The 113,769-nt window shown below is 69.8% G+C and carries 106 protein-coding genes and 4 pseudogenes (2 of these 110 only partly in view); 61 read left to right on the top strand and 49 right to left on the bottom strand.

The features are described 5' to 3' along the window. Together AQJ84_RS27100 and AQJ84_RS27095 are read right to left on the bottom strand one after the other, a co-directional pair. On the bottom strand, positions 1-157 hold the 5' portion of the coding sequence (locus AQJ84_RS27100) for a hypothetical protein (RefSeq protein WP_030040441.1). It extends 119 nt beyond the left edge of the window; only the first 157 of its 276 coding nucleotides appear in the window; the start codon lies at positions 155-157; its stop codon lies off the left edge, out of view. Positions 158-363: 206 nt separating this feature from the next. Further along, complete coding sequence (locus AQJ84_RS27095) at positions 364-615, bottom strand: hypothetical protein (RefSeq protein ID WP_053193555.1); 252 nt, start codon at positions 613-615, stop codon at positions 364-366. 723 nt (positions 616-1,338) lie between these two features. Here AQJ84_RS27095 and AQJ84_RS27090 point away from each other — a divergent pair. The 4 genes from AQJ84_RS27090 to AQJ84_RS27075 all read left to right on the top strand — a co-directional run bounded on the left by AQJ84_RS27090 (position 1,339) and on the right by AQJ84_RS27075 (position 3,589). Further along, on the top strand, positions 1,339-1,719 hold the full coding sequence (locus AQJ84_RS27090; RefSeq protein WP_030040439.1) for a VOC family protein: 381 nt from the start codon (positions 1,339-1,341) through the stop codon (positions 1,717-1,719). A 150-nt stretch (positions 1,720-1,869) separates the two neighbouring features. Next, complete coding sequence (locus tag AQJ84_RS27085; RefSeq protein ID WP_030040438.1) at positions 1,870-2,652, top strand: MBL fold metallo-hydrolase; 783 nt, start codon at positions 1,870-1,872, stop codon at positions 2,650-2,652. 37 nt (positions 2,653-2,689) lie between these two features. Next, positions 2,690-3,082, top strand: coding sequence for a nuclear transport factor 2 family protein (locus tag AQJ84_RS27080; RefSeq protein WP_030040437.1), 393 nt, complete (start codon positions 2,690-2,692; stop codon positions 3,080-3,082). A gap of 81 nt (positions 3,083-3,163) precedes the next feature. After that, positions 3,164-3,589 (top strand): PPOX class F420-dependent oxidoreductase, encoded by a 426-nt coding sequence (locus AQJ84_RS27075; protein ID WP_030040436.1) that lies wholly within the window; start codon positions 3,164-3,166, stop codon positions 3,587-3,589. A gap of 97 nt (positions 3,590-3,686) precedes the next feature. Here the strand turns inward: AQJ84_RS27075 and AQJ84_RS27070 are convergent, their stop codons facing one another. Beyond that, positions 3,687-4,202: a MarR family winged helix-turn-helix transcriptional regulator gene (locus tag AQJ84_RS27070; protein ID WP_037802876.1), complete on the bottom strand. Its 516-nt coding sequence runs from the start codon at positions 4,200-4,202 to the stop codon at positions 3,687-3,689. Positions 4,203-4,402: 200 nt separating this feature from the next. Between AQJ84_RS27070 and AQJ84_RS45160 the strand changes: the two are divergent. The 3 genes and pseudogenes from AQJ84_RS45160 to AQJ84_RS27060 form a co-directional block, all read left to right on the top strand. Next, positions 4,403-4,551: pseudogene (locus AQJ84_RS45160) on the top strand (IS701 family transposase); the annotation flags it as partial. A 128-nt stretch (positions 4,552-4,679) separates the two neighbouring features. Next, positions 4,680-5,075 carry an Imm7 family immunity protein gene (locus AQJ84_RS41340; protein ID WP_078631879.1) on the top strand — a complete coding sequence of 132 codons (396 nt, stop codon included), beginning with the start codon at positions 4,680-4,682 and terminating at the stop codon, positions 5,073-5,075. A 740-nt stretch (positions 5,076-5,815) separates the two neighbouring features. Beyond that, positions 5,816-6,652, top strand: coding sequence for an endonuclease/exonuclease/phosphatase family protein (locus AQJ84_RS27060; RefSeq protein ID WP_030040432.1), 837 nt, complete (start codon positions 5,816-5,818; stop codon positions 6,650-6,652). A 214-nt stretch (positions 6,653-6,866) separates the two neighbouring features. Here AQJ84_RS27060 and AQJ84_RS27055 read toward each other — a convergent pair whose 3' ends face one another. The 4 genes from AQJ84_RS27055 to AQJ84_RS27040 form a co-directional block, all read right to left on the bottom strand. After that, positions 6,867-7,136 carry a hypothetical protein gene (locus tag AQJ84_RS27055; RefSeq protein ID WP_030040431.1) on the bottom strand — a complete coding sequence of 90 codons (270 nt, stop codon included), beginning with the start codon at positions 7,134-7,136 and terminating at the stop codon, positions 6,867-6,869. A 305-nt stretch (positions 7,137-7,441) separates the two neighbouring features. Next, positions 7,442-8,206: a class I SAM-dependent methyltransferase gene (locus tag AQJ84_RS27050; RefSeq protein ID WP_030040430.1), complete on the bottom strand. Its 765-nt coding sequence runs from the start codon at positions 8,204-8,206 to the stop codon at positions 7,442-7,444. A gap of 181 nt (positions 8,207-8,387) precedes the next feature. Beyond that, positions 8,388-8,804, bottom strand: coding sequence for an arsenate reductase ArsC (locus AQJ84_RS27045; RefSeq protein WP_030040429.1), 417 nt, complete (start codon positions 8,802-8,804; stop codon positions 8,388-8,390). Between the two features lie 45 nt (positions 8,805-8,849). Then, positions 8,850-9,134, bottom strand: coding sequence for a hypothetical protein (locus AQJ84_RS27040; protein WP_030040428.1), 285 nt, complete (start codon positions 9,132-9,134; stop codon positions 8,850-8,852). A 75-nt stretch (positions 9,135-9,209) separates the two neighbouring features. Here AQJ84_RS27040 and AQJ84_RS27035 point away from each other — a divergent pair, with 75 nt between their 5' ends. From AQJ84_RS27035 to ppdK, 3 genes are all read left to right on the top strand, one after another. After that, a complete protein-coding gene (locus AQJ84_RS27035; protein ID WP_030040427.1) occupies positions 9,210-9,518 on the top strand; it encodes an ArsR/SmtB family transcription factor in 309 nt (102 codons plus the stop codon). Further along, positions 9,509-10,606, top strand: coding sequence for an ACR3 family arsenite efflux transporter (gene arsB / locus AQJ84_RS27030; RefSeq protein ID WP_030040426.1), 1,098 nt, complete (start codon positions 9,509-9,511; stop codon positions 10,604-10,606). The genes AQJ84_RS27035 and arsB overlap by 10 nt, the downstream gene beginning before the upstream one ends. 960 nt (positions 10,607-11,566) lie before the next feature. Next, the gene (gene ppdK, locus AQJ84_RS27025; RefSeq protein WP_030040425.1) at positions 11,567-14,251 is read left to right on the top strand and encodes a pyruvate, phosphate dikinase; all 2,685 of its coding nucleotides are present in this window, start codon (positions 11,567-11,569) and stop codon (positions 14,249-14,251) included. A gap of 48 nt (positions 14,252-14,299) precedes the next feature. On the opposite strand, the gene AQJ84_RS27020 is transcribed toward ppdK, so the two are convergent. From AQJ84_RS27020 to AQJ84_RS44360, 3 genes and pseudogenes are all read right to left on the bottom strand, one after another. After that, positions 14,300-14,932: a DUF6000 family protein gene (locus tag AQJ84_RS27020; RefSeq protein ID WP_030040424.1), complete on the bottom strand. Its 633-nt coding sequence runs from the start codon at positions 14,930-14,932 to the stop codon at positions 14,300-14,302. Positions 14,933-15,199: 267 nt separating this feature from the next. Then, a complete protein-coding gene (locus tag AQJ84_RS27015) occupies positions 15,200-16,105 on the bottom strand; it encodes a universal stress protein (RefSeq protein WP_030040423.1) in 906 nt (301 codons plus the stop codon). A gap of 150 nt (positions 16,106-16,255) precedes the next feature. Further along, positions 16,256-16,611: pseudogene (locus AQJ84_RS44360) on the bottom strand (hypothetical protein); the annotation flags it as partial. On the opposite strand from AQJ84_RS44360, the pseudogene AQJ84_RS45155 reads away from it, so the two are divergent. After that, positions 16,591-16,707, top strand: a pseudogene (locus tag AQJ84_RS45155) (DNA-binding response regulator); the annotation flags it as partial. The pseudogenes AQJ84_RS44360 and AQJ84_RS45155 sit on opposite strands and share 21 nt — an antisense overlap. A gap of 150 nt (positions 16,708-16,857) precedes the next feature. On the opposite strand, the gene AQJ84_RS27005 reads toward AQJ84_RS45155, so the two are convergent. The 5 genes from AQJ84_RS27005 to AQJ84_RS26985 all read right to left on the bottom strand — a co-directional run bounded on the left by AQJ84_RS27005 (position 16,858) and on the right by AQJ84_RS26985 (position 22,404). Further along, positions 16,858-17,445: an Imm21 family immunity protein gene (locus AQJ84_RS27005; protein ID WP_030040421.1), complete on the bottom strand. Its 588-nt coding sequence runs from the start codon at positions 17,443-17,445 to the stop codon at positions 16,858-16,860. Between the two features lie 69 nt (positions 17,446-17,514). Beyond that, positions 17,515-19,047: an ABC transporter ATP-binding protein gene (locus AQJ84_RS27000; protein WP_030040420.1), complete on the bottom strand. Its 1,533-nt coding sequence runs from the start codon at positions 19,045-19,047 to the stop codon at positions 17,515-17,517. Beyond that, positions 19,044-19,850, bottom strand: coding sequence for an ABC transporter permease (locus AQJ84_RS26995; protein ID WP_037802870.1), 807 nt, complete (start codon positions 19,848-19,850; stop codon positions 19,044-19,046). The genes AQJ84_RS27000 and AQJ84_RS26995 overlap by 4 nt, the downstream gene beginning before the upstream one ends. Continuing rightward, positions 19,847-20,761, bottom strand: coding sequence for an ABC transporter permease (locus AQJ84_RS26990; protein WP_037802881.1), 915 nt, complete (start codon positions 20,759-20,761; stop codon positions 19,847-19,849). The genes AQJ84_RS26995 and AQJ84_RS26990 overlap by 4 nt, the downstream gene beginning before the upstream one ends. A gap of 89 nt (positions 20,762-20,850) precedes the next feature. Continuing rightward, positions 20,851-22,404, bottom strand: coding sequence for an ABC transporter substrate-binding protein (locus AQJ84_RS26985; protein ID WP_030040418.1), 1,554 nt, complete (start codon positions 22,402-22,404; stop codon positions 20,851-20,853). Positions 22,405-22,692: 288 nt separating this feature from the next. On the opposite strand from AQJ84_RS26985, the gene AQJ84_RS26980 reads away from it, so the two are divergent. The 5 genes from AQJ84_RS26980 to AQJ84_RS26960 are packed head-to-tail and all read left to right on the top strand — an operon-like array spanning position 22,693 to position 28,530. Then, positions 22,693-23,682 (top strand): TauD/TfdA family dioxygenase, encoded by a 990-nt coding sequence (locus AQJ84_RS26980; protein ID WP_030040417.1) that lies wholly within the window; start codon positions 22,693-22,695, stop codon positions 23,680-23,682. Beyond that, positions 23,679-24,701 (top strand): ornithine cyclodeaminase family protein, encoded by a 1,023-nt coding sequence (locus AQJ84_RS26975; RefSeq protein WP_078631875.1) that lies wholly within the window; start codon positions 23,679-23,681, stop codon positions 24,699-24,701. The genes AQJ84_RS26980 and AQJ84_RS26975 overlap by 4 nt, the downstream gene beginning before the upstream one ends. Then, complete coding sequence (locus AQJ84_RS26970; protein WP_051869892.1) at positions 24,698-26,044, top strand: type III PLP-dependent enzyme domain-containing protein; 1,347 nt, start codon at positions 24,698-24,700, stop codon at positions 26,042-26,044. Before AQJ84_RS26975 ends, AQJ84_RS26970 begins: the two co-directional genes overlap by 4 nt. Before the next feature lie 18 nt (positions 26,045-26,062). Next, the gene (locus AQJ84_RS26965) at positions 26,063-27,121 is read left to right on the top strand and encodes a cysteine synthase family protein (RefSeq protein ID WP_030040414.1); all 1,059 of its coding nucleotides are present in this window, start codon (positions 26,063-26,065) and stop codon (positions 27,119-27,121) included. Then, the gene (locus AQJ84_RS26960; RefSeq protein ID WP_030040413.1) at positions 27,121-28,530 is read left to right on the top strand and encodes an MATE family efflux transporter; all 1,410 of its coding nucleotides are present in this window, start codon (positions 27,121-27,123) and stop codon (positions 28,528-28,530) included. Before AQJ84_RS26965 ends, AQJ84_RS26960 begins: the two co-directional genes overlap by 1 nt. A 171-nt stretch (positions 28,531-28,701) precedes the next feature. On the opposite strand, the gene AQJ84_RS26955 is transcribed toward AQJ84_RS26960, so the two are convergent. The 7 genes from AQJ84_RS26955 to AQJ84_RS26925 all read right to left on the bottom strand — a co-directional run bounded on the left by AQJ84_RS26955 (position 28,702) and on the right by AQJ84_RS26925 (position 33,750). Then, positions 28,702-29,496, bottom strand: a complete 795-nt coding sequence (locus tag AQJ84_RS26955) for a hypothetical protein (protein WP_030040412.1) — start codon at positions 29,494-29,496, stop codon at positions 28,702-28,704. Between the two features lie 11 nt (positions 29,497-29,507). Then, positions 29,508-29,897 (bottom strand): peptidoglycan-binding domain-containing protein, encoded by a 390-nt coding sequence (locus tag AQJ84_RS26950; protein WP_030040411.1) that lies wholly within the window; start codon positions 29,895-29,897, stop codon positions 29,508-29,510. Between the two features lie 456 nt (positions 29,898-30,353). Continuing rightward, positions 30,354-31,331 carry a CU044_5270 family protein gene (locus AQJ84_RS26945; protein WP_030040410.1) on the bottom strand — a complete coding sequence of 326 codons (978 nt, stop codon included), beginning with the start codon at positions 31,329-31,331 and terminating at the stop codon, positions 30,354-30,356. Continuing rightward, a complete protein-coding gene (locus AQJ84_RS26940; RefSeq protein WP_030040409.1) occupies positions 31,328-31,924 on the bottom strand; it encodes an RNA polymerase sigma factor in 597 nt (198 codons plus the stop codon). The genes AQJ84_RS26945 and AQJ84_RS26940 overlap by 4 nt, the downstream gene beginning before the upstream one ends. A gap of 641 nt (positions 31,925-32,565) precedes the next feature. After that, positions 32,566-32,754: a DUF6417 family protein gene (locus AQJ84_RS43570; protein ID WP_051869891.1), complete on the bottom strand. Its 189-nt coding sequence runs from the start codon at positions 32,752-32,754 to the stop codon at positions 32,566-32,568. A gap of 155 nt (positions 32,755-32,909) precedes the next feature. Next, positions 32,910-33,227, bottom strand: coding sequence for a hypothetical protein (locus AQJ84_RS26930; protein ID WP_037802869.1), 318 nt, complete (start codon positions 33,225-33,227; stop codon positions 32,910-32,912). Between the two features lie 178 nt (positions 33,228-33,405). Next, the gene (locus tag AQJ84_RS26925) at positions 33,406-33,750 is read right to left on the bottom strand and encodes a helix-turn-helix domain-containing protein (protein WP_030040406.1); all 345 of its coding nucleotides are present in this window, start codon (positions 33,748-33,750) and stop codon (positions 33,406-33,408) included. A gap of 548 nt (positions 33,751-34,298) precedes the next feature. Between AQJ84_RS26925 and AQJ84_RS26920 the strand changes: the two genes are divergently transcribed. Together AQJ84_RS26920 and AQJ84_RS26915 are read left to right on the top strand one after the other, a co-directional pair. Then, the gene (locus AQJ84_RS26920; RefSeq protein WP_030040405.1) at positions 34,299-34,766 is read left to right on the top strand and encodes an SRPBCC family protein; all 468 of its coding nucleotides are present in this window, start codon (positions 34,299-34,301) and stop codon (positions 34,764-34,766) included. A gap of 341 nt (positions 34,767-35,107) precedes the next feature. Continuing rightward, positions 35,108-37,213 (top strand): hypothetical protein, encoded by a 2,106-nt coding sequence (locus AQJ84_RS26915; RefSeq protein ID WP_053190217.1) that lies wholly within the window; start codon positions 35,108-35,110, stop codon positions 37,211-37,213. Between the two features lie 311 nt (positions 37,214-37,524). On the opposite strand, the gene AQJ84_RS26910 is transcribed toward AQJ84_RS26915, so the two are convergent. Then, complete coding sequence (locus AQJ84_RS26910; protein WP_225889155.1) at positions 37,525-37,860, bottom strand: hypothetical protein; 336 nt, start codon at positions 37,858-37,860, stop codon at positions 37,525-37,527. A gap of 314 nt (positions 37,861-38,174) precedes the next feature. On the opposite strand from AQJ84_RS26910, the gene AQJ84_RS26905 reads away from it, so the two are divergent. Continuing rightward, entirely contained in the window at positions 38,175-39,086 is a 912-nt protein-coding gene (locus tag AQJ84_RS26905; protein ID WP_030040633.1) for an NAD-dependent protein deacetylase, read from the top strand. Positions 39,087-39,485: 399 nt separating this feature from the next. Here the strand turns inward: AQJ84_RS26905 and AQJ84_RS26900 are convergent, their stop codons facing one another. Next, positions 39,486-40,604, bottom strand: a complete 1,119-nt coding sequence (locus AQJ84_RS26900) for a right-handed parallel beta-helix repeat-containing protein (RefSeq protein ID WP_157875009.1) — start codon at positions 40,602-40,604, stop codon at positions 39,486-39,488. A 524-nt stretch (positions 40,605-41,128) separates the two neighbouring features. Here AQJ84_RS26900 and AQJ84_RS26895 point away from each other — a divergent pair. The 5 genes from AQJ84_RS26895 to AQJ84_RS26875 all read left to right on the top strand — a co-directional run bounded on the left by AQJ84_RS26895 (position 41,129) and on the right by AQJ84_RS26875 (position 45,463). Continuing rightward, entirely contained in the window at positions 41,129-41,461 is a 333-nt protein-coding gene (locus tag AQJ84_RS26895; protein ID WP_030040635.1) for an ArsR/SmtB family transcription factor, read from the top strand. Positions 41,462-41,495: 34 nt separating this feature from the next. Next, positions 41,496-42,176 carry an NAD(P)H-dependent oxidoreductase gene (locus tag AQJ84_RS26890; protein WP_030040636.1) on the top strand — a complete coding sequence of 227 codons (681 nt, stop codon included), beginning with the start codon at positions 41,496-41,498 and terminating at the stop codon, positions 42,174-42,176. A gap of 418 nt (positions 42,177-42,594) precedes the next feature. Beyond that, complete coding sequence (locus tag AQJ84_RS26885; RefSeq protein ID WP_053192647.1) at positions 42,595-43,002, top strand: YciI family protein; 408 nt, start codon at positions 42,595-42,597, stop codon at positions 43,000-43,002. An 8-nt stretch (positions 43,003-43,010) separates the two neighbouring features. Continuing rightward, positions 43,011-44,156 (top strand): RNA polymerase sigma factor, encoded by a 1,146-nt coding sequence (locus AQJ84_RS26880; RefSeq protein WP_030040638.1) that lies wholly within the window; start codon positions 43,011-43,013, stop codon positions 44,154-44,156. Positions 44,157-44,629: 473 nt separating this feature from the next. Next, entirely contained in the window at positions 44,630-45,463 is an 834-nt protein-coding gene (locus AQJ84_RS26875; protein WP_030040639.1) for a class II glutamine amidotransferase, read from the top strand. A 324-nt stretch (positions 45,464-45,787) separates the two neighbouring features. Here AQJ84_RS26875 and AQJ84_RS26870 read toward each other — a convergent pair whose 3' ends face one another. Together AQJ84_RS26870 and AQJ84_RS26865 are read right to left on the bottom strand one after the other, a co-directional pair. Continuing rightward, on the bottom strand, positions 45,788-46,750 hold the full coding sequence (locus AQJ84_RS26870) for an SDR family NAD(P)-dependent oxidoreductase (RefSeq protein ID WP_030040640.1): 963 nt from the start codon (positions 46,748-46,750) through the stop codon (positions 45,788-45,790). Positions 46,751-47,059: 309 nt separating this feature from the next. Further along, positions 47,060-48,427, bottom strand: coding sequence for a pyridoxal phosphate-dependent decarboxylase family protein (locus AQJ84_RS26865; protein ID WP_030040641.1), 1,368 nt, complete (start codon positions 48,425-48,427; stop codon positions 47,060-47,062). Positions 48,428-48,685: 258 nt separating this feature from the next. Here AQJ84_RS26865 and AQJ84_RS26860 point away from each other — a divergent pair, with 258 nt between their 5' ends. From AQJ84_RS26860 to AQJ84_RS26850, 3 genes are all read left to right on the top strand, one after another. After that, complete coding sequence (locus AQJ84_RS26860) at positions 48,686-49,057, top strand: VOC family protein (protein WP_030040642.1); 372 nt, start codon at positions 48,686-48,688, stop codon at positions 49,055-49,057. A 410-nt stretch (positions 49,058-49,467) separates the two neighbouring features. Then, positions 49,468-50,472, top strand: coding sequence for a TIGR03885 family FMN-dependent LLM class oxidoreductase (locus tag AQJ84_RS26855; protein WP_030040643.1), 1,005 nt, complete (start codon positions 49,468-49,470; stop codon positions 50,470-50,472). Continuing rightward, positions 50,463-52,163, top strand: coding sequence for an alpha-amylase family protein (locus AQJ84_RS26850; protein WP_053192649.1), 1,701 nt, complete (start codon positions 50,463-50,465; stop codon positions 52,161-52,163). Before AQJ84_RS26855 ends, AQJ84_RS26850 begins: the two co-directional genes overlap by 10 nt. A gap of 273 nt (positions 52,164-52,436) precedes the next feature. Here AQJ84_RS26850 and AQJ84_RS26845 read toward each other — a convergent pair whose 3' ends face one another. After that, positions 52,437-52,865 (bottom strand): VOC family protein, encoded by a 429-nt coding sequence (locus AQJ84_RS26845; protein ID WP_030040645.1) that lies wholly within the window; start codon positions 52,863-52,865, stop codon positions 52,437-52,439. Here AQJ84_RS26845 and AQJ84_RS42515 point away from each other — a divergent pair. The 4 genes from AQJ84_RS42515 (at position 52,842) to AQJ84_RS26835 (ending at position 58,759) form a co-directional block, all read left to right on the top strand. Next, the gene (locus tag AQJ84_RS42515) at positions 52,842-53,315 is read left to right on the top strand and encodes a N,N-dimethylformamidase beta subunit family domain-containing protein (protein WP_198536384.1); all 474 of its coding nucleotides are present in this window, start codon (positions 52,842-52,844) and stop codon (positions 53,313-53,315) included. The two genes, AQJ84_RS26845 and AQJ84_RS42515, sit on opposite strands and share 24 nt — an antisense overlap. A 488-nt stretch (positions 53,316-53,803) precedes the next feature. Then, positions 53,804-54,847 carry a LacI family DNA-binding transcriptional regulator gene (locus tag AQJ84_RS26840; protein WP_030040646.1) on the top strand — a complete coding sequence of 348 codons (1,044 nt, stop codon included), beginning with the start codon at positions 53,804-53,806 and terminating at the stop codon, positions 54,845-54,847. A 275-nt stretch (positions 54,848-55,122) separates the two neighbouring features. Further along, positions 55,123-55,296, top strand: coding sequence for a glycoside hydrolase family 78 protein (locus AQJ84_RS43180; RefSeq protein ID WP_157875010.1), 174 nt, complete (start codon positions 55,123-55,125; stop codon positions 55,294-55,296). A 295-nt stretch (positions 55,297-55,591) separates the two neighbouring features. After that, positions 55,592-58,759, top strand: a complete 3,168-nt coding sequence (locus AQJ84_RS26835) for a family 78 glycoside hydrolase catalytic domain (RefSeq protein ID WP_198536385.1) — start codon at positions 55,592-55,594, stop codon at positions 58,757-58,759. A 293-nt stretch (positions 58,760-59,052) separates the two neighbouring features. On the opposite strand, the gene AQJ84_RS26830 is transcribed toward AQJ84_RS26835, so the two are convergent. Beyond that, a complete protein-coding gene (locus AQJ84_RS26830; RefSeq protein WP_030040650.1) occupies positions 59,053-61,437 on the bottom strand; it encodes a phosphoketolase family protein in 2,385 nt (794 codons plus the stop codon). A gap of 498 nt (positions 61,438-61,935) precedes the next feature. Between AQJ84_RS26830 and AQJ84_RS26825 the strand changes: the two genes are divergently transcribed. Both AQJ84_RS26825 and AQJ84_RS26820 read left to right on the top strand, forming a co-directional pair. Further along, on the top strand, positions 61,936-62,229 hold the full coding sequence (locus tag AQJ84_RS26825) for an ArsR/SmtB family transcription factor (RefSeq protein ID WP_030040651.1): 294 nt from the start codon (positions 61,936-61,938) through the stop codon (positions 62,227-62,229). Then, positions 62,226-62,612, top strand: coding sequence for a VOC family protein (locus AQJ84_RS26820; protein WP_030040652.1), 387 nt, complete (start codon positions 62,226-62,228; stop codon positions 62,610-62,612). Before AQJ84_RS26825 ends, AQJ84_RS26820 begins: the two co-directional genes overlap by 4 nt. 354 nt (positions 62,613-62,966) lie before the next feature. Here the strand turns inward: AQJ84_RS26820 and AQJ84_RS26810 are convergent, their stop codons facing one another. The 4 genes from AQJ84_RS26810 to AQJ84_RS26795 all read right to left on the bottom strand — a co-directional run bounded on the left by AQJ84_RS26810 (position 62,967) and on the right by AQJ84_RS26795 (position 69,345). After that, positions 62,967-66,233: an RHS repeat-associated core domain-containing protein gene (locus AQJ84_RS26810; protein WP_053192651.1), complete on the bottom strand. Its 3,267-nt coding sequence runs from the start codon at positions 66,231-66,233 to the stop codon at positions 62,967-62,969. A 182-nt stretch (positions 66,234-66,415) separates the two neighbouring features. Continuing rightward, on the bottom strand, positions 66,416-66,937 hold the full coding sequence (locus AQJ84_RS26805; protein WP_225877257.1) for a hypothetical protein: 522 nt from the start codon (positions 66,935-66,937) through the stop codon (positions 66,416-66,418). A gap of 550 nt (positions 66,938-67,487) precedes the next feature. Beyond that, positions 67,488-67,943 carry an ArsI/CadI family heavy metal resistance metalloenzyme gene (locus tag AQJ84_RS26800; protein ID WP_030040657.1) on the bottom strand — a complete coding sequence of 152 codons (456 nt, stop codon included), beginning with the start codon at positions 67,941-67,943 and terminating at the stop codon, positions 67,488-67,490. A 28-nt stretch (positions 67,944-67,971) separates the two neighbouring features. Beyond that, a complete protein-coding gene (locus tag AQJ84_RS26795; protein ID WP_030040658.1) occupies positions 67,972-69,345 on the bottom strand; it encodes an NAD(P)-binding domain-containing protein in 1,374 nt (457 codons plus the stop codon). 196 nt (positions 69,346-69,541) lie between these two features. Here AQJ84_RS26795 and AQJ84_RS26790 point away from each other — a divergent pair, with 196 nt between their 5' ends. Together AQJ84_RS26790 and AQJ84_RS26785 are read left to right on the top strand one after the other, a co-directional pair. Continuing rightward, entirely contained in the window at positions 69,542-69,919 is a 378-nt protein-coding gene (locus tag AQJ84_RS26790; RefSeq protein WP_030040659.1) for an ArsR/SmtB family transcription factor, read from the top strand. Between the two features lie 211 nt (positions 69,920-70,130). Then, the gene (locus AQJ84_RS26785) at positions 70,131-70,772 is read left to right on the top strand and encodes a hypothetical protein (protein ID WP_030040660.1); all 642 of its coding nucleotides are present in this window, start codon (positions 70,131-70,133) and stop codon (positions 70,770-70,772) included. Between the two features lie 60 nt (positions 70,773-70,832). On the opposite strand, the gene AQJ84_RS26780 is transcribed toward AQJ84_RS26785, so the two are convergent. Beyond that, on the bottom strand, positions 70,833-71,183 hold the full coding sequence (locus tag AQJ84_RS26780) for a hypothetical protein (protein ID WP_030040661.1): 351 nt from the start codon (positions 71,181-71,183) through the stop codon (positions 70,833-70,835). A 424-nt stretch (positions 71,184-71,607) separates the two neighbouring features. Between AQJ84_RS26780 and AQJ84_RS26775 the strand changes: the two genes are divergently transcribed. Continuing rightward, on the top strand, positions 71,608-72,051 hold the full coding sequence (locus AQJ84_RS26775) for a hypothetical protein (RefSeq protein ID WP_128092276.1): 444 nt from the start codon (positions 71,608-71,610) through the stop codon (positions 72,049-72,051). A gap of 44 nt (positions 72,052-72,095) precedes the next feature. Here the strand turns inward: AQJ84_RS26775 and AQJ84_RS26770 are convergent, their stop codons facing one another. Beyond that, entirely contained in the window at positions 72,096-72,530 is a 435-nt protein-coding gene (locus tag AQJ84_RS26770) for a VOC family protein (RefSeq protein WP_030040663.1), read from the bottom strand. A gap of 327 nt (positions 72,531-72,857) precedes the next feature. On the opposite strand from AQJ84_RS26770, the gene AQJ84_RS26760 reads away from it, so the two are divergent. Together AQJ84_RS26760 and AQJ84_RS26755 are read left to right on the top strand one after the other, a co-directional pair. Then, positions 72,858-73,418, top strand: a complete 561-nt coding sequence (locus AQJ84_RS26760) for a dihydrofolate reductase family protein (RefSeq protein ID WP_030040664.1) — start codon at positions 72,858-72,860, stop codon at positions 73,416-73,418. A 332-nt stretch (positions 73,419-73,750) separates the two neighbouring features. Further along, positions 73,751-74,584 carry a PIG-L family deacetylase gene (locus AQJ84_RS26755; RefSeq protein WP_030040665.1) on the top strand — a complete coding sequence of 278 codons (834 nt, stop codon included), beginning with the start codon at positions 73,751-73,753 and terminating at the stop codon, positions 74,582-74,584. A 443-nt stretch (positions 74,585-75,027) separates the two neighbouring features. On the opposite strand, the gene AQJ84_RS26750 is transcribed toward AQJ84_RS26755, so the two are convergent. Further along, positions 75,028-75,522, bottom strand: a complete 495-nt coding sequence (locus AQJ84_RS26750) for a hypothetical protein (protein ID WP_225877258.1) — start codon at positions 75,520-75,522, stop codon at positions 75,028-75,030. 35 nt (positions 75,523-75,557) lie between these two features. On the opposite strand from AQJ84_RS26750, the pseudogene AQJ84_RS45150 reads away from it, so the two are divergent. The 7 genes and pseudogenes from AQJ84_RS45150 to AQJ84_RS26720 all read left to right on the top strand — a co-directional run. After that, a pseudogene (locus AQJ84_RS45150) lies at positions 75,558-75,671 on the top strand (IS5/IS1182 family transposase); the annotation flags it as partial. Between the two features lie 53 nt (positions 75,672-75,724). After that, a complete protein-coding gene (locus AQJ84_RS26745; RefSeq protein ID WP_107082819.1) occupies positions 75,725-76,216 on the top strand; it encodes a hypothetical protein in 492 nt (163 codons plus the stop codon). Positions 76,217-76,301: 85 nt separating this feature from the next. After that, a complete protein-coding gene (gene cpt / locus AQJ84_RS26740) occupies positions 76,302-76,835 on the top strand; it encodes a chloramphenicol phosphotransferase CPT (RefSeq protein WP_030040668.1) in 534 nt (177 codons plus the stop codon). A gap of 200 nt (positions 76,836-77,035) precedes the next feature. Then, complete coding sequence (locus tag AQJ84_RS26735) at positions 77,036-77,257, top strand: hypothetical protein (protein WP_030040669.1); 222 nt, start codon at positions 77,036-77,038, stop codon at positions 77,255-77,257. Positions 77,258-77,607: 350 nt separating this feature from the next. Continuing rightward, positions 77,608-78,264, top strand: a complete 657-nt coding sequence (locus AQJ84_RS26730; protein WP_030040670.1) for a hypothetical protein — start codon at positions 77,608-77,610, stop codon at positions 78,262-78,264. 226 nt (positions 78,265-78,490) lie between these two features. After that, positions 78,491-78,991 (top strand): Fic family protein, encoded by a 501-nt coding sequence (locus tag AQJ84_RS41315; protein WP_259294367.1) that lies wholly within the window; start codon positions 78,491-78,493, stop codon positions 78,989-78,991. A gap of 231 nt (positions 78,992-79,222) precedes the next feature. Next, positions 79,223-79,762, top strand: a complete 540-nt coding sequence (locus AQJ84_RS26720) for an ATP/GTP-binding protein (RefSeq protein ID WP_053192653.1) — start codon at positions 79,223-79,225, stop codon at positions 79,760-79,762. Positions 79,763-79,904: 142 nt separating this feature from the next. On the opposite strand, the gene AQJ84_RS26715 is transcribed toward AQJ84_RS26720, so the two are convergent. Beyond that, a complete protein-coding gene (locus AQJ84_RS26715) occupies positions 79,905-82,055 on the bottom strand; it encodes a glycoside hydrolase family 36 protein (protein ID WP_037802915.1) in 2,151 nt (716 codons plus the stop codon). A 165-nt stretch (positions 82,056-82,220) separates the two neighbouring features. On the opposite strand from AQJ84_RS26715, the gene AQJ84_RS26710 reads away from it, so the two are divergent. The 6 genes from AQJ84_RS26710 (at position 82,221) to AQJ84_RS26685 (ending at position 89,776) form a co-directional block, all read left to right on the top strand. Further along, positions 82,221-83,291, top strand: coding sequence for a LacI family DNA-binding transcriptional regulator (locus tag AQJ84_RS26710; RefSeq protein ID WP_053192655.1), 1,071 nt, complete (start codon positions 82,221-82,223; stop codon positions 83,289-83,291). A 98-nt stretch (positions 83,292-83,389) separates the two neighbouring features. Beyond that, the gene (locus AQJ84_RS26705; RefSeq protein WP_030040676.1) at positions 83,390-84,703 is read left to right on the top strand and encodes an ABC transporter substrate-binding protein; all 1,314 of its coding nucleotides are present in this window, start codon (positions 83,390-83,392) and stop codon (positions 84,701-84,703) included. Positions 84,704-84,779: 76 nt separating this feature from the next. Beyond that, positions 84,780-85,736 (top strand): carbohydrate ABC transporter permease, encoded by a 957-nt coding sequence (locus AQJ84_RS26700; RefSeq protein WP_030040677.1) that lies wholly within the window; start codon positions 84,780-84,782, stop codon positions 85,734-85,736. Further along, a complete protein-coding gene (locus tag AQJ84_RS26695; protein ID WP_030040678.1) occupies positions 85,733-86,587 on the top strand; it encodes a carbohydrate ABC transporter permease in 855 nt (284 codons plus the stop codon). Before AQJ84_RS26700 ends, AQJ84_RS26695 begins: the two co-directional genes overlap by 4 nt. 109 nt (positions 86,588-86,696) lie before the next feature. Next, a complete protein-coding gene (locus tag AQJ84_RS26690; protein ID WP_030040679.1) occupies positions 86,697-89,261 on the top strand; it encodes a CBM35 domain-containing protein in 2,565 nt (854 codons plus the stop codon). Between the two features lie 194 nt (positions 89,262-89,455). After that, positions 89,456-89,776, top strand: a complete 321-nt coding sequence (locus AQJ84_RS26685; RefSeq protein ID WP_030040680.1) for a hypothetical protein — start codon at positions 89,456-89,458, stop codon at positions 89,774-89,776. Between the two features lie 45 nt (positions 89,777-89,821). Here AQJ84_RS26685 and AQJ84_RS26680 read toward each other — a convergent pair whose 3' ends face one another. Then, complete coding sequence (locus AQJ84_RS26680) at positions 89,822-90,409, bottom strand: carboxymuconolactone decarboxylase family protein (protein WP_030040681.1); 588 nt, start codon at positions 90,407-90,409, stop codon at positions 89,822-89,824. A gap of 260 nt (positions 90,410-90,669) precedes the next feature. Between AQJ84_RS26680 and AQJ84_RS26675 the strand changes: the two genes are divergently transcribed. Beyond that, positions 90,670-91,080, top strand: a complete 411-nt coding sequence (locus tag AQJ84_RS26675) for a VOC family protein (RefSeq protein WP_030040682.1) — start codon at positions 90,670-90,672, stop codon at positions 91,078-91,080. A 156-nt stretch (positions 91,081-91,236) separates the two neighbouring features. Beyond that, a complete protein-coding gene (locus AQJ84_RS26670; RefSeq protein WP_030040683.1) occupies positions 91,237-91,860 on the top strand; it encodes a VOC family protein in 624 nt (207 codons plus the stop codon). 51 nt (positions 91,861-91,911) lie between these two features. Here AQJ84_RS26670 and AQJ84_RS26665 read toward each other — a convergent pair whose 3' ends face one another. Then, entirely contained in the window at positions 91,912-92,271 is a 360-nt protein-coding gene (locus AQJ84_RS26665; protein ID WP_051869939.1) for an STAS domain-containing protein, read from the bottom strand. 386 nt (positions 92,272-92,657) lie between these two features. Continuing rightward, positions 92,658-93,557, bottom strand: coding sequence for a hypothetical protein (locus AQJ84_RS26660; RefSeq protein ID WP_037802917.1), 900 nt, complete (start codon positions 93,555-93,557; stop codon positions 92,658-92,660). A 117-nt stretch (positions 93,558-93,674) separates the two neighbouring features. On the opposite strand from AQJ84_RS26660, the gene AQJ84_RS26655 reads away from it, so the two are divergent. The 7 genes from AQJ84_RS26655 (at position 93,675) to AQJ84_RS26625 (ending at position 101,383) form a co-directional block, all read left to right on the top strand. Beyond that, complete coding sequence (locus AQJ84_RS26655; protein ID WP_030040686.1) at positions 93,675-94,667, top strand: AraC family transcriptional regulator; 993 nt, start codon at positions 93,675-93,677, stop codon at positions 94,665-94,667. A 355-nt stretch (positions 94,668-95,022) separates the two neighbouring features. After that, entirely contained in the window at positions 95,023-96,384 is a 1,362-nt protein-coding gene (locus AQJ84_RS43770; RefSeq protein WP_198536386.1) for a hypothetical protein, read from the top strand. A gap of 459 nt (positions 96,385-96,843) precedes the next feature. Then, positions 96,844-97,890 carry a helix-turn-helix domain-containing protein gene (locus AQJ84_RS26645; RefSeq protein ID WP_037802919.1) on the top strand — a complete coding sequence of 349 codons (1,047 nt, stop codon included), beginning with the start codon at positions 96,844-96,846 and terminating at the stop codon, positions 97,888-97,890. 193 nt (positions 97,891-98,083) lie between these two features. After that, the gene (locus AQJ84_RS26640) at positions 98,084-99,040 is read left to right on the top strand and encodes a hypothetical protein (protein WP_225889154.1); all 957 of its coding nucleotides are present in this window, start codon (positions 98,084-98,086) and stop codon (positions 99,038-99,040) included. A gap of 88 nt (positions 99,041-99,128) precedes the next feature. Next, complete coding sequence (locus AQJ84_RS26635) at positions 99,129-99,587, top strand: hypothetical protein (protein ID WP_030040690.1); 459 nt, start codon at positions 99,129-99,131, stop codon at positions 99,585-99,587. A 485-nt stretch (positions 99,588-100,072) separates the two neighbouring features. After that, positions 100,073-100,681, top strand: coding sequence for a hypothetical protein (locus AQJ84_RS26630; RefSeq protein ID WP_030040691.1), 609 nt, complete (start codon positions 100,073-100,075; stop codon positions 100,679-100,681). Between the two features lie 240 nt (positions 100,682-100,921). Then, positions 100,922-101,383, top strand: coding sequence for a hypothetical protein (locus AQJ84_RS26625; RefSeq protein WP_053192661.1), 462 nt, complete (start codon positions 100,922-100,924; stop codon positions 101,381-101,383). Between the two features lie 106 nt (positions 101,384-101,489). On the opposite strand, the gene AQJ84_RS26620 is transcribed toward AQJ84_RS26625, so the two are convergent. From AQJ84_RS26620 to AQJ84_RS26610, 3 genes are all read right to left on the bottom strand, one after another. Next, positions 101,490-102,065: a transcriptional regulator gene (locus tag AQJ84_RS26620; RefSeq protein ID WP_030040693.1), complete on the bottom strand. Its 576-nt coding sequence runs from the start codon at positions 102,063-102,065 to the stop codon at positions 101,490-101,492. A gap of 93 nt (positions 102,066-102,158) precedes the next feature. Beyond that, on the bottom strand, positions 102,159-103,730 hold the full coding sequence (locus tag AQJ84_RS26615) for a helix-turn-helix domain-containing protein (RefSeq protein ID WP_030040694.1): 1,572 nt from the start codon (positions 103,728-103,730) through the stop codon (positions 102,159-102,161). Next, positions 103,727-104,038, bottom strand: coding sequence for a helix-turn-helix domain-containing protein (locus tag AQJ84_RS26610; protein WP_078631914.1), 312 nt, complete (start codon positions 104,036-104,038; stop codon positions 103,727-103,729). Before AQJ84_RS26610 ends, AQJ84_RS26615 begins: the two co-directional genes overlap by 4 nt. A gap of 121 nt (positions 104,039-104,159) precedes the next feature. Here AQJ84_RS26610 and AQJ84_RS26605 point away from each other — a divergent pair, with 121 nt between their 5' ends. After that, positions 104,160-104,552, top strand: a complete 393-nt coding sequence (locus AQJ84_RS26605; RefSeq protein ID WP_030040696.1) for a winged helix-turn-helix transcriptional regulator — start codon at positions 104,160-104,162, stop codon at positions 104,550-104,552. A gap of 26 nt (positions 104,553-104,578) precedes the next feature. Here AQJ84_RS26605 and AQJ84_RS26600 read toward each other — a convergent pair whose 3' ends face one another. The 7 genes from AQJ84_RS26600 to AQJ84_RS26570 form a co-directional block, all read right to left on the bottom strand. Then, positions 104,579-106,195 (bottom strand): MFS transporter, encoded by a 1,617-nt coding sequence (locus AQJ84_RS26600; RefSeq protein ID WP_030040697.1) that lies wholly within the window; start codon positions 106,193-106,195, stop codon positions 104,579-104,581. A gap of 194 nt (positions 106,196-106,389) precedes the next feature. Further along, positions 106,390-107,454 carry a P1 family peptidase gene (locus AQJ84_RS26595; RefSeq protein ID WP_053192662.1) on the bottom strand — a complete coding sequence of 355 codons (1,065 nt, stop codon included), beginning with the start codon at positions 107,452-107,454 and terminating at the stop codon, positions 106,390-106,392. A 293-nt stretch (positions 107,455-107,747) separates the two neighbouring features. Beyond that, complete coding sequence (gene gap / locus AQJ84_RS26590) at positions 107,748-108,746, bottom strand: type I glyceraldehyde-3-phosphate dehydrogenase (RefSeq protein ID WP_030040699.1); 999 nt, start codon at positions 108,744-108,746, stop codon at positions 107,748-107,750. 125 nt (positions 108,747-108,871) lie between these two features. Continuing rightward, positions 108,872-109,828, bottom strand: coding sequence for a GlxA family transcriptional regulator (locus tag AQJ84_RS26585; protein WP_053192665.1), 957 nt, complete (start codon positions 109,826-109,828; stop codon positions 108,872-108,874). Between the two features lie 150 nt (positions 109,829-109,978). Continuing rightward, complete coding sequence (locus AQJ84_RS26580) at positions 109,979-112,045, bottom strand: iron ABC transporter permease (protein ID WP_030040702.1); 2,067 nt, start codon at positions 112,043-112,045, stop codon at positions 109,979-109,981. A gap of 4 nt (positions 112,046-112,049) precedes the next feature. Continuing rightward, positions 112,050-113,021 (bottom strand): ABC transporter substrate-binding protein, encoded by a 972-nt coding sequence (locus tag AQJ84_RS26575; RefSeq protein ID WP_030040703.1) that lies wholly within the window; start codon positions 113,019-113,021, stop codon positions 112,050-112,052. Continuing rightward, positions 113,018-113,769 carry the 3' portion of an ABC transporter ATP-binding protein gene (locus AQJ84_RS26570; protein WP_030040704.1) on the bottom strand. The gene runs 121 nt beyond the window's last position, so only the last 752 of its 873 coding nucleotides appear in the window; its start codon lies beyond the right edge, outside the window; the stop codon is at positions 113,018-113,020. Before AQJ84_RS26570 ends, AQJ84_RS26575 begins: the two co-directional genes overlap by 4 nt.

Here is a 113,769-nt window from a genome sequence, read left to right as displayed (position 1 = left end):
TCTGGTTCGGTGTCCAGCCGGTGACGTCCAGGAACAGCCCGTCCAAGGGCCCGCCGACCAGGGCCACGTAGGTACGGCCCGGGCGCGGTCCGGGATCGGGGTCGTCGTGGTCGTGGCCGTAGACCCGGCCGCGCAGCAGCTGCTCGTCACCGTTCATGCGTCCAGCGTTCCAGGCACCACTGACACTGACACTCGTCAGCGGTTCCGGCGGTCGTAGCTCAGCCGCTGACTGACGCCCTGCTGGGTTGTCTTCGCGTTGCTGTGGCCGTCGGCGGCGCTGGAGGCGTGGCAGGCCGCCGACGGCGTACGGCAGCCTGCCACGGTCTGCGTGCCGAACTCGGCCGAGGTCGGCAGCGGTTGCGGTCAGAGACCGATGTCGGCCAGCCACTGGCTCGTGGTCCGGGGGGTGGCGCCCAGCAGCTTCTGGGCGGAGGTCTCCGGCGTGATCGAGCGGCGCGGCATGGCGCTCATCGCCTGGTAGGCCCCCGCTACATCGGCAGCCGCGCCCTCCCCGATCAAGGGCGCGACCGAGGTACGGAACTCCTCGGGGGAAATCTGCTGGAAGGCGACGTCCCGCCCGAGCCGGGCGCCGAACGCCTCGGCCAGGTCCGGCAACCTCCGCCCGGGGCAGACTGGTGAGCAGGTCGATGTCGCGGGTGACGACCGGCGACTTGGTCAGGATGCGCACCAGGCCGGGGTACTCGACCGTCTTCAGCTCGCGCAGGATGCCGCGGGTGAGCCGGTACTTCGTCTCATGGCCCTGATAGGGGTCGGTGACCGAGCTGAGCAGCATCGTTCCGCGACGCTTCTGCTCAGGCATCCTGGCCAACTCCTTGCGGGCCAGCTCTACGGCGTTCTTCTTCACGTACAGGTAGTCGCCCCACTCCTTGGCCGACCGGCCGAACTGCCGTCCCGCGAAGGACGCGAAGCAGTACGCGCAGCCGATCACGCAGCCGGTGTAGGGGTTGATGACGTAGTCGTCCGACGGGGTGCTCGACTTCTGGATCAGGGTCTTCGCCTCGATCTCGACCGGTTCCATGACGGGGTTCCTCTCTGCGGCCGGCCGCCGGCGTCCGGGCGGCCTGGTCCCTCCGCTGTCCACGGGGCCGGTCGACTGGGCGTCGACAAACCCGCATCACAGGGAACAATAATCCCCGGAAGTTGATTCCATGGAATCTAAATGGTTTCCTGGATGGCAGCTGATCCAGGGCATCTGGCGACTCGCCCAGCAGGTCGGGCTGCTGCGCCATCCCGCCGACAGCAGCCGTCACCCTCCGGATTCATCACGCCCTGGAGAGTTACCTCTATCCCCGTAAGGGGCTGTAAGGAGTGAGTGTCATGACCGTTCCCGCGCTCAACTCGGTCGCCTGGTTCGAGTTCGGCACCGACAAGCCGGAGAAGGTCAAGGAGTTCTACGGCGAGCTCTTCGACTGGAAGTACGTCCTCAACACCAACACGCCCGGCGTCACCTATCACTCGGTGATGACGCCGGGCGCCCAGCAGCCGGCGGGCGGCGTGTGGGAGTCGGAGGGCAGCTTCCCCAACTACGCGATCTTCTACGTTCACGTCCAGGACGTCGCAGCGACCGTCGAGCGTGCCGAGGAACTGGGCGCCACGGTGCTCATGAAGCCGGTCTCCGACGCCGCGGGCTTCACCTTCGCCCGGCTGCAGGACACGGCCGGTCACCATTTCGGCGTGTTCTCCGTCTCCGTCCGGTAACCGGCTCCGCAGGCCGCCGCACGGCACCGGCCCGGTGGCCGATCCCCTGCGGCCCGTCTCCCCCTTCGGCCCGTCTCCGCCTGCACCCTGTGTCCTGCCGGATCCACCCGCAGGGCTGCCTCTTCACCGTTCCCGACCGGGAGGTCCCCGATGTCCGGCGCCAGCGCCACCAGCGAGAAGACCGACGTCCGCGTGTACGGCGGCCCCACCGCCCTCATTGCGTACGGCGGGCTCAGGCTCGTCACCGACCCGACCTTCGACCCGCCCGGCGAGTACCCCATGCCCCTCCCCGGCGACCACAAGCTCGTCAAGACCGGTCCGTCGCCCGTCACCGCCGCCGACCTGGGCCGCGTCGACGCCGTCCTGCTCTCCCACGACGAACACGACGACAACCTCGACAACTCCGGGCGCGCCTTCCTGCCCGAGGTGCCGGTCGTCTTCACCACCGTCAGCGGCGCCGGTCGTCTGGGCGGTAACGCGCAGGGACTGGCCTTCTGGGAGACCGCCGAGCTCAAGCGGCCCGACGGCGGCACGGTGACCGTCACGGCTGTGCCCGCCCGGCACGGTCCCGTCGGCTGCGAACCGATCTCCGGTGACGTCGTCGGCTTCATGCTCACCTCCGACGGTCTTCCCTCGATCTATGTCAGCGGCGACAACGCCGCCCTGGAACACGTCAAGGAGATCGCAGACAAGTTCGCCCCGGTGGACACCGCGGTCCTCTTCCTCGGCGGCGCCCGCATGGACTTCGCCTTCGACAACGCCCTGCTCACCCTCGACAGCGCCCAAGGCGCCGAGGCCGCGAAGGTCCTCGGCGCGCGTCGGGTCGTCCCCGCCCACTTCGACAGCTGGGCGCACTTCAAGGAGGGCCGACACGAGATCGAGGCCGCGTTCACCGAGGCCGGTCTGGCCGACCGCCTCGACTTCGCCCGATAGCCGTTACCCCGGCACGAGACCCCGTGGAGCAAACAACATGACGAGCACCGACATCGACATCGCCCGCACCTACTTCCAGGCCGTTCAGACCGGCGACATGGCCACCCTCGGCGAGCTCCTCGACGCCGACATCGTCTGGCACCAACCCGGCGCCAACCGGTTCTCCGGCGAGCACAAGGGCCGTGACGCCGTCTTCCAGATGCTCGGCAGCATGATGGAGGCCAGCCGGGGCACCTTCGCCATCGACAAGATCCATACGCTCATGGGCAACGGCGATCTGGTCACCGCCACCATCCACTTCAGCGGCCGCCACGACGACGCGTCGATGAGCATGGACGGGGTCGACCTCCTGCGCATCACCGGCGGCAAGATCACCGAGATGTGGCTCTTCTCCGGCGACCCGGCCGCCGAGGACGCCTTCTGGGGCTGAATCCGTGGGTGCCCGATGCCGAGGCCGGCCTCGGCATCGGGCACCCGTCAGCCGATCGGCACGCATGCGAAAGGCACTCAGATGCGCAAGATGACCGAGCAGCAGTGGCGGGCGTTCGTCGCGCACGGCACGCGCACCGGCAAGCTGTCGACCGTCCGCGCCGACGGCAGGCCCCACGTGACACCGGTCTGGTTCCTCCTCGACGGCGACGACATCGTGCTCACCACCGAGAAGCACGGGGTCAAGGGCCGCAACCTCGCCCGCGACGAACGGTTCGCCCTCTGCATCGACGAAGACCGGCCACCGTACGCGTTCGTCCTGCTCGAAGGTCACGCCGAGGTCTCGGAGGACCCTGCCGACATGCTGCGCTGGAGCGTACTCCTCGGCACCCGCTACATGGGCGGGGACCGCGCCGAGGAGTACGCCGCGCGTAACGGCGGCCCCGGCAACCTCCTCGTTCGCGGCCACATCGACAAAATCATCGCCTTCGATGGCATCGCCGACTGAACCGTGGGCTGACGGGTCAGAGGGCCGGGACCGCGTTCCCCCGGCCCCGGCCCTCTGACCCGTCAGCCCTCCACCAACACTCCGGAGCGGCCGCGGCTCACGACGCCGGCCGGCCGGGCTGCTTCGGCGCCCTCATACCCGGCACCGGCGCCTGCCCGGCGGCCTTCCGCTCCGCATCCAGTGCGCGTCCGGCGGCCCGCAGCGTGCTGAGGACCGCGGTCACCTCGCGTACGGACTTCTCGGGAATCACCGACCCGATACGCAGTTCCAGCTCGTCCTCGAAGACCCTCAGCGCCCTGTCCACGAGCTTCCGCCCCTCAGGGGTGAGCTCGACGATCGAGGAACGGCGGTCGTTCGGATTGGCCCGCCGCCCACACAGGCCCGCCGCCTCCAGACGGTCGACCACCTTGCTCGTCCCGCCCACCGTGATCGAGAACGCCTCCGCGATGTCCTGGACCCGCCGCCCAGGCCTCCGCAGCAGCAGGTGCAGCACCTCGAACGAGGTCAGCGGCAGGTCGTACTCGGCGCGCAACCGCCCCTCGATGCCGTTCCACAGTTCGATCTCCAGCGAGACCAGCTCCCGGTACAGCAGCTGCAGGTCAGCGTCAGCCATCACTCATCTTCCGGAGAATTATCTTCTGTGAATGATTAATTGTAGGTGATGACCATGGCCCACCACGCGGACCGACTCGACGAGAGTCAGCCACGCACCCCGTCGCCTGAGCTACTCCAGACGCGTGCGCGTCGCCGGGGGAAGACGGCCTGGCTGTGCCACCGACGGAGGCCGGCGAGGCCCGGACCCGCTTCGGCTCATGGCCCGCAGGCCGAGCAGCCCCGACCGGCACTGGATATCGAACCTGCCCGCCACCACACCGGTTGAGGGCCTGGTGCGATCGGCCAAGAGGCACTGGTGCATCGAGCACGGCTACCGCGAACTCAGGCACGGTATGGGCCTGGACCACTTGCGGACGCCCCCTCACCCCAAGCAGACCCAGAGCCGGAACCTGACGAGGCACTGCTGGACAGTGTCCGGCTGACCATGTGACGGTCGGGTGTGGTGACGCCCGACCGACCTCATTAGGATCGCGGTGTGTTCGAGTACCACGGCTGGATCACGGTCAGAGAGACCGCAGTTGACGATGACGATGAAGCCCGACTACGGCAGATCGTCGACGAGCTCCGGCTTCGCATCGCCGAGATAGACAGCCCTTACCTCCTTGACCTCAGGTGGATGAACGGCGAGCCCTTCATCCACCTGGGAGGCCATTCCAATCACCGCTCGTCGCCTGATGTCGTCGGTCTGTTCGAGCATGTGGCGAGGGTTGCTCCTGGCTCCTACGGACTCCTCCATATGCGCGATGACGAGGACCCGGGACATGAGAACGACGTACGCGTGCTCAGGCTCGCCCGGGGCATGATCACTCATCACACGGAGGCGCTGCTGTCTCCATGCGTTCCGACTCTGGAGGACCCCTTCACCGATTAGAGGGGCTTGCGTAGGTGCCTGGTACGCCGCCCTCCCTCCGAACACGTTCAGGGCGATGTGGCCATCGGCGTACGTCGTGTCCGTCACGTCGATGATCCGGGTGCCGTTGAGGAACACCTGGATACGGTCGCCCTCCGCCAGCACCCGCACCGGGTAAGTCGTGCCGCGGCGGATCAGGGCCGGGACGCGGGCGAGGGCGGCGGCGTCGCCGAAGTAGCCGTTGGCCTTGGCGACCAGACGGATCACCGCGGCCCGCGCTGTCCGTCGACCAGCGGCCGGCAGGCGTGATCGTCAAAATGCCGAGGGCCGAGCGGCATTCGCCGCCGGTCGGAGCGGCCACCAGCGGCTTCACCCGGTCCACCAGCTCGGCGCGGACGGCTGCCTGCACCAGGCCCCGGTGCCGGAGCTGACCGAGCTGCGGCGGGAACTGGCGGCACCCCGCACCGCCTGGGCGCAGGTGTGCGTGCGCTCGGCCCGCCGGCCGCGCGATCGCCGAAGCACGGGGCGGTGGCTGCACGGCCACAGCCTCGGCTTGGAGAATCCGGGCAAAGACACCCACGTCACGGCAATCAGGCTGACCAGGGCGAGAATGCCGACCTGACCTCGCGGGGTCGAGCTGTCCGGCTCTCGTGAACAGCTCGGCGAAAAGATCGAAAAGTCCCCGTCGCTCACAACCTCGTCCCATAACCTCATGCGTAGAGACGTCAGATGCCACGGGTATCCACTTTGAGGAGGCGACGGTGCTCGGCAGAAACGTGCGTTTGCTCGCGGGCGCCTTGATCGTGGCCTGCACGGTACTCGTCGGCCCCAGCGCACCGAGCGGTGCCCTCTTCGCCAGGTCGCTGCCCGTCGAGCCCGTCAGGGATGTCGTGTCGAACCGGGTCATGACGTGGAACATCTGCAACCCCTGCGACGTAAGCAACGTTGACCGGGCAGCGGAGATCGCCAGGTACGCGCCCCAGGTCATCGGCCTACAGGAAGCGTGCGTGCGCGACGTCGAGCGGATCCGGGACCATCTGGAGAACCTGCACGGGCTGGTCTACCACGTCGAGTACGGTTCGGTTCTTCGCAATTGGGGCCGCTGTGGAGGGGCGCCGTGGAGTCCAGGCGCCTTCGGCCAGGCGATTCTCTCCGCGGCACCGATGACCGACCACGTGATTGCGGAGTACCCCGACGGCGGATCCGAAGACCGTGGGTACATGGCCGTCACCACCACTGTGGGGGGCAAGCCCGTGCGAGTCTTCAACACGCACCTTGCGGAACGGCGTCAAGAAACAGTCCGGGCCGACCAGACCCGCGTACTCGCCCCAGACGTCGCCCAGCACGACCGCGCGATCGTCCTCGGCGACTTCAACGCCGTGCCCGACGCCCCCGAACTCGCCGGGATGTGGGCTCTGGCGGCCGATACGGACCCCGCGTGCCGTCCCTCGCCCACCGGCGACTGCAAGGCGACCACGGACTGGCAGAGCAAGTTCGACTACATCTTCCTACGAGGCATCGCCCCGCTCGAGCACCACGTGCATCCGACCCGGTACTCGGACCACCACTTGCTGCGCACCGACCTGAACACAGCGTGAGTGAGCATCCTGATCGGCTCGGCTGGTGATCCCCGAGAGCCGGGAATCCGCTCCGCACGACCCGCCCCGACCGACCCGACCCGACCCGGCCCGGTCCGGGCCTTCGTGGCCCGCCGAGCCTCATCGCCACCCGGTTCCTTCGGCAGCAAGCGCCCCACCTGATCACCAGGTGGGGTGCGGTGTGTGCGCTGCTCAGGAACCACCTTCTACCACGCTAGACAGCGTCGTCCTCCGCTCGCACCCAGGCCAGCTGGACATCGCTCAGCGGTGGCTCGAACCCCTCCGGGAACATGCACATGCGTGGCTGCGGCCACATGCTCTCCGGCCCGTGCTCTTGGCAGTGCAGAGCGATGAGATGCGGCCCTTCCCCGCAGGACTCGTGCCGATAGGGGCGGTCGTGCGCCTGGCAGAAATACCCGAACGTTGAGCAGTCGTCATCGTCGCTCGGCTCATAGAAGCCGGGATCACGGACGATCAGGGTCACCGGCTCCTGCCGGTTGAAGCGAGGGATGGGCCGAGGATCACGCCACAGCAGTCGAGGAGGGAGCACCCGCCCATCCTGCCCGAGGCCGGCGGACGTGCACGGACAGCCGGACGCCGGGACGGCGCCTCCCTGGCCGGGGCCGACCACCGCGGTGAGCTCCCAACGCACTCGACGTCTGCCACGACACGCCCCGGCTCCACGATGTGCAGGCTGGCCATTACTGGCCCCTCTACGGGTCCATTTCTGGTCTACCCCGACAGGGAACAAGAGCACCGAGGAAGGGCCATGCGGGGTCCCCGGAGCTGTCAGCCTGCCAGCCGCGCCTTCCAGATCTCCTCACTGGGCCATTGCCGGGCCCATCCGGCGGAGACTTCGGCGTAGCCCTCGTGCGCGGTCTGCGGCGCCTGAATCTCGATCAGGTCCTCGACGACGAAGCCGCAGGACCGCAGCAGACGGAGCATTTCGCCATGCGGCAGGATGAACTGCACATGATTACCCTGGTCCAGCCGAGTCAGGCCGAATTGCCCGCGGGACAGGTTGGTGGACGCCGGCCCCTCGGACGGCACGCACATCGCGAACAGCGGTGAGTAGCGCATGAACACCAGCCGGCCTCCGGGAACGAGAAGCCGGGCTGCCTCCGGGATCCACCGGTAGGGGTCACACCACAACGAGGCGCCGTACTCGCTGATGGCCAGCCCGAACGTGTTGTCCTCGTAGGGCACCTTCTCGGCATTGCCGAGGACCAGGGGGAAGTCGATGCCGAACTCCCCCTGCATCGCGCGAGCGGTGGCGAGCTGCTTCTCCGAGACGTCGATCCCGACCGGCCGGGCCCCTGCTCTGGCCAACCAAGCGGAAACGTAGGCAGTGCCGCAGCCCAGCTCAATGGTGTTCATCCCGGACACGTCGCCGGGAAGCACGGAGACCTGCGACTCAGGGGTTGCCCACAATCCCCAACGCGGTTCCGCCTGTGACCAGTGATCACGGGCAAGCGGCCCGTGCCACGCAGCCGCCTCGTCATCCCAATAGCGTCGGTTTTGCTCCAGATGGTTCGAGAGAGCGTCATCACCCATGGCGACATTCGATCGGACAGGCTGGTGCTCCGACAACGGAATTACGGCCCCGCCAGGCTCCGTCGTCTTCGAAGACCACCGGGCAGTCGATCACCCGGATCTGGTTCTCATCCCCGAGCCGGCGGCGATCCTGCCTCGTCTGCTGGGCGCCAACCGATGCCAAGGCGGGTGCGGAAAAGGCTTACGCCTCCCGCTCGGCGTCGATCTCGGCGATGAGGGCCTCGATGCGGGTCCTGATCTGGTCGCGGATCGGACGGACGGCCTCGACTCCCTTTCCCGCGGGGTCTTCCAGGGCCCAGTCGAGGTACTTCCTGCCGGGGAAGATCGGGCAGGCGTCACCGCAGCCCATCGTGATGACGTAGTCGGACGCCTGGACAGCCTCGGTGGTGAGGATCTTCGGCGTGGCGGCGGAGATGTCGACGCCTACTTCCCTCATTGCCTCGACCGCGGCGGGGTTGACCTGGTCGCCCGGGACGGAGCCGGCGGAGCGGACCTCGATCCGGTCGCCCGCGAGGTGGCTGAGGAATCCGGCGGCCATCTGCGAGCGGCCGGCGTTGTGGACGCAGACGAAGAGCACGGAGGCGAGCGGAGCGGACATCGGTTCTTCCCTCACAGAATGCGGTGGCGGGTGGTGCGGTGGAGTTCAGGTGCTCGGCACGGTGGCGGGCACCTCGGTTTTGCGGGCGTTGATCTCCTCCTGCGCGATGTGCGGCTCGAGGACGATCAGGCGCCCGGCCTCGCGACAGGTGCGACGGCGCTCACCGCCGGTCGTGGTCGAGGCGGTTTCGACCGGAGCCCGGCAGGAGTCGGCGAGCAGGCCCTGCACACTATCGGCCGAGAAGCGGCCGGCCTGACGGGGGGCGAGCCCGGCCGTGTCGGCGGCAAGGCGGTCGTCGGGCAGGAGGGGCGGTGAAGAGAGGCCGGACATGAGAAGACCCTTCCGATGGGCCTACAAGTCAGTCTGGACTGGTATCAGCCCGAGGTGATGTGACAGTATCAGTCCATGCTGACGTCAGTCGACACTGAACTGATCCGGGTGCTGAGCGAGCCGCTCAGGCTCCAGATCGTGACCCTGCTGGCCCGCGAGACACTGTGCACCACGCATCTGGTGGAGGAGACCGGCGCCAAGCAGACGAACCTGTCCAACCATCTGAAGGTGCTGCGCGAGGCCGGAGTGGTGGAGACCGAGCCGTGCGGCCGGTTCACCTACTACCGACTCAGGCCCGAGGTCCTCGAGACGCTCGCCGGGCAGTTCACGGCACTTGCTGAAACCGCCCGCACCAACGCCGACAGCAAGAGGGCCTGCCCGTGACCACCGACGCCCCCGCGACGACCACCGAGGACGCCTCGGTCGTCGCCAAGCTCTCCACGCTGGACCGCTACCTTGCCGTGTGGATCCTGCTCGCCATGGCCGTAGGCCTCGGGTTGGGCCGGCTCATCCCCGGTATGAACGACGCGCTGGCGAAGGTCGAGATCGGCGGCATCTCCCTGCCGATCGCCCTCGGCCTGCTGATCATGATGTATCCGGTCCTGGCCAAGGTCCGCTACGACAAGCTCGACGCGGTCACCGGCGACCGCAAGCTCATGGTCTCGTCCCTGGTGATCAACTGGGTCGTCGGACCCGCTGTGATGTTCGCGCTCGCGTGGATCTTCCTGCCGGACCTGCCGGAGTACCGCACCGGTCTGATCATCGTGGGCCTGGCCCGCTGCATCGCCATGGTCATCATCTGGAACGACCTGGCATGCGGCGACCGTGAGGCAGCCGCCGTCCTGGTCGCCCTGAACTCGGTCTTCCAGGTACTGGCCTTCGGTCTGCTCGGCTGGCTCTACCTCGATCTCCTGCCGGGATGGCTGGGCCTGGGAGACGGTGAGCACCTCGACATCTCGATGTGGAAGATCGCCCTGAACGTGGTCATCTTCCTCGGTGTCCCGCTGCTGGCCGGGTTCCTGACCCGCCGTATCGGCGAGCAGAAGCTGGGACGCGAGAGGTACGAGTCCGACTTCCTTCCGCGGATCGGCCCGTGGGCGCTGTACGGCCTGCTGTTCACGATCGTCGTCCTCTTCGCCCTCCAGGGAAAGACGATCACCTCCCAGCCGCTGGACGTCGCCCGTATCGCGCTGCCGCTGCTGGTGTACTTCGCGGTGATGTGGTTCGGCACCTTCATGCTCGGCAAGGTGATCGGCCTCGCCTACGACCGCACCGCGACCCTCGCCTTCACCGCGGCCGGCAACAACTTCGAGCTGGCGATCGCGGTCGCCATCGCCACCTTCGGCGTCACCTCCGGCCAGGCCCTTTCCGGCGTCGTCGGCCCGCTCATCGAAGTCCCGGTCCTGGTCGCGCTCGTCTACGTCTCCCTGGCCTGGCGACGCAAGTTCACCGCCGCGCAACCGGGTGCGTGACACGGCACACCGATGTGGTGGTGGTCGGCGGAGGCCAACAGCATTCGCCGCCGGCCTCCGCTTGCGCCGCCGGCGCCTCGACCTCGTCATCCTGAATGGCGGATCCGCGTAGGGCGAGTCATGGCAGCACCGCGCCTGTTCTCCCCGGCGGAGCCGGCCGGTCGCACCGTCAGGGCGGTCAACCGTGAGGTCATGGGCCCCCTATGCTGCCCTGCCGCCAGGTGACCTCGATGAATGCGGCAACTTCGGCCGCGTGGAGGGGCAGAGCTCGTGGCGGCGTCCGCCAGCGCGGCGCGGCAGGGCCGGTGGTCCAAGTCCGCCGCATGCAGGCCGGCCGGCCCGGTTCGGCCCACCCTGATCGGCGTCGGCGGCCGGCCCGCGACGCCGTCTTCGCCATGGCCTCACGCCCGTGCTGCGCCCCTGCACAGGTCGGCACGTGGCAGGCACACCACGTCATGACGTGGTGTCTGCTCCCGAGGGCCGACGGGACTGGCCCTTGCCCCGTAGCACGAAGGCCTCGGCTCGCCGGGCAGGCCAGGCAGGCAATGAGCACCTGACCACCGCGAAGACCGGTAACGCGTACGGCGTCGCGGACCCGTCACTTCGGTCCGCAGTCGCGCTGCCCTGCGCCACCACTGTGGTGCGCCCGTGCTCAGGCATCGCCGTGACACCCGGGCCCTGCTCGACCAGCACCAGCGGGCACGGGGCTACCTCAACCCGGCCCTCGGGACCGCGACGGCCCTTCGAGCGCGACGGCCCTTCGAGCGCGGCGGCGGTCTGCACCGGCATGCCAGGCGATGTCGGTCAGGCCCTCGGAGAACACCGCCACCACGTGGTCGGCGATCTCCTGCCTGGGCCGACCGGCCCTCGGAGGGGGACCGACAGCACCTGCCACTTCCGGTCCCGAGGGCGGACCCTTGAGATGTACCCCGCCCGAAGCCCGACGGAGGAGACCGCGCCATGGTCCGTCTCGTGTACGACTTCGCATCAGGCGGGCGGGACATGGCCGCCCTGCTCGGCGGCAAGGGCGCGAACCTGGCCGAGATGACCCGGTTGGGTCTGCCGGTCCCGCCGGGCTTCACCGTGACCACCGAGGCCTGCCGGGCCTTCCTGGCCACCGGCACCGAGCCGGACAGCCTGGCCGGCGAGATGTCCGAGCACCTGAGCGCCCTGGAGCGGGCCGCGGGACGACGGCTGGGCCAGCCCGACGACCCGCTGCTGCTGTCCGTCCGTTCCGGGGCGCGGTTCTCCATGCCCGGCATGATGGAGACGATCCTCGACATCGGCCTCAACGACGACTCCGTGCTCGGCCTGACGAAGGCCTCCGGCAACGAACGTTTCGCCTGGGACTCCTACCGCCGCCTCGTGCAGATGTTCGGCAGCACGGTCATGGGCGTCGACAGCTCGCTGTTCGAGGACGCCATGGCCGACCTCAGGCGATCCCGCGGGGCGACGAACGACCTGGGGCTCAACGCGGCGGATCTGGCCAGGCTCGTCGGGACGTACAAGGACCTGATCCGCAGGCAGACCGGTGAGGACTTCCCGCAGCCCCCGGACGAGCAACTGCGCCGTGCGGTGCTCGCCGTCTTCGAGTCCTGGAACGGAGAGCGCGCCCGGCTCTACCGCCGCCGCGAGCACATCCCGGACGACCTGGGCACCGCGGTCAACGTGCAGATCATGGTCTTCGGCAATCTGGGGTCCGACTCCGGCAGCGGGGTCGCCTTCACCCGTGACCCGGCGACGGGCCGGCCCGGCCTGTACGGCGACTACCTGGCGAACGCGCAGGGCGAGGACGTCGTGGCCGGCATCCGCAACACCGTTCCACTGGCCGCTCTGGAGGAGCTGGACCCGCTCTCGTACGGCGAACTGCGGCGTCACATGGGCACTTTGGAGACGCACTACCGGGATCTGTGCGACATCGAGTTCACCATCGAGCGCGGTCGGCTGTGGATGTTGCAGACCCGGGTGGGCAAGCGTACCGCCGAGGCGGCGTTCGCCATCGCGACCGAGCTCGTCGACGAGGAGCTGATCACCCCGGACGAGGGTCTGGCCCGGGTCAGCGGGGACGGTCTGGTGCGGCTGATGTTCCCCCGGTTCGACACGTCGGCAGTCGGTGAGCCGCTCGCGCACGGACTGCCCGCCTCGCCGGGTGCGGCCGTGGGCGCGGCGGTCTTCGACTCGGCCGAAGCGGTCCGCCGGGCCACTGCGGGCGAGAAGGTCGTCCTCGTGCGCCAGGAGACCACCCCCGACGACCTGCCTGGCATGATCGCCGCGCAGGCGGTGCTGACCAGCCGCGGTGGCAAGACCAGCCACGCGGCCGTGGTCGCCCGCGGCATGGGCACCGTGTGCGTGTGCGGTGCCGAGGAACTCACCGTCGACACCGCAGCACGTCGCTTCACCGTGGGCGACACCGCCGTCGAGGAGGGCACGGTCGTCTCCGTCGACGGGTCCGAGGGCGCTGTGTACCTGGGTGCCGCTCCGCTCGTCGACTCCGCGGTCATGCGCTACTTCGAGACGGGCCGGCGGTCCGACGGGCTGGTCGAGGCCGTGGCCCGCACCATGGAGCGGGCCGACGACGCCCGGCGGATGGAGGTGCGGGCGAACGCCGACACCCCCGAGGACGCCGCCCGCGCCCGGCGCTTCGGCGCGCAGGGCGTCGGGCTGTGCCGCACCGAGCACATGTTCCTCGGCGAGCGCCGCAAGCTGGTCGAGGCGATGATCCTGGCCGACGACGAGGCGGAACGGGACAAGGCGCTGGGCGCGTTGCTCCCGCTCCAGCGGCGGGACTTCACCGGCATCCTGGAGGCGATGGACGGTCTGCCGGTCACGATCCGGCTCATCGACCCGCCGCTGCACGAGTTCCTGCCCGACCGCACCGACCTCGCCGTGCGCCTGGCGACCGCCGAGGCCCGGGGCGGTGTGCCCGACCCGCACGACACCGCGCTCCTCAAAGCCGTCAGCCGCATGCACGAGGAGAACCCGATGCTCGGTCTGCGCGGGGTGCGGCTGGGCCTCGTGGTCCCGGGACTGGTCGCCATGCAGGTGCGGGCGATCGCCGAGGCGGTCGTGGAACGCACCAGAGCCGGGGGCTCCCCCGAGGCGGAGATCATGGTGCCGCTGGTCGGCGCTGTCGAGGAACTGCGCATCGAACGCGAGGAGGTGGAGCGCGTCCTGGCCGAGGTCTCCGAGGAGACCGGTGTCCCCGTGCACTGCCCGGTCGGCACGATGATCGAGCTGCCCCGGGCCGCGCTCACAGCCGGCCGGATCGCCGAGGAGGCGGAGTTCTTCTCCTTCGGCACCAACGACCTCACGCAGACCACCTGGGGCTTCTCCCGCGACGACGTCGAGGCGGCGTTCTTCTCCGCGTACCTCGACAAGGGCATCTTCGCCACCTCGCCGTTCGAGACCCTCGACCGCGACGGAGTGGGCCGACTCGTCCGGATCGCGGTCGACGAGGGCCGCGCAGCGCGCCCGGGCCTGAAGATCGGCGTCTGCGGTGAGCACGGCGGAGATCCGGACTCCGTCCACTTCTTCCACGCGGCCGGCCTGGACTACGTCTCCTGCTCGCCGTTCCGCGTCCCGGTCGCACGCCTGGAGGCCGGACGGGCCGCGCTCCACGAGCCGGGAACGAGCGAGAGCAGGTGACAAGAGCATGCGGAGAGGGAGGTGGCCGGCACGGTTCTCAGCGTGCCGTCATCCCACCTCGGCGCATTCGTCGACGAACGCGCAAAGCCTACGAATGAGGCTCAAATAGGAGGGGGTGGGGTCCGTGTTGGGCTCCATGTGAGACGCATCCTGGAGCCACTGCTGCCACAGGCCGCCCGGGCCCAGGAAACGGTCGGCCTGATCACCTCCAAGATTCAGGTCGATGAACCGGAGAGCGCCCATGACTACGGTCTGGTCGTACGCGAGGTCAGGGCGGCGGAGGTAGCGATCAAGGTAGGCGGCGAGCAGATCAGCGTCGCGCGCCGTTCCGAAACTGGCCAGGGCCACGCTATAGGCCAGCCCGACACAGCAGGTCTCGCTGGCCAGCAGGAGTTCCCCGAGGCGCTCACGGAACCCGGTCCGGCGGGAGACAGCCACGAACCAAGCCGCGGTTCTCCGTTCTCGCCAGCCGCCCTCCAGAAGGGTGGCGATCTCATCCGCGGTGATGAGCCCCGCGTCCTCGCGGAGATCTCGCATGAATCGGTCGTCATCAGGACTTTCGTACTCAGGACTTTGCATGCGCAGCAAGCCGCCGCCGAGCTTCAGGTACCGCCGATCGGGCGTGACATAGCGGCGCACCAGGGCCGACAGCTCGGCATCGTCGTGGGGATGGCGTATCACACGGCCGATCTTGCCTTGGTTGTGAGAAAGGGGGCCAGCCCATTCCTGGCGCCGCACGTCCGGGGAAAGGCGACGGTCTACGCAGCGCGCCATGGCCACCCACCCACGCGCGCGAGGCTCCTGAGGTGACTTGGCACCGGAATACCGCGGCTACGGAACACGTGCCCTCCGCCAAGGCTCGGGGTCAGGGCGCTCCTCGATCACCAGAGGTTCACCGAACGTCGTACGACCGCCGCCTTCAGGTCTCTTCACCTCGGGAGGGGCGCGTCAGGCGTGGGGCACGACGGCGACAGGGACGGTGGAGTGGTGCAGAACGGCATGCGTGACATGGCCGATATGGGCGCCGAACGGGTTGCGGCGGATACGCCGGCCCACGACGACGAGGGAGGCGTCGTGGGAAGCGTCGACGACGTGGACGGCCGGGCTGCCGTAGCGGGACACCTCCACGACCTCCACGTCCGGGAACTTCTGCCGCCAGGGGCGCAGCACCTCGGCCACGGCCTCGGACTCCCGCGAGGCGAGCGCCTCGTGCAGGGCGGGGTTGGCGGGTGTGCCGTAGGCGTAGTAGGGCGGAAGGTTCCAGCCGTGGACGACCCGCAGGGACGTCGCGCGGCGCTTGGCGGCGTCGAAGGCGAACTCGATCAGTGTCTCGTCCGGGTGCTCGACGTCGAGGCCGAGCACCACCGGCCGGAACGGGGCCGCGGCAGACGGGACGCCCGCCGGGTCCAGCTCGTGCTCGTCGGCGGCCACTTCTCTCGCACGGACCAGCACGACCGGTCTGTCCGCGTGCGCGACCGTGGACAGGCTCACCGAGCCGACCATGAACCCGCCGATCCCGCCGAAGCCGCGCGAACCCAGGACGAGCAGTTCGGCGCTCTCGGCCGCCTCGGCCAGGGCGTTCCCCGGGTGACCGGAGACCTGCTCCGTGCGCACCTCGACACCGGGGTGACGCAGCCGGACTCCTTCAGCGGCCTCCCGGGGAATCCGCTCGGTCCAGTGCTGCTGAGTCTCGGCTCCCAGGAGCGGGGCCTGGGCCATGGGTTCCGGCACCGGCTCCCATACGTGCACGATCTTCAGAGGCAGGCCGCGCAGCTTCGCCTCGCGAGCCGCCCATTCTGTGGCGGCCATGCTCTCCTGCGAGCCGTCGAGACCTACGGTGATGGTGCGGAGCATGATCTCCACCTCCTCCGATGAGGGACCCATTCCAGAGTCGTCGTCGGACAGTTCGTCGTGCAGGGGCCATTGGTCCCGAGTCGGGGCCGACCGACCCCCGCACGGTTCGCCAGGGTGGGCCGGGTGACAGGCCCACTACGCCGGCGGTACTCAGCGCATCCAGCGGTGGTCGCGGACGAAGGGCGGCTTGGCCCAGAACCTGCCCGCGCCAGGGTGTCCCCGGCAGCGGCAGCGGCAGCGGCGAGGACGATCAGGGCGACGGCGTAGATCACGTGGTAGTCGAACGAACGGCTTCGTGGCCATGCTCGCCGAGCCGTCCGAGAGGTGCCTGCCGGCGGCCACTCGGCGATCCACATCAGCGCCATCATCAGCGTGCCGGCGACGGCGGCGACGGGCAGCGCAGATACCCGCGCGACCAGGGCGAGGGCGATCCCGAGCAACCCGAACATGAACTGCCACTTCGCCCACGGGTCGCCGGCCCAGGAGTGGAAGGTCGACTCCAGCGGCCACGACGGCACTCCGGGCCGAGCCGGCGAGCTCTTGACCGCGCGTGGGACATCCTCGCGCTGATCGGCGACGGCCTGACCAACCGTGAAATCGGCAAGGAGCTGTGCCCGTCGGAGAAGACCGTCAAGAACCACGTCTCCCGCCTGCCGGCAGGCCGGCCGGTCAGTGCCGGGTCCGGGCCGCGTCCTCGGCTCCCACCTGGAGCAGGCGGAGGGGGGCGGTCACAGGGCCAGGTGACGCGGGTGTCAGGAATCGGTGGGCATGATCTGCACCAGACCCACCCGGTTCCTCTCGTCCGCCTTGGTGTGCGTGGCTCGGACCCTCCAGCGGCCGGCGGACAGCAGAACCGTTGCCTGCTCGGGCACTCCGCCGCCGGGATACTCGACGTCCAACGTGGAGCCTGCCTCGGCGGAGTCCATGAGAACCGCGGGGCCGTCCGACTCCCACACGCCGCACTCCTCCCACGGGGTGTCCGGGTTCGCCAGGACAGCCTCGGCTGCGGCCCTCAGCCCGTCCTCGGAGTCGGCGCCAAGCCACCGCAGGAAGGCCTTGTGCTCCGGCAGGTAACAGCTGGTGGCCGGCTCGTCCGCCAGGACCAGTGCCTGCGCGCCGTTCTCACCGAAGGTGATCACGCCGGCCAGATCGTCCACCGCACAGGCCCGGTCGTAGTCGTCGGGGGCGGTGGCGTCTCCCGCCATGACCCCGGTATCCGTGCACCCGTGCCACGCGGCCAGCGCGGAGACGGGGACGACGACCAGAGGGCCGCCCATCGACTCGACCCAGACAGGGGAGACACGGGAGACATCCGTTCCAGCAGACGAGGAGGTACTCATGCCATCAGTGTGCCCCGCCCCACTGACAACGTCCGGCGCACACTGCGTCGGACCAGGCTCAGTCCGGAGTCAGGGGCCCGCCGCGGGAGCGTACCTGCCCAACAGGGCCCGCGTCGCCCCATGTCGAGGAGCAGTGAAGACGTCCACGGTGGAGCCGGACTCCACGACACGGCCCGCCTCCAGCACCGTGACAGAGCTCGTGCGGTCGGCGACGAGAGACAGGTCGTGGCTGATGAGGACGAGGGTCATGCCGTGCCGCTCGCGCAGGCCGGCCAGAAGGTCCATGACAGCCCGGCCGGTGTCGGGGTCGAGCGCGGAGGTGACCTCGTCGCAGATCAGCACGTCGGGCTCGGCGGCCAGGGCGCGTGCGATGGCGACCCGCTGGCGCTGTCCGCCGGACAGCTCGTGCGGGTAGCGGTCGGCGAAGACGGGTGCGAGGCCGACCTGTTCGAGGAGGCCCGCCACCCGCTCACGGATCTCGCCGGAAGGGCAGCGTCGGTGCAGGCGCAGCGGGCGCCCCACGGTGTCGGCGACCGTGCGACTGGGGTTCAGTGCGCCGAGCGGGTTCTGCGTGACGAGTTGCAGTCCGCGCCGCTGTTCACGGGTGCGGCCGAGCAGGCCCGTGCTCAAGGGGCTGCCGGCCAGGTGGATCGTGCCGGAGGTGCTGCGCTGGAGGCCTACGACGGTGCGGACCAGGGTGGTCTTGCCGGAGCCGGAGGCGCCCACGATGCCGACCGCGGCGCCGGGGGCGACGGTGAGGTCGACGCCGGTGAGCACCGGCGTCCCGCGGAACGTGACGTGCAGGTTCCGTACGTCGAGGGCCGAACGGCTCTGCGGAGCTGACCGGGCAGCGGGGGTGCGTGTAAACGGGGCGGGGTGCGGCGGGGGTGGCGGGGTGCCGAGTTCCACGACGTCGTCCGCGAACCGCTCGACGACGGTCGGGTCGTGGCAGGAGAACGCGACGGCCAGGTGGTGTTCGCGGGCGAGGTGGCGCAGCAACTCGGCTATCTCCTCCCGGAGTTCCGGGTGAAGGCCGGCGGTCGGTTCGTCCAGGAGGAGGACGTCGGGGCGGCGGGCCAGGGCGCGGGCGAGGGCGACGCGTCGCTGTTGTCCGCCGGAGAGGGCGCCGGGGCGGCGGGCGGCCAGGCGTCCGTCGTCCGGGAGGCGGACCTCGGCCAGCAGCGCGGTCACCGCCTCCGCGCTGCGGTCGGCCGCGAGTTCACGGACCAGGCTGCGGACCCGCATCCGGGGGTTGAGGCCGGAACCCGGGTCCTGTCCGACGTAGGCGAGACGGGTGCCGCGCAGGGTGCGCAGTTCTCGTTCGGTGAGGGCGAAGACGTCTTGCCCGAGGACGTCGACCTGCCCAGCGGTGCGGGCCGTGCCCGCCGGCAACAGGCCGGTCAGCGCGCGCAACAGGGTGGTCTTGCCGGCGCCGGAGGGGCCGGTGAGGGCGACCACTCGGCCGGGGTGGACGGTCAGCGACGCCTCCCGCAGCAGGTGTCGGCCGTCGGGCGTGGTCACCGTGAGGTCCGTGACCCGGACGGCGGGGGCGTCGCCCGGTGGGCCCTCCGGTTTCGCGTACCGGTCGCGGGTGTGGCTCACAGGACGGTCACCGCCTTCCGGCCGGTCTGGGGAGCGAGGGTCGCGGCCGCGAGGTTGACGCTGAGGGCGAGGAGGCCGATGGCGAGGCTGGGGGCGACGACGGCCCAGGGGTTGAGGAGGAGGCCGGAGGAGTTCTCGCGGATCATCAAAGCCCAGTCGGCGGCGGGCGGTTGGGGCCCGACCTGGAGGAAGCCGGCCGTGGCGACGAGGTACACGGCGGCGACGAACCGCAGTCCGAACAGGGCCAGCAGGGTGGCGCGCAGATTGGGCAGGATCTCGCGGACGACCAGGTACCAGAGGCGTTCGCCGCCGGCGGCGGCCGCTTCGACGTACCCGGCCTCGGCGACGGGCGTCGCCGCGCTCGCCGCGAGCCGGACGGCGTACGGCACACCCAGGACGACGGCGGCGGCGATGACGGCGAAGCGGCCGCCGTCGGGCCAGGACAGGGTGACGAGGAGGATGCCGAGCACGGCCGGGAGCAGCATCAGCACGTCCGCGGTCCGTTCCACCAGGCGGCCCACCAGCGGGCGTACGGCACCGATCGCACCGAGCACCGCGGCGGTGCCGGTGACGAGGACCGCGACGAGCAGGGAGGACAGGACGAGGTCGCGGCCGCCGGCCAGCAGACGGCTGAGTACGTCCCGGCCGAGCTGGTCGCCGCCGAGGACCGCGGCGGCGTCGGGTTCGGCGAAGGGCGCGGTCACCGGTGTGTCCACGGCGTTCGGGGCGATCCAGGGACCGACGAGGGCGAGGCTCAGCAGGAGCAGGGCCGGGGTGATGCGCAGGGCGGCCTTGATGGTCACCGTCGGACTCCCGTCACCAGGTCCCGGACCAGGTCGGCCAGGAGCAGCACCCCGGTGATGACGGCGCCGGAAAGCGCCGTGACGCCGGCGATGACCGGGCTGTCCCGGTCGCTGACCGCGGAGGCCAGTACGGAGCCGATGCCCGGGTAGTTGAAGATGGTCTCCACCACGACGGCGCCGCCGAGCAGCATGCCGGTGGAGGTGGCGAGGCCCGCGGCGATGGCGGGCAGGGCCCCCGGCAGCACATGGTGGGTGAGGACGCGGTGGGGCGGCAGCCCGTCGAGGACGGCGGTCTCCACGTGCGGGGCGCGGGCCTCGTCGGCAAGGGCGGCGCGCACGATGCGGATGTTCCAGCCGGCCTGCGGGATGGTCAGGGCGAGGGCGGGCAGCACGAGCATGTCCCAGGAGGCGGGGCTGCCGTCGGCGCCGGTGAGGGTGACGGCGGGCAGCCAGCCGGTCCACAGGGACAGCACCAGGACCAGGGCGACGGCGACCACGAACTCGGGCAGTGCGAGGACCGCGGTGGCCGTGCCGGAGACAGCCCGGTCGAGACGGCCGCCGGGGCGCAGTGCGGCCCAGCAGCCCAGGGCGAGGGACACGAGCGCGGTGAGCAGCAGGGCGATGCCGCCGAGCAGCAGGGTGTTGGGGAAGGCGCTGGAGAGCAGGTCGGTGACCTTCTCACCGCGTGCCGAGGTGCCGAGGTCGCCGGTGGGCAGGCCGGTCATCCAGTCCCAGAAGCGTTCGAGTACCGGGCGGTCCAGGCCGAGCAGTTCGCGACGCTCCGCGAGATCGGCGGCGCTCTCGCCGCGTTCGGAGGTGGCCGTGGCGGCGTCGCCCGGCAGCAGTTCGACGGTGCCGAAGACGAGGGCGAGGAGCACCGCGAGCAGGACCGCCCGGTTCAGCAGCACCATGCCGACGCGCCCCAGGACCAGGACAGGGGTGCGCGCCGACCGCCTGCCCGGGGAGACCGGGGAGGCGGCCGGCGCGGTGGTGTCGGGCGTCAACTGGCCAGCCACGCGCCTTCGAGCTGCACCCTTCCGTACCCGGGCAGCGTCGGCAGCCCGCGTACCTTGGCTCCGGCGAGGTCGATGCCGTCGGCCATGCCCCACAGCAGGTAGCCGGAGCTGTCGTACTCGATCTTCTGGAGTTCCTTCAGCAGCTGGGTGCGCTCGCTCGCATCGGAGGTACCGATGGCCTTCTCGTACGCGGCGTCGAAGTCGTCGTTCTTCCAGCCGGCCTCGTTCTGGCCGCTGTCGGAGACCATGGTCTTGCTGGCGAAGAAGACCACGGAGTCGTTGGTGCCCCAGTAGGTGGTGTAGAGGTCGCCCTTGAGCCAGGTCTTGTCCCAGAAGGTGGCCGACTCCTGCTTGACGACCTTCACCTTCACGCCTGCCTCGCGGACCTGGGTGGCGAAGAGGGTGGCCGACTCGGCGAGGCCGGAGATGTCCTCGGTGGTGTACAGCTCGTAGGTCTTGGAGGTGTCGAACTTCGCCTCCTTCAGCAGCTGCTTGGCCTTGGCGAGGTCGCGGGTGCGCTGCGGAAGGCTCTTGTCGTAGGCGGGGTCGCCGGTGCCGAGGACGTCGTTGGCGACGGTGCCGTAGCCGGAGAGGACCTGCTTGACCATGGCCTCGCGGTCCACGGCCAGGCGCAGTGCCTCGCGGACCTTGGCGTCGGCGAACGGGCCGTCGGCGGTGCGCAGGACGATGGGCATCGCCATGTCGTTCGGGCGGCGGACGGCCTGGATGTCCTTGCGGCTCTCGGCGGTTCGGGCGGCGACGGCGCCGACGTTGGAGGCGAGGTCGATCTGGCCCGCGAGCAGGGCGCTCGCCATGGCCTGCGGGCTTTCGAAGATTTTGACCTCGATGGCGTCGAGGTGGACCTCGCCGCCGTACCAGTCCTTGTTGCGGACCAGGCGTGCGTTGCCGCCGCGGAACCAGTCCAGCTTGAAGGGGCCCGTGCCGGGGGCCTTGGCTATGTCCTTGTCGGTGGTGCCCTTGGGGATGACGAAGGTGGTGAGGCGTACCAGCAGGGGCAGTTCGGCGTTGGCGTAGTCGGAGACGACGACGACGGTGTCGGTGCCCTCGGCGGTGATGTTCTTCGCCTGGATGCCGGGCAGGCGGGAGGCGCCCGAGGGGGTGGCGCGCAGCCGCTTCAGCGAGAAGACGACGTCCTCGGCGGTGACGGGGGTGCCGTCGTGGAACTTGGCGCCCTTGGCGAGGGTGAACCGCCAGGTCTTGAGGTCCTCGGAGGGCTTCCAGCTCGCGGCGAGGCGGGGCTCGGTGTTGGGCTTACGGCCGGGGACGGTGAGGGTGTCGTAGAGCAGGCTGATGATGAGGTAGTCGCTCTCGTTGGCCTGACTGCCGTGCGGGTCGCGGGTGATGGCGCCGGCGCGGCCGAGCGCTCCGACTCTCAGGGTGCCGCCCTTGCGGGGTTTGGCCGAGCCGCCGGTGGCGGACCCGGTGGGCTCCTCGTCACCGCCACCGCAGGCGGTGAGCATGACGCCCGCGCCGATGGCGCCGCCGGCCCAGAGCAGTTGACGTCGCGTCAGGTCCACTTGTCCCTCGTTTTCCCGCAGTTGGCTTAATTTACTTAGCCTTACCTACCCTGTGTGACACCTATGTGACAAGCGGTCCGGGGTGTGATCTAGATCCAACTTAGGTGAGCCTTGCCTGATTCCTGTGGGCTGGTTATGTTTCCGGAGGTCGACCGGAGCCGCACCCGCACCACGCGGCCCACATCGGGCGGCCTTCTTCGCCATGCCCGCCGACCCTCCACCGCCTCACCCGTAGACCACTGCACCGCGCCCGCACACGCAATCCGCACTGGAACGGACGGACCCCCCATGTCCACGGGTACCACCCCCGTACGCCTGCTCGATCAGGACGCGGCGGCAGAGCTGACCACCGCCGCCCACACCCTCCTCACCTCGCACGACGGCGACCCCACCCATCCGGGATTGTTGGCCCAAGTCCCCGCCGTCGCCGCCTCGTTGAGCGAACCGATTCGCCACGCCTGCCGTCCCGTCGACACCGCCGACGGCCTGTTCGTCCTCCGCGGCCTACATGTCGACGACGAGGCGATAGGCCCCACCCCCGGCCACTGGTCGACCGCCGGCCACGCCGGAGCCGTATACGACGTGGTTCTGCTTCTCCTGTCGACGGTCATGGGCACACCCATCGCCTGGGAGGGTCAGCAGGACGGCCGTTTCGTACACAACATCGTGCCCAGTCCCGGACACGAGGTGGAGCAGACCGGCGCCAGCAGCAGCGTGCTGCTCAGCCCGCACACCGAGGACGCCTTCCATCCGGGCCGCGCCCACCTGCTGGTCCTCGGCTGCATGCGCAACCCCGACCACGTCGCCACCACGGCCGCGGGAATCCGCAACACCAAACTGTCCGGCACAGACGTGGAGTTGCTGAGCCGACCGGTCCTGCCGATCCTGCCCGACGACGCCTACGAGGAGGCCCAGGCGTACCAGGGAGACCCTCCTGCCGTACCCACCCTGTGGGAGTCGGAGGAGGGCCTGACCCTGCGCTTCGACCCGGCGTACACCCCGCTCGACCGGGCGCCCGACGACCATCGCGCGGCCTACGCCCGCCTCGAGGACGAACTCGCCCGGGTCAGCGTGGCGGTGAGCCTGCGCCCCGGTGAAGTCCTCGTCGTGGACAACGACCTGGTCGTCCACGGCCGGGTCCCCTTCAAGGCGCGCTACGACGGCACGGACCGCTGGCTGAAACGTTCCTCCGTGCGGACGAAGGGCCGCCGGACGCGGCCGCCCGCCGAGGAGTCGGAGCACGGCTACGGCCAGGCCGCCGTGGAGGCCCACGCATGACCGGCATCGACCACACGGGAGGGACCACCATGGCGTCCGACGACACGACCCTGCGCATCCTCAGCACCAGCGACGTGGCCGGCATCGACATCACCCTGTCCGACGTGGTGTCCGTGGTGGAGCAGGCGTACCTCACGCTGGCCGAGGGTAAGTCCGACAACCCCCGCAAGCTCACCGTCAAGCCGGAGGACGGCCACTCGGTGGCGTACGCGATGCTGGGCCGCGACGGTGTGCGCGGAGTGGTCGCGGTGAAGACGTCGTACAAGTACGGCCTGCACGAGGACCGCGACAAGCAGCACTACTACACGACGCTGACCCTGTACGACGACGAGACCGGGCTGCCCGTCGCGATGCTGGACTGCGGCCGGGTGGGCGCGCTGCGCACCCCGGCGGTCTCGGCGCTGCTGGCCCGTGAACTGGCCGTGCCCGACGCCCGCAGCGCCCTGGTCATCGGCACCGGTACGCAGGGGCGGCTCGCACTGCCGTTCCTGCTGACCACACTGCCGGACCTGGAGCGGCTGATGCTCTTCGGCACGCATCCCGACGGCATCCAGGCGGTGCGCGAACAACTCCACACGTACTTCCCCGACCGCGAGCTGGAGATCGTGACCGATCTGCGCGCGGCGGCCGGGGACGCGGACATCGTGCTGGCCACGGCCGGCCCCAACACCCCGGCCTCCGTCGAGTCCGACTGGCTCAAGCCCGCCGCGCTGTCCGTCCTCATCGGCTACGGCATCGCCGCCTCGACCCTGCACCGCGCCGACCGGGTGATCGCCACCAGCGCCGCGCAGATGCGGGTCACCGGCGTCGACATGGCCGACGAGAACGGCGAACTGCGCGAGGTGCACGCCGAGTTCCCCGACGTGTTGGCGGGCCGCGCCGAGGGCCGTACGGACGCCGGGCAGCGCATCTTCGCCTACAACAGCGGGCTGGTGGTCACCGACATCGCGCTCGGGCACCGGTTCGCCCAACTGGCCATCGCCCAGGGGCTGGGCACGGCGGTGCCGCTGTGGAAGTGACGACGGCCCTCGCCTCGCACACCACGCCCGAGGTGCGCTCCCTGCTCGACGACACGCTGCTGCACGAGCTGAGCCACGGCCTCCTGGGCCCCTACCACGTGCTGTTCCCCGAGCGCTTCGACGCCAACGCGGCCGCCTTCCGGGAGGCGCTCGCCGAGGCGGGCGTGGAGGGCCGGGTGTACTACGCGAAGAAGGCCAACAAGGCGGCCGTCTACACGGAGCGGGCGGCCGTGGCCGGACTGGGTGTGGACGTGGCGAGCCGAGGCGAGCTGCGCGAGGCGCTGGCCGCCGGGGTGCGCGGTGAGGACCTGGTGGTGACCGGTCCGGCCAAGACGCAGGATCTGCTGCGCGTCGCCGTGCTCCAGAGCGCGCTGATCGCGGTGGACGCACTCGACGAACTGGACCGGGTTCTCGAACTCGCCGGCCACCTCGGCAGGACAGCACGCGTGTTGCTGCGCAGACTGCCTCCGGAGCAGCCGCACAGCCGGTTCGGCCTGGACGAAGGCGAGTTGGAGTCCGCCCTGCGGCGGTGCGTCGGCGCCCCCGTCCACATGGAAGGCTTCAGCTTCCACCTCTCCGGCTACGACGTCCGCCAACGAACCGACCTCGCGGCCGAGTTGATCGCCCTGTGCAGACAGGCCCGGGCGCTCGGGCTGCGCGCCGACCGGATCAGCATCGGCGGTGGCTTCGCCGTGGACTACGTCGGCGCAGACGACTGGCGGCGGTTCGAGGAGAGCAGACGGCCCGAGCACTTCCACGCGGGGAAGTCCTTCGGCGGCTTCTACCCGTACCACTCCCCCGTCGCCGGCGCCGACGCCCTCCGTACGATCCTGGCGGCCACCCCGACCGGTTCGGCCGAGGGCACGAGCCTGGCCGGGCTGCTGCGGGCGGCCGGTGTCGCGCTGCTCGTCGAACCGGGCCGGGCCCTGCTGGACCAGGCCGGCTTCTCGGTGTTCCGGGTGCAGGGCGTCAAGGAGCGGGACGGGTACGCGGTCCTCACCGTCGACGGCAGCAGTCTCAGCCTGTCGGAGCAGTGGTTCGACAGCGAGTTCCTGCCCGACCCGGTGCTCGTGCCGGGCGGTGCGAGGCCGGTCGCCGACGCGGGGCCGTACCCGGCCTGCGTGGGAGCCGCGACCTGTCTCGAGTCGGACATGCTGACCTGGCGCAAGATCCCCTTCCCGGTGCGGCCGGCCGTCGGTGACCTGCTCGTGTACCTGAACACGGCGGGCTATCAGATGGACTCCAACGAGTCGCCCTTCCACGAGCTTCCGCTGCCGCCGAAGGTCGTCGTCGAGCCTGCGGGATCCCGGTTCCGCTGGCGCCTCGACCGTCACCCCCACTGAAGGACCACAGGAGCTCTCATGGACGACCCCCTGTACCGGCCGCCCGTCGTGCGGCAGGTCTCCGAACTCATCGGCGCCACCCCGCTGTTCGAGCTGGCGCGCACGGAGAGCGACGCCCGGCTGCTGCTGAAGCTGGAGCAGTACAACCCGACCGGCACGGCCAAGATACGGATGGCCCGGCAGATGGTCATCGATGCCGAGGAGCGCGGCCTGCTGCGCCCGGGCGGCCGGATCATCGAGTCGACCTCCGGCAACACCGGTCTCGGCCTGGCCGTCGTGGCCGCCGAGCGCGGCTACACCTTCACCGCCGTGGTCGACCACCACGCGGCCGTCGACAAGCTGCGCGCGATGAAGGCGCTCGGTGCGGAGCTGGTGTACGTCGCCGACGACGGGGACGAGGAACTGGCCACCGCCGCCCGTGAGGAGCTGGCGGAGAAGATGGCCGCCGAGTCCGACAACGCCTACTTCACCGAGCAGCACAACAACATGGCGAACGGCGTGGGCTACCACCCGGTGGCACGGGAGCTCCACGCCGCGCTGGACGGTCGTATCGACATCCTCATCGGCGCGGTGGGCACCGGCGGCGCGTTGTTCGGGACCGGGGGCCCGCTGCGTAAGACCGTGCCCTCGGTGCGGATCGTCGGCGTGGAGCCCGAGGGCTCGATCGCGTTCGGGCCGCCCGCGCACGACTACTACCAGTCGGGCACCGGCACGCCCGAGGGCGCGACGATCGGCGCCATGGTCGACTACTCGCTGCTGGACGAGGGCGTGAAAGTCGGCGACGTCGAGGCGTTCGCCACCGCGCGGGCCGTCGCCCGGCGCACCGGACTGCTCCTCGGCGGGTCGGCGGGAGGAGTCGTGCACGCGGCTCTGACCCGGCTGTCCTCGCTGCCGCCCGACACGACTATGGTCGCGTTGGTCAACGACGGCGGGGAGAAGTACATGGACACCGTCTTCGACGACGACTGGATGGCCGCCCGTGACCTCCTCTCCCCGCAAGTGGAGCGCGAGGTAGACGAGTTGCTGACCAAACTCCGCCGCACCGCAGCACCCGAGCCCCCGCAGGAAATGAACTGATGCCGCCCGCCCTCGCCCGACTCCTCACCGACAGCCGTGCCCTGGGCACGCTCGCCGTCCCGCTCGCGCTCACCCAGCTCGCCCAGGTCGCGCTCACCACCACCGACACGGTGATGATGGGCCTCCTCGGCACGGAGGCCCTGGCCGCCGGCGGCCTCGCCATGGTGATCTTCAACCAGCTGCGGACCATGGGGGTCGGCCTGGTCACCGCCGTCGGCAACCAGGTCGCCGCGGCGGACGCGCGTGCCGAGTCCCAGGGCACGGAGGAGAGCGCCGACGCGGGGGCCCCTCGCGAGGAACTCCGGGACCTGGTCCGGGCGAGCCTGCTGCTGTCCACGCTCGCGGGGCTCGCGGGCGCGCTGCTGATGGTGCTCATCGGGCACGCCGTGGTGTTCCTCGGCCAGGACCCGGACGTCGTCGACGCGGCGCAGCCGGTGCTGTACGCGATGGCACCCGGTCTGCTGCCCTGCCTGTGGTTCCAGGCGATCCGCCAGTTCACGGTCGGCATGCGCCGCCCGCAGGCCCTGCTGCGCATCACGATCGCCTCGATCGCCGTGAACGCGGGCCTCAACTGGATCTTCATCCACGGCACTTGGGGCCTGCCGAAGCTGGGCCTGCCCGGCATCGGTCTCGCCACCACCTCGGTGTACGCGCTGTCCTTCCTGGCGCTGTACCTGTCCGCCCGCCGCGACCCGCAGCTGGCCCCGGTGCTGTCACTGAGCATCTGGAAGGCCCGCCCGGCCACCCTGCGCCGCCTGACCGGCCTGGGCACGCCGATCGCCGCCACATACGGTTCCGAGGCGGGCTTCTTCTCCGTGGTCGCCCTCCTGGTGGGCAGCTTCGGCACGGCCGCGCTGGCCGCGCACACCGCCGTCAACCAGCTCGTCTACATCGTCTTCCAGATCGCCGTCGGGCTCTCCCACGCCGCGTCCATCGGCGTCAGCCGTGAACTCGCCCTCGGCAACACGGCATCCGCCCAGCGGCTGAAGTCGACGGCACTGGCGTGCGCCGCCGCGGTCATGGCGGTCGTGGCGATCGTGTACGTCGTCCTGCCGGGTGCGGTGCTGGCACCGTTCTTCGAGGGCGAGAGCCGGACCGCCACCAACATCGCCACCCACCTGCTGCTGATCGCCGCGGTGATGCAGTTCTTCGACTGTGCCCAGAACATCGGCGTCGGGCTGCTGCGCGGTCTCGACGACACCAAGGGCGGCTTCCGCATCACCCTGGTCGGCTACTGGCTCGTCGGCCTGCCCGCAGCCATGCTCCTCGGCTTCGCCACGGGCTGGGAGACCATCGGCATCTGGCTCGGCCTGCTCATCGGCCTCGCCACCACCGCGCTCCTCCTGCTGCGCCGCTTCAACCGTGGTGTACGGCTCCGGGGTACGGCCACGGCGATGGCGAACACGTGAGCCGGGCGGTCGCAGCGGTCGCCCGCACCTTCGCGCCCCGGCCGACAGGCCGACGTCACGCGCCCCGCGTCCTGGGAGCTCAACGCGTCGAACCGGTGGCCCCGGCACCGCCGGGGTTCCGGATCATCTGCTGGAGCACTTAGCGCCTACTCACGCTCACCATGCACGGTGTCAGGCGCCGTCGACGTGCGGGACGCCCATGAGCTGGTGGAGCAGGCGGCGGTCGATGATGATGATCGGCGTGGTCAGGCGGGCGCCGAACTCAACCAGGGCTGTCTCGATGCCGAGCAGCGCGGCGGTGAGCCTGGCGCGGCCGATCACCCCGGCCTGCACGGCGGTCTGGCTGATCAGCGCACGCATCGCGGTGAGCACCCCGGCCAGCTTCGCCGCGGCCTCCCGGCCGTTGAGGGGCAACTGCCGGATGGAGTTGACCACGGGCTGGAGGGCGGACTGGGTGGAGGGGATCAGTCGGGGCTCGATTCCCCGGGCTGTCAGCTGCGCAGACATGGCGTTCAGCTGGTTGGTGACGAGGGCCTGCGGGGTGCGGCCGATCTCGGGACCGAGGCCGCCCTGCCCGAGCACGACCCCCTGAAGGCGGGTGGGATCGGTCTGCCGCAGCACAGTAGCCGCGTTGTTCGTCTCCCGGGCGATCCTCAGGTAGTCGTCCGCAAGCTTGAGGGCCGGGTCGCACAGGCTGCGTACGCGCACGCCGAGCGCGGGTCCAACGCCCTGCAAGCGGTTCAGGGCCAGCTCGGCCGCGTCACGGTTGCTCTGGATGTTGCGGGCCGTGTTCAGCACGTCCCCGAGGTGGTTGAAGCCGCCGGGGCCGATGACCCCGCCTTGGGCTTCGAACAGCGCGGCCTCGTGCGAACCCTGGTAGATGCCGTGCATCGCACCGCGTGAGGAGTTGAAGAGTGCGAGAAGGGCCTGGGAAAGCTCCAGGATGAGTTCTTCGGTCGGATCCACGGCCTGCGCTCCTACTCCGCGAAGATCGACTGTACGAGGGTCTGCAGCTCGGCGTCGTCGAGCACCGGGTCCTCCACGACCGGAGGCTCCTCCTCGACCGGCCGGTGGGAAAGCAGCAGCGCGAACATGGTGACGGTGCGCAGCTCGTCGAGCACCCCCGCCGTCTGCCCTTCGAGCGCCGTGATGGCCTGCGCTCCGGGATCGACCCGGCCGTCGACGACGCCCGTCACAGCGGTCTGGAACTCCTCGATCGCCCCGATCGTTCTGGGGCCGACGAGTCCATCGAGGTCCAGCACGGTCTGACCGCGCTCGGCGCGGAAGACGTTGAGCAGCGCTTGGACGTACTGCACTTCACGCCGCAGATTCGCGCCGTTCCGGCCGACCGACTGACTGATGGGCATGGGGTGGCCTCCACACAGGCTCTACTGGGCGTCAGTCGTACACGATGGCAGCGCCGCCGTCCGCGCACCGAGGCCCACACCCGGGGGTGTCACCCGAATTCCCCCGGCCGGAGCACGCCGGTCGCGAAAACCTGCCGGCCTCCGTCATCCGCGTGCGATGCCACAGAGGACGCAGCACATCCAGCACCCCTTTCCCTAGCAGCCGACCGTGGCCCAGAGCGCCACCTTCCGCATCAGCATCAGCACCAGCAGGACACCTCTCGCCGACCACGTTATGGAGTTCCTCAGCCGGGTCCCGCGCACTCCGGAACGGAGGTGAGCCGCCCATTGCCGCGGAGGAGCAAGGCCGTTCTCCAGCGCACTGAAGGCCCAGGCCGCGGACGCGGCCGCCGAGTAGCGGCTTCCGGTACGACGACGAGGGCGCCCGGTGTCATTCCGGGCGCCCCCCGCGTGTGCTCAGGGGCGGGCGCCGGGCTTGTCGACGACGCCCCAGGCGTCACGGGCGCTGACGATCTTCCCGTCAGCCTTGGTCTGCCCGAGGTAGGCGTAGCTCTCGGGATCGAAGAAGATCTCCTGCTTGCCCTGCCAGCCCGACGGGATCTTCTCGGCGTAGTTCACGCTCACACCGATCGCCGCACGGCCGAGCGGGTCCTTCACGCCGGTCGTCACCCGGGCGCCGGGGATCTTCGCGAGCGCCCGGAACAGGCCCGCCTGGACCTTCGGCGGGATCAGCACCGACCGGTACAGGACGTCGATCTCCCGCCAGTCGCGCTGCGCGCGCGTCTCCCCCTCGATGGAGTCGATGGCGTGCTCCTCGCGGATGCGCTTCATCATGCGGTCCGGGTCACCGGGGAGGGTGGCGAGGAAGCGGTAGAACTGCCGCTGGGAGCGGTCGTCGTAGCCCTCCTTCTTCCATTTCTCCTCCTGGTTGGGGCCGTACCAGACCTGGAGCTTGTCCGGGTCGAAGTCCGAGATGTCACCGGCCGGGGCGATGCCGGGCAGATTGGCGTGCCCGGTGCCGTCCCAGCGGGTCCACTCCTCGCTGGTCCGCGGCTTGCCCTGGCCGAAGACGGTGCTCTTCTCGTACACCCACTGCTTCGGGCCGGGTTCGGTGCCGTCGTGCTTCTCGACGGTCGCGGCGGCCAGTTCGAGGGCGTCGGCGGAGGCGCCTGCCGACAACACCTGGGGGCCCTTCCTCGCGGAGGCGCGGGTACTGTCCTCGGGCAGGGTCGCGACGATCCCGGCGGTCACGGCGAGGGCCCCTGCGGTGGCGGCGCCGACCAGGATCATCCGGCGCCTGGGAAGGGCGGCACGCTCAGGGTGGGTCTCCTGCCGGAACGCCGCGGTGAGCCGGGCCTGCGGCGCGGCGAGGCGGTCGGCGTCGGGAAGGGGTGCGTCGGCACGCAGGCCGCGGAGTTCGGAGAGCTCGTTCATGCGGGGTCACCTTCGTGTATGCGAGCTTCGATGAGGGGGCCGCCGGCCGCACCGGCCGCGGTACGCAGCTTCCGGCGGGCGCGGTTGAGGCGGGAGCGGACGGTGCCGACGGGAATGTCGAGGGCTTCGGCGATCTCCTGGTAACCGAGGTCGGCCCAGGCGAAGAGCAGCAGGACGTGCCGGTCGCCCGCGGAGAGATGGGCCAGCGCCCCGGCCAGTGGGCGGGCGGCGGCCTCGGCGGCGAGGCGGTCGTCGGCGGAGTCGGTCCAGCTGTCGGCGACCGGGTCGTGGCCGGTGCGGGCAAGCAGCTTCAACGCCCTGACCTCCTCCCGGCGGTGCCGGCCGATCTGCTTGGCGGCGATGCCGTACAGCCAGGGCCGGACGCCGGCGCGGGCCGGGTCGAACCGGGCCCGTATCCGGAAGGCCGTCAGAAACGTCTCGGCGGTCACGTCGTCGGCCGCGTCCCGGCCGAGCCGTCGAGTGACGTACTGGTGGATCGCCGGGGCGTGACGGTCGAAGAGCGCCGCGAAACGCTCGGGTTCCTCGAGTGAGGCCGCGATGAGCTCGGCGTCGCCGCCGGCCAGGTCGGTCATGGACAGTCCGTCCGTTGGTGGGGTCGGTGGGTGTCAGGATGGTGGTGGGTGTTCACACCCTGTACTTGCCACGTCGCGGCGAACAGGTTCACGCCGCCGCCCCAAGGCGCCGTACGCCTCCGCGGAGTGACCGTCGACGCCGAACCTCCCGCAGCCGGCACCTTTCCCACCGCGGCCCTCTCCTCGGCCCTCTCGCACACGGCCGCACCGCGACGTGCGGGACCGGGCGGCCTCGGCCCGCTCGAAGCCACTCCCGGCCGGCGCGTACATCGCCACCTGGGAGTCCGGCCGGGTACGCCCCCCGACGACGTGCGCATCTCGCCGGCTGGCTCGGTGGCGCGCTCGACGAGCCGGCCACCGCGCAATACGCCCGGCTCGTCACCGCGCTGCGGCTGCCCGAGGCGCAGGGGTCCTCGCCCTGGGCTCGATGAATCGGGCAGGAGCCGGTGGGTCATCGGGCGTCCACACAGGAATGGCTGACTTGCCGTAGATGCGGCTGGCATCTACCTCACCCAGGCTCTCCATGCTGAGTGGGTCGGTGCGCGGCTTGCCGGTGAAGGCCGGGCGAGATCCGGTCGCCGGTCAGCTTCAGCAGGCGGCACCCGGGCTGAGCTGATCGCCCAACCGCAGGCTCGCTGCGGTCAGTTCTCGGACGGGATCCGGGCAGCGATCTCCCGTCCCAGGCGCCCCGCTTCCGCAGACACGGGCCCGCCGTCCCGGGTGACAGCCAGCGCCATCGCGAGCATGTCGTGCGCCTCCTCCAAGGTCAGCAGCGCCAGCCGCTCCACGGTGTGCTCCACCGGTACGAAGTTCATGGCAGCGACCTCCAATCGTCGTAGGCACTCATGCCCGGGCAACGTACCCGCTCACCCGCAATCGCATACGGCTTGAAACGGCTGAGATCTGTCCGATTTATGGATCGAAGGGCCGAGTCGCCCCCTGACAGCGTCGTGCGGAGCTCCAAGCCTGTCTCGACCCGTGCGGGTCAGGTCGCGGTAGGGCTGCACCGCACCGCTGCCATTTTGGCCATCGCCAGGAGTCGCGCGAAGTAGGAGGCGCAGTACTCGTCGTCGATCAGGGGAACGATTTTGCCGAGGTCGGCGACGCACGCCCAGAGGAGGGACACGCCGCTGTCGTCGAGTCCGCCGTTCAGCTCTCGCTGGACGAGGCCGGCGACGTCGGCGTCCACGAGGACCAGCTCCACGTTCTCGATGTCCGCGCCCCGGAAGCCTGCGGGGAACAGGGCTCGCTCGTGTTCCTCCCACAGCCGGGCGAGTGGGTCTGCGGGTTGAGTTCCGCTCACGTGTGGAGCAGGCGGGCCGGGCGACGGTGGCAGGGTGTTCACCAGCGCAGTCTCGCCGCCTGACAGCTGTTTTGCCATCGCGTTTACTCGCAGCGGTCGGTGACCCTCTGCCGCCCGTCGCCTCTGCTGGGCGCTGCCCGCCGGACGGTCGGAGTTCACCTGCCGCCCGGCGTTCTGATCAGACCGTGGCCTTCGGCCGTGGCTCGCTGTCCTGACTGCGCAGTTGCTGGTTGATGCGCTGGGCTTCTTCGAGCTGGTCTTCGAGGATGACGATGCGGCAGGCGGCCTCGATCGAGGTGCCCTGGTCGACGAGTTCCCGGGCACGGGCTGCGATGCGCAGCTGGTAGCGGGAGTAGCGGCGGTGGCCGCCTTCGGAGCGCAAGGGGGTGATCAGGCGGTGTTCGCCGAGGGCGCGAAGGAAGCCGGGGGTGGTGCCGAGCATTTCGGCGGCCCGGCCCATGGTGTAGGCGGGGTAGTCATCGTCGTCGAGAGGGTCGACGGAACGGGTACTACGAGAGGGCATAGACCTCTTCTTCCAGGGGACGCGTCGGGGGGCCCGAGTGCCGTATCAGCACCCGGGCCCCGAGCTTTCAACACCATCTACCGGCTGACTGCGCCGGTCTCTGCTTCCGCAGGTTCCACCTGGGAGGGCGGGACTGCGAGGATCGCGGATGCGTGACCGGGGACCACCTTCCATTCCGGGGCCTGCGGTACCCGAGCGGACTTCTTCCTCGCCCGGGCGATCCTGATGGCGTCTGCTCCTTACTTTCGGTTACTCGGTTGTGCTGCTTGTACCGCGGGTAGTGCTCGCCGCCCCAACGGGGCAGCGTCCTGCTTTCACCTGCCTGCGCGGCAGTTCGTCTCTGCCGCGCCCTCTTCGACTTCCTGAGTACAGCAGAAACAGTAACCCTTGAGCACCTCCATGTCTACTCCCGTCACGACAGATTCCCTCCATGGCCGCCATCCGGAGTTCTGACAGAGCTGTGCCGGAAAGAGTGATGCCACAGGGCTGGGCTCTGGGCCGGCGGACATGTGGAGCCTGAGGCGCAGACGAGGTCCTAGAATCGGCTCATGAGCAGGACCGACCGTGCCGGCAGAGTGATCGCCGCCCCACCGGCGACTGTCTACGACGCCCTTCTCGACCGGGACTCCCTCGAAGCCTGGTTGCCACCGGAGGGCATGCGCGGGCAAATCCAGCGGTGGGATCCTCGGCCCGGTGGCGGGTTCCGGATGGTCCTCACCTACCTCGACCCGGCCGACAGCCCCGGCAAGACGTCAGAGGCGACGGACGTCGTCGACATCACGTTCGCCGACCTGACTCCACCACAGCGCGTGGTGCAGCAGGCGGTGTTCGAGGCCGACGACCCGTCCTACGCCGGCACCATGACCATGACCTGGCACCTCGTCGGCACCGACGACGGGACCGAGGTGACCGTCGTCGCCACACACATGCCACCCGGCATCGACCAAGCCGCTCACGAGGCCGGCATCGCCTCCTCGCTGGCCAACCTCGCGGCGTACGTCGAAACCACCCGCTGACCTGCCCCGTCAGGGCGGCCAGGGCAAGAAGCTCAGCCTTCGAGGGCACCGTGGTGCGACTTCCCCGGCACGCCGCGGAGTCGGGGCAGGAATCCAGAAGCCGAACTGCGCGGCGTGAGCGTGCGGGCGGCCCGGCCGAGTCCGGATGGCTGCTCGGCCATGGCCTTCACGATTCGGCGACCACCCGTCGTAGGTCCCGTGCATCAGCGAGGCGCGCGCCCCTCGTCGGAGCACGCCCGGCGAACACCACTATGCGCCCCCTGCCCGCCCGCCGGTCCCGGGGCACGATGAGCAGGCGTGCTGCGCAGCGCGCCGATCGCCGCCTCGGGGGAGGAACGACATTGCTCGATGTCACCAACACCGTGCTCACCGCTGATGCGATCGACTACTTACCCTGGGCGGCCAACCGGACCGTCGCGTCCATCTACTGCACGGCCACGGTCATCTTCTGCCTCTGGGCCGTTTCGGTCTTCCGTCGCAGCCACAAAGTGCCGGTATCCCTGCTCACTTGGCTGATCTGCCTGGCGGCGCCGACCCCGCTCTACCTGCTGCCGCTGTTCGGCGAACCGGTAGTCGGCCGCAGCGGCGTCGGCTACGGAGTGCTGGCCTCGCTCATGTTGACGAACTGGCTGTTTTACCGCAGCTCACGGCGGGACGTCCGCAGGGAGCAGTGGCGGCGGGACGCCGAGGCCAACCGTCTCGCCGGGCGGGCCATCGACTTCATCGAGGCGTTGCGCACCGGCCAACCTCTCGGGCAGCGCCCGCGATTCGCGGTCTACCTACGCCCCTTCGACTCCACGGACCGCCTCGCGAGCCAGCCCGCCTCGACGGGCCCTCACAGTTCCGGCTTCCCCGTCCATCAGGATCTGGAGACCCTGCTGTACGCGGCGCTTCCGGGCGACCTGCCGTTGATCGGGGCAGGCCGGGAGGGAGATGTGCTGATCGGTGCTGGAAGGGTCGTCCTGGCCGACGACGACTGGCAGCAGCCGGTCATGCGGCTGGCCGAGACCGCCTCGCTGATCGTTCTCGTCCCGGCGGCGAATCCCGGAACCCTGTGGGAGATGAAATGGCTCCTCGATCACGGGGCGCTGAGCCGCACGCTCTTCGTCATGCCGGAACTCCCGCTCGATCCCCGCATGCGGTACGTGACCCAGCCCTACCTCGGGCGGCCGTTCGTTCGGAAGTACGACGGCGGGGAGCACTACCGCGACCATGCGGCGCAATGGGACCGGGCCGTGCAGGCAGCCGCCCAGATCGGCCTTCGCCTCCCTCCCTACCGGTACGAAGGAGCGCTGTTCACCCTCGACGACGACGGAGCACTGCGCGCACTGCGGCCACTTGGGCTGATCCGCAGGGCCAGGCGGGTACGTCATACCGCGGCCGCGTTGCGCGAGCTCGACGTCGTGGGGACAGGGTGTCGCCCAGACCCGGTGCGTGCTGCGGCTGCCGCACCGGCCAGTCCGATGACATACACGCCGACCCTGCGTCTACGGCTGGGGCGGTCTCTCGGACACAATGTCGGACCGTTCCTGTTCGCGGGCCTGCTTACCTTCGGCGTTGTCGCGCTCCCCTCCCCCTGGCACTGGATTCCGCTGGCCGGCCTCGCGCTGGTCCTTCCGTACGGGGTACTGCGCATGATCCTCACGGCAGCCGGGTTTCCCACCCTGCGTGTCGACCGCACCGGAATATCCCTCGCCAGTCCAGCGGTCGGCCGCTGGCTCTGGGACTGGGAGTCCCTCACCACCGTGGAGATCCAGTCAGCGCCAGGCACCCGGGTGCTCACCGCCGTGCCGCTCAACGGCGCGGCTCCCGAGCCGGGTACGCCCAAGAGGTTCTTCTGGTACCGCGACCGCTATGCCATCACCGATCTGCACCTGATCGGCGCCGACGAGCAAGCGGTCGCCGCCGCCCTGACCCACTGCTCGGCGGGGCGGTTTCGCACGCCGTCGGCGCGCCTGCCCTTCCGCAAGGGACCCAACGTGACCGAACCGCCCCTGACACGGTACGAGGTGAGCCCGGACCAGGTCCCGTGCGGGGGCTCGGACCACTGGCGCCCCGACAGCAGCGGATGGCTGCGGGAACGTACCGCCTCACGGGCACGGCACTGTGCCGGGTGGCTACTGCTGGGCGGCGCGGCGCTCGGCGGGTGGATCGCTCTGCTCGGGGCCATCGACGGAGCAACTGAACTGCTCGCGCTGCCCCTTGCCGGTTTCGGGATCCACGCTCTGCTGAAGAAGGCACCAGTGGCCTGGGACGGAGCTCGACTTCGCGTGACCAGGGCGGGGCTGACCTTCCTCGCAGCCGACAGCGACACCCCCATTCATGAACCGTGGGCGAGACTGCGGGCCGATGGCTGGGTCGCATGGGCGGCCATGGCCGGAGTGCCGTCTGAAGCGGTGGCCGCGGAAGTGGCCCGTATCCGCCCGGCACGACGCAGTGGCGGATAGAGGTCGCTTTCCGTCTCTACGTGTGGTGGGCGCTGCTGCACGCCGGAGTCGCGCTGGCGGGAGGCGTTCTCTCCGGTTACGCGTTGGCAAAGTAGGAGTTCGGGGTGCTGCGGATGAGGCCACAGCACCCCGAACAGCTCTCGACGCCGCTCGGCTACGTGGAGCGCCGGCGAACAGACCGTGCCCGGCCGGGGACGTGTGAGCTGCCCAGCGGATCGCGGTCGGCACTCCCATGCCACAGGTCCTGGTCGGAGGCTGAAGTGGAGGGGCGGCGCGAAGGCAATGAGTCCATGGCGGGTGCGGCCGTTGGCCTAGTAGACGGACCAGGCTTGTGTGGTGTGCTGGATCCAGCGCTGGATGGTGGTGTTGATGCTGTCGGGCAGGGCGCTGAGGTGGTCGATGGCTTCCCGGTCCTCGAGTTGGGGTGGGACGCCGGCCGTGGTGAGGGCTGCGTGCAGGTCCAGGCGCCGCCGGTCACGCGGGCCGACCGCGATGTCGAGGCGCTGGGCGGGGTTCGGGGGCGGCAGCAGGTAGTCGTCCTGCTTGGACTGCGGCGCCGGCTCCCAGTACGGGGTGCTGGGCACGTCACAGGCGTAAGGGTCGAAGAATGCCTGCGGGGCGGCGGACTCGGAGGCTGTGGCAGTCAAGAGGATCTCCTCGCGTGAGGGGTACCGGTCTTGCTTGCCAGGAGGCGGTCCGGGCACTGGCCGGTTGCACTACGGGCCTCACACCACGCGGACGGCGGCATCGGCAGCTCATCCGTACGTCAGATCAGCCCGCCGCGACCTGCTCCTGGTCGTCCGCCACCGTTTTCAGCACCGCCGCCATACCGCAGAAAGCACCGAAGCCCGGTCCGCGGGACACCACTCCCCCGGGCGGATCGTGCGCGGCAGCATCCGAGCCCACAGCCATCGCCGGCGGAAACGGGGGGTGCAGGCCGTTCCTTCCGTACCCTGGCGGCATGCGCATGCGCCCTACCGTGAGCTGGACCCCTGCCGCGGACCTGCCCCCGGGCACCACAGATCTGGCGCCGGTCGCCGGTCTGCTGAGCACGGGTGGCGTGCTGGTGCTCAGCGGGGCGGGCATCTCCACGGAGTCGGGCATCCCCGACTACCGGGGCGAGGGCGGAAGCCTGAGCCGGCACACCCCGATGACCTTCCAGGACTTCACCGCGAGCGTCCAAGCCCGGCGCCGGTACTGGGCGCGCAGCCACCTCGGCTGGCGCACCTTCGGCCGCGCCCGCCCCAACGCCGGACACCAGGCCGTGGCGGCCTTCGCACGCCACGGCCTTCTCTCGGGCGTGATCACCCAGAACGTCGACGGCCTGCACCAGGCCGCCGGCACCGAGGGCGTCGTGGAACTCCACGGAAGCCTGGCACGAGTCCTCTGCCTTTCCTGCGGCGCTTTCAGTCCGCGCCGCGAACTGGCCCGGCGGCTGGAGGAGGCAAACGCGGGCTTCGAGCCGGTGGCCACCGGAATCAACCCGGACGGCGATGCCGACCTCACCGACGAACAGGTCGGCGACTTCCGCGTGCTGCCCTGCACGGTCTGCGGGGGCATCCTCAAACCGGACGTGGTGTTCTTCGGCGAAGCCGTTCCGCCGTCGCGGGTCGAGCACTGCCGCGGACTGGTCCGTGAGGCGGCCTCGCTGCTGGTCCTGGGTTCCTCACTGACGGTGATGTCCGGGCTCCGGTTCGTCCGTCAGGCAGCCCAGGCCGGGAAGCCCGTGCTGATCGTCAACCGGGACCCGACCCGGGGCGACCCACACGCCCTCACCCGGGTGGCGCTCCCCCTGGGAACCGCCCTCACCATGGTGGCCGGCCGACTGGGCATCCCCGTCGACGACGCGGAGACGCCGCCCGCAAGGGAGTGACGGTGACGCGCCACCGCGTCCGCGCTGACGCCGACCTTCGACGCCGCTCGCGCGACCGGCTCCGGGCAGGACTCCCGCGGATCCGCCTCGTACGCTCCGACCGGCACCGCTCCGGAGCAGGTCCGGCGCCTGACGGACGCGTGCCCGGATCGGCACTCGATCGTGCCGGCCCACCCGGCCTCGGCGTACCGCGTCGGTCCTACAGCGGCTACGCCGCATTCCGAGCAGCTGGCACAGGCTGAGGGGTTCGCTCTCTCCGAGATGTGGGGCTTCGGCGGAGAGCACCCCTGGAGAAGGACGTCGAACTCTGCTTCCTCTGACGCCCGGCAGCTCCACAGCCGCCCACCGCCCGCGGTCGCGGGACAACTCCTGGGCGCGTTCGTCTTCCGCGGTCCTCGGCTACGCGAAGTGCGGATCGTCATTGGTGATGGCTGTTGCCACTCCGATGAACTCGTTGCCGGTCGACGTGCCCAAAGCACCCTTGTAGTTGTAGATGGCCCACTGCATGCCGCTGAACGTGTTGTCGTACACGTTCGCGCCGATGTAGTAGTTGATGCCGACGCCGAACCTGTTCGCGTACCCGATGTCGTGGATGTTGTTGTTGAAGACGTTCACGTTCTTCGCGGCGTTGAACGGACCGCCGTTGATACCGATGATCAGGACGCCGTCCGTGAACCTGGTGCCACTGATGTCGTTGTCGTGGATGTTGACGTTGCTGGACGCCGCGTTCTGGAAGCCGCTGTAGACAATTCCAGGCAACGTGCCCGTACCTGCCGCCGAGCCGCCCACGATCGTGTTGTGGTGAATGAACACGTCGGAGAGGGTGTCCGTGGAGGTATTCGGCTCGAGGTCGATGGGACCAGGCATCCCGGAACGCGAACACCTGACAAAGGTGTTGTTGTGCACCTCGATCTGTGTGCCGGTGATGATGGACACACCGTTCCGGTTGGAGTAGTCGGACGTGAAGCTGTTGTTCGGCCCGATGGTGCAATTCTTGGCGGAACTCCCGAGGTTCACGTAGACACCGTCGCCGATGATGTTCCTGAAATCGCAGTTCTTGACGATCACGTTGCTGAGGCTTCCATGGATCCGCACGCAGTGGCGGTACTGGGACCAGGTGACCCCCTGGTTCGCGGCGCGCCCATCGAACGTGAGGTGGTCGATCGTGACGCCGGATCCACGAACCGCCACGATTTCGTCACTGTGCGTCGCCGACGTGGTCGAGTTGTCCGGGAACCGCAGGGTGGAACCGTTGCCCTCGACGTAGCAGCCGGCCGGGATGGACAGCGACGTGACCGTGTACGTCTTGCCCGCCGGGAAGACGAGGCGCTTCCCGGCGGCGGCGTTGGCCGCTTGCTGGAGCGTGGGGTAGTCCGCCACGAGCACCTTGCCGCTGTCGCGAGAGGGGCGAACTCCCGCGGCCAGAAGGGGGAGTGACGCCAACGCCAGCATCGACCTGCGGGATACGGATCCGGAACGGGAGAATATTTCCATCGGCGATCTTTGTGCTCCGAACAAGGCAAGAACTCCGTGCGTGTGCGAAAACCACAGCGGTCGGCGCCGCTCGAGTGGCGCACTCTACCTCAAGTATTTCAGAGCGCCAGAGCGAATGTCACAGGCGCTTTCCCTGTCTTGATCTCTCTCAGCCGTGCATCATTGCGGGCTGGGATCATGGGGCGGAGAGGCCGGATTCGGGGTCGTTCCGCCGAATGCATACTCGGTTCCGCGCAGCCGATGACAGCGCCCTTTCATGATTCCTCAAGGTGTCGGCCAAACCACACCGGGCCGGAAGCACTCGAATCGAGGATGCTTCGCGCGGGAGTGACGTCGGACGTGACGGCCGCGGGTGAGGCATCTGCGCCGGGCCGCCGGGCTCACCCCGACCGGGAGCCGTACCCCTGCTCTCGGGTCTCCCGGCATCCGCACTGCCCATGCCGCGCGGTGCGGGGACGCCGATGGGCCTGCCGAGCGTCCCGATCACCGTGAGTTGATATCGAGATATCGTGGTGTGTCGGAGTGTCTGGCGACGAGAGAGGTGGCCCATGGCCGCGACTGCGGGATCGGATCCGGGCGACCTGATCGAGGTGTTCAAGGCCCTCGGCAACCCTGCCCGCCTGCAGATCATGCAGTGGCTGAAGGATCCAGACGCGCACTTCGGCGAGTACGAACCGATCGCGGATCGCCGTTCGGTCGGCGTGTGCGTCACGCACATCCAGGCGAAGTCGGGCCTCGCTCAGTCGACGGTCTCCAGCTATATGAGCACGCTCGAACGGGCGGGGCTCGTGCGTCCCACCCGGGTGGGCAAGTGGACCCACTATCGGCGCGACGAACAGCGGCTTGCACAGCTGGCCCGAGCGATCGACACGACCCTCTGATTGACGTATCGCAATACGTCGATATGATCTCGTCATGTCGCCCTTGGACGCCGCTCCCACCGCTCTGATCGTTCACGCCCACCCCGAGCCCCATTCGTTCAGCACCGCCCAGATGGCCACAGCGGCTCAGGCGCTGCGCGATGCCGGGTACCGGGTCGACGTCCTGGACCTTTACGCCGATGCGTGGGCCCCGACTCTCGCCCGTGAGGAGTTCGCACCGGCGGAAGGTCACTTCAAGCCGCAGGCCGAGCAGATGCGCGCGGTCGAGAACGGGACGCTCGACGCGACCGTCAAGACACATCTCGATCGCCTGCTCGCCGCTGATCTCCTCGTCCTGTCGTTCCCCCTGTGGTGGTTCTCGCTGCCCGCCATCCTCAAGGGCTGGGTGGACCGGGTCTTCGTGATGGGCGCGGTCTTCGGCGGGGACTACGGACTCTTCGGCGACGCGGCACTCGCCGAGAAGCGAGCGATGCTGCTGTTCACGACCGGCGGGCCCAGTGAGTCGTTCCGGCCTGGCGGCGCGTTCGGCTCGATGGACGACTTCCTGTTCCACATCCATCGAGGGATGCTGGAGTTCGTCGGCTTCCAGGTACTCGACCCCGTGGTCACCTATGGACCGGCTCGCATGACCGACCAGGAACGAGCAGCGGCACTGGACGCGGTCAGAGCGTCTGTCGCGCTCATCGCGGCCGATTCCGGGACCATCGTGCGCTGACCCAGACGTCGGCCTGCGCAGCACCCGCGGCCGGGGAAGGCGGGGTGGGGCGGGGCTTCGAAGACCGCAGGCAGGAAGGCTCCGCGAAGACGGTCCGCACGTCGACGACGGTCCGCGCGTCGACCACGGTCCGCGCGTCGACCACAGCCCTCGCGTCAACCACAGCCCGCCCGTCGACCACAGCCCGCCCGTCGCCACGGTCCGCAGTCGGCGCGGCACCCGGATGAGCGAACGGCGGCAGCCCGCGGGGCCCCGCCTTCACGCCACTCCCTGACCCGGACACCGCGCGACGGCCCGCCCAGGTCCATCTGCGAGCGGCGCAAAAAAGTTCCGCGGCGATGTCGAGAACGCGCGATCGGCTCCGTCCCAGCAGTGAACGCGACCACAATGGACCGCACCAGCACCGAGGAGAAGCACCATGGCCAAGTACCTGCTGCTCAAGCACTACCGCGGCGCCCCTGCTCCTGTGAACAACGTGCCCATGGACCAGTGGACACAGGAGGAGATCTCGGCCCACATGCAGTACATGAGCGACTTCGCGGCGCGGCTAGAGGGGACGGGCGAGTTCGTCGACGGTCAGGCGCTCGCCCCCGAGGGGACATGGGTCCGGTACGACGGCGAGGGGCGCCCGCCGGTCACCGACGGCCCGTTCGCCGAGACCAAAGACCTCATTGCCGGCTGGATGGTGATCGACGTCGACGACCACGAGCGTGCCCTGGAACTGGCCGGCGAGCTGTCGGCCGCCCCCGGAGCGGGCGGGAAGCCGATCCACGAGTGGCTCGAGGTACGCCCGTTCCTGACCGCGCCGCCCACCATCACGGAGTGACCTCAACGATGAACGAGGCCCTCGTCCGCAGCCTCACGCCGAGCGTCCTCGCCATCCTCGTCCGCCGCGGAGCCGACTTCGCGGCGGCCGAGGACGCCGTGCAGGACGCGCTGGTCGAGGCCGTCCGGGTCTGGCCGGCCGACCCGCCGCGAGATCCGAAGGGCTGGCTGGTCACCGTGGCCTGGCGCCGATTCCTCGACGCGACCCGGGCGGACGCCTCCCGGCGCCGACGGGAGGACCTCGTCGACGAGGAGCCGGCGCCCGGGCCCGCACCCTCGGCGGACGACACGCTCCAGCTCTACTTCTTGTGCGCCCACCCGTCGCTCACACCGTCGTCCGCGGTCGCGCTCACCCTGCGTGCGGTCGGCGGGCTGACCACCCGCCAGATCGCCCAGGCCTACCTGGTGCCCGAGGCGACCATGGCCCAGCGGATCAGCCGCGCCAAGCGCACCGTCTCCGGAGTGCGGTTCGAACAGCCCGGCGACGTGGCCACCGTGCTGCGCGTCCTGTACCTGGTCTTCAACGAGGGCTACTCCGGCGACGTCGACCTCGCCGCCGAAGCCATCCGGCTCACCCGACAGCTCGCGGTCGCCGTCGACCACCCGGAGGTGGCGGGGCTACTCGCCCTCATGCTGCTCCACCACGCCCGGCGCGCCGCCCGGACCACACCCGACGGCAGCCTGGTACCGCTCGCCGAGCAGGACCGCGGCCGGTGGGACACGGAGTCCATCGCCGAGGGCGTCGAGATCCTCCAGGCGGCCCTCGCCCGAGACCGGCTGGGCGAGTTCCAGGCCCAGGCCGCCATCGCGGCACTCCACGCCGACGCGCCCACCGCCGGGGAGACCGACTGGGTGCAGATCGTCGAGTGGTACGACGAGCTCGCGCACCTGACCGGCAACCCGGTCGTCCGACTCAACCGCGCGGTGGCCGTCGGCGAGGCCGACGGGCCGCGCGCCGGCCTGGCGGCCCTCGCGGCGTTGGACGACACACTCCCCCGCCACACCGCGGTCGCTGCCTACCTCCACGAACGCGACGGCGACCTGACGACGGCCGCACGGCTGTATGCCGAGGCGGCCCGAAAGGCACCCAACCTCGCCGAGCGCGACCACCTGACACGCCAGGCCGCCCGGCTCAACGCCCGCCGCCATCGCTGACGGGTCGCGCTCGGGTCTGCTCGCGGCCCTGGGCGCGGCCCTGGGCGCGGCCCTGGGCGCGGCTCCGCAACGCGTCGCGGCAGCGCGTCGCACGGCTGCTTTCGACCCGTCGAGACCCGGGGCGCTCCCGCGCATGCACCGCGCCCGTGAGGGGCAGGGCCCGGGCCCGCCTGCCGCTACGGGCGGCGCCCCTGACCCCTACGCCCCGGCTGCCCTGCCGTACGCTCGAATGCCGCCCCGGCTGACCTGCCCTACGCGCGAATGCCGCCCCGGTCTCCGCCGTATGGCGATCAACGGCTCGGCGCACGACCATGGAAACACCGTCCGACCCCACACCGGGACCACGCAGCGGGCGGGACCGCGGTGCGTACCGGTCGAACTCCGATCCGACGCCCCCGGGGAACCGCTCATCCCCCAGCTGGTGCCGTGCGCATCCTGGCTTCGACAGCCGCGCACCAGGAAGGTGGTAGTCGATGTGCCGGTGGCTCGCCTACTCAGGAACGCCCGTCCTCCTCGACACCATCCTCTACAAACCGGCCCACTCACTGATCGACCAGAGCCTGCACTCGCGGCTGGGAGTCGAGACCACCAACGGCGACGGGTTCGGCGTCGGCTGGTACGCACCGCACATCGACACCCCCGCGATCTTCCGCGACACCGGCCCGGCGTGGAGCAACCGCAATCTGCGGGAGATCGCCGACCACATCCACTCGCCGCTGTTCTTCGCTCACATCAGGGCCTCGACCGGTACCGCGGTGCAGCAGACCAACAGCCACCCCTTCCGCCACGGCCGCTGGATGTGGATGCACAACGGTGCCATCACCGACTTCCACCTCATCCGCAGAGACCTCACGCTGGCCGTCGACCCGACGCTCTTCGCCGGCATCGAGGGATCCACGGACTCCGAGTTGATGTTCTTCCTGGCGCTCACCCTCGGCCTGGAGGAGGACCCGCCGGGCGCCGTCGCCCGGATGGCCGGGCTGGTGGAGCGGACGGGGCGCGAGCACGGCGTGGACTTCCCGCTGCAGATGACCATCGCCGTGACGAACGGTCAAGGGCTGTGGGCCTTCCGCTACTCCAGCCAGAAGACGTCGCGCTCGCTGTACTACAGCACGCGGGTACAGACCCTGCGCGCACTCCACCCCGACATGGCGTTCCTGCGGGAGGTCTCGGACGAGACCCGCCTCATCGTGTCCGAGCCCCTGGGGGATCTGCCCGGTGCCTGGAACGAGGTCCCCGAGAGCAGCTACGGCATCGTGCAACCCGGAGCGGACCAACTGCTTCCCTTCACCCCGCAACCCGTTTAGCGGCAGCGGTCGCGGTGCCGCTCCCCGGCCCACACGCCGGTCCGACCTGAGAGTTCGACTCATCCTGGCCAGTCACGTCCTCAGGCCGGCAGCGGGCGAGCAGGAGTTGCCGTGGAACAACCGCCGCGACCGCCGCGACCGCCGGTACGACGTCTCCCCCTGACCGTGCGACGACATGGTCGACCTCCGCCTCGACCTACGCCTCGACCAACGGCGAGCACTCTGACTTCCCCGACAAGCCTGAGGTGGCACAGCCACACACCACAGCGCATGACGGGTGCGCACACCCGGTAGGTCACGCCGACCGTTTACTGAAGAGCTTGGCTAGGTTGCCGCCGCGAAAGCGTCGACGCCCGTGAGGTCGGCCGACAGCGCCCACAGGCGTGCGGCTTGCTCGGGGTCGGTCGCGTGTGCGTGCACGCCGCCTTCCGAGCTCTCGCCGGCCGGCTCGGCTACGTCGCAGTCCTCGCAGTACACGCCGCCCATGCCGGCCAGCCTGGGGGAGGTCGCCGCCCATACCTGCGTCGCCGCGCCCTGCCCGGGCGTCTTGAAGGTGGGATCGGTCGGGTTGTCGTTCTCGTCGATCCAGCCCGCGTCGACCATCTCCGCCTTCGCGAGGTGGCGCTGCAGCGGAGTGAGGATGCTGCCCGGATGCAGGGCGAACGCTCTGACTCCGGCGTCGCGGCCGAGCGCGTCGAGCTGCACGGCGAACAGCACGTTCGCCGTCTTCGCCTGCCCGTACGCCTGCCATCTGTCGTAGCCACGCTCGAACTGCACGTCGTCCCAGCGCATGCCGGTGATGCCGTGGGCGCCGGAGGACACGGCGACCACGCGCGCACCACCGCGGGCGATCGCCGGCCAGAGATGGTTGACCAGCGCGTAGTGGCCGAGGTGGTTGGTGGCGAACTGCGCCTCCCACCCCGGGCCCACCCGCGTCTCGGGGCAGGCCATGACCCCAGCGTTGTTGATCACGATGTCGATCTTGCGACCCGAGGCCAGGAACCGCTCGGCGAAACCGCGGACGCTTTCGAGGTCGGACAGGTCGAGGTCGTCGGTCTCGACGCCGTCGATGCCCCCGACCGCCTCTTCAGCGGCCGCCCGTCGCCGGGCGGGGACCACGACGCGGGCTCCGGCGCCCGCCAGGGCGCGGGTCGTCTCCAGACCAAGTCCCGAGTAGCCACCGGTGACGATCGCGGTGCTGCCGGACAGGTCGATCCCACTGAGGACGTCGTCCGCGGTACTCCTGGCGCCGAAGCCCGATCCGATCTTGTGCTGAGGTGTCGTCATGGCGGAGACGCTAGGTGCTCGACAGCGCTCTAGGTCAAGGGCCGGTGACGGCGAGCGTCCGGGTCCAGCCGTGGCGTCTGTGCTCGAGCACCACAATCGCCGGCGGTGGCTGTCCCGGTACCCGACCTGTCATGCCCCGCAGGCGCGGCGCAAGGGCGAAGCTCTGCCCGGCTGGAAGGAAGCCCACCACACGCCGTGCTCAGCATCACGCGCATGCACCACCTCGCCCTCGTCGGGCAGGCGGGCTGGGGGCGGCCGACAACGAACAGCCACGTCAAGCCGACCTGAGAACCCTCTGCGGACCGCCCTTTAGGCTCGGAAAGCTGCGCGCCGGATGGCGTCGAGTGCGTGTGTCACGTCGTCGTCGGTCGTCGACCAGTTGCTCACCGAGATCCGCATGACGCGTCGGCCGTGCCAGGTGGATCCGCTGATCCACGCCGTGCCGTCGTCGAGCAGCCGGGCGAGTACCTGCTGTGTACGGTCGTCGTCGCCGAACTCGGCACACACCTGGGTGAACACCACGTCGTTGAGGACGGTCGCGCCCTCCATCTCGGCGATACCGGTGGCGAACGTCGAGGCGTGTCGGCACAGTCGCTCGACGAGGTCGGCCACACCTGATCGCCCGAGGGACCTGAGTGCCGCCCACACCGTGAAGGCCCTGCCGCGGCGGGAGAGCTCGGGAACCTTGTCGATGGGGTCGCCGTGTTCGTCCTGGATGAGGTAGTCACCGTGCAGGCCCATCGCGGCGCGGACCGCGAGAGGATCGCGCACGATGGCGAGACCGCAGTCGTAGGGCACGTTCAGGGTCTTGTGGGCGTCCGTCGCCCAGGAGTCGGCGTCCGCGCAGCCGGCCGTCAGGTGCGCGTGTTCCGGGGAGGCCGCCGCCCACAGTCCGAAGGCGCCGTCGATGTGCACCCAGGCGTTCGCCTCGGCGGCGGCACGGATCGTCTCGGCGAAGGGGTCGAAGGCGCCGGAGTGGATGTCTCCGGCCTGAAGGACCACGATCGTGGGCCTGCCACCGCCGGCCGCCAGGGTGCGCCGCAGGGCCTCGGGCTCGATGCGCCCCTGATCGTCGGCCGTCACCACCTCGGGTCTGCCGAGCCCCAGGTAGCGCAGTGCCAGGTCGATGGCCATGTGACGGTCCGCGCCGACGACGACGCGTACGGCCGGCCCACCCGTGAGTCCGTCGCCTGCGACGTCCCAGCCGGCCCGCCGCAGTACCGCGTCGCGTGCGGCGGCGAGGCAGGTGAAGTTCGCCATCGTGGCACCCGTGGTGAAGCCGACGGCGCTGCCACCAGGCAGGCCCAGGAGATCCAGCAGCCACGCGCTCGCGATGTCCTCCACCGCCGTGTACGCCGGCGAGACGGCACGCATCACGCAGTTCTGGTCCCAGGCACTGACCAGCCAATCCGCGGCCAGCGCGGCCGGCTCCGTGCCACCGACGACGAATCCGTAGAAGCGGCCGCTGGGAAACGCGGTGAGCCCCGGCTCACAGGCCGTGGCCAGCAGGTCCACGACGTCGGCGGGCGCACTGGGGCCGTCGGGCAGCTCGGCACCGAGCGCGCGCACGACCCCCTCGACCGAAGCGCCCGCGGGGACCCGGCGGTCGGACAAGCTCGCCAGCCAGCGGACGGCATGGCCGTACGCCTGTCCGAGCGCCGCCTCACGCGCGTCCATACATCGGACTATGGGACAGACCCCGCCCCCATGCAAGCCGCGCCCTGAGCGAGCGACTGCACGGAGGCGCCGACTCAGCCTGTAACCGGGCCCCGGAGATGTGCGGACGACCGTGACCGGTCACCCGCTGGGGCCTCCACCACCCCGTCCACGACCTGTTTCCCCTGCCGCGATCCCCGCATCAAGATCATTTCGCGTTCGAAGGCCTCTACCCGTTCCATGCTCCAGGCGTCCGGCCCTCGAACCTACGATGCCTGGATGCAGCCACACTTCACCGGTACCTCCCTGATCACCGATGACGTTCCGGCCCTCGCCGCGTTCTACGCCGCGGTCCTGGACGCAGATGTCGAAGGCGGCGCACCTTTCGCCCGGGTGCTCATCCCCGGTGCCGTGCTGTCGTTCGACTCCACTCAGGGAATGGAGTCGATGGTGCCGGGGGCGATGGCCGGCGCCGCGGGCGGAGGCTTCACTCTGGAGTTCCAGGTCACCGACGTGGACGCACGCCACGAACGGCTGTTGGCCCAGGGCATCGAGATCCTCAAGCCGCCGACAACGCAGCCGTGGGGGCGCCGATCGGTGTGGCTGCGTGACCCTGACGGCAACATCATCAACCTCTACCAGGAGGCATGACGCCGGGGCCGTCCCCAACCTCCGTGCGCCGTGCGGGAACTGCTCTCAGTCGGACACGGAGGTCCACGCGCTGTGCCGGGAACGGGAGAACCAGCGCGGGCGCCGTCCCGTAGGTGACCAGGGCGGGTTCGAAGACGTCCTGCCTCCAACGCCCTTGACCGGCATCCGAGTTCTGCTCGTGGCCGGTGAGAGCAGCGCGAACGAGACCCGCTCCGGGTGGAAGCCGGGGGCCGGACCGCTCGCGTACCGCCGAACCGCTCGCGTACCGCCGGACCTCCGGCCTCCCCGATCCCGTGCCGAGCCGTTCCCGATCGCCGCAAAGCACGTACGTACTTGACGGTGGCGGCCCCGGGCCGGTACTCGAAGGCGCGGAGCCCGGTGTGGGGCGATCCCGGGGGTATTCGCTCGTCATGACGGTTTATGGATTACACGCCTCGCACGAGCAGATACCGCCCGCGGATCTGCTCGACGCCGTGGTGCACGCGGAACGTGCGGGATTCACCGCCGCCATGTGCTCGGACCACTTCTCGCCGTGGAGCGTCCGCCAGGGGGAGTCCGGATTCGCCTGGTCGTGGCTCGGAGCCGCTCTCCAGGCCACCGACCGGGTGCCGTTCGGTGTGGTGAACGCACCTGGCCAGCGCTACCACCCCGCGATCATCGCTCAGGCGGTCGCCAGTCTCGCGTCCATGTATCCGGGCAGGTTCTGGGTGGCACTCGGCAGCGGCGAGGCCTCCAACGAGCACATCACCGGAGCACGCTGGCCCCGCAAGGACGTCCGCAACGCGCGGCTGCGTGAGTGCGTCGACGTCATCCGTGCCCTGCTGCACGGGGAGGAGGTCAGCCACGACGGGCTGGTGACCGTGGACCGGGCCCGGCTGTGGACCCTGCCACCGGCCGTGCCACCGCTGATCGGAGCCGCGTGCAGCACGGCCACCGCGGCCTGGTGCGCCGAGTGGGCGGACGGTCTGATCACGGTCAACGCCCCGCATGAACGGCTGCGCGAGATCGTCGGCGCGTACCGTGACGCGGGTGGCCGTGGGCCCATGCATCTTCAGGTGCACCTGAGCTGGGCGCCCGACGAGGACGAGGCCCTCGCGCTGGCGCACGACCAGTGGCGCACCAACGTCCACGCGCCCCCGGTCAGTTGGGACCTGGACTCGGCGGAGCTGTTCGACATCGTCAGTGAGGACGTCACGCCCGACCAGGTGGCGCGCACGGTCAACGTCTCGTCTGACCTCGGTCGGCACACCGCATGGCTTCAGGCGTATGCCGAACTCGGCTTCGACGCAGTGATGTTGCACCATGTCGGCCGTGAGCAAGGCCGGTTCATCGACGCGTTCGCGGCTGACGTACTACCTCGACTCGACGTCACCCGCCCGCTTCCCGCCTCGGCGAAGGAGTACCGATGCGTCTGACCCGTACGTCCGACCTGTGGTGGAAGAACGCGGTGGTGTACTGCCTGGACGTCGAGACGTACCAGGACGGCAACGGCGACGGGATCGGTGACTTCGCGGGCCTCACGCAGCGCATCGACCACCTGGTGCGCCTCGGCGTGACGTGCGTGTGGCTGATGCCCTTCTACCCGACGCGCGAGCGCGACGACGGATACGACATCACGGACTTCTACGGTGTCGACCCCCGCCTGGGAACCCTCGGCGACTTCACCGAGTTCGTGCGCACCGCCCGCGACCGCGGCATCCGCGTGATCGCTGACCTCGTCGTCAACCACACCTCCGAGGACCACCCCTGGTTCCGGGACGCCCGCTCCGGCCGGGACTCCGCCCACCGCGACTGGTACGTCTGGAAGGACGAGCCTCCCGAGGACGGCCCCCAGGGCGTCGTCTTCCCGGACGCGGAGGACAGTCTGTGGGAGTACGACGAGGGCAGCGGCCAGTACTACCTGCACCGCTTCTACAAGCAGCAGCCCGACCTGAACGTCGCCAACCCCGAGGTACGCGACGAGATCGCCCGCGTCATGGGGTTCTGGACGCAGCTCGGATTGTCCGGCTTCCGCGTCGACGCCGTACCGTTCCTGCTGGAGACGGACGGCCAGAAAGACGCCGGAGCGCTCCCGGACCCGCACGAGTACCTCGCCGACCTGCGTGCCTTCCTCGGCCGCCGCAATGGCGAGTCGGTGCTGCTCGGCGAGGTCAATCTGCCCTATGACGGCCTCGCCCGCTTCTTCGGCGACCCAGCCTCGGACCGCGGCGACGAGCTCACCATGTGCTTCGACTTCGTCGCGATGCAGCAGATGTACCTGTCGATGGCGCGCGAAGACGCGGGGCCACTGGCCGCCGCACTGCGGTCCCGTCCCGACGCCCCGCGGGACGCCCACTGGGCCACGTTCGTCCGCAATCACGACGAACTCACCCTCGACAAGCTGAGCGACGACGAACGCGCCGAGGTGTTCGCGTCGTTCGGACCGGACAAGGACATGCAGTTGTACGACCGCGGGCTGCGCCGGCGGCTGCCGCCCATGGTCGACGGTGACCGGCGCCGCGTCGAACTCGCCTACAGCCTCCTGTTCACCCTGCCAGGCACCCCCGTCCTCTTCTACGGCGAGGAAATCGGCATGGGAGAGAACCTGACCGTCGAGGGACGCCAGGCCGTGCGGACACCCATGCAGTGGACGCCGGAGACCGGCGCAGGATTCTCCACCGCCGGCCCGGAGGCCTATCCCAACCCGCTGGTCGACGGCGCGTTCGGACCGCAGAAGGTCAACGTGTACGAGCAGAGCCGCGACCCCGGCTCGCTGTTGAGCCGCATGCGGCTGTTCATCGAGCGCTACCGGGAGGCTCCCGAACTGGCGTGGGGTGACTACCGTCTCGTGGAGACCGGGGAGCGCCCCGTCCTGGCACACCTCGGTCGCACCACCGACGGGAGGGTCCTGGCCGTGCACAACTTCGCGGGTCGGCCGGTCACCGCACGGCTGAGGCTTCCCGAGGCCGGCCCTGGGGCAAGGCTGACGGATCTCCTGGACGAGGAACACATCGGTCTCACGGTGCCCGACGACGGGCTGCTCAGCATCGAACTGCCCGCCTATGGCTACCGGTGGCTGCGCGTGGGCACCCCGGCGGACGACCCGGAAAGGGTCGCCACCCACTGACACCGCGCCCGCGGGAGGACCTCCCACGTACGGCGTGACGAAAGGTGGGGAACTTCGCGTGGGAGAGGCCGGGTTGGACAGGGTCTTCACGCCCCTCCCACATGAACGTGACGGTGACGGGCTCGCCCACCGCCTCGGCCAGCCCGAGCACCCTCTCCACCTCATCGTTGATCGGGTATCCCGCCACTACATCGATCTGAATGCCCATGGTGCCCGAGGCTACTGGCCGCTTCCGACATGCCGCCCACAGCGTTTGCGCCTCGTGGACAATGCTCAGTCGATACAGAACTCGTTGCCCTCGATGTCCAGCATCGGGATGCACGAATCATTGCCGTCATACAGCGTTCGCACGTGTACCGCGCCGAGCGGGACGAGGCGTGCGCATTCGGCTTCGAGTGCGGCGAGGCGTTCTTCACCCACGAGTCCGGTGCCGACCCGCACGTCAAGATGCAGCCGGTTCTTGGCGGCCTTCCCTTCGGGGACGCGCTGGAAGTACAGTCGCGGACCCACACCTGAGGGATCGCTGCAGGCGAACCATGAATCCCGCTGCTCAGGTGGCTGCGAGCGCTGGAAATCGTCCCACGTGGCAAACCCCTCCGGTGGCGGCGGTACGACGTACCCCAACACCTCGCACCAGAAACGAGCCAGGCGCTCAGGTTCCGCGCAGTCGAAGGTGACTTGGAACTTCTTGATCGCTGCCATCGGCGCACCATACCAAGGGGACTCTGCCGCTCATTTCCCGCAGGTGGATCCGCCCGCAACCCCTCGCGCCCTGGGTCGACGCGACCACCCAGAGATGCTCCTCGGGGAGCGAAGGGTGTCGGCGAGAACGAGCTCCTGGGCCACTTCGGCATCATCGGCGGCGGCGCGGCCGGCGCCGAGATCGACTGCTGGAACCCGGCGCTCGGCTCGCCGCCCGGAACCCTGGCCCTGGCCACCTCCGGGCTCTTCTCCGGCAACTACCTGCTGGTGACCGAGGAGATCCTCGAGATGCTCCCGGGGATGGGCGGAACCGAGCAGCGGGCGGTCCGCTCGGACATGGTCTACTGCGCGCTGGAGGGCGGCGGCGGATTCTTCTCGGTGGGAGCCATCGCCTGGACCGGGCCGCTGTCCCACAACGGGTACGCAAGGCGCCACGACCAGCCTCGATGACCGCCCCGACCCAACCGGCGACTATGACCTTTGCAGACATCGTTCGCGACGCCCGCCAGGCGCTACCCGGTGCACGGCTGCACCGACGACTGTTTTGGCGCTACACGCTGGTCTGGCACCGGCACTAGGAGGTCGGCCTCACGGCTTGGGCTGGCGCCAAAGGCACCGCTCGGAAGGCCTTTGTGCTGTCAGTGGACCGACCAACCCTCCGGCGGACGACTTTCGAGGCAGAGAGGTGAACCGATGGCGATAGACGGTGGCTGCGCCCTCTGGTCCGCCATCGACCACCTTCTGACGCCCTGAACGGCCGGGCCGTGGTGCAGCCGCCCGTCGCGGGCCCTGTCGCGCGAGCGGCCCTCGTGTAACGTTCCACGAAGAGATGCCCCAAAGGTTGGAGCGAACAGACCGGAACCGTCAAGTCATCCGCGGGTAACGTTCCGGAAACGCCAACGGGGCGGGGCGGTGCATGACAGCGGAGGTGCGCACGAGTGCGACCGGCAAGCAGTTCGAAGAGGGCCACCATCACCGACGTCGCGCACAGCGCGGGGGTGTCCACCTCGGCGGTGTCGAAGGTGCTGCGCAACGCCTACGGGGTGAGCCCGGCGATGCGGGAGCGCGTGCAGACGGCCATGGACGAGCTGGGCTACCGTCCGCATGCCGCGGCCCGCGGCATGCGGGGCCGCACCTACACGATCGGCGTCCTCCTCGCGAGCATCCGCAACGCCTTCTACGCCGACCTCCTGGACGGTGTGAACGCTGCCCTGCGGGACACCGAGTACGCGCTGTTCCTCGGCTCCGGGGGTTCCTCCGAGAGGGAGGACCAGACCAGGCTGATCCACGCGATGGTGGACCGGCAGATGGACGGTCTGATCCTGATCGCGCCCACCGTCTCCCGCTCGGAGGTGGTGCACATCGCGGCCGAGGTGCCGACGGTGGTGGTCGGCCACCACGATCCCTCCCCGGCGTACGACTGCGTGGTCAACCAGGACGGGGTCGGCGTCGACCTGGTCGTCGACCACCTGGTCGCCCTCGGGCACCGGGACATGGCCCATCTGTCGCATCCGACGGTGCGCGGCACCCAGTGGGAGCAACGGCCCGAGCACCACGTCCGGGCCGCCTACCGCGCGGCGATGGCCCGGCACGGCCTGGCCGACCTGGCCCGGGTCGTGCACTCCGGGTACTCGGACGAGGGCGGCTACCGGGGTGCCATGGAACTGCTCACCTCCACGCGCCCGCCCACCGCGATCTTCGCCGGCGCGGACGTCGCCGCGACCGGCGTCTTCCGCGCCGCCGCCGAACTCGGCCTGCGCATCCCCGACGACCTCTCGCTCGCCGGATACAACAACACCTCGGTCGCCGCCCTCGCGCCGGTGAACCTGACCAGCGTCGACCAGGCGGGCGCCATGATGGGCGAGACCGCGGCCCGGCTACTGCTGGAGCGGATCGAGAAGCGGCGCGACCGCGCCGTCGTCATGGCGTCGACACCCCACCTCGTGGTGCGCGGCAGCACCGCACCGCCGCCCGCAGCCTGATCAGCCGACTCCCTCGCCGCAAGGCGTGCGACCTGTCCTGGGCGGGCGGACGTCGATCCCACGCGATGGACGCCACCAATTCACTCAGCTTCGCCTCTTGACGCGCCGGACATCTCCACCTCAGGGTTGAGTCGTTTCAAGCGTAGAACGTTGCACACGACGAGAAGCGAGGCGGCCGTCATGGGCCTTGAGCGTCCGGAACCCAACACCACGGCGTTTCCGTCCGGTTCGAGCATCGGGAGGACGCGCTCGGCGTCGGTACGCCCGAACACCGCTTGTCGTGTCAGGTCCGCACCGACGACCCCGCCTGGCGGCAGACGTCGCACGAGGTGGAACTGGACGGCGATGAGACGGCACATGTCGACTCCGCCGAGCGGGGGCTGGTGCCGTGGCCCTTCGCGCCCCTGATCTCGCACAGCGGGGCGAGCGTCCGGATCCGGGTGGCGTGACCCGCGGACGGCCGCCCCACCGCGTGGGGCGGCCGTCGCCTCGGGAACGCTCTGGAGACCCTGCTGAGCGGTCCGACGGACTGACCTCCGCCCCGCACATGGTGTTTCGCGGCGACACCAACCGCTGACACATACGGCCTGAAACGATTCATAGGAGGATGCCATGCGCCGTAAACGCTCGCTTCTGTTCGTACTCCTGAGGGGCTTTGTCGTATTCGCCGTGATCGGGGGCACCACGGCGGTCCTGCCTGCTTCCGTGTCCCCTGCCGCTGCCCCTACCGCGACGGCTTCGGACGTGCCGTTCTCCGTGAGGGCGTTGACCACCAACGGCCGGGTGAACCCCCTGGGCATCGGTGGTGAGGACCCGGTCTTCGGCTGGCAGTCGGCGTCGGACCGCCGGGCGACCTCCCAGAAGGCATACGAGATCCAGGTCGGACGCACGCCGGGATCCGCCGACGTGTGGTCGTCCGGCAAGGTGGCGTCCGACCGCCAGGTCGGCGTCCGGTACGGCGGTCCTGACCTGGAGCCGGCCACCCGCTACCACTGGCGCGTACGGGCCTGGGACGACAGGAAGACCGCGAGCCCGTGGAGCGCGCACGCGTACTTCGAGACGGGCCTGCTGGACTCCGGCGACTGGGACGGCGCCCAGTGGATCACTCGGCCCGAGGCCGCGAGTGAGCTGGACCAGTGGACCGACTACACCGCCACGGTCGAGTTCAAGATCGACAGCGCTGCCCTCGGCATGTTCCTGCGAGCCTCCGACGCGAGCAACGGTTACATGTGGCAGTTCAGCGTCACGGGATCGACCCCGATGCTGAGACTGCACAAGCAGGTCAAGGGCAACTACAGCGTGGTGAAGCAGGTGGACCTCGCGCCCTACGGCTTCACCAACGCCAGTCTCCTCGCCGCCCGGCACACCGTCCGCTACGACGTGGTGGGCACCACCATAAAAACGACCCTGGACGGCAAGCTGGTCGACACCTTCACCGACGCCACGTTCAGCAAGGGCTACATCGGCTTCCGCACCCACGGATGCTGCGGCGAACGGGGAACCGTCTACGACGCCGTCGTGACCAGCCCCGACGACGGCACTCTGCTCGACACCGACTTCGCTTCCGACCAGAACCCGTTCACCGGCGGTGAGATCGTCGACTCCGCCCTCGTGGTGTCCGGCACCACGGACGCCCTCTACGGGCCCCCGGCCCGGCCGCTGCCGCTGCTTCGCAAGGGCTTCGTGACCAGGACGGGCAAGAAGGTCGCCTCCGCGCGCATCTACGCGTCGGCGCTCGGCGTCTACGAGCTGGAGGTGAACGGCAAGCCGGTCGGCGACCAGGTGCTCGCTCCGGGCTGGACGAACTACCACAAGCGCATCCAGTCCCAGACCTACGACGTGACGAAGCTGCTCGACAGCGGCGACAACGCGATCGGCGCATCCCTGGCGACCGGTTGGTGGGCCGGCAAGGTCGGACTCGGCTGGAGCCGCCAGTACGGGGACGCCCCCGCTCTCGTCGCGAAGATGCGCATCACCTACACCGACGGCTCGGTCCAGTGGATCGCCACGGACGGTTCGTGGAAGGCGGCCAATGGGCCCTACGTAAAGGCCGACCTGCAGGACGGCGAGACCTATGACGCCGGCCTGATGCCCTCGGGCTGGAGCCGGCCCGGCTTCGACGACGCGAAGTGGGAGCCCGCCGCGAGCCTGGAGTCCCGGACCGCTCTCCTGGTCCCGCAGAGCGACGAGCCGGTGCGCAGGACCCAGGTGCTCAAGGCCCGCAAGATGACCGAGCCCACCGCCGGGACCTACGTCTACGACCTCGGTCAGAACATGGTCGGTGTGTCCCGGCTGACCCTCACCGGCTCCGCCGGCCAGACGGTCAAGATCCGCTACGCGGAGGTGCTCAACAAGAACGGCACCCTCTACACCGACAACTTCCGCACCGCCGGGGTCACCGACCGCTACGTCTTCGCCGAGACCGGAACGGTGACCTACGAGCCCACCTTCACCCAGCACGGGTTCCGCTACATCGAGATCACCGGGGTGAGCGAGCCTCCCGCGCTCGGGGACGTCAGGGGCGTCGTGTGGGGATCCGACCTCCCGTCCACCGGCACGCTGAAGACCTCGGACACCATGCTGAACCAGCTGGTGAGCAACATCTCCTGGAGCCAGCGGGGCAACTTCCTCTCCATCCCCACCGACACCCCCGCCCGCGACGAACGCCTGGGATGGACGGGAGACATCAGCCTGTTCGCGCCCACGGCCAACTACCTGGTCGACACCCGCGCGTTCCTCTCCCACTGGATGGCGGACGTCCGCAACTCCCAGTACGCCAACGGTGACCTGCCCGCGGTCGTCCCGACCCCGCAGGGCCAGTTCGGTGACAGCGGTGTCGGCTGGTCCGATGTGATGATCACCGTGCCGTACTCCGTGTGGCGCTCCTACGACGACACCAGCATCCTTCGGGAGAACTACCCCGCCATGCAGAAGTTCTTCCAGTTCGTGCGCGACAGCGCGGGACCGGACCTTCTCGAGCCCGGCCGCACCACGTTCTTCACCAACGACTGGCTGCACCTGAACGACCCGACCGAGCAGGGCATCCTGGGCACGGCCTACTACGCCGAGAACGCCCGCATGATGGCGGAGACGGCCAGGGCCCTCGGCGACGAAGCGGCGGCGTCCGACTACGGCAGGCTCTCCGCCGACATCCGCGACGCCTTCACCAAGGCCTATGTCGCAGCCGACGGCACCGTCAAGGGCAACTCGCAGACCGGGTACGCGATGGCCCTCGGCATGGACCTCGTCTCGGACCCGGCACTGATCGAGAAGGTCGGCGAGAAGTTCGTGGCCAAACTGGCGCTCACCGACTACCACCTGCGGACCGGTTTCATCGGCACACCGCTGCTGCTGCCCGCCCTGAGCAGGATCGGCCGGGACGACCTCGCCTACAAGATGCTGCTGCACAAGGACTACCCGTCCTGGGGCTACGAGGTCGCCAGCGGTGCCACCACCATGTGGGAACGCTGGAACTCGATCATGCCCAACGGCGACTTCGGCCCGGTCGACATGAACTCCTTCAACCACTACGCCTACGGCGCCGTGGGTGACTGGATGTTCCAGAACATCGGCGGCCTCTCAGCGATCGAACCCGGCTACAAGCGCTCCCGGATCGCGCCGACGCCCGGCGGAAACCTGACCCAGGGCTCCGGAAGCCTCAAGACCGTCTACGGCCTTCTCTCCTCGAAGTGGAGCACCCGCAACGGCGCGCTCGACCTGGAGGTGACGGTGCCGGTCAACACCGTCGCGGAGGTTCACGTGCCGTCGAAGACCCGTGGGGCGGTCACCGAGGGCGGCCGACCGACCGTCGCCGCCAAGGGAGTCCGCTTCCTTCGGATGGAGAACGGAGCTGCCGTGTTCGAGGTCGGGTCGGGCTCCTACCGCTTCGGCGTCCGCACCGACCTCGACTAGCGGTCTTCAGCCGCGATCGAGCAGGGGGTGGCTGCCGCCACGGACGGCAGCCACCTCGGTGGCCCACGGTGGCTCCGCGGATGCGAGCTCCCACTCCCCCGCTGCCACGAACGCTGCAGTGCGCACCGACAGTTCGCGACCCACCGACAGTGGAATTCCGGGCACACCGGACCGCGTAGGCCGACTGGAGCGTCACCCCGCTCCGGCGGTGTTGCCCGGTCGCGGCGGTGGCTTCCGAGGTGTGACGCTCAGGTGCCCGGTGACTTCCTCCGCGCCTTCGTCGAAGAGCCAGTTCAGCCGTCCCAGGCCCAGTCGGCGACTTCGGGCAGGTCGGTGCCGTGCTCTCGGATCCAGGCATGGTGGCGCAGCCGGGCGTCCTCCATCCGCTGGCGTACGGCGGCGGCGCGCACGGCGAGGCCGGGGACGCGGTCGATGACGTCCATGACCAGGCGGTAGCGGTCGAGGTCGTTGCGGACCACCATGTCGAACGGGGTGGTCGTGGTACCGATCTCCTTGTAGCCGCGCACGTGCAGGTTCCCGTGGCCTCTGCGACGGTAGGCGAGGCGGTGGATCAGCCACGGGTAGCCGTGGTAGGCGAAGACCACCGGCTTGTCCGGTGTGAACAGGCCGTCGTACTCGAAGTCGTTCATGCCGTGCGGGTGTTCCTCGCTCGGCAGCAGCCGGGCGATGTCGACGACGTTGACGACACGGACCGCGAGCTCCGGCAGGTGCCGGCGCAGCAACTGCGCGGCCGCCAGCACCTCCTGGGTGGGGACGTCGCCAGCGCAGGCCAGGACGACGTCCGGCTCCCGCCCGCCGTTCTCGGTTCCCGCCCAGTCCCAGATGCCGGCGCCGCGGGCGCAGTGGGCGCGGGCCTGGTCCATGGACAGCCAGTCGTAGCAGGGCTGTTTGCCCGCCACGATGACGTTGACGTAGTCCCGGCTGCGCAGCGCGTGGTCCGCCACCGACAGCAGTGTGTTGGCGTCCGGCGGCAGGTAGACCCGTACCGCTTCGGGGCTCTTGTTCAGGATGTGGTCGACGAACCCGGGGTCCTGGTGGGAGAAGCCGTTGTGGTCCTGACGCCACACATGGGAGGTGAGCAGGTAGTTGAGGGAGGCGATCGGGGCCCGCCAGGGCAGTCGGCGGGTGACACGCAGCCACTTGATGTGCTGGTTGACCATGGAGTCGACGATGTGCGCGAAAGCCTCGTAGCAGGAGAACAGACCGTGCCGCCCGGTGAGGAGGTAGCCCTCCAGCCAGCCCTGGCAGGTGTGTTCGGAGAGGATCTCCATCACCCGGCCGTGCCGGTCGAGGTCTTCGTCCACCGGAAGGGTCTGCGCCTGCCAGGCCTTGCCGCTTGCCGCGTAGACGGCCTGAAGCCGGTTGGAGGCGGTCTCGTCGGGGCCGACCAGACGGAAGTCGCGGTGGTCGGCCGTGCCGCGCATGACGTCTTCGAGCAGATCGCCCAGGACGCGGGTCGGTTCGTGCATCGTCGCGCCGGGTTTGTCGACGCTGACGGCGTAGCGCTCCAGCGGGGGGAGAGGCAGCTCGCGCAGCAGCAGACCGCCGTTGGCGTGCGGGGTGGCGCCGAGGCGCCGGGGGCCCTCGGGGACGCAGGCGAGCACCTGCTCGCGCGGGCCGCCCTGGTCGTCGAAGAGTTCTTCGGGCCGGTACGAGCGCAGCCAAGTCTCCAGCGCGCGCAGGTGTTCCGCGTTGTCGCGTACGGCCGACAGCGGGACCTGGTGGGAGCGCCACGTGCCCTCCACGGGCAGTCCGTCTACCTCCGCGGGCCCCGTCCAGCCCTTGGGGGTGCGCAACACGATCACCGGCCATGAGGGACGTTCGGTGACGCCGGCCTCGCGGGCACCGCGCTGGACGCGTGCGATGCGGTCCAGCGCGTCGTCCATCGCGGCGGCCATCGCCCGGTGTACGGCCGTCGGCTCGTCGCCGGTGACATGGATCGGGTCGTGCCCGTAGCCCTTGAGAAGGTCGTCCAGCTCCCGTTCGGGGATCCGGGACAGTACGGACGGGTTGGCGATCTTGTAGCCGTTGAGGTGGAGGATCGGCAGCACCGCCCCGTCGTGGACGGGGTCGAGGAACTTGTTGGAGTGCCAGGAGGCGGCCAGCGGTCCGGTCTCCGCCTCGCCGTCGCCGATCACACAGGCGACCAGCAGGTCGGGGTTGTCCAGGGCGGCCCCGTACGCGTGCGACAGGGAGTAACCCAGCTCGCCGCCCTCGTGGATGGAGCCTGGCGTCTCCGGGGCCACATGGCTGGGCACGCCGCCGGGGAAGGAGAACTGCCTGAACAGCCGGGCCATCCCCGTCGCGTCGCGGCTCACGTTCGGATACGTCTCGCTGTAGCTCCCCTCCAGCCAGGAGTTGGCGAGTACGGCGGGCCCGCCGTGCCCGGGGCCCCAGATGCACAGGGCGTCCTGGCCTCGGGCCTTGATGACGCGGTTGAGGTGGGTGTGGACGAGGTTCAGTCCCGGGGACGTACCCCAGTGGCCGAGCAGTCGCGGTTTGACGTGCTCCGGGCGCAGGGGCTCGGCCAGCAGGGGGTTCCCCATCAGGTAGATCTGACCGACGGACAGGTAGTTCGCGGCGCGCCAGTGGGCGTCCAGAGTGCTCAGCTCGTCGTCGGTGAGCTGGGTGGACGACCGCTGCGTGTCGACGGACATGGGCGTTCCTTCCGGGTCGGAGTGTCGGACGGAGGCACGTGCGGGTCCGCACCACCTCACCCTTCGTCCGGTGCCCGGGTGCCCGACAGAGCCGTTCGGGCCACACTTCTGGTCGGGCTGTCCCCTGTCCGGCGGACACCACCACGACGGGCAGACGAGACGAGAGCCGCACCGGGGGTCCGGTCTCGGTGCCGGGAGCGGCCACCGCCCCACATCGTGTGTCCGCCACCGAGCAGAGGAGCGCCGGCAAGCGGGCCATCGATTCTGCTCCTGGGGCAAGGACCCCGGCCGCCCGGCCGAGGTCCCGCCTACGTCCGCGCGTCCGGCGCCCGGCCGGCCGTCTCGCCGTTCCGGTCTGCATGGGTTTCGGGGGGCAGGCGCGTAGCACCAGGACGTCTGTATGCAACTCGTCGTGGTGGATGTCCAGACCGGCCCACTGCGCGGCAGCGGCGAGCAGGCGACTTGATAGGCAAGTCACCACTTGCCTATCCTCTGGTCATGGCGCAGGATGTGTTCAAGGCACTGGCCGACCCCACCCGTCGGCGCATCCTTGACGAGCTGGTGGAACGGGACGGCCAGACGCTGTTCGAGATCTGCGCACGGCTGGTGACCAAGCACGGTCTGGGACTGTCCCGCCAGGCGATCAGCCAGCACCTGGCCGTCCTCGAATCCGCGGGTCTCGTCGTCGTGCGGCGCCAGGGCCGCTACAAGTTCCACGACCTGGACACCGAACCCCTTGAGCGCATCGCGACCCGGTGGCTCAGGCCCGATGCACGGGAGGGCACCCCATGAAGATCCACCTGTCCAGCGTCTTCGTCGATGACCAGGACAAGGCCCTGCGCTTCTACACCGACGTGCTGGGTTTCACGAAGAAGCACGACGTCCCGGTGGGTACGGACCGGTGGCTGACCGTGGTCTCACCGGAGGAGCCCGACGGGACCGAACTGCTGCTGGAGCCCTCCGGTCATCCCGCGGTGCAGCCGTACAAGGCGGCGCTGGTCCAGGATGGCATCCCGGCCACCGCCTTCGCCGTGGACGACGTGCACGCGGAGTTCGACCGGCTGCGCGGGCTCGGGGTGCGCTTCACCCAGGAGCCGCTGGAGATGGGCACGGTCACCACGGCGGTGCTCGACGACACCTGCGGCAACCTGATCCAGATCGTGCACAGCGAGTAAGCGCCTCACCGCCCTCGCGGCCGACGCCGGACCGCCCTCCCCGCGTCGTCGGGGAGGGCGATCTCGTGGGCGGGGCTAGGGCCGACTGCGCTTCATCGCCTTGAGGGCATAGGCTCCTCCGCCCCACAGAAGCACGAAGAAGGCGAGCACCCCCCACCCTCGCGCGTTCCCGCTGGCGATGAGGAAGATGGAGAGTGCCACCCCCAGAGCGCAGAAGAAGGTAGCGAACTGCCACCAGCGTTTCACTCCAGCTTGTTGCTCACCGGTCCACCCCAGAGGCATGTCGGCTCCCTCTCTTCTGTGTCTCGTGCGTGTGTCGCTGTTCGTCTCTTCTGTCGGCCTTGAATCCGTGCGTCAGCCTCCGACCAGGTTGCCGACCGCTGTGCTGGCCCCCCACGACGCCGACCAGCACACGGCCTGCCCGTACACGGCTGATGCGCCGGCGGTCGCCGGGGCTCCCCCGATCATGATGGCTTCGCACACGGCGAGAGTCGCGGCTCCGGCCACGAATCCCGCCACGTCGCCCCAGAGCGCACGCGTATCCCCCTGAGCCAGGTGGATGAAGCCCTGCGTCGCGTCCCCCGCCATTCCCAGCCAGTCGAGAGCGCCGAGCCCCGAGGGGTCCGTGTGGTTCACGGGGTCGCCCGTGGCGTACAGGTAGGGGTTCTGCTCCTGACCGGAAGGGTCGGGCTGGTTGAAGCGGCCGATCCGGGGGTCGTAGAAGCGGGCGCCCATCTTGTACAGCCCCGACGGGTCGAGGTAGGCACTGGTGTAGCGGAAGGGCTGCTGCGTCCCGCTGTCGGTGCGCGGCTCACCGTACGGGCCGTAGGAGTAGGTGGCGGTGCGCTTGCCCGAGGCGTCGACCAGGCCGATGACGGAGCCCTGGGCATCCGTCAGGTAGTATTGGCCGGCACCCCCGTTTCTCATGCCCACCAGGGTGCCCGACGGCTCGCGGACGAAACCGGTGCCCGCCCCGGACACGGTCTGACCGGTCAGCCCGACGGCCGCGTTGATGAAGGCGGCGTTGCCGCGGGTCAGACGGTCGGTGTTGTCCACGCCGGCGTAGGTCTGGCTGGTGGTGGTGCCGGACTGGGTGTAGGAGCCGAGCTGGGTGAACGGCGTCCACGTCCCGTTCGTGCGACGGCCGTTGGGGCTGGCGGCGGCGGTCTCGTTGCCGGCGCCGTCGTAGGTGAAGCCGGAGTCGGCGTCGTAGGCGGTCAGTTCACCGGCGTCGTTGTAGCTGTAGGTGTGCTGGGCGTCCGCGCAGGTGGACGGGAGGCTGGTGCCGGTGGAGGCCGCGGTGCGGTTGCCGGCCTTGTCGTAGCAGTAGGACCAACCGGCCGTCGTGGAGCCGTCCTTGGTCTCCACCGCCTTGGTCAGGCGGCCGGCGCTGTCGTAGGTGTAGACGGTGGCGGCACCGTCGGCGGTGCGCTTGCGGACCTTGTCGGTGTCCTGGCCGCCGCTGCTGTAGTCGTAGGAGATCGACGACAGCGTTGTCGTCCCGGATTTCACCTCGATCTTCGTCGGGCGGCTGGAGTCGTCGGGTGTGACGGTCTGGGTGGTGCCACCGGGGAAGATCGTCTTGGTGCGCTCGCCGTCGTTGTTGTACTCGAACGTCGTCTTGGCGCCGTCGGGTTCGGTGACGGAGGTCAGTTGGTTGGCGTCGTCGTAGCCGTAGGTGACGGTGCCGCCCGAGTCGGTGGCGGTCGCCACGTTGCCGGCCGGATCGTAGGTGATCGACGTCGTCGCGGTGCCGGGCAGGGTGCGGACACGTTCGCGGTTCTGCTCGTCGTAGGTGAACGTCGACGTTCCGGTCGGGGTGGTGCGGGTCCTCAGATTGCCGTCGGCGTCGTAGGTGAAGGTGGCGGTGGCGCTGCCGGCGGTCTGGGTCCTGACGCGGTCGCGGTTGTCGTAGGTGTAGGTGGTGGTGACGCCGCGGCCGTCGGTGACCGTCTTCTGCCGGCCCAGATCGTCGTATGTGTACGTGGTGGGCTTGACCGGGGCGGGCGGGGTGACCTTGGTCAGGTTCCCCTTGGGGTCGTACTCGTAGGTGGTCTTCTTCTCACGCGGGTCGGTGGCTGTGCAGCGCTGGCCGGGCAGACCGCCGCATTTCATCGTCCCGGTCTCGGGGTTGTAGGTGTAGGTCCACTTGGCGGCGGTGCCGCCGGAGGTGGCGTCCTCCGAGGTGAGCAGGTTGCCCGAGGTGTCGTAGTTGTTTGCGGTCTTCTCCGCCGAGGCGGAGGTGAGCGTCTCGGGGAAGTAACCGCTGCCCTTCTTCACCCAGGTGGCGGTGGCCTGCGCGCCGGTGGGGATGGTCACGCTGGTGGGGTTGAAGGCCGAGTCGTACTTGTAGCTGGTGATGTTGCCGTCGTCCGGAGCCGTGCCCATGGCGTCCGTGGCGGTGGCGATGTCGTTGTCCGGACCCCACGACTTGGAGCGAGTGTGACCGAGGGGGTCCTCGGTCCTCTTGGTGCGCCAGTAGCCGTCCACGGTCTTGAGGGTGTTCTTCCCGCGCGGGTCGGTGATCCGTACGGTGCCCTCCGTCTCGGTGTTGTCCTGGCCCAGCAGCCAGCGGAAGGCGGTGGTGTTGCCGGCACCGGTGGCGTTGTCGATCACGCGCGTCAGGGAGGCCACCTTGGTGCTGTCCCAGGTGAAGGCGGTCTGGCGGCCTTCGGAGGTCGTGATCTTCGACAGGCGCTGGGAGGAGTCGTAGTCGAAGGTGGTGGTCTTGCCGTCGGTGTCCGTGAAGGACCTGATCAGGTCGCCGGTGTAGGTGTAGCTCACCGAGCGGCCGGTGCTGTCGGCGACCTTGGTGATGTGGGTGCCGTCGTTGGTGAACGTCAGCGTCCGACCGGACGCGGCGGTGACCTTCGCGGCGAAGGCCCCGGAGTAGGTGATCGTGGTGACGTTGCCGTTCTTGTCCTCCACCTTCGACACCCGCGCGTCACCGGTCGTGCCGGAGCGGGTGAACGTGGTCTTCTCCCCCGTACGACGGCTGGTGAGGGTGAAGGACTTCTTGTCGTCCGCCTCCGTGAGGTCCTGCTTGTAGCCCTTGGCGGGAGTGAAGCCTGCCCCGTCCCGGGCGAAGACGGCCATCGTGCCGCTCGGGCCCCTGACCACGACCGCGTCCGTGGCGGCCTCGACGACCCGGTAGTCGGCGCCCGTGGTGGTGTTCCAGCCCGCCTTGTTGAGACTGTTGAAGGTGTTGCCCCAGGACAGGCCCGGTCCCGCGTCGGCGATGTCGAAACCCTGGACGGTGACCAGCAGGTTGCCGTTGCCGTAGTTGACCTGTGCGCTGACGGCGTCGGACAGCTGGGCCGTGTAGAACTCCGACCACGGCACCTGTCCGACGCCCACGGGCACGACGCCCGTCGCGGCCTCGGCCGACTTCACCAACGGGCCGCGCAGGTCGGCGGCCTTGACGGGCGTGCTGGCCGGGGCCTTCGTCACGCCCACGGGCGTAGGTGTGACCTTGGCTGCGGCCGCCGACGGGGCCCCGGCGCGTGTGTCGCCGACCGGCTGGGCGGCTGACGGGAGGGCGGCAGTGAGGGTGGCGGTCGCGGTGGCGGCGGCCACGATCGACAGCGGCAGCCACCGTCTGCGTCGCCGTAACGCGGGCATGCGAGGATTCACGGGGTTCTCTCCGATGCTCGAGACAGCTGATGTGAGCAGGGCCCCACCGGGTGGCACCCGTGCCGGGGTGCCACCCTCTGCCCTGCGTAGGTGCGATGGTCCGGACGGGTGCGGCGCACACCGGCGGAGCCACTCGTGCTGATACCGGGCTCAGTCGTGCTGAAGGGTTGTCAGCAGCGTTTCTCGGTGCGGACCTCGTTGCTGGGCTCGTCGGTGATGGCGATCAGGCCGTAGCCCGAGGTGCACTCGCCGACGGTGTTGGCGGCGTTGCCCCAGAACTCCTGGCCGTGGGTGTCGAAGACCGTCCGCGTGCCCACCAGGGAGTCGCGGTCATAGGACCACACACCGACCGTCAGATCGAAGTTGATGTTCTTGTCCAGGAAGGACTTCCACACCCAGAGGTAGCCGTAGTTCTCGTCGCAGCCCGGCGAGTAGAACTGCTTCACCGAGGCGATCGTCTCGGTGTTCCGGTTGATGTAGGACGTCGTGCCGATCTGGTAGGCGTCCGAGCACACCCCGGCCGCCTGCGCCGCCGAACTGGAGGGGTTGCCGACCTCCGTGCCGACCGAGCCGGCTGCCGCACTCGGTCCGCTCGGCTTCGGCCCCGTACCCGCCGACGCCACCCCCGTTCCCAGCAGCGACAAGGCCGTACCCGCCACCGTCGCCGCGATCGTCATACGCGCACGTCTCACGTGCGTCCCCCTCTGCGAGAAAACGCGCAGCCCCCGACCACCCACACGAGCAAGCAGGCAGCTCACGCGGAATGAAGGCGCATCGATCGATGCGCCTTCACATCCTCACCACCACCCCGGACGGAACGAAGAATTCCATGGACGGAACACACGCCGTAGCCCATGTGACACTGAGTCAACTCACGGAGTTTCAGCCAGGTTTCCTGTGTTACTGAGCCAGATGGCGCCGCAATCGGCAGCAGTCAAGGACTCCTGCCACAGTAGCCACACTTTCCACACTCCCCCGGCCTGATGTGACAACCACGACAGGCATGCCCACGTCATCGGCGGGCACTCGAATCTGTTTTCACGCCGGAGTCGACCTGCCGAGGCGGATCGGCTGGTGTGGCCCTTGGAGGCGAACTCCGCAAGCGGGTCGAGCCACGATGCGCTCCGGTCGCACCGAGCACCGTCCGGCGGAGCACGGCGCGGGGCCGTGACCAGTCCCCTGTTCTGGTCACGGCCCCGCGCCGTCGGCGTTGAGGTGGGTATGGGTCATAGGCAGGTCAGGTCAGCAGCAACCGCCCGCCACGGCCGGTTCCTTCGTCTCGGGTTCGACTGTGGCGCAGCATGTGCTGTCCTGCTGCTTGGCCAGGGTGTCGGCGTCGGCCTTGACGACGTAGACCTCCCAGGGCTCCTGGCCGGGGCCGTGGACCCAGACCTTGTCCTGGAGCGCGTAGCAGCAGGTGGTGTCGTTCTCCGCGTCGGTGGCAAGTCCTGCCTCGCTGAGGCGGGTGGTGGCGGCGTGGACGTCCTCGGTCGTCCCGACCTCGACGCCGAGGTGGTCCATGCGGGTCGCCTCGCCTGCGGTGCCTTCGATCAGAACGAGCTTGAGCGGAGGCTCGGCGATGGCGAAGTTGGCGTAGCCGGGGCGGAGTTTGGCGGGCTCGGCGCCGAACAGCTTGCTGTAGAAGGCGACGGACGCGTCGAGGTCGGGGACGCGCAGGGCGAGCTGTACGCGGGACATGGTGAACCTCCGTTGATGGGTGGGGAGTTCAGCAGCCGCCGGAGACGGCCGGGGCGCCGATGCCGATCTGCAGGGTGGCGGGGGCGCCGCAGCAGCCGTCGCCGTCACCGCTCTGGGCGGCGTCGGAGTCGTCGAACAGGCCCGCGCCGCCGCACACGCCGGTCTCCGGCAGGGTCAGTTCGACGCGCTCGGCGGCTTCGTGGTCTCCGGCGATGGCGGCGGTGATGGAGCGGACCTGCTCGTAGCCGGTCAGCGCGAGGAACGTGGGCGCGCGACCGTAGGACTTCATGCCGACGAGGTAGACGCCCTGTTCGGGGTGGGAGAGTTCGTTGACGCCGTGCGGGTAGACCGTGCCGCAGGAGTGGACGTTCGGGTCGATGAGCGGCGCCAGCGCGGTCGGCGCCTGGAGTCGCTCGTCCAGGCCCAGGCGGACCTCGGAGAGGAAGGACAGGTCGGGACGGAAGCCGGTCAGGACGATCACCTCGTCGACCGGGTCCAGGCGGCGGCCGTCCTCGGCCACCAGGACGAGCTGGTCGTCCTCGCGTTCGACGGCGTGCGTACGGAACCCGGTGACCGCGTCGGCATGGCCGTTCTCGACGGCGGCCTTGGCACGCAGGCCCAGGGCACCGCGTGCGGGGAGCTGGTCGGCCTCGCCGCCGCCGTACGTGCCGTCGCCGATGCCGCGGCGCAGGATCCACACGGCGCGCGTCCCGTCCTTCTCCTCGGCCAGGTCGGCGAGGTGGGCGAGGGCCGTGAAGGCAGAGGCTCCGGAACCGATCACGGCGGTGCGCTTGCCGGCGTACCGGGCGCGTACGGCCGGGTCGCCCAGGTCGGGGACGCGGTAGGAGATGTGCGCGGTCGCCGCCCTCTCGCCCAGGGCGGGCAGACCGTCCGCGCCCATCGGGCTGGGCGTGGACCAGGTACCGGAGGCGTCGATGACGGCACGGGCGGCGATACGCCCCTCGCTTCCGTCGGCCAGCCGGATGTGCACCGAGAAAGGCTGCTCGTCGCGGCCGGAGTCGACGATCCGGTCCCGTCCGGCGCGGGCCACGCCGGTCACCGTGACACCGAAGCGGATCCTGTCACCGAGGGCATCGGCGAGCGGCTGCAGATACAGCTCGGCCCAGTCACCGCCCGTCGGGTACGAGGCTCCGTCGGGGCGGCTCCATCCGGTCGGGGCGAGGAGCTTCTCGGCCGCCGGGTCGGTGACCTCTGCCCAGGGCGAGAAGAGCCGCACGTGTGACCAGGCCCGTACGGCGGTGCCCGCGGACGGGCCGGCCTCCAGAACGAGCGGTTCGAGACCGCGCCCGACGAGGTGAGCGGCGGCGGCCAGGCCGATCGGTCCGGCTCCGACGACCACGACGGGCAGCTGGTCGACGGTGGGCACGCTGTGGATGGACACGGCCACGAGATTCCCCTTTGTTTCGACATTCGTCGATGGCTTGTAGGGCCAGGGTCCCACTTGATTCGACAGACGTCAACATAGACATTCATCGAATTCAGTGGGTCCTCGACCAGGCCGGGCATGCGCCCACCCGTCCCGCATCCGAGACGTCCGCCCCTCGCACCACTGGTTCGATGTATGTCAACATAGACGCATGTCGAATACGAGGGTGCTGCCGCTGCTGGAACCCGTCGGCGCCGAGGCGGTGGCGCCGTGCTGCCCGCCGCTCACCGAGCGCCCCTTCACCGCGGAAGAGGCCGAGACGGCCGCGCGGATGTTCAAGGCCCTGGGTGACCCGGTGCGGCTGCGACTGTTCTCCGCCGTCGCCTCACACGAGGGCGGCGAGGCGTGCGTGTGCGACATCTCCGACGTCGGCGTCTCCCAGCCGACCGTCTCCCACCACCTGAAGAAGCTCAAGGACGCCGGACTGCTCACCTCCGAGCGGCGCGGCACCTGGGTGTACTACCGGGTCGAGCCGTCCGTGCTGGCCGCGATGGGAAGGCTGCTGACCATCGCTCCGGCTGCGAGCTGATCCGTAGGCAGGCGGCGAGCGAGACACCTTGCGCTTCTGGTCGCCGGAGACGGCGTCGAGCCTCTCGTAACGGACCTCGGCCCCGGCGCGGAGCGACCGCACTCCTGTCGGCGGTACGGCAGCCAGTAGGGCAACGAGTAGGGCAGGGTGGGCACGGTGTTGCGCGGTAATTGCAGTGCGGCGCGAAGAGCGCGTACCGCAGACTGGCCGGGTGATCGTTCTGCAGCCCGTCCTCGAGATCTACGCCCCCGACAGCTTCGCCCTGTGGCCTGTCGCCGAGTCCGAGGCATACGGCTTCCTCCCGCTCAGCGGCGGACTCGATCCTGCCGAGGTCGGCACAGCGGTGATGCGCATTGCCGAGTGCAACAACGTCGATCCCGAGGCCGAAGGGCACCCGCCGCGGCCCACCGACCCTCTCGGAAGCTTCCTGCACGGACTGCTCACCATGGACGATCTCTTCGCATCCGGTGGCCTGCGTGTCACTGACACCGAAACCGGCACCACGCTGCTGCCGGGCTGCTGCAACGGACTGGAGGAGAGGCGCGACTGGCTTGATGTCCTCGACGGCAGCGGCTCGGCCGGCTTCGGACATGACCCCTTTCCGCTCGCCGAACGCCACGGCGACGTCGTCCGGTTGACTGTCGACGCCGACGACGACAACAGCCCGGTGATCGAGCTGCCCGTCACCGACCTGCGCCGCCTGCTCGCCGGAGCGGAGCGCGACCTGACCGACTTCCTCCAACTGGCCGCCATCTGGACCACCCGGCACCTGGAGGACTACGCGACCCCTGTCACGGCCGCCCTCAGTCGTGCTCTGGACCTGCCCGCACCGGTGATGTCCCCGAACCTGTAGGAGTACGTGGCGTCACCTTCGGCTGTCCTGGAGGCGGTCTTCAGAGGCGTTCAGATGCATTCAGAGCCACCGTTGTGCCGCCTCGACGCTGTCCCCGCCACTGGTGTTGAACGCGATCGCGGCCTGGGGTGCGTGGCTGCGAATCAGGTTCACGATCTGTTCGAAGAGCGGCAGCAGTTGCTCGGCCTTGCGGATCCCGCCGCCGACGACCACGACATCCCATGGGTGCCTGGTCAGCGACGCGACGAGGGTGGACTCGGCCGATTCGTCGAACACGACCAGCGTCATGGCCGCGTCGATGCCGTGCTCGCCGAACCGGACAAGTTCCGCGTCGAGGGCTGCGCGAAGTGCCTCCCCGTCGACGCCGGGTATCGCTTGCGGGTCGTAACCGATCACCAGTGCAGAAGACATGCGGGCAATCTATACGGCCTGCCGGAGCGTGATCCGCACGACGGGCTCCACATCTGCGGGTATCCATTCCGCGGGATCTCGCGAGGAGTTGGCCTGGAACTGGGGCAAGGGCCACGCCGACGGCGGAGCGAGCTGGCGGCGTCGGCTGTGGTTCTCGGCATCCCGGGGCGCGCGGCCTGTACTTCAGCGTCGCGTTCCGGTACTTCACCCGCGAGGCACCGACAATAAGGCCAAGGCCGTAGGCTGAGGTTGGTCGTTCGTGTGGTCGCGGTCGCCGACCAAGCCACGTCGGCTCTGGCGACGGGCCGGCGAAGGGGGCACGTGGCGTGGCCGGCAGGAGGCGCAGCACGGGCGTTCGGAAAGGGGGCCGATGATGGCGGCGGGCGACGTACAAGAGGCCCTCACCTGGAGAGGTCCGGCCTCGGTGAACGTGTTCGTCCTCGGTGCCGGCAGCACACCACTGCCGAAAGAGGCCTTCCATCTCGCCGGACTCGTTCCCGACAACGTGCTGCCGTACGTGCTGATGGAGCCGCCGCAGGACATCGCGCGGCTCGGTCTCATCTCGTACGACCTCGATTTCGATGACACCTCGCTCGATCTCCGCCGGTTCACGCGGGAAGCCCTCCGCCGGGTCTGCGAGGGCAGGCGGGCAGTCGCCTGGGCGGCGTTCGAGGGGTCGTTCCACTACGAGGAGCTTCTGACCGATCAGGTGGCCCAGCAGGTCTACGGCTACTGCGTGAGCGGCACCGAGCCGACGGCTGAATGGGACATCGCCACCTTGCGGAGTGAGGCGTGGAGGTTCCGCGTCTCAGAGGCCCGCGCGGCCTTGGAGGCGCTGCTTTCTGCTCCGGGGACCGTGTCGGCGTAGGCCGACTGAGGGCGACGGCTCCCATTCGCCGTCACGAAGGATGCTCAGTCGAGACAGAACTCATTGCCCTCGATGTCCTGCATCACGATGCACGACTCATTGTGGTCATCGGCAAGCAGCACTCGTACGCGGATCGCGCCGAGCGCGACCAGTCGTGCGCACTCGGCTTCGAGCGTGGCCAGGCGCTCTTCGCCCACGAGCCCGGTGCCGACCCGCACGTCAAGGTGCAGCCGGTTCTTGACGACCTTGCCCTCGGTGACGCGCTGGAAGAACAGGCGCGGGCCCACGCCTGAGGGATCACTGCAGGCGAACGCTGCTCCCTGCCGCTCAACCGGCAGGGAGCGATCGAAATCGCCCCACGTGGCGAACCCCTCCGGCGGCGGCGGTACGACGTACCCCAGCACCTCGCACCAGAAGCGAGCGACGCGCTCAGGTTCTGCACAGTCGAAGGTGACTTGGAACTGCTTGATCGATGACATCGGCGCACCATAGCAGGGGGACTCTGTTGCTCAATTCCCGGTGTGGATGCGCAGGTTGACGGGCGGACAGCCCCTGTCAGCCGCTGCTGTGTCCGACCGCGACACCGGCATGAGAGCGCGGGCGCGGGGCGTGTCGTGTGAGTCGGAGCGCAGCCACAACGCGATGGCCACGATGATGATCCCCGACGAGGAGCGCTCCGTCCGGGTAACGACGGCTGACGGCTGACGGAACCGGACGGCCCGCCGATCGATGAGTTCCGGGTCGGGCGGAGGTCACTACCTGCAGGACCTCTGGCGGTCTGACGCGCTCGTTCCCGAAGGAGACGCATGGCAAAGCTCATCTACTCGATGATCACCTCGCTCGACGGCTACGCCGAGGCGGCGGAGGGCGACCTCGGCACCGGGCCGGCCGACGACCAGGAGGTGCACACCTTCATCAACGACCTCTTCCGCCCCGTCGGCACGTACCTCTACGGCCGACGGATGTACGAGACGATGGTCTACTGGGAGACCGCGCACACCGAGCCTGACCAGCCGCCGCACATCCTGCAGTACGCCCGCGACTGGCAGGCCGCGGACAAGATCGTGTACTCCACGACACTCGAGTCGGTGTCCAGCGCGAAGACCAGGATCGAGCGGACCTTCGACCCGGACGCGGTACGCAGGCTCAAGGACGAGGCTGATCACGACCTCACGGTCGACGGCCCGAACCTCGCGGCCCAGGCGATCGCGGCCGGCCTGGTGGACGAGTACCACCTGTTCATCACCACGAGCGTGGTCGGCGGGGGCAAGCGGTTCTTCCCCGACGGCGTGCGCCTCGACCTCGAGCTGGTCGAGGAACGTGCCTTCGACAGCGGACTGATCTACGCGCGCTACCGGACCCGCTGAGCCGCACCTGTCGGTCTCACCTGCCGACGGCCGAGCCGGGGCGGGTGAGACCGGGCCTCAGGCGAGGAGCGGGGCGCCGGCGCGTTCAGACACCGCGTACCGCCTTCGCGCCATAACCGCACTAATGAAGGAGGCCGGGCCGCAGGCTGAGACGGGCTGCCGGGAACAGCCGGTCCGGTCGGCGCGGTTGCATCGACCGAGGGACCGGCGCCGCACGGGCGGGGAACACGGAGACCGCCAGGTCGTCCGCCCCACCAGGATCCGGGCCCCAGGGTCGCGGTACCCCGCCGCGCACTCGGACCACGACGTATTTCTGCAGGAGGACTGTTTTCATGACCGACCGGCCCTTGACTCTCATGGCAGTACACGCCCACCCCGACGACGAGGCCACCGGAACCGGAGGGGTCCTCGCGCGGTACGCGGCGGAAGGCATCCGCACGGTTCTCGTGACGTGTACCGACGGCGGTTGCGGTGACGGTCCGGGGGGTGTCAAGCCGGGTGATCCCGGGCACGATCCGGCGGCGGTCGCCTTGATGCGGCGGCAGGAACTCGAGGCGAGCTGCGGCGTCCTGAAGGTCAGCGATCTGGAGTTGCTGGACTATGCCGACTCCGGGATGGTGGGCTGGCCGAGCAACGACGCCCCCGGCTCCTTCTGGCAGACCCCCGTGGAGGAGGGCGCGGCCCGACTCGCGGACCTCATGCGGCACTACCAGCCCGATGTGGTCGTCACCTATGACGAGAACGGCTTCTACGGCCACCCCGACCACATCCAGGCCCACCGCATCACGATGGCGGCGCTGGAGATGACCACGCTGACACCGAAGGTGTACTGGACCACGATGCCCCGCTCGATGATGCAGCGGTTCGGCGAGATCATGCGCGAGTTCCATGAGGACATGCCGGAGCCGGATCCTGCCGAGGCCGCCGCACTGGCCGAGATCGGCCTCCCCGACGACGAGATCACCACGTGGGTGGACACCACCCCGTTCAGCGATCAGAAGTTCGACGCGTTGGCCGCGCACGCCAGTCAGGGCGAGAACATCTTCTTCCTCAGGATGGGCAAGGAGAGGTTCGGCGAGTTGATGGGCATGGAGACCTTCGTACGGGTCCAGGACCCCACCGGAGCGGCCATACCCGAGAACGATCTCTTCGCCGGACTGCGCTGATCCGCCCGCCCGACCGGCCGGGAAAGCGCATCGACCGCCCGGCGCGATCGAGCGGGTCGCACACCCGGAGGCTTCTCCACGCGAGTGCCGCTCCGGCAGCCCGTGTCCAGGCCCTCGCCGGCGGCGTAGACGCGTGCCCGCGCTGTCGACCCGGCACCGCGCTCGCCCCCACACCATCTGGCAACCGCACAGGTGGGAGACCTGCGGGCTGCTGACTCGGAAGGTGCTCGACAACCCAGGTCACTTCCTCGGCGGTCTGCTGCGATCTGGGCAGACCGCCGAGGAAGTGACACGAAACTGAGGCACCTATGAGCGCTTCGGCCAACGTCGAGGCGCTCTCCAGCGATGCCGGGTCGCTGGCTCGCCCGCACCGGCTCGTCTGCCACGTCCCGCAGGGAGCAGACGTGCGTGGCAACGGGGCCTCAGGCTTCGTTGCGGTCCAGTCAGGCTGTGGGATCGGGCAGGTGTTCGCTGCATGCCTTCAGCCACTCGTCCACCACGTCGCGGGACTCGTCCAGGGCAGGGTCACGGCTGCCACCGGGTGCGTAGGCCGGGGACCGGTTCGCACGCAGCGGCAGGTGTGCGCAGTACCAGGCCCGCTCGGCGCCTGCTCGCTCTGCGTCCGTGCCCGTCCGCAGATAGTCGAGAAGTGCCGTCATGACCCGACGGCGCCCGAATGCGTAGAGCGCCGGCTCGACGAACCAGCGGCAGAAGCTGGGGTCGGGGTCGTAGACAGCCGCGGCCATCAGCGGGGCGAAGAACTCTTCGGGCAGGCTGGCGCGTTCGAGCAGCGGCTTGCGTGCCGCGTGGGCCAGGTGCCGCGCACGTCGGTCTTCCGGCAGGTCGGCCGTGTCCCCGAGCTCCAGCAGCCGAGCCACCTCGGCCGCGCAGGACAGAAATGAGCGTGCTGCTGTCTCGTGTTGCTCGTCGTCGGCCATGGCTGCATTCTGGACCGGCTTCGGACCAAGAGGTACAGGGACGAGCCCATGTTGAGCACGTCTTCGCGCGTGTGAAGAGCTGGAGGATCCTCCGTGTCGTCCCGCTCAAAGGCGACAACGACGTCCGTCACGCCGTAGTCGGCATCGCTTACGACGTGGTGTGCGATGGGGGCTGTCCGTGGTGTGGCGGAGGATGGTGCCCATGCGCGCTCTTTTCGACACCCCTGAGCCTCGTCGCGTCTCGACAGGCGAGTACCCCGTGTGGGACCGGGCCCTCGCCCTCCTCAACCGGGACCTGGCGGTGACCCTTCCCGAGCAGGAGCCCCTGCGACTGCTGGCCCTTCCCCCCTGGGATGCGGACGAGCCGGAGAACGTCTACGTCGCTCTGGCCAACGGCGAGTGGCACGGCAATTGCCTGGACCCGGACTCGGCGGCCGGCCCTGCCTCTGCGCTGGCGATCGTTGCCGATGCCGCGCAGGAGACCGTCACCGAGCGTCTGTGGCAGGCGTGGCCCCTGTGTGCCGAGCATGGACTGGGCATGCATCCGAGGGATGCGGACGGGGAGCTGTCCTGGTGGTGCGCGGGAGAACGGTTGCGTCGCGGCCCGGCCCATATCCGTGCGGCCGTAGGCGCGCTCGACACGTTGGTCCGCCCACGTCGCCCCAATCGCAAGAGGCCTGGGCGGACGAGTTGATTTCCCACTGCGCCACGGTCGTTGAACGCGACGTGCCATTAATTTGCGTTTCACGCCGTGTGAGGATGCGCCCTATCGTGACGCTGTGAACACGCAGATGATCATTCTCAACGGTGGTTCCAGCTCGGGGAAGTCCGGGATCGTACGGTGCCTGCAGGCCGTGCTTCCGGATCCGTGGCTGGCGTTCGGCGTCGATTCACTCGTGGAGGCGATGCCCGCGAAGATGCAGGCGTCGGACGCGGGGATCGAGATCGCGGCGGACGGCGCGATCAACGTCGGCGCGGAGTTCATGGCACTGCAGGCGGCCTGGGTGGAGGGCATCGTGGCGATGGCCCGTGCAGGCGCCCGCGTCATCATCGATGACGTCTTCCTCGGCGGAGCGGCCTCTCAGCAGCGTTGGCAGAAGGCACTTGGCGATCTGACCGTGCTGTGGGTCGGCGTCAGGTGTGAGAGTGCGATCGCCGCAGGCCGGGAGATCGCACGGGGAGACCGGGTCCAGGGAATGGCTTCGCTGCAGGCGGATCTGGTGCACAAGGGCGTGATCTACGAGCTGGAAGTCGACACAACACGTACCGAATCCCTGGAGTGTGCGCGGACCATCGCCACCCACGTCAGCTGATCGCCGGTGCGGCTCCCGGCCATGCCGCAGTTGCGGGTACCGCCTGCGACTGCGACGAGAACGGGCGTGCGCCATGCCGAGCCCCGCCGCCGGGTGGCCGTAAGTCGACACCGCGACCCCACCCGATCGACGCGGCGGAAAACAGCTCGCGCGGGGACCAGCCAGTCGGCATCCTGGCGTTCTATGTCGAAGGGGACCGCGTGACACCAGCACGGGGATTCACGTACGAGGAGCGGGGCGACGGCTCCGTGGTGATCCTGCACCACGGCCGCATGGCGACCGTGGTGCGCGGGAACAGGAAGGCCCAGTTCGTACGGGAGGTGGCGGACGGGGATCCGCAGCTGGTGATGGCTCGCTGGACGGGCAACTACCGGCGCGGCAACGAGCGGACGGCGCGCCGGCATCCGCGCAATGCGCACTGATCGCCGTTGGTGGGGCGTCACGGCGAACGGTGGCCCTCGCTCACGGCTCAGGGCCGTCGTACGTGGATCCAGGTCCGTTGGTGACGTGGATCCACGTCCGTTGGTGACGTGGATCCAGGTCCGTTGGTGATCTCACCCCGGATACCGCTGTTTTCTCCTGCCCGCCCAACTGCCCGCCCCCGAGCCGGCTGACGGCTGCAGGGGTTGTCGCACCACGCGCCAGGGAGACACGTCGGCGGTGTCGAAAACTCGTATGACAGGGCCTCGGGCCTTTGGCAGGATCGAGCAGTCGCCCCAGCCGTTCTCGGAGGAACACCACGGCCATCTATGACGATCTCGCCCCTGCCCGGTTGCCCTGGTCCGCTGTCGACCCCGAGCGAAACGCCTTCGTGTGGGACGCGGAAGAGGAATCTCAGGTCGCCGCGCTGATCGCCTCTATGGTGCCGCCCGCCGACGCCGGCTGGGAAGCGCGGCATCGGTTTGTCACCGAGGTCACGGCGCTGCTGGTTGGCCGCTATGGCCGGTGGTCCTGTGGATGGCACTGGGCGGTGGGTGAGGGCGGGGGTGGCGGCGTCGTCTTCAGCTGGTGCTGCACCTCCGACTCCTTGGGCGAACCCGCGGAAACGGCCGCCAGAGTCGTCGCGTCGCTGCTGGAGTGGCGAGACTGGCTGGAGGAACTGGCCGAGCGGTTCGCACAGTTGGCCCCGCCCACCGGAGCGGATGCCGAGGACCGCAGCTGGCACCTGGAACGCGCGGCCACCCGCCTGGTGACGGTGGTCGTGGACCGCACGAACACCGAAACCGGCTGGTACGGGCTGTGTCACACCGTGCTGACGTGGTTCCTCTCTTCCACGGGCATGGGGCAGGAGAGCGCGAGGGCGATGGTCGAGACGGCGATCGGCGGACGGTTCAAGAGCTGGACGGAACCGTCACAGACCTTGATCAACTCTGTGGGAGAGGATCTCGCGGTAGTTCTGACCGGAGAGCGGCCCTACCGTGACCGGTGACGCCCTGGCTGCCTGGTGCGGAGTCAGGAGCCAGGTCGACTGGACTTCCGCGGCCGATGAGACGCCGTCCCCGGTCATGACGACCGTGGACGGCTTCGCTGCCTGGTGCGACATGGGTGACGTGGGAGTGCAGGCCACGGATCCGGATCGGGGCGCCCGACTGCGGGCAACGCTCGCCCGGTCACGCGCGGACGCCTCCCACAGTCGTCCGCTCACGATCCCCCTGTTGACCACATGGCAGCGGCTTGTTTTTGGCACGCCCGGTGTCCGGTTCCGCCAAGGCGATGCGTTCGCCAAGGGCGGCCGCGAGCGCTATGCACTCACCGCCCACACCGAGCGGGACTTCGAGCACTGTCTGCGCGAGAGCGCCGACCTGACGGTTCCCTTGGCCTCCCGCGCGGCGCGGGCCTACCTGGATGTCGCGTTCTTCCACCCCTTCCCGGACGGCAACGCACGCCTCGCGATGCTCACCCTCGCCTACGTCCTGGAGGTGGGGGCCGTCCGGCTGGATCAGGTCGGCCCCCTGCAGACCACGCGTTACGCGGACGACGCGGCCGGCGCAGCAGACCTGGCGGCTCTGGTCTCCGTCCTCATCCGTGCGACATACCGCCGGTCGACCAGCGTCCACCACCCGGATCACTCTCCGATCAGGTTCGCTGAGCGGTTGCCCGAAGACGGTTGCCGAGATCTGGTCAATGGGATGTACTCGAACCGAGAAGGACGTTGAGCTGCCGGCCGTGGCTGCCTCGCTCGACGGCTCGGCCTTCAGGGTGTCTGCGGCGCATCAGCCGACCGCGCGGGGATCATCATCCGATTCACCCGCTCGATCTGAAGCACCCGCCCCGCTCACCATCTCCCGCTTCGCAATGGCTCCTTGGTCTGCCGCGACGACGGACCCACGGTGCCCATGGGACTGTCTCGACCACTGTCGTGACCTCCAAGAAGGGGTTCTCACATCATGCGGCGGTACGTTCTCACCGGTACACCGGGGGCGGGCAAGACGACCATCCTGCGGCGCCTCGGCGAACTCGGATACCAGGTGGTCGAGGAGGCGGCAACGTCGGTCATCGCACGAGCGCAGGCCCGGGGCGAGGATCAGCCATGGACACGGGCGTCCTTCATCGACGAGATCGTCACGCTGCAGCGACAGCGACAGCTGGAGGCCACCGGCCCTCTCCAGGTGTTCGACCGGTCGCCGGTCTGCGCACACGCCCTCGCCACCTACCTGGGGCGGCCGGTGTCCCCGGCACTGGCCGCCGAGCTCGAACGGATCACGTCGGAGGACGTCTACGAGCGGCGAGTGCTCTTCATCCGCAATCTGGGGTTCTGCGAGCCGACCGCGGCCCGGCGCATCAGCTTCGAGGAGTCACTGGCCTTCGAGAAGGTCCACGAAGAGAGTTACCTCGCCTTCGGTTACCAGCTCGTCGACGTCCCCGCCGGCGACGTGGCTCGCCGAGTCGCCGCCGTCACCTCATTGATCTCCAAAAGCTCGTCATAGCAGAGCCGAACGCCTCGCACCCGGCCGGGGGCCATCGATGCTGCCAGCGCTGTCTGCGCTGCCTGCACTGTCTGCCCCGTCCTGCCCTGCCCTGCCCAAGAACACAGTGACCGACCCCGGAGACCATGCCCCTCCCCCGCCATCACGAGCCAGAGCTCACCCGGACGAGAACCGCCGTGTCAGGACGAGGCAGGCAGACGGTCAGTCTTCCCTCGGCCGCATCCCACACCGCCGTACTGTCCGTGGCGACGGGATGAAGCACGGTGGGGCGCTGGGCAGTGCCGCGCAGGTGCGGAAGTTCGAGAGTGCAGGCGGTGGCTCCTGATCCGTTCTGGTCCCGCTGGGCTTGGCGCATGTCCGCACCGCCGGACGGGGGCTGCCTCCGCCAGAGCGTCAGGAGCGTGGACTCCTGGCTTCGCAGCCCGTGGGCGATCCAGGTGTCCTCCCAGGCGGGCAGCCCCAGCGGCCAGAACGGGCGGGCTCCGCTGATCTCCGGCCGGATGTCCTTGTAGACGGAGATCGCCGAGCTGACGAGGGCGAACTGGTCGTCGTCCATGAGGTTGAGGAAGCCGGAGAGGTGGATGCGGCCGAGCAGCGCGCCGGTGAGAGTGAAGGCGATCTCGTCCTGGCTGTGGCCGGGCTGGGGGTAGGCCCACACCGCGGCCTGCTCGGGCGTCGCGGCGGTGGCGGCCGCGGCGGCGATGGGCGGGTAACGCAGGAGGTCCTGCTGGTCGCTGGTGGACTGCACCTGTGCCACCGCAAGTTGCGCGTAGTCCATGCGCAGGCCGCCGGACCCGCAGTTCTCCAGGACGAGGCTCGGGTGCCGGTCGAGGAGCGAGGCCATCCAGTCGAGGTGGGCGCGGTGGTGACCGAGCAGGCCGGCGCCCGCGCTTTCGAGGCCGTTCTCCGTGCCGGGGCCGATGTTGATGTTGTAGTCGAGCTTCAGGTAGCCGACGCCCCACTCGTCGACCAGTCGGTCCACGACCGAGTCGAGGTGGGCGCGGGCGGCGGGGTGGCGCAGGTCCAGGTGGTGCCGTCCGTGTTCGGTGACGCGGACGCCACCACGCCGGAAGAACGCCTCGGGCGGCAGGGTGTGAGCCAAGGGGCTGCGTACGCCGACGACTTCGGGTTCCAGCCAGAGGCCCGGCGTCATGCCGTGGCGTCGGATGGCGTCGAGAACCTCCTGTATGCCGTCGGGGAATCGGTTGGTGGCGGGTTCCCACGCGCCGACGGAGTCCCACCAGCCCTGCGCGTCGTCGTCGTACCAGCCCGCGTCGATGACGAAGACCTCGGCGCCGGCCGCCGCCGCCGCTTCGATGAGCGGCATGAGCTTCTCGGTGGTGGGGTCGCCCATGAGGGTGTTCATGTAGTCGTTGTAGATCACCGGGAGAGTGCGGTGGTCGGGGTGGTCTCGCCGGATACCGCGGCGGTAGTCGGTGAGTTCACCGAAGGCGGCGTCCAGACCGCCCGCCTCGGCCCGCACGAGGACGGCGGGGACGGTGTGGAAGTCCTCGCCGGGCGCGAGGGTGTGGCGCCACTGGTGGTGGGCGTCGTCGGGGCCGAAGAGGGCGACGTAGGCCGCGCCTTCGCGTTCGCCGGTCTCGAAGCGCCAGCCCGCGCTGGACTCGATCTGCCACAGCCAGGCGCGGCCGTCCCGGTCGGTGAGGGCGGCGACGGGGAGGTGTCGGCCGGTGGACCAACTGCCCTGTGAGTAGCGCTCGAAGCAGCCGCGGCCCTCGTGGCCGTGCGCGGACCTGCTCAGTGGGACGACCTGGTCGCGGAAGGCGGTCTGCCGCCAACGGCACTCGGCGAGCCAGTCGTTGTCCGCCCAGTGCAGGGTCAGGCCGTCCAGGGCGCCGTCGGCGTCGGTGATACCGCCGAGGGTCAGGGTTGTCACGCTCTCGACGCGCAGTGGCGTGCTGCCCTCGTTGACCAGGCGCACCCGGGCTCGCAGAGAAGCGGCGCCCGAGGTCGTCTCCAGGGTGACCTCGGCGGCGAGTTCGGTCACGGGGTCCGCCAGGCGGATCGTCGTACGTTCCCGGTTCTCGTCCTGGACCGTCTCGTGGCCGCGGTAGGTCAGGCGGTCGCCGATGGACGTCTCGATGAAGCGTTCGCCCGACCACATGCGCCCGTGTCCCGTGGCGGTGACCTCGACGAGGGGGACCAGACAGGCCCGGTCCTGCCCCGGTCTGCCGAGTCTCACCGACCCGTCGGAGTCCACCACGGCGTGCAGCCCGAGGTGCGGGTGCGACCAGATGCGGGACCTCTCGACTGCGGCGGCTGCGGTCAACACACGTTCCCCTTCCGGGATGTTGGGTACTGCGGTGGCTCTCGTGGGTGTTGAGCTGGGTGTTCATGCGTGCCGGGTGGGGATGTGCCGTGCGGCGGGAGTACTTGAAAGGTAAATCCCCGGTTACGGTCTCTTGACGCCCTCATTGTGACCGGTCACAATCCTCGCATGATTGTGACCGGTCACACAAGCTCCGGTGGACACACCGACCCCCCTCAGGGTCAGCAGAAGGCCGCCAGTATCCGCGACGTCGCCCAGGCGGCCGGTGTCTCCTACCAAACCGTCTCGAGGGTCATCAACGGCCACCCGAACGTCAGGGAGGAGACGCGCCTGCGGGTCGAGGCAGCCATCCAGGCCCTGGGCTTCCGGCGCAACGCCACCGCACTCGCGCTGGCCAGCGGTGTGACCCGGTCGGTCACGGTCCTCACCTCGAACACCGTCCTCTACGGTTACGCGGCCACCCTGCAGGGCCTGGAGGAGGCGTCCCGCGCCGCGGGCTACCCGCTCGGCGTACGGGTCGTGACCCCTGAGGACGACCTGGACCGTACGATCGCCTCGGCCGCCGACACCGGTGGCGGGCTGGTCGTCATCGGCTTCGACCGTCTCGGCGCCGCCGCGCTGGACCGCGTCCCGGCGCACGTGCCGTGCGCGGCGGTGGTCGAAGCACCCCCGCCCGGCCTGACCCCCGACCGTCCGGCGGTGTGGGCCGACGACCGGGAGGCGGCCCGGGCAGCGACGGAGCACCTGCTGTCGCTCGGGCACGAAACCGTCCACTACGTGGCGATCCCCACCTCGACCGGGACCCGGCGCTCGGCGGGGCCCCGCGCCGAAGGCTGGCGCCAGGCCCTGCGAGCGGCCGGTGTCACCCCTCCCACTCCGTCCGGCAAGGGGTGGGACGCCCAGGCGGGATACGAGGCCGGGAAGAAGCTCGGCCGGAACCCGGACGTCACCGCGATCCTGTGCGGCAACGACGACCTGGCGCTGGGTGTCCTGCGGGCCCTTCACCACGCGGGCCGGCGGGTTCCGGAAGACGTCAGTGTCATCGGGTTCGACGACGCCCCGCACTCAGGCTTCGTCACACCGTCGCTCTCCACCGTCCGTATGGACTTCCACGCGCTGGGCCACACCGCCTTCGGTCTCCTGCGTGCGCAACTCGACACCGGTCATCAGCCGCCCGCGACCACCCCGGCCGAACCGGTCCTCGTCCTCCGCGAGAGCTCGGGGCCGCGTCACGCATGAGCCACACCGGACGCTCCTGCTCTCCTCGTCCGTCGCCCGCCCCCGCCCCTCTCCGCAGCTCCCCTCTGCCTCCCTCCCGTCCGACCAAGGATCCCGCCATGAGAAGAGCCGTTTCCGTCCTTGCCACCGTCTGTATCGTCGGGCTGACCGCCACCGCCTGCAGCGACAACAGCGGTGCGACCTCCGGCGCCGCACCCGAGGGGACCGTCAACCCGACCGCGAGCCTCAAGGGCGTCAGCCTCACGATGTGGGTCGCCCAGAACAGCGTCTCGCAGCCCAAGCAGGCCATCACCGCGTTCGAGAAGGCCACCGGAGCCAAGATCACCACCGAGGTGATCCCCGACCCCTACGAGTCGAACGTCCCGACGAAGCTCGCCTCGGGCGTCAAGCCGGACCTGATGTTCTGGCAGCCCACGGGCAGCACCCTGCCGTTCATCCAGCCGCAGCAGAACCTGCTCCAGCTCGACAACGAGAGCTGGGTCCCCAAGCTCGGCAAGACGGAGCAGGGGCTCGGCCAGGTCGACGGGCACCGCTACGCCGCAATCGTCACCAGCCCCGCGGTCCTCGGCGTCTACTACAACAAGGACGTCTTCCGGAAGGCGGGCATCACCGAGATGCCCACCAGCTACGACGACATGCTCGCCGACGCCGCGACGATCAAGGCGAAGGTCCCGGGCGTGGCCCCGTTCTTCGAGGTCGGCGGCGACAAGTGGCCCCTGCAGTGGCAGGTCCAGGCCCAGATGACGGACCTGCCCCAGTCGTTCTGGGACAACCTCAACAAGAACAAGAACTCCTGGACCGACAAGACCATCGTCGACGCCATCACCAAGTACAAGACGAAGGTCCTGGACGGCGGGCTGGCCCAGAAGAACTACAAGACGGCCACGTTCGTCGACCAGGGCAAGGCGGTCATGGACGGCAGCGCCGCGATGGCCCTGAACGTCACCGCCCTGCAGGCGCAGATACAGGCCACCTCCAGCACGGAGGAGATGGACGAGAAGCTGGGCTGGTTCCCCATCGCCAACAGCTCCGCCAACGCCGAGTACTCCCCCGACCAGACCAACGGCGTCGTCGCCTTCAAGACCGGCGACACCAAGCGCCAGAACGCCGCCCGGCAGTTCATGGCCTTCTGGCTCGGTCCCGACTACCCGGCCTACATCAAGGCCAACAAGCTCGTCTCCGTGGAGCCTTCGGTACCCAACCCCGCAGGCCTGCCGCAGACCGCCATCGCCCAGTCCAAGGCCCTCGCCACCGCCACCGGCGTCTTCCAGGTCAAGGCGCTCACCGCCCCCGACATGCACCTCGCCCTCGCCGACATGATCTACGGCAAGAAGACCCCGCGCGAGGTCGCCCAGGCCGCCGAGGACCAGTTCGACCAGGTCCTGAAGGCGCGCGGCGTCTCCGGCTTCTGACCGGCGCCCCTTCGCCAGCCCCTTCCCCGGGCCGCCCGTCGGCGGCGCGCCCGGGGCACGTACCGGAGGTTGAAAAGTGGCGGACACAGCCACCCTCGGCGTCAGCGACGCCACGAGCGCGAAGGAACCGGACCGGCCTGGGCGGGATGGCCGGCGCGGGCGCTCCCGTCGTAGGGCCGACCAGCCGTGGTGGTTCGCCCTGCCCGCCCTCGCCGTGTTCGGCCTGTTCTTCCTGCTGCCGAACCTGCTGAACTTCGTCTACCCGTTCACCGACTGGTCGGCGTTCCACTCGCAGATCGGCTTCGTGGGTCTGTCGAACTTCAGCACCATCCTGAACGACGGGTCGATGGCCCGTGACATCCGCATCACCCTGGAGTACGCGGTCCTCGTGGCCGTCTTCCAGAACGGCTTCGGGCTCGGCCTCGCCCTGCTGCTGGAGCGCGACACCCGCTTCAACCGGTTCTTCCGCGCCGTCTTCTTCCTCCCCGTGCTGATCTCGGCGCTGGCCGTCGGCTACATCTTCCGGGCCCTGCTCGCCCAGGACGGGGCGCTCAACAGCGTGCTGTCCTCCCTGGCGGGCCACCAGGTCGACACCCCCTGGCTCGGCTCGACCACCTGGACGCTCGTCGTGGTGACCCTCATCCACGGCTGGAAGTGGATGGGCCTGGCCATGCTGATCTACCTGGCGGGCCTGAAGAGCATGCCCGGAGACGTCCTGGAGGCCGCCCGGATCGACGGGGCCGGTTCCTGGCGGACCTTCTGGTCGATCCGGTTCCCGCTGCTCGCACCCGCGGTGACCTTCAACGTGACCACCGCGCTGATCGGCTCCATGAACACCTTCGACATCGTCCAGGCCACCACCGCGGGCGGTCCCGGCAGCGAGACCGAGGTGTTCAACATCTACATGTTCCGCGTCTTCGGCCAGGGACTGTACGCCCAGGCCTCGGCGATGAGCCTCGTGCTCTTCCTCATCGTCGTCGTGCTCGCCGTGCCCGTCATCGTCGGCCTGCGGCGGAGGGAGAACAACCAGTGACCGCCATTCCCGCACTCTCCCCCGTCCGCAGGCGCCCCCTGCGCTGGATACAGCCCTTCGCCGTGCTCGTCATCGCGGCCGTCACCATCGGCATCCCGCTGTGGCTGGTGGCGGTCACCTCCGTCAAGCCCCAGGCCGAGGCCGTCAAGCCCAACCTGGCCCTGCCGCACCACGTGCAGGCCGGCGCCAACTACCAGCAGACCTTCGACGAGGGCAAGATCGTCCAGGGGTTCTTCAACAGCCTGCTCGTCGTCGCTCCGTCGGTGGTCCTCGTCCTGCTCCTCGGAGCCGCCGCCGCCTGGGTGTTCGCCCGCCGCAAGGGGCGCCTGGTCAACGCCATGTACGCGCTCAGCATCAGCGGTCTGCTGCTGCCCCCCGCGGTGATCACCATCGTCATGGAGCTGCGCCAGCTGGGCCTGGCCGGTACCCGGCCCGGCATGATCGGCGTCTACGCCGGGATGTACCTGTCCACGTCGATCTTCTTCATGACCGGGTTCATCCGCGCCCTCCCCGAGGAGTTGGAGGAGGCCGCGCGCATGGACGGCGCCGGACCGACGCGGATCTTCTGGCGCATCATCCTGCCGCTGCTGCGACCGGTCATCGCCACCGCGACGATCATGGTGATGCTCTTCGCCTGGAGCGACATCTTCTACTCGTTCTTCGTCCTGGGCGGCGGCGCCAAGGCCACCCTGCCGCTCAACCTCTACCAGGTGGCGAACGCACAGCTCTACCTCAACAACTGGCATCTGATCTTCGCCTACGTCGTGATGATGAGCCTGCCGATGATCCTCGTCTTCGTCCTCGCCCAGCGTCGCATCGTGTCCGGCATCACCAGCGGCGCCGTCAAGTAGCCCCCGGACGCGGCGTGTCCGCCCGCCCGGCCAGTTCCCCGAAGCACCCCCACAAGCCCTCCCGCATCGCCGCGGGAGGAGGAGGACAGCCATGCCTCGTACCTTTGTCATGTCTCAGCCCACTCGCAGAACCAGGCGCCTCGCCGGCGTCGTCGGCGCGGCCGCGGTGGCCGCGCTGACGGGTTCCGTCCTGACCGCCCCCGCCGCCCCCGCCGCCCAGGCCGCCGCCCCACAGGTCACCGTCGACCTCGGGCGGACCACCGGCGCCGTCATGCACGGCGCCAACGGCACGCTGTACGGCCTCAGCGACGACGGTGTCCCCGGCGACGAACTGGTCGCCCCGCTTCACCTGACCACCGTGGTGCAGAAGGCGCCCGACGGGGCGCAGCACCCCAACGGGGACGCTCTCGCGATCAAGAAGGGCTACGACCGCAACGGCGGCGGCGAGGTCCACATCTACATGCAGGACATCTACGCCCAGTGGCCGTACGAGAACCTCGGTCTGAGCGACTACCTGGCCAAGGTCGACACCATGGTCCGCAAGGTCGCCGCCCGTCCCGACGTCGACGACTTCGTGTGGGTGCCGTTCAACGAGCCCAACGGCAACTGGTATCCGGATCTGGGCAGTTCGGACAGCGCCAAGTACGCGAGCGCGCTGAGCAAGTTCCAGAGTGACTGGACGACCGTCTACCAGAAGATCCGCTCGATCATCCCCGACGCCCGGATAGCAGGGCCCAACGAGACCCACTACGACGCCAAGCTCATGGGCGACTTCTACCCGTGGGCCAAGGCCAACAAGGTCCTCCCGGACATCACCACCTGGCACGAGTTGGGCCCGGACTCCCTCAAGGACTTCGAGTCCCACCTCGCCGACTACCGGGCCATCGAGAAGAAGGCCGGCATCGCCAAGCTGCCGGTCAGCATCAACGAGTACGGCAACCGGCGCGACCAGTCCGTGCCCGGACAGATGGTCCAGTGGATGTCGATGTTCGAGCGCAACAAGGTCTACGCCGACCAGGCGTACTGGAACATCGCAGGCAACCTCAACGACAACGCCGCCCAGACCAACGTCCCCAACGGCACCTGGTGGCTGCTGCGCTGGTACGCGGGCCTGACCGGCGAGACCGTCAAACTGACTCCGCCGCAGCCCAACACCGTCGACACCGTGCAGGGCATCGCATCGCTGGACGCCGAGCGCAGGCAGGCCCAGGTGCTGCTCGGCGGCACCTCCGGCGCCGTGGACACCGTGATCCGGCACGTACCCCCGCGCTTCGGCAAGAAGGTCAACGTCACCGTCGAGCGGATCGGATGGAGCGGCTACGAGGGAGCGGCCGCCGCGCCGAGCGTGGTGTCCCGCACCACCGCCACCGTCGCCGGGAACGGCAGCGTCACCGTGCCGCTGACCGACCTGGACGCCATGTCGGCCTACCGCATCACCGTCAACCCGGACGGCAGCGGTTCGCCCAGCGCGGCGAGCCTGCCCTGGTCGGCGACGTACGAGGCGGAGAACGCCGCGATCACCGGCGGCACGGTCTACTCCCAGGGCTCGGTGACCAACCCCTACGGCTTCGCCACCTCCGGCACCAAGGACGTCGGCAGCCTGAACCAGCCGACCAGCAAGGTCGCCTTCACGGTCGACGTCCCGAAGACCGGCACGTACGACCTGGACGTCTTCTACGGCAACCAGTCCGGCGCCCCCGCCACCCAGAGCCTCACGGTCGACGGCGGCTCGGCCAAGACCCTCACCTACGGGTCCACGCTGAACTGGACCTACCGCGCCACCGCGAGCACACCCGTGTCCCTGACCGCCGGCAAACACACCCTGACCCTGTCCAAGGGGACGAACGAAGTCACCCTCGACAGGATCGACCTCACCGCGTCGACCACGCCCGACTCCGTCTACCCCGCGACCTACGCGGACATCAGCGGATCCCCGTCGTACGACTACAGCGCGTCCGGAACCAGCGGAGCCGGCGCCCTGGTGCTGGGCTCGGGTGACAAGGCCGCCCTCGACGTCTACGCCCCGGCCGACGGCTACTACACCGTGCACGCCGACTACGCCTCCACCCGCCGCTCCACCCTGAGCCTGGACGGCGCCACCGCCGCCACCCTCGCCCCCACCCGGGGCCGCGTCATCGACAAGTCCCTGCGGCTGTACCTGTCGGCGGGCAACAACCGCATCACCGCGGCCCCTTCCGGCAGCGGCAGGCTCACCCTGCGCGACCTGCGCGTGACCGGCGCGGTCGACACCAAGGGCGTCGCCGCCTACGAGGCCGAGGAAGCCACGCGCGCCGGGACCGCCGCGGTCGCCGACAACTCGTGGGCCTCCGACGGCAAGTACGTCGGCCACATCGGCAACGGCTCCGGCAACACGCTCACCTTCCAGGTGGACGCTCCCTCGGCCGGGCGCTACGTGATGAACGTCCGCTACGCCAACAACGAGGTCGCCGGCTCCGGGAACTACAACACCAACGTCATCTCCAGGGCGGCCGGCATCGACGTCAACGGCACCGCTCAGACGGTCATGTTCCGCAACAGCTACAGCTGGTCGAACTTCTGGGACCTTCCCGTCCCGGTCACCCTCGACGCCGGCTCCAACACCATCTCCTTCAGCAACTCGGGCGCGTACGCACCCGATATCGACCGCATCACCGTCGCGCCGCTCGCCGGCTGACGGCTGACGGCTGCTTCTCGTCGGGGCCCGGCACTCGAGCCGGGCCCCGACCGAGTTCGCGAGTGCGCCCGGTCCTCCCCCGTCCATGAACGCGAAGGAGCCGGTGGATAGAGTCGTCGCCTCAGCCGAACGAGACGGGGCGCGCCATATTCTCCTGACCGGTGGTCAGCCCCGGCGACGAAGGAGATCCCCACATGAAGCGCTTCCGCAAGCGGCCCGTAGAGATCGACGCCGTACAGCTGCGGCCCGCCACCTGGAGCGACGTCATCGAGTTCGTCGGGGACTTCCCCGACGGCATGCGCGGCGTGTACCTCGACGAGAACAACGAACCACAGGACTACTTCACCGCCGACGGCCCCGACGGCCGCGCGGCCCGCATCGGCCTGCTGATACCGACGCTTGAGGGCACGATGCTGGCCTTGGAGGACGACTGGATCATTCGCGGCGTGAGGGGCGAACTCTACTCGTGCCGAGCCGACATCTTCAGGGAGACCTACGAAGAGGTCGCTTCCTGACGGCCACCGGATTCTGGCTACCGGCTACTGCCCCGGGACATCCCCTCAGCTCATGGGAGGCAGCCCGGGCTCCGGCAGCACCTGCAGGGAGTTCAGGGTGAACGCCAGCAGGTGGTAGTGGCCCACCAGCATGGGGAGTTCGATCAACTGGCGCTCCGTCAGGTGCCGGCTCAGCCCTTCCCACGTGGGCCGGCCGATGCGGGCGCCGGAGTGCATCTCGTCCGCGGCCCGCAGCAGCAACGACTGCCGTTCCGTCCAGCCCGGCGCGTCGGGACCCGCCGCGACCCGCGCCATGTCGTCCGGCGACAGCCCGGCCTTCGCGGCGATCCTCACATGCTGGCCCCACTCGTAGGGCGAGTCGCAGTTGCGCGCCACGCGCAGGATGACCAACTCGCGCTCGTCAAACGGCAGTTCGCCAGCGAGCAGCAACTGGCTGCTGAACGGAAGCCAGGCGGCGAACAACTCCGGATGACGGGCCAGCGTCGTGAACACATGCGCCTCGCCGAGCGAAGACACGCCGAGACCCAGTGCACCGATGTCGGCGGACAGGGTCTCACGCACGGATTCGGCCCATTCATCCGCGGGCTGCGGAGGAATCCGGGGCACGGCGGGCGACAGCGGCGGCTCTGTCACGCCGCCACGCTACGCCAAGCGCAGGCGGGCGAGAACGCCGTCGACAAGCCATGTCGCTGACGGACTTTCGGCCACGCGCCACCGGTGTCGTCGCGCGCACGGCTCCTCGATCGGTCGCTTGTCCCGTGGGCCCGGGGCCAGGCGCACGGGCGACTGCCCGCAACGCGTTCTTGTCTGGACGGCGCAGTCGCCGTCGACATGCGGCGGGTCCGCACTCTCGTAGCGCCCCAAAGGGCCCGGTCACACCTAGCCTGACCTCCATGGACATCACCATTCACACGAGCGTCCTCCCGCATGTCGACCCGGACGCCTCCCTTGCCTTCTACCGCGATGCCCTCGGCTTCGAGGTCCGCAGCGACGTCGGACAGGGCCAGATGCGCTGGATCACCGTCGGCCCCGTCGACCAGCCCGGCACGTCCATCCTCCTGGCGCCGCCGGCCGCGGACCCCGGGATCACCGAGGACGAGCGCCGCACCATCACCGAGATGATGGCCAAGGGCACCTACGGGTGGATCCTGCTGGCCACCAAGGACCTCGACGACACGTTCGCGAAGGTGCAGGCCGCGGACGCGGAGGTCGTCCAGGAGCCGACCGAGCAGCCGTACGGCATCCGCGACTCCGCCTTCCGTGATCCCGCGGGCAACCTGATCCGCATCCAAGAGGTTCGCTGAGCCGTTCGCCGGCCGATCGGGTATCGGTGGCCCGGCGACGCCGAGAAGGGGGCCGTTCGTCGTCGGCCACCTCGCTCCGCGCGTGGCGGACCAGGTGGCCCGACTGGTCAGGAATCGAGAAGCGTCGGCGGCCGAGCCACAACTAGCGTGACGGACATGACCTACATCGAAACCGTCACCCTCGAGGTGGCCGACCCCACGGCCGCCGCCCGCTTCTACAGCGCCTTCGGTCTGGGCACCCAGGTGCGCCTACGGGCCTGTGAGGCACCGTCGACCGGCTTCCGCGGGTTCGTCATGGCACTCACGGTGTCCCAGCCGGCCGACGTCAACGCCTTCATCGACGCGGCCCTCGGCGCCGGCGCCACCGCGCTGAAGCCCGCCGCGAAGTCGTTCTGGGGTTACGGCGGCGTCGTACAGGCCCCGGACGGAACGATCTGGAAGGTCGCCACGTCGGCCAGGAAGAACACCGGTCCGGCCACCCGGCAGGTCGACGAGATCGTGCTGCTGCTGGGAGCCACGGACGTGGCCGCGAGCAGGCGGTTCTACGTCGGACAGGGGCTCACTGTGGCGAAGAGCTTCGGCCGCAAGTACGTCGAGTTCGCCGCCCCCTCCTCTGCCGTCAAGCTGGCGCTGTACGGACGCCGGCACCTTGCCAAGGACGCCGGTGTCCCCGCCGACGGCACCGGATCACACCGGCTCGTGCTCGGCAGCACTGCCGGGGCCTTCACCGACCCGGACGGGTTCGCCTGGGACGCCGCGTCGCTGACCCCTACGGCCTGATCAGTCGCCGTGTCTCCGGTTGCGTCCCCCACGTCTCTTCTGCACGCGACGTCAGGTGAGCGCGTCCTCGAACGTCGGATAAAAGGGGATGGCGGAGTCGAGCCCCACGAGCTCAAGGGTGCGCCGGACGGCGGGCCGGGGGCGGGCCAGGCGTAGCCAGCCCTGTTCGGGGAGGGCCTGCTGGGCGTTGATGAGGGCGTTGATGCCACTGGAGTCGATGAAGGTGACCTCACCGAGGTCGATCACCATGCGGGGGCCGGACGCCTCGTCCGCCGGAGGCAGCACGTCCTGGAGGGCCGTCACGGTCTGGAAGTCGATCTCGCCGCGGACGGTGAGGACCGTGATGCCGTCGATGGTGTCGCGTAGGACCGACAGGGTGCCCTGCCCCGCCTTGTCCGGGATGTCTGCCACAGTCTCTCCCTGTGCCTGTCGGTGAATCCCTGGCCAGCACTTCTGTGTCACCTGTGCCCAACGATCTTATGGCTGACGCCCATCCCGAGCGGATGCTCAAAAACTCACGCAGCTCCGAGTCGGCGAGCTGGCCGGGCGCTGCGCACTGGCCTCGCTGCCCGGGCCTCGCACGCTACGCCGACCAGCAGTACAGCCGGTCGTCGCGCCCCGTCTTCGGGGTCGGCGACGATCCCGGGCTCCCCCGCGGCCACGGGGCCAGCCGTGCCACGCAGCTTCGTGGCACGGCGCCACGAAGAACTTGACGATGATGCTCACCGCGGCACGATGCCCGCCCGGCCGACGCCGGTCCAGCCGGCCAGACTCGCCCCGTGAGGAGGCGAGGTCGGTCAGAGGTCAGTGATGACCATCCACAGTTCGAGGTCGGAGCGGACCAACCGGCCCGGTCGCTGCGCGGCGGTGTCCGGAACGACGGCCCGTACCAGAGGTGCGTCACCCTTCTCCACGGTCACCTTCGTGCCGTCGAACTTCGGCGACTCGTCGGCGACGACCGCACGCAGCTTCGCCGCGGCACGGTCGGCTGTCGCCTCGTCCTTGACCACGAGGCACAGCACCTCGGTGTTCTCGGCGACGGAGTCCGCCTGCTGGCCGAGAGCGGAGAGTCGTACGGGTTTGGTGGCGGTCAGGGCGAGGAAGTCGGCGCGGTATACGTCGCCCAGGCAGCCGACCGCCCGCCGATACTCCTCCTTGTCGGCCAGCGAGGCGCCCTGTTTCGGAGTGACGGCGGCCATGGCCGTGTCGCCGTGGGCGGAGTAGGCGATCTCGTCCTTCGTGACCTGGAGCGACACACCCTTGCCGTCGGCGGGCGTCCACGTCCTGTCATCGCCGCGCTGCCGGTAGCCGTTGGACTTCAGCGACGCGGTGATGGCCGCCGCGTCGAACGAACCCTCCCAGCGGCCCGCGCTCTTGGTGTCGACAGCCGTGTCGATCTGGGCGACGTTCAGGCTCTGCCCCCACGGCCCGGGTTCGTACGCGTTCAGCGGGCTGCCGCCCGGCTGACCGACCGCGGAGAACCGCTTCTCATCGCCCTTGCTCAACGCCCGCGTCTTCTCGGCGTCGAGGTAGGTCACCTCGTCAGCGGCGTTGTCGTCGGCCAGGGTGCCCAGCGCCTGCAGCACCCTCGAATCGCCGTCGCCCTGGCCGGAGTCGGACGAACAGCCACTGACGGCGGTCAGGACGACCGTGAGAGCGGTGGCACCGAGGAAGGGTCTGCGCGCTGTTGTGGGCATGACGAGGCAGCCTATCCGCGTGCCCCGCCGTCCGTGACGGTGGCCCGACGTCAGATCATGAAGACGCAAGGATGTCGGCGGGATCGCCCGCCAAGGGATATCGGAGAAGCGAACGCAATGATAGGGACCGTGTTCCGCAGCGAGGACGTGCCCGCGGAGGACAGGTTCGACTACTGGCGAGAGCTGGTCGGCCGGACGCGCTCCAGCGACTTCATCAGTGACCACGCCGCCGACTTCTGGGCGGAGTGCCGGCTGATGGAGCTGGGACCGGTGACGGTGTGGCCGTCGTCGTTCCTGCCCACGCGGTACCTGCGGAACCCGAAGATGGTGCGCCAGTCCGATCCCGAGCTGTATCACCTGACGCTGCTGCTCGACGGTGGGCTGGCCCTCGACCACGCCGGCCGGACCGAGGTGTTCGGTCCACGTGACCTGCACATCGTCGACAGCTCGCAGCCGTACGACCTCCGGCCCAGGGACGATCGTGAGAGCCGTGCCGTCAGGGGCGTCGCGGTGGACCTCCCGAAGGCACTGCTTCCGCTGCCGCCGCACCGGGTCAGGGAGTTGCTGGGCCGTGGGTTGTCCGGGCGGGAGGGTGTCGGCGCTCTGCTCGCGGAGTTCCTCGTCGGCCTGGACCGGCAGGCGGACACCCTGCAGCCGCTCGACGCGCCACGCCTGGGCAGAGTGGTACTCGATCTGGTGTCGGCCTGGTGTGCCCAGGCGCTCGCCGCGGAGGACACCCTGCCGCCGGAGACCCGGCAACAGGCCCTGGCACAGCGCATCCTGGAGTTCATCCGGCAGAACCTGCGCGACCCGACGCTGACGCCACCCGTGATCGCCGCCGCGCACCACATCTCCCTCAGCTACCTGCACCGGATCTTTCAGCAGCAGTCGCGGGGAGAGACGGTCGCGGTCTTCATTCGCAACCAACGCCTGGTGGGCGCCCGCCATGATCTGGCGGAGCCCAACTTGCGCACCATGCCCATCCACGCCGTCGCCGCCCGCTGGGGCTTCCCTCGCGCCTCCGACTTCACGCGCGCCTTCCGCGCCGCCTACGGGCTGTCCCCCAGGGAGTTCCGGCTCCAGGCGCTCTTCGAGGTCGAGCAGAGGTAGGCGGTGCGAGGCGGCCGCCGCGGACATAGGCAGCTGCCGTCCGTCGCCTGCCGGTGTAGACGCACAGACAAGGAAACGTGCACCGTGCGCCAACGACATCCGGGCGACGCCCCGGCATTCTCGATCACGTACGGGCCGGGGGTGTTCTTCGGCCACTTGGCTGGTCCGCCCGGTACGGGCGTCTGACGCGGGCCCAGCCCTGAGGGCCTCGTCGCGGCCTGGCCCGAGGACCTGGCCCGAGGACCTGGCCCGCCGCTACGGGGGAGCGGCGGGCCGGCCGGGCCTGCGTACCTTCGCGCCCGCCGCCGGGACTCTCGCGACAGGTCGGCCCGCAGGAGCTGAGTAGGTTGGGCACATGACGCATCTCCATCACCCGCTGCTGTCCGGGCTGGGACGGAACCAGGCCGCTCCGCAGGATGTCCTGGTGCGCCTGGCCGCACACGTGGCCGGCCGGCACGGGATATCGCTGCGCGGCGGACGGCTGGCGGACGCTGTCGTGGAGGCACTGCTTGAACACGGCGACGACGACACAGCGGTGCTTCTGCACGGGGACCTGCTCTCCCCGGAGATGCGGCGCAGGCTCGCCGAGCATCCCGATCCGGCGATCCGTGACGCGCACGCGGACTTCGTCCGCCACACCGTGGAGCGCGAGGTGCCGATCGGTGTCGAGGCACTGGAGGAGGCCTACGGCCTGCCGCGGACCGAGCTTGTCGGGGCCCTGGACCCTAAGGTGCGTGCCGCGGTCGCCCGGGGCTGGCAAGACCGGCCGGTCGCCGTGCAGACGGGACTGCTCGCCGACCCGGATCCGCGGGTCCGGGCAGCCGCCACCGAGCACAACCAGCCGGGTGTCCCGTCGGAATGGCGGGACCGTTGTCTCGCCGACCCGGCCACGCGTGTCAACGTGGCGCACTATGTCCCGCTCACAGCGGACCAGTTCGCACAGCTCATGCGGACCGGGGACGAGGACGTCCATCAGGCCGTCGCCGCGAATCCGCACCTGTCCGCCGACATGGTCGCCCGGCTCCTGGACGTCGACGACCCGATCGTGCGCGTCGCGGCGGCGGGCAGTCGCCATGTCGACGGGGAGACCCGGAACCGGCTGTTCGCGCTCGTGGAGGCCGAGCGCGCGGGCGGAAGCGTCGCGGCGGAAGTGGCGCTGAGCTGCGGTTTCGCCGAGCCGTGGTGGCTCCTCGACCAGCCCCTCGACGAGCGGATGACGTATCTGGACTCTCCGCACCGGATTTTCCGGCGGGTGCTGGCCTCCTGCCGCGACCTGCCCGAGGAGGCATGGCGTCAGCTGGACGACGACCCGGAACTCATGGTGCGCCGCGCCGCCGCACGCAGGCCGGACACGCCACCGGAGGTGCTGGAACGGTTGGTACGCGCTCACGGCGAGGTGTTCCACCTCCGCCCGCTGCTCGTCGAGCACCCCAACTTTCCGCGTCACGTCCTGCGCACACTTGTCGACGAACCGAGCCCGCACGTGCGCTACGTCGCCCTGCAGGACCCCGGACTGCCCGTGACGGCCCTCCGACAACTCGCCGCCGCCCCGGAGTCCTTCCTGCGCAGCGGGGTCGCACGTCACCCCAACATCACGCAGGCGCTGCTGGACCAACTGCTCTCCGACCCGGACCCCCAGGTCGTCGACGAAGCCGCCGCCCATCCTGCGCTACCGCTCACCGAGATGAACCGCATCCTGAGCCGCGCCGACCTGTGACTCCGCACGGGCACGAGGCGGCCAGGGGAGTCGTCCACCGTGCCGGCGTCGGCGGAGTTGCCCACCGGTCATGGTGATGCGGCCCTCCGGTGCGCTCGGTCTCACCCGGCATTGGTGAACCGCGCCCCCCAGAGGTCACGACAGCGTGGTCGACCTCTTCGAGCAGCGACCCCAGACGGCCGGTCAGCGCGTCCTCGGTACTCATGCCTGGCCCCTCTCGCGGTTCGGCCCGCGCCCCCGGCCCCACTGCGCTCGAACGAAAGTCAACGACTCACCGCGCGGGACGCGACCGCTTTCCTCTGGCCATCGCCCTCCCCGCTCCGGACTGAGGGCGGACGCGCGGGGACGACTTGTGTGAGCCAAGTGGATATCACGTGTACTTCTTGTGATTGTCACAACTCCCCGGATCGGCCATCCTGTTGCAGCAGACCGCAAAAGCCCAGTTCAGCAGGGGAGAACGTGGCGCTCCGGATACATTTCACCGAGATTGACCTCGCCAGAACCCGCGTGGCGACAGGGCCGGACCCGCTGTGGGAAATCGCCGCGAGCCTGCACCGTCTGCAGTCGCGGCGGGGCCGGTGGGCCTACGCGGAGTGGTTCCGAGGGGCCAGGGTGGCGGTCCACGAGCAGGGGTTGGAGCGGGCCCTGCGCACGACGTTGCTGCCTCTGTATCCGAGGGCCGCCTACTTCCCCGACTTCCTCACTCCCCCGCAGACGCTCGGCGACCTGAACGGCGGGCTCGATGAGCTCCTCGCCACCCCGCCCCGGCGCGTCGGCGAGGAGATCGAACTGCTCGACCGTGCCGTCGGAGCGCCCTCCTGGGCTCCCCGGCTCGCGGAGTTGCCCGAACGGGAGGCACTGGTGCGGGTGTTACGCGCCTACTACGAGGCCGTCGTCGCCCCCTACGAGGACCGGATGACGGCCCGCATCGAGGCGGAGCGCACGGCGCGATGCCGCGGGCTCATGGACGGGGGAATCGAGGGCATGCTCGCCGGGCTCGGCCCCACCATGCAGTGGCGACGGCCCGTACTGCACGTCCGCTACCCCGCGCAGGAACGCGACCTGTATCTCAACGGACGGGGAATCACCCTCGTCCCCTCCTATTTCTGCTGGGACGCCCCGGTCAGCCTCGCCGACCCCGAACTGCCGCCCGTCCTGTACTACCCCCTCCTGCACGAACAGCCGGTCCCGAGCGGAGCCTTGGTGGGCACCCTCGCCGACGCTTCCGATCGCGCCGACCGGTCACTGAGCGAGCTGCTGGGGCGGGCGCGCGCCGCCGCCTTCCACGCCACGGCCGCCGGGGCCACGACCAACGAGATCGCACGCGCCGCCGACGTGTCGGCGTCCTCCGCCAGCCGACACGCGACCGCGCTGCGCAACTCCGGTCTGATCACCACCACCCGGAACGGGGCGACCGTCCTGCACACCCTGACCCCGCTCGGTGCGTCCGTACTCCGAGCCGCGACCGGCGCGTCGACCTCCCGGACACAACGGGCACAGCCGTGACCGTCGCACCGACGCCCCGCCCGGCCCGCGCCACCCTCCTCGCGCACCGCCGAGCAGTCACGTCCCCTAGTTGACCTGCGCTTTTGCGGTGACACGCAAAGGCATGGCCCGAGGCCGCACCGCACGGAATCGTATGCGGCACACACCGCCACGAAGGCACCAGCCGTCGCAGCCGTATCAGAGGGGGACCGGAATGAAGCGAGCGTTCGCCGTCGCCTGCGTCGGTGCGGTGATCGTCGCCCTCACGTCGGTCGGCTGCAGCGCGACCGCGAGCCACGACGGCGGCCGCGCCGACTCCGGCGGCACCGGGGCGGGATCGGTCGACGCCACGCCCGGTTCCGAGGCCGTCGGCCGGGAGCTGACCGACGCCGAACAGATCCTGGTACAACGCGCCGAAGCGCGGCTGGTGAAGACGTGCATGGAGAGCAAGGGCTTCAAGTACTGGGCGTGGTCGCCCTTGACCGTCGACGACCTCAAAGGCGGCGGATACGTGCTCACCGACGTCACGTGGGCCAAGAAGAACGGCTACGGCGGGCGACTCGCGGACCGGCTTCAGCACGTCCAGCGCGACGACCCGAACAGCAAGTACGCCAACGCCCTTCCGGAGCAGGAGCGCATCCGTTACAGCCGTACGCTCGAGGGTGGCCCCTCGAGCGGGATGCTGAGCGCCGAGCTGCCCGCCGGCGGCACCGTCCGGACCCCGCGACACGGCTGTCAGGCCGAGGCCGGGAACCGGCTCTACGGCGACTTCGAGACCTGGTTCCGAGCGGAGAAGATCGCCACGAACCTGTCCCCCCTGTACGTACCGGCCCTCCTCAAGGACAGGCGCTTCGGGCGCGCGGTCGAGCAGTGGTCCACGTGCATGCGCCAAGCCGGTCATCCCTATGCCGATCCTCCGAGCGTTCGTCGACAACTCCCTTCGCTCACCCAGGGGTTGTCGTCCGCACGGGCCCACGCCGCCGAGGTCGAACTGGCGGTCGCGGAGGCCACCTGCGCGACCACGACCCCGCTGGGCGACACGGCGCGGACGCTGGACGCCGAGTACCGCGACAAGAAGCTCGGCCGGTACGCCGCGGACATCGCCTCCTATCGGCGCATGGGCCTGGCGGCACTGGCCCGCGCCGAGGACATCACCGGTTCCACCGCCTGACAACGGGTGATCCGGACCCCCACACGTCCGCAGCGCCATGCCTGCGGAGCACCCCGCACCACACCACCAGACCAAGGAGTGATCCCTCATGCGCAAGACCCTGGCGGCAGCTGCCACTCTCGGCCTCGCCGGCCTCGCGGTGATCGTCCCCACCAGCGGCGCCCAGGCCGCCACCCCGTGCGACAACGCGTGGAACAGCGCCACCAACGGCTACTTCTACGCCTACGCGAACGACAACTGCAGCGGCTACCTCGGCAGCGCCGAAGGCGCGGACTCGAACTGGGGCAACAGCCAGGGTTCGTTCCAGGGCGGTGACACCAACAACGCGGAGTCCATCCTGCACAAGGGGACCTCCGGTCTCGCCGTCCAGGTCTTCAACGGGACGGGTGAGGACTGGGCCGGCGGCCACACCTGCATCAAGAAGTCCGAGTACTACATGAGCAGCCTCAACGGGTTCTCCTTCACCAGCGGTTACGACGTGGACAACGAGATCAGCTCCCACCGCTGGGTGGCCGAGGGCTCCTGCGGGAAGTTCCTGGACTCCTGACACCGCTTCGCTCGCGCCTGTGGCCCACCGCATCCCGGTGGGCCACAGGCGCGCTGCGCGAGAAGTGAAAGGGAGCATCTGCGCCGAACCCAATCCCATGTTCACCTTTCCTGTCGCAATGACACCGCACGGGGCGGTGTGCCACTTCCCGCCCAAGGTGCAACCGGCTGCCAACAGCCCTGTCTTCGTTGGCAGATGAGGGGCACATGGGAAGAAATCGCCATCGTGTCGAGGAGTTGCGCGCGGGAGGTCTTGACGTCGCACTTCGCGACTGGATACTTGCCGACATCCGGCTTCCGGAGCGCCCGACGGAGAGGACGTCACGTCTGTTCAATATTTCGAACAACGTGCGACTCCTCGACGGTGCGCCACCACCGCCACCCCCCACGCTCGACACCCCACCCCCCACAGGAGGACCCATGCGTCCGCGACGAGCTCCGCACCCCACTGCGCGAACGACGTCACCCTGGCGCCACAAGGCGATCATGACCGCGCTGGCGGCCACCGTGCTGACCGGCCCCGGCATCGCCCAGGCCGCGCCGCAGTCCGTCCCGGCAGCACCATCGGCATCCACACCGGCACCCGAGTCGCCGCCCCGGGAACGCGCGGCGGCGGCCAGCATCACCTGGTCCCTCGAAAGGGCCGCCAACCCCACCGCCGACCAGCGGACGGCCTACGACCTCATCACGGCGGCCATGAACGCCGCCGTGAGCCGGTACAACAACCTCAGCGACCTGGGCAAGAGCATCACCGTCCGCTACGACCCGGGCGTACCCACCGCCGATGGCAGCATCAACGGCACCATCCGCTTCGGCAACCGCAGTTACATGAACGAGCGGACCGCACTGCACGAGATCGCCCACACCATCGGCGTGGGCACGAGCTCGGGCTGGTCCTCCCTCGGATCCGGGGGCACCTGGCGCGGCGCCCAGGCAACGGCGCTCGTCAAGCGGTTCGACGGGTCGGGGGCCACCCTGTCCACCGGAGGCGGGCACTTCTGGCCCTACGGCCTGAACTACGACAACGAGTTCTCGAACACCGCGGCCGACCGCCACGTCCAGATCGTCGCAGCCATGGTGCGTGACGGCCTGTAACCTCCCCGGCGGCGCCCGGCACGGGCCCCGCACCGACATCAGGCCGATCGGCGGGGCATCACACAGGTGCCCCGCCGATCGGCGGCGGAGCACCTCGACCCCATCGCGGACCGACGGGCTCCCGGGCCGGGCCCTGGAAAAAGCACGACATTCCGTGCAACCGCGAAGCGCTGTGACTGGTCTTTACCACCGTACGAACGAAACCGACGTTCCGGTATAACTCGTTCCACGGGGGAACACATGAACCTGGTCCGCGACCACCACAAGAACCGCACCCGCAGCGCCGCCGCCGCGGCTGTCACCCTCCTGGCGGCGGCCGCCCTAGGGACCGCCGGCGCGGGAGCCGCCGACGCCGGCACCGCAGCTCCGCAGACGCAACTCATCGCCTCGTCCGTCCTGGGCAGCGACTACAAGGTCACGCTGACCGCACTGCGGTCGACGGAGGACCAGTTCGCCGCCTCCGTACGGCTGCAGGTCTACACGCAGACCGGTGGCGCCTGGAAGGAGTCCGACCGGGTCACCGTGGGCGACGTCGAGGGATGGTTCTGGTACCCGGTCACGGGCAGCGGTGCCGTCTGCGAGTTCTCGACCGCGAGCACCGAGCCCGCGCCGCTCACCGTGAGTCTGAAGATCACGCCGTCCATCGGCTGCTCCCAGCCCGCGCACTACGTCGTGAAGGAGGGCCGGGTGTTCGCCGGCTGACCCGCGAGGCGCCCGACGACATGGGGCCCGCCGTGTGGGCTCAGGCAGACCGCCGGTCCACACGGAAGGGAACGCGGCCGGTCGTCGGGCCCCGGCCGCTCGCCCGTCAGGCAGCGAAACCGATGTTGGTGACGTACTCGTACTGGCCCCACTGCGAGCCGAGGTCCACCACCGCTTCGCTGACCCAGGCGTCGTCCAGGGCCCTTTCGTCGTCCTCGGCCCATGCCTCGACGATGCGGTCCCAGCGGCGGACGTTGAGCGTGCGGTACTCGACCGCGCGCTGGCGGGGCCGGTCGACCTGGGACTGGTTGAGCGGGTGGAACTCGACGCGCGTGCCACGGCCCTCGCGGTTGAGGCGCGCGAGCAGGTAGCGGGCGACGTTGTGCCGACGAACCGTCCGGTAGGCCGTCTCGATGCGTTCGAGGTTCCTCTTCGACGGGTTGCGCCTGCCCCGCAGCCACTTCTTCAGGGTGTCGTCGGTGACCGTGAGTCCGGCGTCCCGGGCCGCTTGGCGGGCGTGTTCGCTGCGGGTGAGGTAGTGCAGGCGGGCGAGCAGGCCGCGCCGGGCCGTGACCGGGGTGGCGACGAAGCCGGCGAGGGCGTCGAGTCGACGGGCTACGGCTTCGTGGCCTCGGATGCCGCGAGCTCCGTACTTACCGAACTCGTTGTTCCTCTCCGGCACCTTGTCTCCCTGCGCGGCGGGTCATTGAGGGTGTCTTCACAACCCCTGTGCGATGCGGATCGATCCTACTGGGAACTGACGCCTTGTCGGTGATCAGCGCTCCTGGTTCTCCTCGGAGCCGACGGTGTACGTGTCCTTGACCTTCACCTCGGTCACTCCGCGGCCCTCCGCGAAGACACCGCGCCAGTCACCGATCACGTGGAGCTCGTCGGTACCCATCGCGCGGACCACCGTCAAACCCTCGTCGTAGGCCTTGTACGCCTTCATCCAGAGGTTGGCGAAGGCCTGGGAGCGGATCAGGTGCATCCAGTCGGGGCGGTACAGCTCCCGGTTGTAGTTCGACTCCCCCATGGTCGAGACGAACTTGGAGTACATCGCCTTCACGTACTCCAGCGTCACCTCGTCCCCGTCGACGATGGCGCGGTCCCGCGCGTCCTTCAGCGCGACCCGGAACTTCTCCAGCAGGCCCTCCGTCGCCCCCGACGTGAACGACTCATGGATCTCGGGCGGGTCGCACAGGCCGTACTTCGGTCCGGACAGCCGCAACAACAGGCGCAGGGTCGGCTCGGTGACCCACAGCGGGCCCGGCTCGTCACGGTTGCCGATGGGGTTCGGCAGGACGTCCTCGTGCTCCCACCCGGGCGGGGTGATCAGGTGGACGCCGGCCCGGCGGCGGTCATGGCCGGGGCCGGTGGAGTGTTCCAACTGGCCGATCGGGAGATGGGTCTTGAGCGCGCTCAGGTACGCCCCGTTGATGTCGAGCGCCGTCACCTCGTGGTTTCCGGGCGGGAGTTGCGGGCGGAACCACTTGGGGCGGGCCTCCCAGATCTGGTCGGCCCCGCGAGCGGACTGCTTGCGCAGGATGTCCGGGATCCAGGGGTGCGCGACGACGTCGTACCGGCCGCCTCTGCGGGTGGCGTCCAGCAGTGCCATGGCATCCGGGATCGCGCGCTTCACCAGCGCCGCCGTGGCGGTGTCGACGTCACCCTGGTGCTGTGCGAGGGCGGCTGCGACGGCCTGACCGATCAGATCGGGGGTGTCGGAGGCGGCCTGCATCCGGCGGCCCACGGGGCGGACCGCGACGGACTCGGGCGTCGGCTTCCGCGACGCTGGGCGCTCGGGCTCGGGATCGGGCTCGATGTCAGGCCTGCCCCCTTCCGGCTCTGCCGCTCGCGCGGGCGGCGTGGCCGCTGTCCTACCGCAGTCGGCCGGGTCCAGGTGCTGGGGGAAGCCGGCGACCTGGTGGCGGGCGGGCCGTCCGCACAGCACACAGGGCTGAGGGCTGGTGAGAACCTCGACCTCGTCCGCGTCACCGTCTCCGCCTCCGTCTCCGACCGGGGCCACTGACGCGGTCTCGACGTCCTCGGCCTCCGCGGGGCTGCCCGCGTCCTGGACGGTGATCGCCGCTTCCTCGGCCGCCTGGGCCTGCCGCCGGGCGCGGGCCCCGTCGAGGAAGTACGCGTACTTCTCCCGTACCTCGCCGCCCGGGTCCCGGCCGGACTCCCAGCCGCCGACAGTGGACGGGCTCACTCCGAGCACCTGCGCCACCTGCGCACGCGACAGGTTCAGGTGCTCGCGCAGCGCGCGCCGTTCCTCGACGGGCGGCAGCGGCACCTCCGGCTTGGCGCCGGCCAGCAGCGCGTCGATCGCGTCGAAGTCCGTCATCGGGCCGCCTCTCCCTGCGCCACCGGGCCGGCGCCGGAGACCCGTCGGCCGGCCGCCCGGCGGCGGGCATCCGGCAGGGCTTCGGAAGCCTGCGTCGGCCCCGCCATGAGATCCAGCACGTCGATGCCGAAGTGCGCGGCGACCGCCTCGCAGTCCTCCAGGCTCCATGCGGCGCTTCCGGCCTGACGACGGCTCACCTGAGCCTGACTCACCCCGAGGGCGGTCGCGAGATCCGTCTGCGACTCCCCCGTGGCGTGCATGAGCGTCGCCACGGCTGATCGGACACGCTCCGCCAGCGTCATACGCATAGAGCTGAATCTACCACTGAAAACCTATGACGTATGCGACTGGAGCATAGATCGATCCAGGTTTCCAGCCGGATTAGGCACTAACCATCAGACAGTGCAGGCGTCGAAGTAAGGTATGGGCATGGGAGTGAGTGAGACGACCCTCGTGGACCGAGTGCGCAACGCCGACGGCGACTCGGTATGCCCTCACCGCCTGGTGATGGAGCACGTCACCAGCCGCTGGGGCACCCTGGTCCTGATCGCGCTGCTGGACCGCTCGTACCGCTTCAGCGAGCTGCGCCGGGAGATCGGCAAGGTCAGCGAGAAGATGCTGACCCAGACCCTGCAGACCCTGGAACGCGACGGCCTGGTCCACCGCGACGCCAAGCCCGTGATCCCGCCCCGCGTGGACTACTCCCTCACCGACCTCGGCCGCGAGGCCGCCGAGCAGGTCCGCGCCATCGCCCAGTGGGTGGATCAGCGGATGACCGCGGTCCTCACGGCTCGCGAGGAGTACGACGCGGCGAAGGCCTGACGCGCACGCGGAGGACCCGTGCGCGATCAACGGTCCGCAGGCACCCGTTGCCGCGTCTGTTGCACCTCCTCGGTGACCCGCGTCCCGGGGTGCATCAGCGAGCACAGGAACGCGATGCCGAGCGCGATGGCCATGCCGTAGAACACCCACTGGTTGGCCTCGGCGAAGTCCATGCGGACGGCGTCCATCGAATCCCGCATCACCGTGGCCACGGAGCCGTCCCCGGTGGGGGTCTTGGCGTCCGGGTTGCCGGTGACCGCTTGGGAGATGTCACCGGCGGCCTCCCGTGCCGGGCCGTCCGGCACACCCCTGGACCGCAGTGTCTCGACGACCTTGTCGGTGGTGACGTGCGTCAGGACGGTGCCGAACACCGCGAGCCCCACGGCCGCGGCGAAGTTGCGCACCGTCTGGGTGATGCCCGTGACCTCACCGTAGGAGGCGTTGAGGGACCGGTTCACGGCGTCCGTCGAGGCGGGCGCCAGCAGGAAGCCGATGCCGGCCCCCGCCAGAGCCGCGTACGGCCACTGGTCGTGCATCGAGAGGTCCGTGAGTTTGCCCGCCCACAGCGCGAATCCGACCGCGCCGATGGCCGTGCCCAGTTTCATCGCCGGCCGTGCGCCACGGTTGTCCAGGATGCGGCCGCCCCACTGGGAGGCGATGCCGAAGCCGATGAAGAAGTACAGGAGGAACAGCGCGGCCTGGTTGGGGGACGCGCTGAGCGAGACCTGGGCGTACACCGAGGCGAAGAAGAAGACCGGGACGAAGGCGAGCATCGCGAAGAACAGGACGGCCGAGTCGACACTGAACGCCTTGTCACGGAAGACCTGGAGCTTGATGAGCGGCTCATGGACGCGCAGCTCGTACGCGCAGAACACCACCAGTACGGCGAGCCCACCGAGGATGCAGGCCCAGGTGGCGGCGCTGCTCCAGCCCCACGCGGAGGCCTGTTGCAGGCCGAGCACGCTCAGGCCCATACCGACGGCGACGAGGACGGCGCCGGGCAGGTCGAGGCGTTCACGGCGTGCCTGGTGGGGGATGCGGGCGAGCGAGGTCAGGACGAGGGCGACGATCGCGACGGGCACGTTGACCCAGAAGATGGCGCGCCAGGTCCAGTCGGTGAGCCAGCCGCCGAGGAGCGGGCCGAGCGCCGTGAGGGCGCCGGACAGGCCGAAGAACAGGGCGAGGGCCCGGCCGCGTTTCTCCACAGGGAAGACCGCGACGACGACGGCGAGAGCGGCGGGGAACATCAGGGCCGCGCCCAGGCCCTGGGTGGCGCGGAAGATGATCAGCCAGGTCTGGGCGAAGCTGTCGTCGGGGACGCAACCGCACAGCACGGAGGAGATGACGAAGAGCAGGGTGCCGATCACCATCATCCGGCGGTGCCCGAGGATGTCGGCGAGCCGGCCGCCGAGCGCGAAGAACGCGGCCAGGGCGAGCAGGTAGGCGTTGACCACCCACTGCATCCCTGAGGAGGAGAGGTCGAGCTCGTCCACGATGCTCGGGGCTGCGATGGCGACGATCGTCTGGTCGATGAAGGTCATCGAGACGGCGAACAGCATCGCCGCCAGAGCCAAGGTCTGACGGGGCGAAGCAGAGTGGGAAGCGGCTGCTCCGGACACAGAACTGCCCTTTATGTCGGCCATAATCGGATTCTCCCCCGCCCTGGGGCGGCGCGCAGCCCGGAAGCAGGTCATGGAGCACGGCCGTCCCAACTTGCGGACCTAGCCTGCCTGTGCTGACGGCTCATGACGGGGCCGTCGGGCCTTTTCCCGGGTCGCCGGGCCCTTCCCGGGTCGCCGGGGTCGGGGCCGGGTCGCCCAGGCCGGGTCCGGGTCCGTCACCCCAGCAGGGCGAGGAGCGGTGCCGCGGGCAGGGGGTGGCGGGTGTCTCCGCGTGGGCCCGTGGTCGTGGTGGCGGTCAGCAGCGAGTTGAGGACGGCCTCCTCCACGGCGTCCAGCACGGCGACGAAGAGGGGGTCGAGTCGGTCGTCGGCGACCACGGACGGCCCGGCGGGCGTGCCCAGGCGACGGGTGCCGAAGGCCAGGCCGTAGTCGCCGCTGCCGTGGCCGTACGCGGCACCCACTCTGGCCAGCCCGTAGACGGCGCGGCGGGCCAGCCGGGTCAACTGGCGGGCGTCCAGCGGCGCGTCGGTGGCGGCCACGACCATGCAGGAGCCGGTCTGTGTGCCGGTTTCCGTGGTGGGAACACCGACGTCGGCAGGGGTGACCGTACGCCCCAGAACCCGCAGAGTGCCGCCGAAGTTGGCCTGGACGAGAACTCCCAGGGTCACCTCCTCGCCGGCGAGCGGCACGCGCCGCGACGAGGTTCCGATGCCGGCCTTGAATCCGAGCGCGGTCATTCCGGTGCCTGCCCCGACACACCCTTCGTCGACCGGCCCGCCGGCCGCGGTCTCCAGTGCGGCGCGGACGTGTTCCTCACGGACCGGACGCGACCTGATGTCGGAGAGGAGGCCGTCGTTGCACTCCCCCACCACCGGGTTCAGGCTCCGCGCGCTCGCCCCCTCGGGCCGCTCCAGGATCCAGCCGACCAAGGCGTCGGCGACCCGGAACGCGGACAGGGTCGAGGTGAGCAGCACGGGCGTCTCCAGCGCGCCGAGTTCGGCGATCTGCGTGGTGCCGAGCAGCTTGCCGTAGCCGTTGCCCGCGAACACCCCGGCGGGCAACGGGCTGTCTGGACCCACCTCGTCCGGCACGATCGCGGTGACGCCGCTGTGCACCCGGGGCGGACGGACCAGTGTGGTGTGCCCGACCCGGATGCCGGGCACGTCGGTCAGGGCGTTGTACGGTCCGGTCGGCAAGTCACCGACGGCCAGACCGAGTTCACGGGCTCTGCGGGATGCCGGGGGCGAGGGCGGAGGCGGTCCGGGGACGGGCGCGTGCATGGCCGGCACGCTACCGGGAACGGGAGCGCCACGGCCGGCTCACCCGCCCCGGGGCGTCCGCGGTCCGGTGACAGGCCTGCGCCCGGACGGTTCAGGACGCGAGCCGGTCACGGTAGTGCGCGGGAGCCATGCCGGAGTTGTCGGGGGCGGTCAAGACGTCCGGACGGATTCTCGGGGGACGGTCAGGGCTCGACGGCGGCGAGCATCCCGGCGGTGTCGTCGGTGACCACCTGCCGTTCCTCTCCCCTGGCGGCGAGGGTTACGCGCCCCAGGTCATCCATGGGGCGGTGTGGTCAGCCGGCCGCGAGCAGTTCGAGCGTGTCGATCACGCGGTTCGAGAAGCCCCACTCGTTGTCGTACCAGGCGACCACCTTCACATGACGGCCGTCGACACGGGTGAGGGCCGAGTCGAAGATCGACGAGGCCGGGTTGCCCGTGATGTCGGACGACACCAGGGCGTCGTCCGAGTACTCCAGCACACCGGCGAGCGGCCCCTGGGCAGCGGAGCGGTAGGCCTCCAGCACCTCGTCGCGCGTCACGTCGCGGGTGACGGTCGTGTTGAGTTCGACGATCGAACCCACCGGAACGGGCACGCGGATCGAGTCGCCCGACAGTTTGCCGTCCAGGCCCGGCAGCACCAGACCGATCGCCTTGGCGGCACCCGTCGTGGTCGGCACGATGTTGACGGCGGCGGCCCGGGCGCGACGGGCGTCGCGGTGCGGACCGTCCTGCAGGTTCTGCTCCTGCGTGTAGGCGTGCACCGTCGTCATGAAGCCGTGCTCGATGCCCGCGAGTTCGTCGAGCACCGCGGCCAGCGGCGCGAGCGCGTTGGTCGTGCACGAGGCGTTCGAGACGATCGTGTGCAGGGCCGGGTCGTAGGCGTCGGTGTTGACCCCGAACGCGAGCGTGACGTCGGCGCCGTCCGACGGCGCGCTGACGAGCACCTTCCGCGCGCCCCCGTCGAGGTGGGCGCGGGCGTCCTTGGCCGACGTGAAGCGGCCGGTCGCCTCCAGGACGACGTCGACGCCGAGGTCGGCCCAGGGCAGCCGCGCCGGTTCACGCTCGGCGAGCACCTGGATGCGACGGCCGTCGACGACGAGGGCGTCCCCGTCGACGGTCACCGGGCGGCCGAGGCGGCCGGCCGTGCTGTCGTAGGCGAGGAGCCGTGCGAGGGTGGCGGGTTCGGTGAGGTCGTTGACGGCGACGACCTCGAGGTCGCTGTCGCGTTCGAGCAGTGCGCGCAGCACGTTGCGTCCGATGCGGCCGAATCCGTTGATGGCGATGCGAGTCATGAGTGGGGTCCCTTCCCTTGGCCACCAGGCTCGCTCGCGGCATCCGCCCCTGACAGTGGCGTGATCGCCACGGTTCAAAAGGATCCCGCCAGGTGGCGCACCGCCCGGTCGGGCCCGCCGACGGGCTACTCGCCCTGGGTGAAGGTGCGCCGGTACTCGCTCGGGGTGGTGCCGAGGATGCGCTGGAAGTGCAGGCGCAGATTCGCGCCGGTGCCGAGGCCGACGTCGGCGGCGATCTGCTCGACGCCACGCTGCGAACGCTCGAGCAGTTCGCGGGCCATGTCGACGCGGGCGCGCATGACCCACTGCATCGGCGTGTAGCCGGTCTCCTCGACGAAGCGTCGTGAGAAGGTGCGCGGCGAGACCTTGGCCTGCCGCGCCATCAGGTCTAGGGAGAGCGGCTCGCCGAGCCGGTGCAGCGCCCACTCGCGGGTGGCCCCGAAACGCTCGCCGAGCGGCTCGGGCACGCTGCGCGGCACGTACTGGGCCTGACCGCCGCTGCGGTAGGGGGCCGCGACCAGGCGTCGGGCCGCGTGGTTCGACGCGGCCACCCCGAGGTCGCCGCGCAGAACGTGCAGGCACAGGTCGATGCCCGAGGCGGCGCCGGCGGAGGTCAGCACGCTGCCTTCGTCGACGAACAGCACGTTCTCGTCGACCCGGATCAGCGGGTGCTTCGCCATGAGCGCCCGTGTGTAGTGCCAGTGCGTCGTGGCGCGCCTGCCGTCGAGCAGGCCCGTGGCGGCGAGCGCGAAGGCGCCCGTCGAGATGGCGGCGAGCCGTGTACCCCGCTCGTGGGCGGCGACCAGCGCGTCGACGACGGCCTGCGCCGGGTCGTCGCGGTCCGGGAAACGGTAGCCGGGGATGAACACGATGTCGGCCCACGCGAGCGCGTCCAGACCGTGGGCGACGTGGTACGACAGGCCGTCGCCGCCCCTCACGAGACCGGGTGCCGCACCACACAGCCGTACCTCGTACGGCATGCTCGCCCGGGTGGTGAACACCTGCGCGGGGATGCCGACATCGAGCGGCTTCGCACCGTCGAGCACGAGAACGGCGACGCGGCGCAGTCGGGATGCTGACACGGGGACAGGGTACGCAGGACGTGCCCGCCGTCCTCCGTGCGGTCGAAGTGGCGGGGGCCAAGGGTCGAGAGGCGGGGGGCGAGAGGCGGGGTCGAGAGGCGGGATCAGCAAGCGGATCAGCGAACAGGGATCACGTGGCGGCGGCGGTCCTCAGCGCCGGCTGCGGACGAGCAGGTACAGGAAGTACGGCGTGCCGATGACGGCCGTCATCAGGCCGGCGCCGAGTTGGGCCGGTGCGATCACGGTCCGGCCGAGGGTGTCGGCGGTGCAGACGAGGGCGGCGCCCAGAAGGAGGACCACCGGTACGACGCGTACGTGGCGGCGGCCGACCAGGGCGCGTGCCGCATGCGGGGCGACCAGGCCGACGAAGCCGATCGTGCCCGCGGCGGCGACCGCGGTGGCGCTCAGCAGCACGCTGACCACAAGGAACCCGAACCGGGCGGGTGCCAGGCGTAGGCCGAGCAGCGCGGGCGTGTCGTCGTCGAGGGACACCAGGTCGAGTTCGGCGCGCCGCAGCACGGCCACCGCGATGCCCAGCACGAGGGCGCCCGCGACGGGCAGCGTGTCGGGCAGGGTCCGGCCGTAGGTGGAGCCGGAGAGCCAGGTGAGTGCCTTCGTGGCGTTGAACGGGTCGGTGAGCACGATGAACAGGCTGACCAGCGCGGTCGTGGCGGCGGCCACGCCGACGCCAACGAGGACCAGCCGGTTCTGTCCGAACCCGCCGCGCGCCGCGAGGCCGAACACGAGGACGGCGGTGACCGCCGCGCCCGCGAACGCCGCACCGGCCACACTCCAGGAACCGGCGGACGACACCGTCGTGACAAGGAGGACCGCGCCGAGGGCCCCTCCGCCGGAGACGCCGAGGATGCCGGGCTCGGCGAGCGGGTTGCGCGTGACGGCCTGCACCAGCGTTCCGGACAGGGCCAGCGCGGCACCCGCGAGGAGCGCCGCCAGGACGCGCGGTACGCGGGTGTCGAGGACGAAGGAGACGGACTGTCCCGCGGTGCCCTGTGCCCAGTTGGCCACGTCGCCCAGCAGCAGTTTCGTGTCGCCCAGCAGTACTCCGGCGACGATCACCGCGCCCAGGACGACGGTGAGCGCCACCGAGGTCACCAGGAACACCGCCCTGGTGGGGATGCGCAGCCGCTCCGGCGCGCTCGCGCCGGCGGTGTCGCGCAGCCGAAGGGCCATGGCGATCAGGAACACCGCTCCGAGAATGCTGGTGACCACGCCGGTGGGGACGGCGACCGCCGCCTCGGCCGACACCGTCGCGCGCAGCAGCACGTCCGCGCCGAGCACCACACCGGCGCCGACCACTCCCGCCACGGGCAGGCTCAGCCGGAGACGGGTGAACGGCCTGAGGCGCTTTGCCAGCGGCCGTACCAGGGCGGGGGCGCACAGGCCGACGAAGCCGACGGGTCCGGCGAGGGTGACCGCCGCCGCCGAGAGCAGCGAGGCGAGCACCACGACCGTGATCCTGGTGGCCCGCACCGGAACGCCCAGTCCGGCGGCGGCCTCGTCACCGAGGGCCAGGGCGTCCACGCGCCGGGCCACCAGCAGCAGCCCGACGAGGGCGACGACGGCGACGGGCACCATCTGCGTCACGCCGTCGAAGCCGTTCTGGCTGATGCTGCCCTGGTTCCACTGGTAGAGGCCGTCGGTCTCCTGGGGGAACAGCAGCAGCAGTCCCTCGGTGAGGGAGGTGAGGCCGAGGGTCAGGGCGCTGCCGGCGAGGACGAGGCGTACGGTGCCCGTGCCCAGCCCGGACAGGGCCAGGACCACGGCGGCGGCGGCGAGCCCGCCGAGGAACGCCACGCCGGAGGAGGCGAGCAGCGGCAGCGAGACGCCGGTGACGGTGAGCAGTCCCAGGGCCAGGTAGGAACCGGCGTTCACGGCCAGGGTGTCGGGCGCGGCGAGCACGTTGCGGCTGACGGCCTGCAGGGCCGCGCCGGCCACGCCGAGTGCCGCGCCGACCAGGAGACCGGCGGTCATGCGGGGCAGGCGTGAGGCGATCACGACGGACGCGTCGCGGGGGTCGGCGCGGCCGGTGAGGGCCTTCCACACCTCGGACGCGCCGACGGCCGCCGTGCCCTGGGTGATGTCGACGACCGCGAGGACGGCGACCAGGAGGACGAGCGCGGCCGTCACCGCCGCCGCGCCCGTCCGGGCGGCGACGGCCGGCGAGCCGGTGGTGGGAGCTGGTGCGGTGACGGTCATGGCGCTACTTCGTCAGGGCGGTGACGAGGGCGTCGATGTACGCCTCCATCGACTGCTGGCCGCCGAACATCCAGATGCCGTCGGGCAGTCGGTGCACGTTGCCCTTCTTCACGAAGGGCAGTCCCTTCCACACCGCGTTCTTCGCGAGGTCGTCCGCGAAGGGGTCGCTGCCGTCGACGTCGTTGCCGATGTAGGCGAACTCCACGTCGCCCAGGTCCGACAGGCCCTCGACGTCGGTGGTGGCCAGGCCGTACTTCTCGTCGCCCTTGACCTTCCAGGCGTTCTTCAGGCCTATCGCCTCGTTGACGTCCCCGATCAGCGAACCGCTGGTGTAGGGGCGGATGGAGACCTGGTTGGAGGCGACGTAACCGTCGGCGAACGCGATCTCGCGCCCGGCCAGCCCGGCGTCGGCGAGTGCCTTCTTGCCCTCGGCGACCTTGGCGTCGAAGTCCTTCCTCAGTTCCTCGGCCTTGTCCGTGGTTCCGGTGGCCTGGGCGATGAGGTCGAGGTTCTCCTCCATCTGCCCGATCTGGTCGGATGCCTTCGCCGACTGGATCTCCAGGACCGGTGCTACCTTCCGCAGCTGCTTGAGGACGGAGACCGACAGGTCGTTGTTGGCGACGATGAGGTCCGGGGAGAGCGAGGCGATGGTGTCCATGCTGGGCTCGCCGCGGGTGCCGATGTCCTTGGGCGAGTTCTTCAGCGGGGCGGAGGTGTCCCAGGCCGTGTAGCCCTTGATGTCGGCGACGCCGACGGGGTCGACGCCGAGCGAGACGAGGTGCTCGACGACGTCCCACTCGGTGCCGACGACCTTCTTGGCGGGGCCGTCGAGCTTCACCTTCGCACCACTGGCGTCGGTCAGGGTGATGCTCTGCGCGCTCGGCTCGGACGCGTTGTCCGCGGGCTCGGTCGTGCCGCAGCCGGCCAGGGCGAGGGCGGCGGACGCTGCGGTGAGGGCGATGAAGGGGCGTCTCATGAGGTGGTACTGAGCCTTTCCGTGCGGGCGTGGTGGCGGCCGATCGCGCGGGTGCGCAGGCGGCCCGTGAGGGGGTCGGTGTCGACGTCGATGCGGATGCCGTAGGTCGTGGTGAGACGTTCGGCGGTCAGCACCTCCTGGGGCGGTCCGTCGGCGACGATCCCTCCCGCGTGTAGGAGGGCGACGCGGTCGGCCACGGCGGCCGCCTGGTCGAGGTCGTGCAGGACGACACCGACCGCGATGTGGTGGTCGTCCGCCAGGTCCCGTATGAGATCGAGCAGTTCGACCTGGTAGCGCAGGTCGAGGTAGGTCGTGGGCTCGTCGAGGAGGAGGATTCCGGTGTCCTGGGCGAGGCAGCTCGCGAGCCACACGCGCTGGAGCTGGCCGCCCGAGAGGTGATCGGCGCCCCGGTCGGCGAGGGCCTCGACATCGGTCATGGCCAGCGCGCGCTCGACGGCCGCCGCTCCGTCGGGGTCCGCCCTGCCCCAGCGGCCCCGGTACGGATAGCGGCCGAACTCCACGATGTCCCGCACGGTCAGGCCGCTCGGTGTGGGCCGCCCCTGGGTCAGCAGTGCCACCCGGCGCGAGAACTCACGGGGTGTCAACGCGAGACCGTCGGTCGGGACGTCGTCGCCCGCGTCCAGGGTGAGCGTGGCGGTGCGGGCGGGCTGCAGGCGCGCCAGGGTGCGCAGCAGCGTGGACTTGCCGCTGCCGTTCGGGCCGACGAGGGCGGTCACGCGTCCGGGCC

The organism is Streptomyces resistomycificus, from assembly GCF_001514265.1.
Lineage (GTDB): Bacteria > Actinomycetota > Actinomycetes > Streptomycetales > Streptomycetaceae > Streptomyces > Streptomyces resistomycificus.
Note: the sequence above shows the minus strand (reverse complement) of the source record. Positions and strands in the feature narration are given on the sequence as shown.

Excerpts from the sequence above, each read along its gene's own strand:
- AQJ84_RS26950 (WP_030040411.1), bottom strand. The coding sequence starts at position 29,897 with ATGCCCATCAGTCAGTCGGTCGGCCGGAACGGCGCGAATCTGCGGCGT.
- AQJ84_RS27015 (WP_030040423.1), bottom strand. The coding sequence starts at position 16,105 with ATGCTCCGCACCATCACCGTAGGTCTCGACGGCTCGCAGGAGAGCATG.
- AQJ84_RS26960 (WP_030040413.1), top strand. The coding sequence starts at position 27,121 with ATGCCGCCCGCCCTCGCCCGACTCCTCACCGACAGCCGTGCCCTGGGC.
- AQJ84_RS26945 (WP_030040410.1), bottom strand. The coding sequence starts at position 31,331 with ATGAACGAGCTCTCCGAACTCCGCGGCCTGCGTGCCGACGCACCCCTT.
- AQJ84_RS26920 (WP_030040405.1), top strand. The coding sequence starts at position 34,299 with ATGAGCAGGACCGACCGTGCCGGCAGAGTGATCGCCGCCCCACCGGCG.
- AQJ84_RS26655 (WP_030040686.1), top strand. The coding sequence starts at position 93,675 with ATGATAGGGACCGTGTTCCGCAGCGAGGACGTGCCCGCGGAGGACAGG.
- AQJ84_RS26990 (WP_037802881.1), bottom strand. The coding sequence starts at position 20,761 with ATGGTGCTGCTGAACCGGGCGGTCCTGCTCGCGGTGCTCCTCGCCCTC.
- AQJ84_RS26705 (WP_030040676.1), top strand. The coding sequence starts at position 83,390 with ATGAGAAGAGCCGTTTCCGTCCTTGCCACCGTCTGTATCGTCGGGCTG.
- AQJ84_RS26905 (WP_030040633.1), top strand. The coding sequence starts at position 38,175 with ATGCGCATGCGCCCTACCGTGAGCTGGACCCCTGCCGCGGACCTGCCC.
- AQJ84_RS26865 (WP_030040641.1), bottom strand. The coding sequence starts at position 48,427 with ATGGACGCGCGTGAGGCGGCGCTCGGACAGGCGTACGGCCATGCCGTC.
- AQJ84_RS26580 (WP_030040702.1), bottom strand. The coding sequence starts at position 112,045 with ATGACCGTCACCGCACCAGCTCCCACCACCGGCTCGCCGGCCGTCGCC.
- AQJ84_RS26670 (WP_030040683.1), top strand. The coding sequence starts at position 91,237 with ATGACCTACATCGAAACCGTCACCCTCGAGGTGGCCGACCCCACGGCC.
- AQJ84_RS26830 (WP_030040650.1), bottom strand. The coding sequence starts at position 61,437 with ATGTCCGTCGACACGCAGCGGTCGTCCACCCAGCTCACCGACGACGAG.
- AQJ84_RS26720 (WP_053192653.1), top strand. The coding sequence starts at position 79,223 with ATGCGGCGGTACGTTCTCACCGGTACACCGGGGGCGGGCAAGACGACC.
- AQJ84_RS26780 (WP_030040661.1), bottom strand. The coding sequence starts at position 71,183 with ATGTCTTCTGCACTGGTGATCGGTTACGACCCGCAAGCGATACCCGGC.
- AQJ84_RS27075 (WP_030040436.1), top strand. The coding sequence starts at position 3,164 with ATGCGCAAGATGACCGAGCAGCAGTGGCGGGCGTTCGTCGCGCACGGC.
- AQJ84_RS26745 (WP_107082819.1), top strand. The coding sequence starts at position 75,725 with ATGCGCGCTCTTTTCGACACCCCTGAGCCTCGTCGCGTCTCGACAGGC.
- AQJ84_RS26690 (WP_030040679.1), top strand. The coding sequence starts at position 86,697 with ATGTCTCAGCCCACTCGCAGAACCAGGCGCCTCGCCGGCGTCGTCGGC.
- AQJ84_RS26595 (WP_053192662.1), bottom strand. The coding sequence starts at position 107,454 with ATGCACGCGCCCGTCCCCGGACCGCCTCCGCCCTCGCCCCCGGCATCC.
- AQJ84_RS26860 (WP_030040642.1), top strand. The coding sequence starts at position 48,686 with ATGCAGCCACACTTCACCGGTACCTCCCTGATCACCGATGACGTTCCG.
- AQJ84_RS27080 (WP_030040437.1), top strand. The coding sequence starts at position 2,690 with ATGACGAGCACCGACATCGACATCGCCCGCACCTACTTCCAGGCCGTT.
- AQJ84_RS26575 (WP_030040703.1), bottom strand. The coding sequence starts at position 113,021 with ATGAGACGCCCCTTCATCGCCCTCACCGCAGCGTCCGCCGCCCTCGCC.
- AQJ84_RS26885 (WP_053192647.1), top strand. The coding sequence starts at position 42,595 with ATGGCCAAGTACCTGCTGCTCAAGCACTACCGCGGCGCCCCTGCTCCT.
- AQJ84_RS26975 (WP_078631875.1), top strand. The coding sequence starts at position 23,679 with ATGACCGGCATCGACCACACGGGAGGGACCACCATGGCGTCCGACGAC.
- AQJ84_RS26600 (WP_030040697.1), bottom strand. The coding sequence starts at position 106,195 with ATGGCCGACATAAAGGGCAGTTCTGTGTCCGGAGCAGCCGCTTCCCAC.
- AQJ84_RS27005 (WP_030040421.1), bottom strand. The coding sequence starts at position 17,445 with ATGAGTACCTCCTCGTCTGCTGGAACGGATGTCTCCCGTGTCTCCCCT.
- AQJ84_RS27085 (WP_030040438.1), top strand. The coding sequence starts at position 1,870 with ATGTCCGGCGCCAGCGCCACCAGCGAGAAGACCGACGTCCGCGTGTAC.
- AQJ84_RS26625 (WP_053192661.1), top strand. The coding sequence starts at position 100,922 with ATGAACCTGGTCCGCGACCACCACAAGAACCGCACCCGCAGCGCCGCC.
- AQJ84_RS26750 (WP_225877258.1), bottom strand. The coding sequence starts at position 75,522 with ATGGCCGACGACGAGCAACACGAGACAGCAGCACGCTCATTTCTGTCC.
- AQJ84_RS27035 (WP_030040427.1), top strand. The coding sequence starts at position 9,210 with ATGCTGACGTCAGTCGACACTGAACTGATCCGGGTGCTGAGCGAGCCG.
- AQJ84_RS26870 (WP_030040640.1), bottom strand. The coding sequence starts at position 46,750 with ATGACGACACCTCAGCACAAGATCGGATCGGGCTTCGGCGCCAGGAGT.
- AQJ84_RS26890 (WP_030040636.1), top strand. The coding sequence starts at position 41,496 with ATGTCGCCCTTGGACGCCGCTCCCACCGCTCTGATCGTTCACGCCCAC.
- AQJ84_RS27050 (WP_030040430.1), bottom strand. The coding sequence starts at position 8,206 with ATGGGTGATGACGCTCTCTCGAACCATCTGGAGCAAAACCGACGCTAT.
- AQJ84_RS43770 (WP_198536386.1), top strand. The coding sequence starts at position 95,023 with ATGACGCATCTCCATCACCCGCTGCTGTCCGGGCTGGGACGGAACCAG.
- AQJ84_RS26770 (WP_030040663.1), bottom strand. The coding sequence starts at position 72,530 with ATGTCATCGATCAAGCAGTTCCAAGTCACCTTCGACTGTGCAGAACCT.
- AQJ84_RS27045 (WP_030040429.1), bottom strand. The coding sequence starts at position 8,804 with ATGTCCGCTCCGCTCGCCTCCGTGCTCTTCGTCTGCGTCCACAACGCC.
- gap (WP_030040699.1), bottom strand. The coding sequence starts at position 108,746 with ATGACTCGCATCGCCATCAACGGATTCGGCCGCATCGGACGCAACGTG.
- AQJ84_RS26895 (WP_030040635.1), top strand. The coding sequence starts at position 41,129 with ATGGCCGCGACTGCGGGATCGGATCCGGGCGACCTGATCGAGGTGTTC.
- AQJ84_RS26800 (WP_030040657.1), bottom strand. The coding sequence starts at position 67,943 with ATGTCCCGCGTACAGCTCGCCCTGCGCGTCCCCGACCTCGACGCGTCC.
- ppdK (WP_030040425.1), top strand. The coding sequence starts at position 11,567 with ATGGTCCGTCTCGTGTACGACTTCGCATCAGGCGGGCGGGACATGGCC.
- AQJ84_RS26965 (WP_030040414.1), top strand. The coding sequence starts at position 26,063 with ATGGACGACCCCCTGTACCGGCCGCCCGTCGTGCGGCAGGTCTCCGAA.
- AQJ84_RS26850 (WP_053192649.1), top strand. The coding sequence starts at position 50,463 with ATGCGTCTGACCCGTACGTCCGACCTGTGGTGGAAGAACGCGGTGGTG.
- AQJ84_RS27090 (WP_030040439.1), top strand. The coding sequence starts at position 1,339 with ATGACCGTTCCCGCGCTCAACTCGGTCGCCTGGTTCGAGTTCGGCACC.
- AQJ84_RS26810 (WP_053192651.1), bottom strand. The coding sequence starts at position 66,233 with ATGCCCGCGTTACGGCGACGCAGACGGTGGCTGCCGCTGTCGATCGTG.
- AQJ84_RS26675 (WP_030040682.1), top strand. The coding sequence starts at position 90,670 with ATGGACATCACCATTCACACGAGCGTCCTCCCGCATGTCGACCCGGAC.
- AQJ84_RS26880 (WP_030040638.1), top strand. The coding sequence starts at position 43,011 with ATGAACGAGGCCCTCGTCCGCAGCCTCACGCCGAGCGTCCTCGCCATC.
- AQJ84_RS26685 (WP_030040680.1), top strand. The coding sequence starts at position 89,456 with ATGAAGCGCTTCCGCAAGCGGCCCGTAGAGATCGACGCCGTACAGCTG.
- AQJ84_RS26660 (WP_037802917.1), bottom strand. The coding sequence starts at position 93,557 with ATGCCCACAACAGCGCGCAGACCCTTCCTCGGTGCCACCGCTCTCACG.
- AQJ84_RS26630 (WP_030040691.1), top strand. The coding sequence starts at position 100,073 with ATGACCGCGCTGGCGGCCACCGTGCTGACCGGCCCCGGCATCGCCCAG.
- AQJ84_RS26605 (WP_030040696.1), top strand. The coding sequence starts at position 104,160 with ATGGGAGTGAGTGAGACGACCCTCGTGGACCGAGTGCGCAACGCCGAC.
- AQJ84_RS26610 (WP_078631914.1), bottom strand. The coding sequence starts at position 104,038 with ATGCGTATGACGCTGGCGGAGCGTGTCCGATCAGCCGTGGCGACGCTC.
- AQJ84_RS27070 (WP_037802876.1), bottom strand. The coding sequence starts at position 4,202 with ATGGCTGACGCTGACCTGCAGCTGCTGTACCGGGAGCTGGTCTCGCTG.
- AQJ84_RS26820 (WP_030040652.1), top strand. The coding sequence starts at position 62,226 with ATGAAGATCCACCTGTCCAGCGTCTTCGTCGATGACCAGGACAAGGCC.
- AQJ84_RS26825 (WP_030040651.1), top strand. The coding sequence starts at position 61,936 with ATGGCGCAGGATGTGTTCAAGGCACTGGCCGACCCCACCCGTCGGCGC.
- AQJ84_RS26755 (WP_030040665.1), top strand. The coding sequence starts at position 73,751 with ATGACCGACCGGCCCTTGACTCTCATGGCAGTACACGCCCACCCCGAC.
- AQJ84_RS26855 (WP_030040643.1), top strand. The coding sequence starts at position 49,468 with ATGACGGTTTATGGATTACACGCCTCGCACGAGCAGATACCGCCCGCG.
- AQJ84_RS27040 (WP_030040428.1), bottom strand. The coding sequence starts at position 9,134 with ATGTCCGGCCTCTCTTCACCGCCCCTCCTGCCCGACGACCGCCTTGCC.
- AQJ84_RS26615 (WP_030040694.1), bottom strand. The coding sequence starts at position 103,730 with ATGACGGACTTCGACGCGATCGACGCGCTGCTGGCCGGCGCCAAGCCG.
- AQJ84_RS26640 (WP_225889154.1), top strand. The coding sequence starts at position 98,084 with ATGAAGCGAGCGTTCGCCGTCGCCTGCGTCGGTGCGGTGATCGTCGCC.
- AQJ84_RS26845 (WP_030040645.1), bottom strand. The coding sequence starts at position 52,865 with ATGGCAGCGATCAAGAAGTTCCAAGTCACCTTCGACTGCGCGGAACCT.
- AQJ84_RS26980 (WP_030040417.1), top strand. The coding sequence starts at position 22,693 with ATGTCCACGGGTACCACCCCCGTACGCCTGCTCGATCAGGACGCGGCG.
- AQJ84_RS26710 (WP_053192655.1), top strand. The coding sequence starts at position 82,221 with ATGATTGTGACCGGTCACACAAGCTCCGGTGGACACACCGACCCCCCT.
- AQJ84_RS26875 (WP_030040639.1), top strand. The coding sequence starts at position 44,630 with ATGTGCCGGTGGCTCGCCTACTCAGGAACGCCCGTCCTCCTCGACACC.
- AQJ84_RS26925 (WP_030040406.1), bottom strand. The coding sequence starts at position 33,750 with ATGCCCTCTCGTAGTACCCGTTCCGTCGACCCTCTCGACGACGATGAC.
- AQJ84_RS26760 (WP_030040664.1), top strand. The coding sequence starts at position 72,858 with ATGGCAAAGCTCATCTACTCGATGATCACCTCGCTCGACGGCTACGCC.
- AQJ84_RS26790 (WP_030040659.1), top strand. The coding sequence starts at position 69,542 with ATGTCGAATACGAGGGTGCTGCCGCTGCTGGAACCCGTCGGCGCCGAG.
- AQJ84_RS26635 (WP_030040690.1), top strand. The coding sequence starts at position 99,129 with ATGCGCAAGACCCTGGCGGCAGCTGCCACTCTCGGCCTCGCCGGCCTC.
- AQJ84_RS26940 (WP_030040409.1), bottom strand. The coding sequence starts at position 31,924 with ATGACCGACCTGGCCGGCGGCGACGCCGAGCTCATCGCGGCCTCACTC.